The 115,343-nt window shown below is 41.6% G+C and carries 123 protein-coding genes and 2 tRNA genes (2 of these 125 running past the window's edge); 67 read left to right on the forward strand and 58 right to left on the reverse strand.

The window, feature by feature from the left end; genetic code table 11:
* The 5 genes in view from Q91_RS01955 to Q91_RS01975 are tightly spaced (at most 13 nt apart) and all read left to right on the forward strand, a layout consistent with a single transcriptional unit that may run on beyond the window.
* Positions 1-21, forward strand: the final stretch of a protein-coding gene (locus Q91_RS01955; RefSeq protein ID WP_238538350.1) for a glycosyltransferase family 4 protein. 1,212 nt of this gene lie to the left of the window's left edge; only the last 21 of its 1,233 coding nucleotides appear in the window; the start codon falls outside the window, past its left edge; it ends in the stop codon at positions 19-21.
* Positions 18-1,133, forward strand: a complete 1,116-nt coding sequence (gmd, locus tag Q91_RS01960) for a GDP-mannose 4,6-dehydratase (RefSeq protein WP_015005201.1) — start codon at positions 18-20, stop codon at positions 1,131-1,133. Before Q91_RS01955 ends, gmd begins: the two co-directional genes overlap by 4 nt.
* Positions 1,134-1,136: 3 nt before the next feature.
* Entirely contained in the window at positions 1,137-2,090 is a 954-nt protein-coding gene (locus Q91_RS01965) for a GDP-L-fucose synthase (protein WP_015005202.1), read from the forward strand.
* Complete coding sequence (locus Q91_RS01970) at positions 2,091-3,044, forward strand: glycosyltransferase family 2 protein (RefSeq protein WP_015005203.1); 954 nt, start codon at positions 2,091-2,093, stop codon at positions 3,042-3,044.
* Between the two features lie 13 nt (positions 3,045-3,057).
* A complete protein-coding gene (locus Q91_RS01975; RefSeq protein ID WP_015005204.1) occupies positions 3,058-3,768 on the forward strand; it encodes a class I SAM-dependent methyltransferase in 711 nt (236 codons plus the stop codon).
* Between the two features lie 16 nt (positions 3,769-3,784).
* Here the strand turns inward: Q91_RS01975 and Q91_RS01980 are convergent, their stop codons facing one another.
* Together Q91_RS01980 and Q91_RS01985 are read right to left on the reverse strand one after the other, a co-directional pair.
* Positions 3,785-4,858, reverse strand: a complete 1,074-nt coding sequence (locus Q91_RS01980) for a glycosyltransferase family 4 protein (protein WP_015005205.1) — start codon at positions 4,856-4,858, stop codon at positions 3,785-3,787.
* Positions 4,859-4,874: 16 nt separating this feature from the next.
* Complete coding sequence (locus Q91_RS01985) at positions 4,875-5,756, reverse strand: glycosyltransferase family 2 protein (RefSeq protein ID WP_015005206.1); 882 nt, start codon at positions 5,754-5,756, stop codon at positions 4,875-4,877.
* A 220-nt stretch (positions 5,757-5,976) separates the two neighbouring features.
* Here Q91_RS01985 and Q91_RS01990 point away from each other — a divergent pair, with 220 nt between their 5' ends.
* On the forward strand, positions 5,977-6,183 hold the full coding sequence (locus Q91_RS01990; RefSeq protein ID WP_015005207.1) for a DUF2970 domain-containing protein: 207 nt from the start codon (positions 5,977-5,979) through the stop codon (positions 6,181-6,183).
* 40 nt (positions 6,184-6,223) lie between these two features.
* On the opposite strand, the gene Q91_RS01995 is transcribed toward Q91_RS01990, so the two are convergent.
* The 3 genes from Q91_RS01995 to Q91_RS02005 all read right to left on the reverse strand — a co-directional run bounded on the left by Q91_RS01995 (position 6,224) and on the right by Q91_RS02005 (position 11,527).
* Positions 6,224-8,989: a valine--tRNA ligase gene (locus Q91_RS01995; RefSeq protein WP_041230473.1), complete on the reverse strand. Its 2,766-nt coding sequence runs from the start codon at positions 8,987-8,989 to the stop codon at positions 6,224-6,226.
* A 612-nt stretch (positions 8,990-9,601) separates the two neighbouring features.
* Positions 9,602-10,024 (reverse strand): DNA polymerase III subunit chi, encoded by a 423-nt coding sequence (locus tag Q91_RS02000; protein ID WP_015005209.1) that lies wholly within the window; start codon positions 10,022-10,024, stop codon positions 9,602-9,604.
* Between the two features lie 15 nt (positions 10,025-10,039).
* On the reverse strand, positions 10,040-11,527 hold the full coding sequence (locus tag Q91_RS02005; protein WP_015005210.1) for a leucyl aminopeptidase: 1,488 nt from the start codon (positions 11,525-11,527) through the stop codon (positions 10,040-10,042).
* Between the two features lie 79 nt (positions 11,528-11,606).
* On the opposite strand from Q91_RS02005, the gene lptF reads away from it, so the two are divergent.
* Together lptF and lptG are read left to right on the forward strand one after the other, a co-directional pair.
* Positions 11,607-12,743, forward strand: coding sequence for an LPS export ABC transporter permease LptF (gene lptF, locus Q91_RS02010; RefSeq protein WP_015005211.1), 1,137 nt, complete (start codon positions 11,607-11,609; stop codon positions 12,741-12,743).
* Between the two features lie 29 nt (positions 12,744-12,772).
* A complete protein-coding gene (lptG, locus tag Q91_RS02015) occupies positions 12,773-13,804 on the forward strand; it encodes an LPS export ABC transporter permease LptG (RefSeq protein ID WP_238538351.1) in 1,032 nt (343 codons plus the stop codon).
* On the opposite strand, the gene Q91_RS02020 is transcribed toward lptG, so the two are convergent.
* Positions 13,775-14,230 carry an RDD family protein gene (locus Q91_RS02020; protein ID WP_015005213.1) on the reverse strand — a complete coding sequence of 152 codons (456 nt, stop codon included), beginning with the start codon at positions 14,228-14,230 and terminating at the stop codon, positions 13,775-13,777. The genes lptG and Q91_RS02020 overlap by 30 nt on opposite strands.
* A gap of 19 nt (positions 14,231-14,249) precedes the next feature.
* The gene (locus Q91_RS02025; protein ID WP_232228538.1) at positions 14,250-15,746 is read right to left on the reverse strand and encodes a M48 family metalloprotease; all 1,497 of its coding nucleotides are present in this window, start codon (positions 15,744-15,746) and stop codon (positions 14,250-14,252) included.
* A 38-nt stretch (positions 15,747-15,784) separates the two neighbouring features.
* Between Q91_RS02025 and tusD the strand changes: the two genes are divergently transcribed.
* From tusD to Q91_RS02045, 4 genes are read left to right on the forward strand one after another with little or no spacing between them, the layout of a single operon-like run.
* Positions 15,785-16,177 carry a sulfurtransferase complex subunit TusD gene (tusD, locus tag Q91_RS02030; RefSeq protein WP_015005215.1) on the forward strand — a complete coding sequence of 131 codons (393 nt, stop codon included), beginning with the start codon at positions 15,785-15,787 and terminating at the stop codon, positions 16,175-16,177.
* A 1-nt stretch (position 16,178) separates the two neighbouring features.
* Complete coding sequence (gene tusC, locus Q91_RS02035) at positions 16,179-16,535, forward strand: sulfurtransferase complex subunit TusC (protein WP_223253189.1); 357 nt, start codon at positions 16,179-16,181, stop codon at positions 16,533-16,535.
* Positions 16,535-16,825 carry a sulfurtransferase complex subunit TusB gene (gene tusB, locus Q91_RS02040; protein ID WP_015005217.1) on the forward strand — a complete coding sequence of 97 codons (291 nt, stop codon included), beginning with the start codon at positions 16,535-16,537 and terminating at the stop codon, positions 16,823-16,825. Before tusC ends, tusB begins: the two co-directional genes overlap by 1 nt.
* Positions 16,825-17,142 (forward strand): TusE/DsrC/DsvC family sulfur relay protein, encoded by a 318-nt coding sequence (locus Q91_RS02045; RefSeq protein ID WP_015005218.1) that lies wholly within the window; start codon positions 16,825-16,827, stop codon positions 17,140-17,142. Before tusB ends, Q91_RS02045 begins: the two co-directional genes overlap by 1 nt.
* Positions 17,143-17,152: 10 nt before the next feature.
* On the opposite strand, the gene Q91_RS02050 is transcribed toward Q91_RS02045, so the two are convergent.
* Both Q91_RS02050 and grxC read right to left on the reverse strand, forming a co-directional pair.
* A complete protein-coding gene (locus tag Q91_RS02050; protein WP_015005219.1) occupies positions 17,153-17,545 on the reverse strand; it encodes an RNA-binding S4 domain-containing protein in 393 nt (130 codons plus the stop codon).
* Positions 17,546-17,552: 7 nt separating this feature from the next.
* A complete protein-coding gene (gene grxC, locus Q91_RS02055) occupies positions 17,553-17,804 on the reverse strand; it encodes a glutaredoxin 3 (RefSeq protein WP_020933044.1) in 252 nt (83 codons plus the stop codon).
* A gap of 155 nt (positions 17,805-17,959) precedes the next feature.
* Between grxC and Q91_RS02060 the strand changes: the two genes are divergently transcribed.
* The 7 genes from Q91_RS02060 to Q91_RS02090 all read left to right on the forward strand — a co-directional run bounded on the left by Q91_RS02060 (position 17,960) and on the right by Q91_RS02090 (position 23,434).
* Positions 17,960-18,277: a cytochrome c gene (locus Q91_RS02060; RefSeq protein WP_015005221.1), complete on the forward strand. Its 318-nt coding sequence runs from the start codon at positions 17,960-17,962 to the stop codon at positions 18,275-18,277.
* A gap of 30 nt (positions 18,278-18,307) precedes the next feature.
* The gene (locus Q91_RS02065; RefSeq protein WP_015005222.1) at positions 18,308-18,637 is read left to right on the forward strand and encodes a cytochrome c; all 330 of its coding nucleotides are present in this window, start codon (positions 18,308-18,310) and stop codon (positions 18,635-18,637) included.
* 80 nt (positions 18,638-18,717) lie between these two features.
* Complete coding sequence (locus tag Q91_RS02070) at positions 18,718-19,083, forward strand: toxin-antitoxin system YwqK family antitoxin (RefSeq protein ID WP_015005223.1); 366 nt, start codon at positions 18,718-18,720, stop codon at positions 19,081-19,083.
* Positions 19,084-19,176: 93 nt separating this feature from the next.
* The gene (locus Q91_RS02075) at positions 19,177-20,901 is read left to right on the forward strand and encodes an alpha/beta hydrolase (protein WP_015005224.1); all 1,725 of its coding nucleotides are present in this window, start codon (positions 19,177-19,179) and stop codon (positions 20,899-20,901) included.
* A 113-nt stretch (positions 20,902-21,014) separates the two neighbouring features.
* Positions 21,015-21,209: a DUF1289 domain-containing protein gene (locus tag Q91_RS02080; RefSeq protein WP_223253188.1), complete on the forward strand. Its 195-nt coding sequence runs from the start codon at positions 21,015-21,017 to the stop codon at positions 21,207-21,209.
* Positions 21,210-21,306: 97 nt separating this feature from the next.
* Positions 21,307-21,690: a DUF6394 family protein gene (locus Q91_RS02085; RefSeq protein ID WP_015005226.1), complete on the forward strand. Its 384-nt coding sequence runs from the start codon at positions 21,307-21,309 to the stop codon at positions 21,688-21,690.
* Positions 21,691-21,700: 10 nt separating this feature from the next.
* Complete coding sequence (locus Q91_RS02090) at positions 21,701-23,434, forward strand: TrkA family potassium uptake protein (protein WP_015005227.1); 1,734 nt, start codon at positions 21,701-21,703, stop codon at positions 23,432-23,434.
* Between the two features lie 87 nt (positions 23,435-23,521).
* Here Q91_RS02090 and Q91_RS02095 read toward each other — a convergent pair whose 3' ends face one another.
* On the reverse strand, positions 23,522-24,388 hold the full coding sequence (locus tag Q91_RS02095) for an alpha/beta fold hydrolase (protein ID WP_238538352.1): 867 nt from the start codon (positions 24,386-24,388) through the stop codon (positions 23,522-23,524).
* A gap of 82 nt (positions 24,389-24,470) precedes the next feature.
* Here Q91_RS02095 and bktB point away from each other — a divergent pair, with 82 nt between their 5' ends.
* Positions 24,471-25,658, forward strand: a complete 1,188-nt coding sequence (gene bktB, locus Q91_RS02100; RefSeq protein WP_015005229.1) for a beta-ketothiolase BktB — start codon at positions 24,471-24,473, stop codon at positions 25,656-25,658.
* 63 nt (positions 25,659-25,721) lie between these two features.
* Here bktB and ispH read toward each other — a convergent pair whose 3' ends face one another.
* The 4 genes from ispH to Q91_RS02120 form a co-directional block, all read right to left on the reverse strand.
* A complete protein-coding gene (gene ispH, locus Q91_RS02105) occupies positions 25,722-26,660 on the reverse strand; it encodes a 4-hydroxy-3-methylbut-2-enyl diphosphate reductase (RefSeq protein ID WP_015005230.1) in 939 nt (312 codons plus the stop codon).
* Positions 26,661-27,227: a cob(I)yrinic acid a,c-diamide adenosyltransferase gene (locus Q91_RS02110; RefSeq protein WP_015005231.1), complete on the reverse strand. Its 567-nt coding sequence runs from the start codon at positions 27,225-27,227 to the stop codon at positions 26,661-26,663.
* Positions 27,228-27,230: 3 nt separating this feature from the next.
* Entirely contained in the window at positions 27,231-27,710 is a 480-nt protein-coding gene (gene rraA, locus Q91_RS02115; RefSeq protein WP_015005232.1) for a ribonuclease E activity regulator RraA, read from the reverse strand.
* 267 nt (positions 27,711-27,977) lie between these two features.
* The gene (locus tag Q91_RS02120) at positions 27,978-28,409 is read right to left on the reverse strand and encodes a hypothetical protein (RefSeq protein ID WP_015005233.1); all 432 of its coding nucleotides are present in this window, start codon (positions 28,407-28,409) and stop codon (positions 27,978-27,980) included.
* An 84-nt stretch (positions 28,410-28,493) separates the two neighbouring features.
* Between Q91_RS02120 and Q91_RS02125 the strand changes: the two genes are divergently transcribed.
* A complete protein-coding gene (locus Q91_RS02125; protein WP_041230475.1) occupies positions 28,494-29,255 on the forward strand; it encodes a hypothetical protein in 762 nt (253 codons plus the stop codon).
* A gap of 72 nt (positions 29,256-29,327) precedes the next feature.
* On the forward strand, positions 29,328-30,371 hold the full coding sequence (locus tag Q91_RS02130) for a rhodanese-like domain-containing protein (RefSeq protein WP_015005235.1): 1,044 nt from the start codon (positions 29,328-29,330) through the stop codon (positions 30,369-30,371).
* A 116-nt stretch (positions 30,372-30,487) separates the two neighbouring features.
* Here Q91_RS02130 and panD read toward each other — a convergent pair whose 3' ends face one another.
* The 8 genes from panD to Q91_RS02170 form a co-directional block, all read right to left on the reverse strand.
* Complete coding sequence (gene panD / locus Q91_RS02135) at positions 30,488-30,868, reverse strand: aspartate 1-decarboxylase (RefSeq protein WP_015005236.1); 381 nt, start codon at positions 30,866-30,868, stop codon at positions 30,488-30,490.
* Between the two features lie 123 nt (positions 30,869-30,991).
* Positions 30,992-32,740 carry a mechanosensitive ion channel family protein gene (locus tag Q91_RS02140; RefSeq protein WP_015005237.1) on the reverse strand — a complete coding sequence of 583 codons (1,749 nt, stop codon included), beginning with the start codon at positions 32,738-32,740 and terminating at the stop codon, positions 30,992-30,994.
* Positions 32,741-32,752: 12 nt separating this feature from the next.
* Positions 32,753-33,604: a pantoate--beta-alanine ligase gene (panC, locus tag Q91_RS02145; RefSeq protein ID WP_015005238.1), complete on the reverse strand. Its 852-nt coding sequence runs from the start codon at positions 33,602-33,604 to the stop codon at positions 32,753-32,755.
* 2 nt (positions 33,605-33,606) lie between these two features.
* Entirely contained in the window at positions 33,607-34,419 is an 813-nt protein-coding gene (gene panB / locus Q91_RS02150) for a 3-methyl-2-oxobutanoate hydroxymethyltransferase (RefSeq protein WP_015005239.1), read from the reverse strand.
* 18 nt (positions 34,420-34,437) lie between these two features.
* Entirely contained in the window at positions 34,438-35,103 is a 666-nt protein-coding gene (locus Q91_RS02155; protein WP_015005240.1) for a deoxynucleoside kinase, read from the reverse strand.
* Positions 35,104-35,173: 70 nt separating this feature from the next.
* The gene (gene folK, locus Q91_RS02160) at positions 35,174-35,677 is read right to left on the reverse strand and encodes a 2-amino-4-hydroxy-6-hydroxymethyldihydropteridine diphosphokinase (protein WP_015005241.1); all 504 of its coding nucleotides are present in this window, start codon (positions 35,675-35,677) and stop codon (positions 35,174-35,176) included.
* Position 35,678: 1 nt separating this feature from the next.
* Positions 35,679-36,983 (reverse strand): polynucleotide adenylyltransferase PcnB, encoded by a 1,305-nt coding sequence (pcnB, locus tag Q91_RS02165; RefSeq protein ID WP_015005242.1) that lies wholly within the window; start codon positions 36,981-36,983, stop codon positions 35,679-35,681.
* Positions 36,984-37,137: 154 nt separating this feature from the next.
* Positions 37,138-37,569, reverse strand: coding sequence for a thioesterase family protein (locus Q91_RS02170; protein WP_020933030.1), 432 nt, complete (start codon positions 37,567-37,569; stop codon positions 37,138-37,140).
* A gap of 85 nt (positions 37,570-37,654) precedes the next feature.
* On the opposite strand from Q91_RS02170, the gene Q91_RS02175 reads away from it, so the two are divergent.
* Complete coding sequence (locus tag Q91_RS02175) at positions 37,655-38,539, forward strand: DMT family transporter (RefSeq protein WP_015005244.1); 885 nt, start codon at positions 37,655-37,657, stop codon at positions 38,537-38,539.
* A 2-nt stretch (positions 38,540-38,541) separates the two neighbouring features.
* Here Q91_RS02175 and Q91_RS02180 read toward each other — a convergent pair whose 3' ends face one another.
* Positions 38,542-39,474, reverse strand: coding sequence for a cation diffusion facilitator family transporter (locus Q91_RS02180; RefSeq protein ID WP_020161810.1), 933 nt, complete (start codon positions 39,472-39,474; stop codon positions 38,542-38,544).
* 330 nt (positions 39,475-39,804) lie between these two features.
* Here Q91_RS02180 and Q91_RS02185 point away from each other — a divergent pair, with 330 nt between their 5' ends.
* Positions 39,805-40,875 carry an AI-2E family transporter gene (locus Q91_RS02185; protein WP_015005246.1) on the forward strand — a complete coding sequence of 357 codons (1,071 nt, stop codon included), beginning with the start codon at positions 39,805-39,807 and terminating at the stop codon, positions 40,873-40,875.
* 22 nt (positions 40,876-40,897) lie between these two features.
* The gene (locus tag Q91_RS02190; RefSeq protein ID WP_015005247.1) at positions 40,898-41,596 is read left to right on the forward strand and encodes a BON domain-containing protein; all 699 of its coding nucleotides are present in this window, start codon (positions 40,898-40,900) and stop codon (positions 41,594-41,596) included.
* On the opposite strand, the gene Q91_RS02195 is transcribed toward Q91_RS02190, so the two are convergent.
* Positions 41,593-42,066 carry a peroxiredoxin gene (locus tag Q91_RS02195; RefSeq protein ID WP_015005248.1) on the reverse strand — a complete coding sequence of 158 codons (474 nt, stop codon included), beginning with the start codon at positions 42,064-42,066 and terminating at the stop codon, positions 41,593-41,595. The two genes, Q91_RS02190 and Q91_RS02195, sit on opposite strands and share 4 nt — an antisense overlap.
* Positions 42,067-42,226: 160 nt before the next feature.
* Here Q91_RS02195 and dapA point away from each other — a divergent pair, with 160 nt between their 5' ends.
* The 4 genes from dapA (at position 42,227) to purL (ending at position 48,375) form a co-directional block, all read left to right on the forward strand.
* Complete coding sequence (gene dapA / locus Q91_RS02200; protein WP_015005249.1) at positions 42,227-43,096, forward strand: 4-hydroxy-tetrahydrodipicolinate synthase; 870 nt, start codon at positions 42,227-42,229, stop codon at positions 43,094-43,096.
* Between the two features lie 35 nt (positions 43,097-43,131).
* Positions 43,132-43,740 carry an outer membrane protein assembly factor BamC gene (gene bamC / locus Q91_RS02205; RefSeq protein ID WP_041230476.1) on the forward strand — a complete coding sequence of 203 codons (609 nt, stop codon included), beginning with the start codon at positions 43,132-43,134 and terminating at the stop codon, positions 43,738-43,740.
* 68 nt (positions 43,741-43,808) lie between these two features.
* Positions 43,809-44,525: an MBL fold metallo-hydrolase gene (locus Q91_RS02210; RefSeq protein ID WP_015005251.1), complete on the forward strand. Its 717-nt coding sequence runs from the start codon at positions 43,809-43,811 to the stop codon at positions 44,523-44,525.
* Positions 44,518-48,375: a phosphoribosylformylglycinamidine synthase gene (purL, locus tag Q91_RS02215; RefSeq protein WP_015005252.1), complete on the forward strand. Its 3,858-nt coding sequence runs from the start codon at positions 44,518-44,520 to the stop codon at positions 48,373-48,375. The genes Q91_RS02210 and purL overlap by 8 nt, the downstream gene beginning before the upstream one ends.
* 16 nt (positions 48,376-48,391) lie before the next feature.
* Here the strand turns inward: purL and Q91_RS02220 are convergent, their stop codons facing one another.
* The 4 genes from Q91_RS02220 to greB form a co-directional block, all read right to left on the reverse strand.
* Positions 48,392-48,598 carry an SHOCT domain-containing protein gene (locus tag Q91_RS02220; protein ID WP_015005253.1) on the reverse strand — a complete coding sequence of 69 codons (207 nt, stop codon included), beginning with the start codon at positions 48,596-48,598 and terminating at the stop codon, positions 48,392-48,394.
* A 206-nt stretch (positions 48,599-48,804) separates the two neighbouring features.
* Positions 48,805-49,788 (reverse strand): diguanylate cyclase, encoded by a 984-nt coding sequence (locus Q91_RS02230; protein ID WP_015005255.1) that lies wholly within the window; start codon positions 49,786-49,788, stop codon positions 48,805-48,807.
* Between the two features lie 69 nt (positions 49,789-49,857).
* Positions 49,858-50,340: a YchJ family protein gene (locus Q91_RS02235; protein ID WP_016389880.1), complete on the reverse strand. Its 483-nt coding sequence runs from the start codon at positions 50,338-50,340 to the stop codon at positions 49,858-49,860.
* Positions 50,333-50,827: a transcription elongation factor GreB gene (gene greB / locus Q91_RS02240; protein ID WP_015005257.1), complete on the reverse strand. Its 495-nt coding sequence runs from the start codon at positions 50,825-50,827 to the stop codon at positions 50,333-50,335. Before greB ends, Q91_RS02235 begins: the two co-directional genes overlap by 8 nt.
* 48 nt (positions 50,828-50,875) lie before the next feature.
* Between greB and Q91_RS02245 the strand changes: the two genes are divergently transcribed.
* The 7 genes from Q91_RS02245 to Q91_RS02275 all read left to right on the forward strand — a co-directional run bounded on the left by Q91_RS02245 (position 50,876) and on the right by Q91_RS02275 (position 59,559).
* Entirely contained in the window at positions 50,876-51,352 is a 477-nt protein-coding gene (locus Q91_RS02245; protein WP_015005258.1) for a luciferase family protein, read from the forward strand.
* Positions 51,349-52,677, forward strand: a complete 1,329-nt coding sequence (locus Q91_RS02250; RefSeq protein ID WP_015005259.1) for an MFS transporter — start codon at positions 51,349-51,351, stop codon at positions 52,675-52,677. Before Q91_RS02245 ends, Q91_RS02250 begins: the two co-directional genes overlap by 4 nt.
* Before the next feature lie 58 nt (positions 52,678-52,735).
* Positions 52,736-53,173 (forward strand): Hsp20/alpha crystallin family protein, encoded by a 438-nt coding sequence (locus Q91_RS02255; RefSeq protein ID WP_015005260.1) that lies wholly within the window; start codon positions 52,736-52,738, stop codon positions 53,171-53,173.
* Between the two features lie 107 nt (positions 53,174-53,280).
* Complete coding sequence (msrP, locus tag Q91_RS02260) at positions 53,281-54,249, forward strand: protein-methionine-sulfoxide reductase catalytic subunit MsrP (RefSeq protein ID WP_015005261.1); 969 nt, start codon at positions 53,281-53,283, stop codon at positions 54,247-54,249.
* 16 nt (positions 54,250-54,265) lie between these two features.
* Positions 54,266-54,874: a sulfite oxidase heme-binding subunit YedZ gene (locus Q91_RS02265; protein WP_015005262.1), complete on the forward strand. Its 609-nt coding sequence runs from the start codon at positions 54,266-54,268 to the stop codon at positions 54,872-54,874.
* A gap of 474 nt (positions 54,875-55,348) precedes the next feature.
* A complete protein-coding gene (locus tag Q91_RS02270; protein WP_148271120.1) occupies positions 55,349-58,108 on the forward strand; it encodes an ATP-binding protein in 2,760 nt (919 codons plus the stop codon).
* 386 nt (positions 58,109-58,494) lie between these two features.
* Positions 58,495-59,559 (forward strand): HD domain-containing phosphohydrolase, encoded by a 1,065-nt coding sequence (locus tag Q91_RS02275; protein WP_015005264.1) that lies wholly within the window; start codon positions 58,495-58,497, stop codon positions 59,557-59,559.
* 91 nt (positions 59,560-59,650) lie between these two features.
* Here Q91_RS02275 and Q91_RS02280 read toward each other — a convergent pair.
* From Q91_RS02280 to Q91_RS02290, 3 genes are all read right to left on the reverse strand, one after another.
* Positions 59,651-59,726: transfer RNA gene (locus tag Q91_RS02280), tRNA-Thr, on the reverse strand.
* 48 nt (positions 59,727-59,774) lie between these two features.
* Positions 59,775-60,188, reverse strand: a complete 414-nt coding sequence (locus tag Q91_RS02285) for a Fur family transcriptional regulator (protein ID WP_015005265.1) — start codon at positions 60,186-60,188, stop codon at positions 59,775-59,777.
* A 54-nt stretch (positions 60,189-60,242) separates the two neighbouring features.
* Entirely contained in the window at positions 60,243-61,325 is a 1,083-nt protein-coding gene (locus tag Q91_RS02290; protein WP_015005266.1) for an FAD-binding oxidoreductase, read from the reverse strand.
* Between the two features lie 91 nt (positions 61,326-61,416).
* On the opposite strand from Q91_RS02290, the gene pip reads away from it, so the two are divergent.
* Positions 61,417-62,364, forward strand: coding sequence for a prolyl aminopeptidase (gene pip / locus Q91_RS02295; RefSeq protein WP_020161821.1), 948 nt, complete (start codon positions 61,417-61,419; stop codon positions 62,362-62,364).
* 22 nt (positions 62,365-62,386) lie between these two features.
* On the opposite strand, the gene Q91_RS02300 is transcribed toward pip, so the two are convergent.
* The 8 genes from Q91_RS02300 to Q91_RS02330 all read right to left on the reverse strand — a co-directional run bounded on the left by Q91_RS02300 (position 62,387) and on the right by Q91_RS02330 (position 68,154).
* A complete protein-coding gene (locus Q91_RS02300) occupies positions 62,387-63,496 on the reverse strand; it encodes an S-(hydroxymethyl)glutathione dehydrogenase/class III alcohol dehydrogenase (protein WP_015005268.1) in 1,110 nt (369 codons plus the stop codon).
* A gap of 20 nt (positions 63,497-63,516) precedes the next feature.
* Positions 63,517-64,632: a pyrroloquinoline quinone biosynthesis protein PqqE gene (pqqE, locus tag Q91_RS02305; protein WP_026362558.1), complete on the reverse strand. Its 1,116-nt coding sequence runs from the start codon at positions 64,630-64,632 to the stop codon at positions 63,517-63,519.
* Entirely contained in the window at positions 64,607-64,882 is a 276-nt protein-coding gene (gene pqqD / locus Q91_RS02310; protein ID WP_015005270.1) for a pyrroloquinoline quinone biosynthesis peptide chaperone PqqD, read from the reverse strand. The genes pqqE and pqqD overlap by 26 nt, the downstream gene beginning before the upstream one ends.
* A complete protein-coding gene (gene pqqC, locus Q91_RS02315) occupies positions 64,879-65,604 on the reverse strand; it encodes a pyrroloquinoline-quinone synthase PqqC (protein ID WP_015005271.1) in 726 nt (241 codons plus the stop codon). Before pqqC ends, pqqD begins: the two co-directional genes overlap by 4 nt.
* A gap of 1 nt (position 65,605) precedes the next feature.
* The gene (gene pqqB / locus Q91_RS02320; protein WP_015005272.1) at positions 65,606-66,514 is read right to left on the reverse strand and encodes a pyrroloquinoline quinone biosynthesis protein PqqB; all 909 of its coding nucleotides are present in this window, start codon (positions 66,512-66,514) and stop codon (positions 65,606-65,608) included.
* Positions 66,515-66,597: 83 nt separating this feature from the next.
* Entirely contained in the window at positions 66,598-66,672 is a 75-nt protein-coding gene (gene pqqA / locus Q91_RS11455; protein WP_016389867.1) for a pyrroloquinoline quinone precursor peptide PqqA, read from the reverse strand.
* Between the two features lie 311 nt (positions 66,673-66,983).
* Entirely contained in the window at positions 66,984-67,145 is a 162-nt protein-coding gene (locus Q91_RS11460) for a YqaE/Pmp3 family membrane protein (protein WP_015005273.1), read from the reverse strand.
* A 262-nt stretch (positions 67,146-67,407) separates the two neighbouring features.
* Entirely contained in the window at positions 67,408-68,154 is a 747-nt protein-coding gene (locus Q91_RS02330) for a molybdopterin-synthase adenylyltransferase MoeB (protein WP_041230478.1), read from the reverse strand.
* Between the two features lie 280 nt (positions 68,155-68,434).
* Between Q91_RS02330 and groES the strand changes: the two genes are divergently transcribed.
* Positions 68,435-68,722: a co-chaperone GroES gene (groES, locus tag Q91_RS02335; RefSeq protein ID WP_015005275.1), complete on the forward strand. Its 288-nt coding sequence runs from the start codon at positions 68,435-68,437 to the stop codon at positions 68,720-68,722.
* A gap of 32 nt (positions 68,723-68,754) precedes the next feature.
* Positions 68,755-70,416 (forward strand): chaperonin GroEL, encoded by a 1,662-nt coding sequence (gene groL, locus Q91_RS02340; RefSeq protein WP_015005276.1) that lies wholly within the window; start codon positions 68,755-68,757, stop codon positions 70,414-70,416.
* 216 nt (positions 70,417-70,632) lie between these two features.
* On the opposite strand, the gene Q91_RS02345 is transcribed toward groL, so the two are convergent.
* Positions 70,633-71,694 (reverse strand): alkene reductase, encoded by a 1,062-nt coding sequence (locus tag Q91_RS02345; RefSeq protein WP_015005277.1) that lies wholly within the window; start codon positions 71,692-71,694, stop codon positions 70,633-70,635.
* A gap of 354 nt (positions 71,695-72,048) precedes the next feature.
* Here Q91_RS02345 and Q91_RS02350 point away from each other — a divergent pair, with 354 nt between their 5' ends.
* From Q91_RS02350 to Q91_RS02425, 17 genes are all read left to right on the forward strand, one after another.
* Entirely contained in the window at positions 72,049-72,795 is a 747-nt protein-coding gene (locus Q91_RS02350; RefSeq protein ID WP_015005278.1) for a YebC/PmpR family DNA-binding transcriptional regulator, read from the forward strand.
* Between the two features lie 10 nt (positions 72,796-72,805).
* A complete protein-coding gene (ruvC, locus tag Q91_RS02355; RefSeq protein WP_015005279.1) occupies positions 72,806-73,300 on the forward strand; it encodes a crossover junction endodeoxyribonuclease RuvC in 495 nt (164 codons plus the stop codon).
* Positions 73,297-73,896 (forward strand): Holliday junction branch migration protein RuvA, encoded by a 600-nt coding sequence (gene ruvA / locus Q91_RS02360; RefSeq protein WP_015005280.1) that lies wholly within the window; start codon positions 73,297-73,299, stop codon positions 73,894-73,896. Before ruvC ends, ruvA begins: the two co-directional genes overlap by 4 nt.
* An 11-nt stretch (positions 73,897-73,907) precedes the next feature.
* Positions 73,908-74,954, forward strand: coding sequence for a Holliday junction branch migration DNA helicase RuvB (gene ruvB, locus Q91_RS02365; protein WP_015005281.1), 1,047 nt, complete (start codon positions 73,908-73,910; stop codon positions 74,952-74,954).
* 24 nt (positions 74,955-74,978) lie between these two features.
* A complete protein-coding gene (ybgC, locus tag Q91_RS02370) occupies positions 74,979-75,389 on the forward strand; it encodes a tol-pal system-associated acyl-CoA thioesterase (protein WP_015005282.1) in 411 nt (136 codons plus the stop codon).
* Positions 75,386-76,087 carry a protein TolQ gene (gene tolQ, locus Q91_RS02375; RefSeq protein ID WP_015005283.1) on the forward strand — a complete coding sequence of 234 codons (702 nt, stop codon included), beginning with the start codon at positions 75,386-75,388 and terminating at the stop codon, positions 76,085-76,087. Before ybgC ends, tolQ begins: the two co-directional genes overlap by 4 nt.
* Entirely contained in the window at positions 76,077-76,496 is a 420-nt protein-coding gene (tolR, locus tag Q91_RS02380; RefSeq protein WP_232228549.1) for a protein TolR, read from the forward strand. Before tolQ ends, tolR begins: the two co-directional genes overlap by 11 nt.
* An 11-nt stretch (positions 76,497-76,507) precedes the next feature.
* Positions 76,508-77,434 (forward strand): cell envelope integrity protein TolA, encoded by a 927-nt coding sequence (gene tolA, locus Q91_RS02385; RefSeq protein ID WP_238538353.1) that lies wholly within the window; start codon positions 76,508-76,510, stop codon positions 77,432-77,434.
* A 6-nt stretch (positions 77,435-77,440) separates the two neighbouring features.
* Complete coding sequence (gene tolB, locus Q91_RS02390) at positions 77,441-78,739, forward strand: Tol-Pal system beta propeller repeat protein TolB (protein ID WP_015005286.1); 1,299 nt, start codon at positions 77,441-77,443, stop codon at positions 78,737-78,739.
* Positions 78,740-78,755: 16 nt separating this feature from the next.
* Positions 78,756-79,289 carry an OmpA family protein gene (locus Q91_RS02395; protein ID WP_016389856.1) on the forward strand — a complete coding sequence of 178 codons (534 nt, stop codon included), beginning with the start codon at positions 78,756-78,758 and terminating at the stop codon, positions 79,287-79,289.
* Complete coding sequence (ybgF, locus tag Q91_RS02400) at positions 79,286-80,080, forward strand: tol-pal system protein YbgF (protein ID WP_015005288.1); 795 nt, start codon at positions 79,286-79,288, stop codon at positions 80,078-80,080. Before Q91_RS02395 ends, ybgF begins: the two co-directional genes overlap by 4 nt.
* Positions 80,081-80,110: 30 nt before the next feature.
* Complete coding sequence (gene queE / locus Q91_RS02405) at positions 80,111-80,758, forward strand: 7-carboxy-7-deazaguanine synthase QueE (RefSeq protein WP_015005289.1); 648 nt, start codon at positions 80,111-80,113, stop codon at positions 80,756-80,758.
* Positions 80,759-80,778: 20 nt separating this feature from the next.
* Positions 80,779-81,453: a 7-cyano-7-deazaguanine synthase QueC gene (queC, locus tag Q91_RS02410; RefSeq protein ID WP_015005290.1), complete on the forward strand. Its 675-nt coding sequence runs from the start codon at positions 80,779-80,781 to the stop codon at positions 81,451-81,453.
* Positions 81,454-81,541: 88 nt separating this feature from the next.
* Positions 81,542-81,617: transfer RNA gene (locus Q91_RS02415), tRNA-Lys, on the forward strand.
* A gap of 549 nt (positions 81,618-82,166) precedes the next feature.
* A complete protein-coding gene (locus Q91_RS02420) occupies positions 82,167-83,918 on the forward strand; it encodes an alpha/beta hydrolase (protein WP_015005291.1) in 1,752 nt (583 codons plus the stop codon).
* A 398-nt stretch (positions 83,919-84,316) separates the two neighbouring features.
* Entirely contained in the window at positions 84,317-84,547 is a 231-nt protein-coding gene (locus Q91_RS11850) for a Na+/H+ antiporter NhaA (RefSeq protein ID WP_202948172.1), read from the forward strand.
* 12 nt (positions 84,548-84,559) lie between these two features.
* Positions 84,560-86,242: a monovalent cation:proton antiporter-2 (CPA2) family protein gene (locus Q91_RS02425; RefSeq protein ID WP_015005292.1), complete on the forward strand. Its 1,683-nt coding sequence runs from the start codon at positions 84,560-84,562 to the stop codon at positions 86,240-86,242.
* A 115-nt stretch (positions 86,243-86,357) separates the two neighbouring features.
* Here the strand turns inward: Q91_RS02425 and Q91_RS11780 are convergent, their stop codons facing one another.
* The 17 genes from Q91_RS11780 to Q91_RS02505 all read right to left on the reverse strand — a co-directional run bounded on the left by Q91_RS11780 (position 86,358) and on the right by Q91_RS02505 (position 104,997).
* Positions 86,358-86,636, reverse strand: a complete 279-nt coding sequence (locus Q91_RS11780; RefSeq protein WP_255347058.1) for a diguanylate cyclase domain-containing protein — start codon at positions 86,634-86,636, stop codon at positions 86,358-86,360.
* On the reverse strand, positions 86,636-87,322 hold the full coding sequence (locus Q91_RS11785) for a sensor domain-containing diguanylate cyclase (RefSeq protein WP_255347060.1): 687 nt from the start codon (positions 87,320-87,322) through the stop codon (positions 86,636-86,638). Before Q91_RS11785 ends, Q91_RS11780 begins: the two co-directional genes overlap by 1 nt.
* Before the next feature lie 49 nt (positions 87,323-87,371).
* Positions 87,372-90,410 carry an EAL domain-containing protein gene (locus tag Q91_RS02435; RefSeq protein WP_015005293.1) on the reverse strand — a complete coding sequence of 1,013 codons (3,039 nt, stop codon included), beginning with the start codon at positions 90,408-90,410 and terminating at the stop codon, positions 87,372-87,374.
* On the reverse strand, positions 90,404-90,772 hold the full coding sequence (locus Q91_RS02440) for a response regulator (protein WP_015005294.1): 369 nt from the start codon (positions 90,770-90,772) through the stop codon (positions 90,404-90,406). The genes Q91_RS02435 and Q91_RS02440 overlap by 7 nt, the downstream gene beginning before the upstream one ends.
* Positions 90,769-92,118: an ATP-binding protein gene (locus tag Q91_RS02445; RefSeq protein WP_015005295.1), complete on the reverse strand. Its 1,350-nt coding sequence runs from the start codon at positions 92,116-92,118 to the stop codon at positions 90,769-90,771. Before Q91_RS02445 ends, Q91_RS02440 begins: the two co-directional genes overlap by 4 nt.
* An 11-nt stretch (positions 92,119-92,129) precedes the next feature.
* Complete coding sequence (locus Q91_RS02450) at positions 92,130-92,513, reverse strand: response regulator (RefSeq protein ID WP_015005296.1); 384 nt, start codon at positions 92,511-92,513, stop codon at positions 92,130-92,132.
* 25 nt (positions 92,514-92,538) lie between these two features.
* Positions 92,539-94,932: a response regulator gene (locus Q91_RS02455; protein ID WP_015005297.1), complete on the reverse strand. Its 2,394-nt coding sequence runs from the start codon at positions 94,930-94,932 to the stop codon at positions 92,539-92,541.
* A gap of 146 nt (positions 94,933-95,078) precedes the next feature.
* Positions 95,079-95,429 carry a rhodanese-like domain-containing protein gene (locus Q91_RS02460; RefSeq protein WP_015005298.1) on the reverse strand — a complete coding sequence of 117 codons (351 nt, stop codon included), beginning with the start codon at positions 95,427-95,429 and terminating at the stop codon, positions 95,079-95,081.
* A gap of 98 nt (positions 95,430-95,527) precedes the next feature.
* Positions 95,528-96,973 (reverse strand): aldehyde dehydrogenase family protein, encoded by a 1,446-nt coding sequence (locus Q91_RS02465; RefSeq protein WP_015005299.1) that lies wholly within the window; start codon positions 96,971-96,973, stop codon positions 95,528-95,530.
* A gap of 57 nt (positions 96,974-97,030) precedes the next feature.
* Positions 97,031-98,476 (reverse strand): aldehyde dehydrogenase family protein, encoded by a 1,446-nt coding sequence (locus tag Q91_RS02470; protein WP_015005300.1) that lies wholly within the window; start codon positions 98,474-98,476, stop codon positions 97,031-97,033.
* 141 nt (positions 98,477-98,617) lie between these two features.
* Positions 98,618-100,054 (reverse strand): FAD-binding oxidoreductase, encoded by a 1,437-nt coding sequence (locus Q91_RS02475; protein WP_015005301.1) that lies wholly within the window; start codon positions 100,052-100,054, stop codon positions 98,618-98,620.
* A 10-nt stretch (positions 100,055-100,064) separates the two neighbouring features.
* Positions 100,065-100,298: a non-oxidative hydroxyarylic acid decarboxylases subunit D gene (locus Q91_RS02480; protein WP_015005302.1), complete on the reverse strand. Its 234-nt coding sequence runs from the start codon at positions 100,296-100,298 to the stop codon at positions 100,065-100,067.
* The gene (locus Q91_RS02485; protein ID WP_015005303.1) at positions 100,295-101,776 is read right to left on the reverse strand and encodes a non-oxidative hydroxyarylic acid decarboxylases subunit C; all 1,482 of its coding nucleotides are present in this window, start codon (positions 101,774-101,776) and stop codon (positions 100,295-100,297) included. Before Q91_RS02485 ends, Q91_RS02480 begins: the two co-directional genes overlap by 4 nt.
* Positions 101,776-102,219 (reverse strand): cytochrome c, encoded by a 444-nt coding sequence (locus Q91_RS02490; protein ID WP_015005304.1) that lies wholly within the window; start codon positions 102,217-102,219, stop codon positions 101,776-101,778. The genes Q91_RS02485 and Q91_RS02490 overlap by 1 nt, the downstream gene beginning before the upstream one ends.
* Positions 102,216-103,784, reverse strand: a complete 1,569-nt coding sequence (locus Q91_RS02495; RefSeq protein ID WP_015005305.1) for an FAD-binding oxidoreductase — start codon at positions 103,782-103,784, stop codon at positions 102,216-102,218. The genes Q91_RS02490 and Q91_RS02495 overlap by 4 nt, the downstream gene beginning before the upstream one ends.
* A 14-nt stretch (positions 103,785-103,798) precedes the next feature.
* Entirely contained in the window at positions 103,799-104,383 is a 585-nt protein-coding gene (locus Q91_RS02500) for a hypothetical protein (protein ID WP_015005306.1), read from the reverse strand.
* 41 nt (positions 104,384-104,424) lie between these two features.
* Positions 104,425-104,997 carry a UbiX family flavin prenyltransferase gene (locus Q91_RS02505; protein ID WP_015005307.1) on the reverse strand — a complete coding sequence of 191 codons (573 nt, stop codon included), beginning with the start codon at positions 104,995-104,997 and terminating at the stop codon, positions 104,425-104,427.
* Positions 104,998-105,070: 73 nt separating this feature from the next.
* Here Q91_RS02505 and Q91_RS02510 point away from each other — a divergent pair, with 73 nt between their 5' ends.
* A complete protein-coding gene (locus tag Q91_RS02510; RefSeq protein WP_015005308.1) occupies positions 105,071-105,304 on the forward strand; it encodes a hypothetical protein in 234 nt (77 codons plus the stop codon).
* Positions 105,305-105,368: 64 nt separating this feature from the next.
* On the opposite strand, the gene Q91_RS02515 is transcribed toward Q91_RS02510, so the two are convergent.
* Complete coding sequence (locus Q91_RS02515) at positions 105,369-106,391, reverse strand: AraC family transcriptional regulator (protein ID WP_015005309.1); 1,023 nt, start codon at positions 106,389-106,391, stop codon at positions 105,369-105,371.
* 146 nt (positions 106,392-106,537) lie between these two features.
* On the opposite strand from Q91_RS02515, the gene Q91_RS02520 reads away from it, so the two are divergent.
* The 10 genes from Q91_RS02520 to Q91_RS02560 form a co-directional block, all read left to right on the forward strand.
* Positions 106,538-107,452, forward strand: coding sequence for a fatty acid desaturase (locus Q91_RS02520; protein WP_015005310.1), 915 nt, complete (start codon positions 106,538-106,540; stop codon positions 107,450-107,452).
* A gap of 519 nt (positions 107,453-107,971) precedes the next feature.
* A complete protein-coding gene (locus Q91_RS02525; protein ID WP_015005311.1) occupies positions 107,972-109,333 on the forward strand; it encodes a Rieske 2Fe-2S domain-containing protein in 1,362 nt (453 codons plus the stop codon).
* A 1-nt stretch (position 109,334) separates the two neighbouring features.
* A complete protein-coding gene (locus Q91_RS02530; RefSeq protein WP_015005312.1) occupies positions 109,335-109,826 on the forward strand; it encodes an aromatic-ring-hydroxylating dioxygenase subunit beta in 492 nt (163 codons plus the stop codon).
* Between the two features lie 412 nt (positions 109,827-110,238).
* On the forward strand, positions 110,239-110,958 hold the full coding sequence (locus Q91_RS02535; RefSeq protein WP_148271121.1) for an FAD-binding oxidoreductase: 720 nt from the start codon (positions 110,239-110,241) through the stop codon (positions 110,956-110,958).
* Positions 110,959-110,970: 12 nt separating this feature from the next.
* Positions 110,971-111,336, forward strand: a complete 366-nt coding sequence (locus Q91_RS02540; protein ID WP_015005314.1) for a 2Fe-2S iron-sulfur cluster-binding protein — start codon at positions 110,971-110,973, stop codon at positions 111,334-111,336.
* A gap of 155 nt (positions 111,337-111,491) precedes the next feature.
* Positions 111,492-111,806, forward strand: a complete 315-nt coding sequence (locus Q91_RS11635) for a VOC family protein (protein WP_202948169.1) — start codon at positions 111,492-111,494, stop codon at positions 111,804-111,806.
* Between the two features lie 19 nt (positions 111,807-111,825).
* The gene (locus Q91_RS11640) at positions 111,826-112,428 is read left to right on the forward strand and encodes a VOC family protein (protein WP_202948170.1); all 603 of its coding nucleotides are present in this window, start codon (positions 111,826-111,828) and stop codon (positions 112,426-112,428) included.
* 350 nt (positions 112,429-112,778) lie between these two features.
* A complete protein-coding gene (locus Q91_RS02550; protein WP_015005315.1) occupies positions 112,779-113,699 on the forward strand; it encodes a catechol 2,3-dioxygenase in 921 nt (306 codons plus the stop codon).
* Between the two features lie 4 nt (positions 113,700-113,703).
* Positions 113,704-114,135 (forward strand): heme-binding protein, encoded by a 432-nt coding sequence (locus tag Q91_RS02555; protein ID WP_015005316.1) that lies wholly within the window; start codon positions 113,704-113,706, stop codon positions 114,133-114,135.
* Between the two features lie 34 nt (positions 114,136-114,169).
* Positions 114,170-115,343: the 5' portion of a 2-hydroxymuconic semialdehyde dehydrogenase gene (locus tag Q91_RS02560; protein ID WP_015005317.1), read on the forward strand. 278 nt of this gene lie beyond the right edge of the window; only the first 1,174 of its 1,452 coding nucleotides appear in the window; its start codon is at positions 114,170-114,172; the stop codon falls past the right edge of the window.

Genomic DNA, 115,343 nt, shown 5'->3' on the forward strand with positions numbered 1-115,343 from the left:
TTAGAAAAAGCAAAATTATGACTAAGAAAAAAGCATTAATTACCGGTATAACAGGTCAAGATGGTTCGTACCTTGCTGAGCTGTTATTAGATAAAGGTTATGAGGTTCACGGGATTAAGCGGCGAGCGTCGTCTTTTAATACCGACAGGATTGATGGGTTGTATCAAGATCCGCACGTCGATAACAGGAATTTAATATTACATTATGGCGACTTATGCGATAGCTCTAATTTAACCCGTATTTTACAAGAAGTTCAGCCAGATGAAGTCTATAATCTAGCCGCGCAATCGCACGTGGCGGTTAGTTTTGAGTCACCTGAGTATACGGCAGATGTAGATGCGCTTGGAACCCTTCGTTTGCTGGAGGCTATTCGCTTACTCGGCTTGGAAAAGACAACTCGGTTCTATCAGGCATCTACTTCTGAATTATATGGGCTGGTTCAAGAAACACCCCAAACAGAAACTACGCCCTTTCACCCACGATCGCCCTACGCGGTTGCCAAAATGTATGCGTACTGGATAACAGTTAACTATCGTGAAGCATATGGTATGTATGCCTGCAATGGCATTTTGTTTAATCATGAGTCACCTAGGCGAGGTGAGACCTTTGTTACTCGTAAGATTACTCGGGGCTTAGCTAATATTTATGAAGGGCTGGATGATTGTCTTTATTTAGGCAATTTAGATGCTAAACGTGATTGGGGGCATGCTAAAGATTATGTAGAAATGCAATGGTTGATGTTGCAGCAAGACAATCCTGAAGATTATGTGATTGCAACAGGTAAACAATATTCGGTACGTGACTTTATAGAATGTGCGCTCGAAGAGCTGGGTTTGGGGATAAAGTGGCAAGGTAAGGGGTTAAATGAAATAGGTGTATTAGAATCAGTGCCGAAAAATTGTAAGAGAAAAGTGGGTGATGTGATTATTCGTATTGATACACGCTACTTTAGGCCGGCAGAGGTGGAAACTTTATTAGGCGATGCATCTAAAGCTAAAAAACAATTGGGCTGGTCACCTAAAATTACCTTTAAAGAACTGGTGTGCGAAATGGTACGCAGTGATCTTGAGCATGCACGGCGAGATACATTATTGATTAACACAGGCTTCGACGTTGTAACGACCCAAGAATAAGACATGGATAAGTCGGCAAAAATTTATGTGGCAGGTCATCGTGGAATGGTGGGTTCAGCCATTATTCGAGAGCTAAATAAAAAGGGTTTTCGAAATATTATTAAAAAAACACGTGGTGAGCTGGATTTGTTAAACCAGCAAGCAGTGGAAGATTTTTTTGCGCAAGAAAAGCCGGATTACGTGGTGTTGGCAGCAGCTAAAGTAGGTGGGATTTTTGCTAATAACGAATACCCAGCAGAGTTTATTTATGAGAACGTGATGGTGCAAACTAACGTGATCCATCAGGCGTATAAAGCGCAGGTAAAGCAGTTGTTGTTTTTAGGGAGTTCGTGTATTTACCCTAAATCAGCTGAACAACCGATGCAGGAATCCGCATTGTTAACAGGTGAGTTTGAGCCGACGAATGAGCCGTATGCGATTGCTAAAATTGCTGGTATTAAACTGTGTGAATCGTATAACCGTCAATATGGCACAGATTTCCGCTCGGTGATGCCGACGAATTTATATGGGCCAAATGATAATTATGATTTACAAAATAGCCACGTTATTCCTGGTTTAATCAAGCGAATTCATCAGGCAAAGACGAATAACGATAAGTCGTTGAAAGTATGGGGGACGGGTAGCGCAATGCGAGAGTTCTTGTATGTTGATGATTTAGCCCAGGCTTGCGTAATGTTGATGAATATTCCAAAAGGCGACTATAAAGCGTATATACCCGAACGAAACAGCCACATTAATATTGGCACAGGATCTGATATTTCGATTAAAGAACTGGTCGCTATTTTAATTGATATTATTGGTTATAAAGGCCAAATAGAGTGGGATACGTCAAAACCCGATGGAACACCGCGTAAGTTGTTGGATGTAAGTCGTATGACTTCATTAGGTTGGAGTGCTTCAACATCGCTGATTGACGGGCTTCGTCTAACATATCGACGTTACTTAGAAACCTTGTAGATGGCTATTGATTCACAATGCAATCATTTAAACAAAGTACTTGATATCGTAATACCTGTTTACAATGATAATCCGTATCTGGTAGGAACAATAACGTCAATTTTTAAGCAACAATTACCGAATGACTGGCGCTTTCATGTTTATATTGTTGATGATGGTTCAGATATACGGGTCAGTTTAGATTTTCCTAAAGAAAACACATCGGATGTTAGTTTAGTCAGGCTTGAAAAAAACTCGGGGTGTAGTGTTGCTAGGAATAAAGGGGCTTATGCTGGATATGGTGAGGCCATATTGTTTTTAGATGCAGATTGTTCGTTGGCAAAAGAAAACGTATTGGCCTTGCTATTGGAAGAATATGTTAAAGGTTATGATGTTTGCTTTGGACAAATTCATGCGCCACAAGATGACTTTTGGGCAAAATATCAAAATGATGTGGCTGCAGAACGGGCGGCTCGTTTTAGATCAGGTGAGTTATCCAGTATGACGACACAGATTGTTATGGTTGAGGCTGCTATATTTAAAAAGGTCGGTGGTTTTGATGAGTGCTATCACTTTGGCTTTGAAGATAGAGATTTGTTTCTTTCGTTAATAAATATCGGTGCCAATGTTTCTTTAGTGGAGAAGGCTGTGGTAAACCATAATGATCAAATTTCAGTGTCATCTGTGATGAAGAAGCTGTATGAAGCTGGTAAAGGCCCTTCTATGCGCTTTATTGAAAAACACCCAGGTGAATACTCCAAGCTGGCTTACGCAAAAGCCGATGTTAGGTACTCTCCATGTGTACTTAAATCGTTAGTGATATTAACAAAACCAATGTTGTCTGTATTGGTTGCTATATTAGACCGGTGTATTACTAGAAATATATTTCCGTATTCAATTTCTAAAATACTGGTTAAGTATGTTTCAGGTCTCTATTATCTTCAAGGCACTTATGAGGCTAAAAAGCGTTTTTAATAAAGGTTAAAAAATGAAGCAAAGACAAGAAGAGCATGAGATTAAAGAGTTTTATGATAATGTTTATTATGAAGAAATAGTACATAGCGCTAAAACATCTCCTTACCAGTTGCGTCTTGCAAAGAAGCTAGGAATTACTTCAAATGATAATGTGCTTGATATAGCTTGCGGTATAGGTGAGTTTTTGCGAGCTTGCGATACTTTTGGAGCCAGAGTAAGTGGTGTTGACTTATCTGATAAAGCGATTAATGCTTGTAAGACCATTTTACCACAGGGAAAATTTCACTCTTGTTCGGCGGAAAGGTTGCCGTTTGAAAATGATAGTTTTGATGTGGTTACTTGCCTAGGTTCACTTGAGCACTTTATTAACCCGGTTGAATCTTTAAAAGAGATGGTTCGTGTTGCGAAACCAACGGCAAAGTTTGTCATTTTAGTTCCGAATAAAGACTTTCTAACCCGTAAATTGAGGTTGTATAGTGGTACGTATCAAGTAGATGCTAAAGAGGAGGTTAGGACGCTTGATGAATGGAATGATTTGTTTATTTCAGCGGGAATTGTTGTTAGTCATCGTTGGAAAGATTTACATGTGGTTTCGTTTTCTTGGATTTTGTTAAATGGTTGGAGGTCCATGTTGCCTCGCCTTTTTCAAGCATTAGCCTTATGTGTATGGCCTTTAAAATGGCAGTACCAAGTTTTTCACTTAGCATCTATTAAAAAGTTTTAGAGTAGAATTAAGCTGCTTAACGAGAAGGGTTTGTATTAATAAGGTTTTCTTTGTAACGCATAGCAATTCGTGACCACTCAAAATTCTCAAGGCAGTGTTTGGCGACACGATTACTAATTATTTGTTGGTCTTTTTTTAGTAACGCTTTTTTTTCTAAAATAAGGCTTCTAAATGCATCTGCGTTTAAGGGCTCAACTAACCAGCCATTTTTGTTTTCTTGTATTGCGTCTTGAATACCTTCCAAATTGGATGATATGGACGGTAAGCCGCAAAGGCCGGCCTCTAATTGAGTGATGCCAAAGCCTTCAACATCGTTTTTTATTGGGATGTTTGCTTGTATAAATAAATCGCTGTGGGTGAATAGGGTTTCTTTTAATTGATTATCGACTTCTCCCAATAAATAGACATTGTTGTCTAAGTGTAATTTTTTTATTAAGGAGCTGATCTTATCTTTATTAGGCCCATCACCAGCAATGAGGTAAATGATGTCTTTTGGCAAGTGAACCATAACGTTCTTTATAAACCAGTGAGCGCCTTTTCTTTCTACTAAGCGGCCTAATGAAAGTAATGTAAATTTATTGTCTAAATTTATTTGTAGGCGCTGTTGTAGTTTTCTTTTTGATAGCGGAGTGATGGCAGACTTTTCAACACCATTGGGGATGACTGAAATTTTTTCGGCTGGAATACCCGCACTTATAGCGATATCTTTTGTGGAATGGCTGACAGCGATAAAGAAATCAATTTTCCTGAAAAAAAAGCAGATCCAAATTTTTTGATAAACAGGGTTATCCCAAGTAATATCTAGCCCATGTAAAATGCAACTGACGGGCTTATTAGAAAACAACTTAATGAACCAGCCCACAATAGCTGCAACACCATCTCCGAGTAAGACTTGATCTGCTTTTCTTATTTTAATTAAACCGGTAATGATGGCCCACGGTATAAAGAAAGGGAGTGCCTTTTTGCCAAACCGATTAATAATCGTTCGGCATGTTATCAAGTTAGAGAGGTGGCGAGCTAAGGCTTCGTTTTGATTCTCAATGCCACCTATGGTTGGTGGGTGAGCCCTAGATATAAATAGAAGGTTCATTGTGTTCAGAGAAAAGTTACCGATGGCCTTCTTTTTCAGAGTTTCTATAATGCAACGATGAAATCTGCTCAGACAATATGCCCATTAAAAAAATAAATACAGATGCGACGTACAAAAATAAACTGCCATTGCTGAATGTGCCTGAAGATACATAGCTGTCAATATGATTGATGACCCCGCATAGGAAACAAAAAGCACTAGTGGGTAAAAATAAACGCATGGGTGAGAAAAGTGCGCCAATTTTTAAGATAATAATAAAGAAGCGTAAGCCATCTTTTAGTAGCTTTATTTTGCTTTTGCCTTCACGCTTTCCTGCCTTAATAGGAATATAGGCGACAGGTAAGGCTGAACGGAAGAATGCCATGGTCGAGGTGGTGGGGTATGAGAAGCCATTAGGTAAAAGGTATAAAAACTTTCTGAAATGGTTTGCTCGAACCGCTCTAAAGCCCGACGTGAGGTCTTCTATTTTATGGCCGGTCATAAAAGAAGCCAGTTTATTAAAGACGGCATTACCTAACAGCCTTTTGGTTGACGCATGAGAGCCTGATTGCCGAGCACCAATAACCATGTCATATCCTTCGGCCAATTTAGATAGTAACCGTTGGATATCATCTGGGTTATGTTGTCCATCAGCATCCATAAAAACAATAATGTCTCCGGAGGCATTTCGTGCGCCCGTTTTAATGGAGGCGCCGTTTCCTAATGAGTGAGGGTGAGAAATAACTTTGATACCGTGTTGTTCGCAAATAGATTTAGAAAGGTCGGTTGAGCCATCATCAATAACTAAAATTTCAGCCGTTGGTTGTGCTGATTTTAATTGGGGTAGCAAGGCTTCAAGGTTTTCTGCCTCATTTAAACAGGGCATTACAATGCTGAGAGTAGGTGTGTTTTTTACCATGTTTAAACCGTTAAAATTAATTGTAAGTTTAATTGTCTCATATTTTTTATTAGGACGTGCTTTGTCTAAATAGGCAGAAGATTTATGCTTGCTTAGCAAGAGTTCTATTTGACGCTAATTTAATGCCCCTATTCTGATGTCTTTAATCGTAAGGACTTTAGCAATAAGGTATTAGGGGGTGTTAAAATGTGTTTAATTTATTTGACCTTAGGAGTATTAAATGAAGCAAGATGATGGATTAGCACCTTCTTTTTGGCAAATGGTAGGCAGTACAATGTTGTCATTTTTGGGGGTTTCTAAAGAGTCACGAAGAAGGCGAGATTTTCAATATGGAAACCCTAAGGTGTTTATTGTGACTGGGTTTATCTTGGCCTTGTTGTTTATTTTTGCTGTGTTAGGCGTTGTTAAAATGGTATTGCCTAGCTAGACCGATGAAGAATGACCGGCCTAGCTAGTTAATAAGGCAGTTATAGGGTGGCGATTTTCTCTTTTTGATCGTTTAAATTGCTAAGTTTTGAGGTAATATCAAGCTGTTTTGCTCTTTCTTTTTCTATAACGGCAGCGGGCGCTTTGTCGATAAAAGAAGCGTTTGATAATTTACCGCTGATGCGTGATGCCTCTTTTTCAAGCTTTTCAATTTCTTTATTTAAGCGTTCTAGCTCGGCATTTTTATCAATGAGCCCAGCCATTGGTATTAGCACTTGCATATCACCGACTAGAGCAATAGCAGATTGTGGTGCCTCATCTGCTGCGTTTAATGTGGTGATGGATTCTATACGCGCTAGTTTTTCCAATAATAAACGATTATCTGTAAGACGCTGTTGGTCTTGTTCTGAACAGTGGTTTAACAGTACCGGTAATGGCTTACTAGGGGGGATATTCATTTCGCCGCGAATTTGACGAATGCCCATAACGAAATCCATTACCCATTGCATATCACTTTCAGCAGCGGCAGATATTTTGCTGTCATCGGGCTTTGGGTAGGCCTGTAGCATAATGGTATCGCCCGTTTTGCCTGCCAGTGGTGCTATTTGCTGCCAAATTTCTTCGGTAATAAACGGCATCAGCGGGTGTAGTAAGCGCAGCACAGTTTCTAGCACGCGAATTAAGGTTTGGCGAGTACCGCGTTTTTGTTCGGCTGAACTATTGTCATCAAGCAAAATTGGTTTTGATAACTCTAAGTACCAATCACAGTATTCATTCCAAAGGAACTCATACAGCGATTGCGCGGCTAAGTCGAAGCGGTATTTTTCGATAGAGGCAATAACGCTCGCTTCGGTTTTTTGTAAGCGTGACACAATCCATTGGTCGGGTAAGCTATACACGCATTTGTCGTCACCTAGGCCGGTATCTTCGCCCTCGGTATTCATTAACACGTAGCGAGTAGCGTTCCAAAGTTTATTGCAGAAGTTGCGGTTACCTTCAATTCGGTTTAAGTCGAAGCGAATGTCGCGCCCAGTAGAGGCTAGTGAGGCAAAGGTAAAGCGTAGCGCATCGGTGCCAAAAGAAGGGATGCCATCGGGGAAGTGCTTTCGCGTATCTTTCTCGATTTTAGCGGCCATTTTCGGTTGCATAAGGCCTTTTGTACGCTTTTCAAGTAAATCTTCTAGCGTAATGCCGTCAATTAAATCAATCGGGTCGAGTACGTTACCTTTGGATTTGGACATTTTTTGCCCTTCCGCATCGCGCACTAAGCCGTGAATGTATATTTCTTTAAATGGCACATCGTCCATAAATTTCAAACCCATCATAATCATTCTGGCGACCCAGAAGAAGATGATGTCGAAACCGGTAACGAGTACACTAGTGGGGTAGAAAGTATCGAGTTCGGGCGTTTTATCAGGCCATCCTAGGGTTGAAAACGGCCATAATGCGGATGAAAACCAGGTGTCTAAAACATCTTCATCTTGTGTTAATACAACGCTATCGGCTAGATTATTTTTTTCACGGACTTCGACTTCATTGCGGCCAACATATATGTTGCCACTCTCATCGTACCAAGCGGGAATTCTGTGCCCCCACCAAATTTGACGAGAAATGCACCAGTCCTGAATATCGTTCATCCAGTTGTAATAGGTTTTATCCCAGTTTTCGGGTACAAATTTAATTTTGCCGCTTTTAACCGCTTCAATAGCAGGCTCTGCTAGCGGTTTGGCCTTAACAAACCATTGGTCTGTTAACAAAGGTTCAATGATCACCCCTGACCGGTCGCCACGAGGCACCATGAGTTTATGGTCATCAATTTTAGCTAATAAGCCTAAATCATCCAGATCTTGTACGATTTGTTTACGCGCTGCCACGCGATCCAAGCCACGGTATTTTTCTGGCATCTCATCATTGATGCTGGCGTCAACGGTGAAGATGTTGATTAACGGCATATTGTGGCGTTGACCCACCTCATAATCGTTAAAATCGTGAGCAGGGGTTATTTTTACACAGCCAGTGCCAAATTCTGGGTCTACATAATCATCGGCAATAACTGGGATTTCACGGTTACATAAAGGCAACGCGATCATTTTGCCAATTAGGTGTTGGTAGCGTTCGTCAGATGGGTGAACGGCGACACAAACATCGCCTAGCATGGTTTCTGGGCGGGTCGTTGCAACCACAAGTTCGCCGCTACCATCGGCTAATGGATAGCGCATATGCCACATATGGCCTTGTTCTTCTTGCGAAATAACTTCAAGGTCAGATACCGCAGTGTGTAATTTAGGGTCCCAGTTAACCAGGCGTTTACCGCGATAAATGAGCCCTTCTTCATGTAGTTTAACAAACACTTCGTTAACCGCTTTTGACAGCCCTTCGTCCATAGTGAAACGTTCGCGCGACCAATCTAGGGAGGTGCCCATGCGGCGTAATTGCTTAGTGATGGTGTTGCCAGATAATTCTTTCCAATCCCAAATGCGCTCAACAAATTCTTCACGGCCTAAGTCGTGGCGAGTTTTACCTTCTGCGTTTAATTGGCGTTCAACCACCATTTGGGTCGCAATACCGGCATGATCACTACCGGCTTGCCATAGGGTGTTGTGTCCTTGCATACGATGGTAACGCGTTAGTGAATCCATGATCGTGTCTTGGAAAGCATGCCCCATGTGTAAGCTACCGGTAACATTGGGCGGCGGTATCATAATGCAATAGGCGCTATCGCCTCCTCTGGGTTCGAAGTAACCTTGTTCTTCCCATTGGCGATACCAGCGAGATTCTATGTCATGCGGGGCGTATGTCTTATCCATCGTGTGTGTTCGGTGTTGATTTTTAAAGGCGGTATTATAACTTTGTTGGGGAGGGTAGGGTTATTGGTAAGCAAGTTTTTAGCTTAATGATATTTTACAAGAAGAAGGTTTGTTAGTTTTCCTTAATACGTAATGTTTATAGTTTTTCGCTGTCGCGAGGACGTTCATTTCTTTTGTTCACCCAAAAGTAACGAACCAAAGAAAAGGGTGCCCTAATATCAGTAAATTAACAGTTTTCGGGCTCGCAGGTAAACTCGCTACGCTCAGACAACCTGCTTACTTATCCGAAAACAGCTAATTTACTTGCGAGATAAAGGGACGGTAAATCTAGAGCCATATCTGAACCGGTCTTGATTTTAATATCCCCTTTTGCTCTCACTGAAAAACTAAGCATTAAAGTAGAGCGTTCTAATGTGGCTGTTTGAGCCTGTTTTGTAGGCGAGCTCCACAGTAGTTATTTTAGGGATTGGTTTTGAAGGAACCCTTCAGGGTGAAAGCATTTGGGTGGCATTTTTCTGGTTATTCTTTTGTTGCTACTGACAAAAGAGTAACTCGGCCTTTAGGGCGAAACTTTAACTAGAAATGAACGCCCAGCGGCAGCGATAATAAAAATCAAATTTTATGCGTCTGCAGTGGATACCCTCTGCTTTTATAAAACTTAAACCGCTCCCGTCCTGCTTGTTTAATTGATTCATTTTGATTAACAAGCTCAGCAAATCGTTCAAACCGAGCAAAACAATCGGGTGTTTTCTCAGTAAGGTTAATTAGCACGTCGTGAATATCTAACGGGTCACCAGTGTGGTTAATGTACACTGGGTGGTTGGCGCACTTTGTTGGGTCCATAGTATGTGGTACAAAACTGGTGGGCGAGAAGGACCAAAGCAAGTCATCCACTGTCTTGGATTGTTGTTCTGAATCGGTATGAATATACACGCGATGACCCTGTTTGCTAGCTTTTTGAGCTAGCCGACAGGCAAAAAGGTGCTGTGCATCAGGGGTGTCATCTGGCAGTACATAAAAGTCGATTCTGGTCATTTTGTAATGGCTTGTTTAACAGCGATCCAATATAAATTGGCTTAGCATGTGAACAGGGCGACCAGTTGCGCCTTTATCCGTACCCGATTTCCAGGCAGTGCCGGCAATGTCTAAATGAGCCCATTTATAATCTTCGGTAAAGTTTGACAAGAAGCAGGCTGCGGTAATAGTGCCACCAGCAGGGCCACCAATATTAGCGAGATCGGCGAAGTTACTTTTTAGCTGGGGTTTGTATTCATCCCACAGTGGTAATTGCCATGCTTTGTCATTGGCTTTAATGCCAGCGTCTAGCAATTCGTTAGCCAATTTATCGTTATTGCCTAGTAAGCCGGTGGCATGTTTTCCTAACGCGACTACACAAGCGCCAGTTAAGGTAGCAATATCAATGACTACTTCAGGTTTAAATTTAGCAGAGTAGGTGAGTGCGTCACATAAAATTAAACGTCCTTCTGCATCAGTGTTTAAAATTTCAATGGTTAGACCGGCCATGCTGGTAACGATATCACCAGGTTTGTTGGCATCACCATCGGGCAGGTTTTCTGATGATGGAACAACGCCAACTACATTGATGGGTAAATTTAATTCGGCGCACATTTGAATCACGCCGAAGACACTTGCACCGCCGCACATATCGTATTTCATTTCATCCATACCGGATGAGGGTTTTATGGAAATTCCACCGGCATCAAAAGTGAGGCCCTTACCAACCAGAACGATGGGTTTTTGAGAACTTGGGCCACCTTTATGTTCCATAGTAATGAGCTTCGCCGGTTGGCGAGAACCCCTAGAAACAGATAATAATGAGCCCATTCCTAGTGCTTCCATTTTGGCTTCATCTAAAATGGTTACTTTAAGCGATGCGTGTTGTTTGCCAAGTTCTTTTGCTGTCTCAGCTAAGTAGCTTGGGGTGCAAATATTACCGGGTAAATTGGCTAATTTTTTTGCGCTGTCAATGCCATTAGCGATACTCGAGGCGGTGTCTGCAGCACTGTTGATCATTTTTGCAGTGTAATCATCGGTATGCCATAGTTGGCATTTTTCTAATATGTTGGCATCGGGCGCGGAGGTCGTGAGCGTATCGGTGTATTGGTAAAGTGCTTCACGAGACTTCAATACTAACTGACGAACTTTCCAGTTGATATCTTTACCGCTAACTTCAACAGCTAATAATGTAGAGCAAACAGCCTTAATCGGTAAGTTTTTAAGCGAGTTGATGCTTTCGCTGATGGCCTTTGTGTAATCTTCCGCTGAGGTGTTGCCTTGCTCGCCAAAACCGACAAGAAGCACACGCTTTATTTTGCTGCTGGCAGGCATTTGAAGTAACAGTGTATTGCCCGCTTTGCCAGAAGCGTCACCTTGTTTTAAAACGGCAGCTATTTGTCCATCATGTGCTTGGTCGAAGTGGGTGGTTATTTCAAGCTGTTTACCTTTACTGAAAACGGGCAAAAGAAGGCAAGGAGTTGAAAGTTTATCGATTGACCCTGTTTTTGAAACGAATTGCATGCGGATACCTCTGAATGATAAGTAATGTTTTTGTTTGGCTTTTCCGTTAGGATACGACACCATAACTCTATGGATTTATGTGCCTAACTATAAGCCAAATACACTGTTGATGTCTGCGTTTAAATTAAAAATTATTGATCGATTGCTAGTGACTCAAATTAGCAAAATGATGTTAGGGGTCATGACGGTGTTGACGGTTATCTTATTGAGTCAGCGATTGGTTCGTTTGTTTTCTAAGGTTACAGCCGGTGAGTTGTCCGCTGATGTTGTGTTGTCATTGGTTGGCTTTAACCTGTTGCTATTGATGATTAAAATTCTACCGGTGGCTTTGTTGTTGTCAATATTACTAGTGTTAGGCCGGATGTATCGAGACCATGAAATGACAGCACTGTTCTCGTCAGGTATAGGCTTAACTCAGATCTATCGTGGAATATTTATTTTTGTTGTCCCCTTATTCGCTTTAACGATATACCTCTCATTAGTAACAGCCCCAACATTAATGCAAGCGATTGAGCGAGTGAAGACAAGCGATCAAGCTAACTTAGATATTCGTGGCATTACGGATGGGCGCTTTAATGAATACAGTCGTGGCGACTTGGTTTTTTATGTTGAGAAAATAACCAGCGACGACAAGATGTTGAACGTATTTATACAAAATCGTCAGCATGGCAAGTTGGGGATTACCTCTTCGAAAAGTGGCGAAATAAAGGTGGACCCTGTCACAGGCGATCGTTTTATTATTCTAAAAGACGGTAACCGTTATGAAGGCGTGCCGGGCCAAGCAGATTATAAAATTACCAATTTTAAGGAATACGGTGTTGTAGTGGCGGAAAAGTCGTCAGCACAGGTGTCATTTGGTACCAAAGAAACCTCTACTATTCAGTTGATGGCGATGAAGTCGCCTAGAGCAATCAGTGAACTGCAAAAGCGTTGGTCTGTGCCGTTGGCCTTAATAACATTTGCCTTATTAGCAGTACCCATTAGCCGTGTATCGCCACGGGCGGGAATGTATGGGAATTTATTAACGGCTTTGCTGATCTATATTGTGTTTGAAAACTTCATGAGTTTATCGCACTCGTGGTTAGTAAAAGGGGTAACGGCACCTTGGTTTGGCATATGGTGGGTGCATCTACTGCTAATAGGTGTTACAGCAATTATGGTGGTTAATATGCACGGTGTTAGCTATGTTAAAAAGAAAGTGATGTTTAAAAGATGAAGGTCGTTAATAAATACATAGCCGTAGAAATGTTAAAAAGCACGGCGGTGGCGGTGCTTTTTTTGTTATCACTGGTATTGGTCATTACGTTTGCCGATGAGCTAGACGATATGGGCAAAGGTCAATATGGTTTAGTTGAGATTTTTAAGTACTTGGCATTAATTGCACCGCGTAATTTTTATGAATTACTGCCTTCGGCGGCTCTGTTGGGCGCTTTGATTACCTTAGGTGGAATGGCCAATAATTATGAATTAACCGCTATGCGAGCGGCAGGGATTAGTCGTTGGCAAATTATTTTTTCTGCATTGCGTGTCGGCATGATATTGATGGTAGTTTCTTTACTGGTTAGCGAAGGGGTGGCACCGGTATCTGAACAAGCGGCTCAAATGCTAAAGTTTACGGCTAAAAATGAACAAGTAGCGTTGAGAACGAAATATGGCTTTTGGACGCGAGATGGTGATACGTATTTAAATATCCGTGAAATTTTAAACTCAGCTGAACTCAAAGACGTCAGTATTTATGAAATGACGGATATGAACGAGCTAAAGTATGCAACGCATGCAAAGACTGCTAGTTTTATTGATAATAAGTGGGAGTTAAGCGGCGTTGAGCAAACCACCATTAATGATGCCGGTGTAAAAGTTGCCTTGTCTGATTCGGCAAAATTAGACTCGTTATTAGACCCTGGTTTGCTTGATGTTATTGTTGTTAAACCAGAGCGTTTATCTATCATGGGCTTAGCCAGTTATATCAACTTTTTAGACAATAACGGGCAAGATGCTACGCATTTTATTGTTGCGATGACGAGTAAATTAATTCGGCCTTTTGTAATTCTGGTTATGCTCTTGATTGCCATCCCGATGGTGTTAGGGGTAAAGCGAGCAGGTAGTACTGGCACGCGAATTTTAATCGGTGCGTTAATTGGAATAGGGTTTAATTTGGTTGATAGACTGTTTGGAAATATTGGGGTGTTGTACGGTTTAAACCCAGTTATCGCTGCATCGCTGCCGTTTTTCTTGGCATTATGTATATCAGTCTTCACCATCCGGCGAATGGGCTGAAGGCTCCTTTTCCACCCAAATTAAACGACTATTTGAGGCGATGTCATGCCAGCTCAGCCGATCTTTATTGACGAGTATCCACAAAACACCAAGGCCAAGAACCCCCCAAGACAGAATGGCCATTGTGAAACGTATCAAGGCTTGTCGCCAGCTAATATTTTGGCCTTTGTTATTAGCTATTTTTAACTTCCAGGCGAGCAACCCCAGCGTTTGACCACTTTTAGTCCAAAACCAGCCATAAAATAAGAAGCTGACCGACAAGAGGTACAGCGAATATAGCCATGAGTTTGGTTGAAATAAATGACTATCTTGAAAGGGAAGCAATACTAATGTCGCTAAAAATAAGATGGCAATCAGTAATAGCGCATCATAAGTGATGATCGCTAACCGTCTTAGCAGACCAGGTGGCTTTGTTAAATCAGGCATGGGGTGTTATATAGATTGGTTACAGTAGTTTGGGGGCCCTAAGTTCGGCTTGAAGTTGATTAATACGGTTTTCAATTTGGCTGCTTAAGTAAAAATTATTATTAGCGGCTCGTAAGGCTTGTTCAAGCTGGATAATAGCGTCTTTGGTTAACCCAAGCGAGTAAAAGTACTCAGCCTTATATTGGAAACCTCGTACTGGGTTGTTAACCTGGCCGTAAGCGATGGAAAGGAGGTCGTACACATTGGGTGTCGGTTCGTAATTTTGTAGGTCCTCATTGAGGTTCGTTAAGGCCTGTTGCGGTTTGCCATTGTGTAATAGAACCATGGCATATAATAAATTAACCGCGCGGCTTTGAGGGAATCGTTGTTTGCCCTGATCAAGTAACGCCAAGGATTGCTGCGGCTTATTGTCACGGTATTCATTCAGAGCGAGAGCAGTTAAATAATGGAGTTGGGTGGGGTTTTGCTCTGTCAGCGTAGAGAGAATGTCGCGTGCTTTTTCAAATTGCCTATCCTTCATTAAGGCGAGTGCAAGGCCATAACGAGCCGCCTCTTTAATTTTTGTAATGCCTTGTGATGATTCATCCTTTAAGGCGTTTATTAACTCGCCGGTTAAGTTTTGTGGGTGTTTGTTAACGCGAATTTTCATTCGAATTAAACGAAAATCTTGGGAGTCCTCAACTTGTTTATAAGGGAATTTTTCCGCACGTGCAGCGGTGTCCGAGATACGCGAAGCGGGCGCTGGGTGAGTGAGCAGAATTTCAGGAATTTTTTGACCGTATTGGGTGGTTGCCGTTTGAAGTCGACCAAAGAAAATCGGCATGCTTCTAGGGTCAAAGCCAGCAGCGGCAAGGTTTTGTACACCTACTCGGTCGGCTTCAGCTTCATGACTTCGCGTAAAATTAATTTGTTGTTGCACTTGCCCAGCTTGTACCGCCAAAACAGCGGCTGGGCCAACACCTGGAACAGTTACGCCTAAAACGACGGCGGCAAGCATAGCCGCTGCGCTGGGCATCGACATTTGACTGGCTGATTCAATAGCGCGTTGTAAATGCTGTTGGGTAACGTGGCCAATTTCATGAGCAACGACTGACGCTAATTCGCTTTCAGATTCAGCCGCTAAAATAAGTCCAGTGTTTAGTCCGATATTAGCATCGGGGCCTGCAAACGCATTGATTCGATCATCTTGCACGACAAAGAAATTAAATTGTCGGTCAGGTTGTTCGCTGAATTTTGCGACCCTGTCACCAAGTTGTTGTGCGTAGTCATTAATTTCTTGGTCGTTACTGAGTGGAACCCTTAGTCGAATGCTCCTAAGGAATGCTTTACCAAGTTTCTTTTCAAGTTCACCTGAAATGATGATATTTGATGTATTACCAATGTCGGGTAATTTAATTCGGTCATTAGCTTGGCTATTTTTAGACCAAACAAAGGCGCTACTCGCAATAATGCATGTAAAACTTGAGGCGATTAGTACGGTAAGAAAACGACGCATGATATTATGATATTTGTTCATAAGCCGTTTTAGTGTAATTGAGTTTAAATGCAAGTTAAATGAAAATCTCTATTCAGATCAATGCAAGTCCCTACCAATATCAAGCAGCGGATACGGCGTGGCACTTTATTGAAGCGGCGATTGCCAGTGGGCATGACATATACCGGGTGTTTTTTTACCATGATGGCATTTTTAATGCCTGCCGTGATTCACGCCCACCGGGTGATGAAAGGGATATTGTAAAAAGGTGGACGGCCTTACAAGCAGAAAAAGGTGTGGATTTAGTGGTGTGCGTTTCATCAGCGCAGCGAAGAGGTTTGCTTGAAAAAACTGTCGCTCACAAAGTATCGGGTTACGAAAATGCCTTGGCGGATGGGTTTCGAATTGCAGGGTTAGGTTTGTTAATGGAGGCGGTTATTGAGTCGGACCGTCATGTTACTTTTGGGGCTTGAAGTGAAAACGCTATTTTTTATTTTTAATAAAGGGTTTCATGGAAATGTGCGAGGTCATGAGTTTTTAGATATGGCATTAATGGCGGCGGCTTTTGACCAAAAGGTTGTTATCTTGTTTGAAGGTGAAGCTGTGAATGCCTTAGTTAAAAACCAGCAGCCTGAAAATATTGCCTTAAAAAACATGACACCTATATTAAAGGCCTTGCCGTTATATGATATTAATGACGTGTTTGTTGAAAAAGAGTCAATGGATCAATGGGGCTTAGTGAAGGAACAGCTGACCATTGAAACTACGTTGGTTTCTCGTCATGAGATGGTTGAACAACTTAATGCAGCACACCATGTATTCAGTATCTGATGTTATATATTGTTAATAAAAGAACCGAGGCCCTAGACAGTTGCATTGAAAGAGTGATGTCAAATGATGTTGTCTTATTAATTGAAGAAGCTGTTTTAGCTACGGTCATTACAAAGCCACCGTCCATTTTATCTAAACCTATCGATCAGGTTCAGATCTATGCGTTAAGCCCTGATATGAAAGCGAGAGGCATTGATGTTAACCGCTGCTATGAGCATATTCGGTATGTTGATTATGCAGGCTTTGTTGAGTTAGTAGAAAATAATAATCCTGTTAGGTCTTGCTGTTGATGTTAGTGCAGTTAAAACGCGATGAATATGGCTTTTTGCAGAATAGAAGCGACTGGAGCGAGGCCGTGGCTGAGGCAATGGCGAAAGAAGATGAGCTATTACTGACGCCATTGCATTGGGAAATTATTCATTTTGCGCAAGCATACTACGATGAATTTAATCACCAACCCAATGCGCGATTATTTGGCCAAGCGATCAAGAAGAGATTGGGCGCTGAAAAAGGGTCGTCTATTTATTTATATAAATTATTTCCAAACGGACCATTAAAATACGCGAATAAATATGCGGGGTTACCTATTCCACCTTCATGCATATAAAGACGCTGTATTAATCCGTTTGTTTAAATCGGTGAATTTGCCGTCGCTGTTTTTTATTAGGCCGTTCAGAGCGAGGCATAGAGGCGTTCATGTCTTTATTGAGTGCTTTCAGCGCTTGACGTTGTTGAAGGCTTTCATCGCTTTCTTTGTACAAAAGGACGGCTTCTTTGGCGGGGCGACGTTGAGGGTTTAAGCCGACAATCTTAACCGTCCATTGATAACCAGCCTTATGGATTTGCAGGCTATCATCAATGCGAACTTCTTTACTGGGTTTGCTTCGTTGACCGTTGAGGTGGATTTTTCCACCTGAAATCGCTTCGGTGGCGAGCCGTCGTGTCTTAAAAAAACGAGCAGCCCATAACCAAGTATCTAAACGCTGTTTTGTTAGAACGTTTTCAGTCACTAGATAATTAAGCGAGTAACTCGTCTAGTTTTCCGCGACTTTCTAAATCGTAAATTTCTGTGCAATCACCAACGTGTTTGTCACCATTAAAAATTTGCGGAACGGTAGAGCGCTGACTTTTTTGTATCATTTCAGCTCTTTTGTTTGGGTCATTTGCAATGGAAATTTCAGTAAATGGAATGTTTTTATTATTTAACAAACGTTTAGCCTGAGTGCAATAAGGACATAAAGAAGAAGTGTATATAGTGATCTTGGACATAGGAGGTCGATAGCGTTAAATTAATTTCAGTTAATTTTAACAGATTTGGAAGGGAAATCTGTTGGATTAACGGGTTTATGCTAGCGCTATGGGCCTGTTTTCAGTAGAATCACGGGATGTTAAAGAATTAATAAAATCATAGAGAGAAAGAGTCAATGAAGCGATTATTAGTAAGTTTATTGGTGTTGGGAATGGCGTTTTCTGTAACGGCAAACGCAGCGGGTGATGTTGCCGCTGGAACAATTAAAGGGCAAACCTGCCTTGGTTGTCACGGTGTGGAAAATTACAACAATGCGTATCCAACCTATCATGTGCCAAGATTGGGTGGTCAGCATGCTGGCTATCTGGTAACTGCCATGAAAGCCTATAAAAACGGTACACGCACTCATGCCACCATGCATGGTAATGTGGCTGATTTATCAGAGCAAGATATGCAAGATATTGCGGCATATTTTGAGCAAGACGGAAAATAAACGTTAATATTAAAGATCACGAGGAAGAAAATGAAACAATTAAATAAGATGATTTTTACCGTATTGCTTACTGTGGTATCTGTCAGTGCTATAGCAGCGGGTGATATTCAAGCAGGCAAAGAAAAGTCAACAGCCTGTGCAGCATGCCACGGTGTAAGTGGGGTGAGTGCTAGCCCGATGTTTCCTACTATTGCTGGGCAACATGCAGATTATATGGTTCATACGTTAAAAGGATATCAATCGGGGCTACGTAATGACCCTATTATGCGAGCTTCAGTTGCGGCGCTGACTGAAGAGGATATCGTTGATTTAGCAGCTTATTTTGCCAGTCAAGAAGGCTTGAAAACACTGAAAAAATAAGACTTAAATTTAAAATTAGTAGATACAAAAAACGCGCATTCTTGCGCGTTTTTTGTATCTATAAAATATAAGGATAGACAATGAGTCAAGACGTTAGCGTGAAACTTAAGCACAATAATGATGGGAAGCTCATAGAGGAGTGTGAATACCTCGGTGAGGTTATGCATGGAAAGCGAACAATTTGGCACCCCTCTGGCGTGAAAATTTCTGAAACAGATTTTATTCAAGGTGTTATGCAAGGCCATCATACATCATGGTATTTAACAGGGCATATTGCACTAACCGCAACTGTTGCACAGGGTAATTATCATGGCCTCTTTACTGCGTATTGGCCAAACGGCGAAATGCGTGAACAAGGTCATTTTGATAAGGGGGAGCGAACGGGTGTATTTAAATCTTGGTCTGATAATGGTGAACTATTAGCTGAAAAAAACTATGATCAATAAAATTCCGTTGTAGCCATTTTCTGGTAAAGGGCGAAAAAAAAGCATACAATGATGCAACGCAATAAAATGATTAATTAAATTGGAGGCGGGCAAATGGATGATAAATCCCCACAAGAAATATTTGAGAAAATGGCGGAAAAAGGCCATAACATGTTTAAAGATTTTTCAGCGGCGGAATCAAAAGAAATGTTGTCTCAGTTTGGGAATGCATGGAATACAATTGTTACACGTGCCATGGAGAGTCCTGAAGAGTGGGTGAAAACGATGTCTGGTTTTTACCAAGATCAATTTAACCTCTGGATTAATATGTTTAATCCAGCGAGTCAATCTACAGTTCATCCAGAGCGCGGCGACCGTCGTTTCTCAGGTGATGAATGGGAAGAAAGCCCCGTTCATAATTACTTGAAGCAGTCCTATTTATTATCGAGCCGTTGGCTAACAGGCTTGGTTGAAAACTCAACGCTGGATGAGAAAACTAAGCAAAAGTGCGATTTTTACACGCGCCAATTTATTGATGCGATGTCGCCATCTAATTTTGCCTTAACGAACCCAGAAGTGTTGAAAGAAACCATAGAGTCTAATGGTCAGAATTTGGTTGCAGGGCTTGAAAACCTAATGTCTGATATAGATAAAGGGCGTATCAGCATGACCGATGAGTCAAAGTTTACATTAGGTGAAAACTTGGCGACTACACCCGGCTCGGTGGTGTTTGAAAACAAGCTGATTCAATTGGTTCACTTTAAGCCGATGACTGAGAAAGTGAATGAGCGTCCTATTTTAATTATTCCGCCATGCATTAATAAATATTATATTCTTGATTTGTCTGAACATAATTCATATGTTCGTTACTGTTTAGAACAAGGCAATGATGTTTATATTATCTCTTGGAGAAACCCAGATGAGTCCTTGGGTGATGTTACTTGGGATGAATATATTTCTGTTGGGACAATACCTGCTATTGATGCAGTGAAAGAAATTTCTGGTGCGAAGAAAATCAATGCGGTTTCTTGGTGTATAGGTGGCACGATGTTAGCGACAACAATGTCTGTGTTGGCTTCAAAACGCAAAAAGCCAATAGCAACAGCAACATTTTTTACAACCTTATTAGATTTTTCTGACCCGGGCGAATTGGGTGTATTTATCGATGAGTCACAGGTTCAACAACATGAACACAAACTAAAAGAAGGCGGTGTCATGCCGGGTAAGCAACTGGCATCAACCTTTGCAATGCTACGTGCGAATGACCTTGTATGGAGTTATGTTGTTAATAACTACCTAAAAGGTAAAACGCCACCTCCATTCGATATTTTATTTTGGAATGGTGATTCAACTAATATGACATCTGCGATGTACACATGGTATTTGCGCAATATGTATTTAGAAAATAATTTGGCAAAACCGGGTGGTGTTGAACTTTGTGGTGTTAAGGTTGATTTAGGGAAGATTGATTGTCCTGTGTATTTCTTGTCGGCTATTGAAGATCATATTGCTCCGTGGAAAACTACGTTTATTGGTACAGAGTTGGTTAAATCTGAGTCGATAGAATTTGTTTTGGCGGCAAGTGGTCATGTGGCGGGTGTTATTAACCCTGCGAGTAAAAACAAACGTCATTTCTGGAAAGACGGTGAGCTGGGTAAAGGGCCTGAGCATTGGTTAGAGTCAGCGGAGGAAGTGCCAGGAAGCTGGTGGCCACATTGGGATGCGTGGTTGAAAGCTAATGGTAATAAAACAGTAGATGCCCCCTCTCAATTAGGGACAGATAAATACCCAGAGTTAGAACCTGCACCGGGGTCATTTGTTATGGCGAAAGCCAGTTAGCGTTAAGTTTTATTGAAGCTTCACCTGACAACTTAGCTTAGCTATGTGATTATAGAAGCCACCGTTTATACGGTGGCTTTTTCATGTGTAAAAAAGAAACGATTGGAGTGGTTATGAAATCCCCTTGTGTCAGGCAGTGTACGTTAAATGAAAACGACATGTGTCTTGGTTGTGGGCGAATGCTTGGTGAAATCACATCATGGGTATCTTTTTCGGAGCAAAAACGTGCTGAGGTTATGACGCAGTGTCAGAATCGTTTGCAGGCATTAAAAACATGGAAGCCGGGTTTAGTCGATCAAAAGAAGTGAGGTGGCTGGTAAATGAATTAACCCTCAATAGGCCCTTGATTACCTAAACCTTAGGGGTAAACTAATTGACTTATATAATATAGATTGGAGGGTTTGCATGAATGCCGAAAAAGTTGTTTTCAGTTTCTTTATTGTTTTAGCGCTGACACTGAATTTTGGTTTTTTTCTGGGTAAGTTGGGCAACCCAACAGACCATAATATCTATGTGCTATTCGCTACAATTTTCGTTAACCTTGTTGCGATGGGCTTGAAACTGGGAGATCGTTCGCAAGTGGGTGCTGTTTTATTGTCGACAAGTATAGTCGCTAATTTACAATTACTTGCAGGGGCCTTCGTGTGGGGTTATGTAACACAAATTTCAGAGACTGGATTGACGGCAGACAATACCTCAGTGATTGTTTCATTATCGGGTGGTGCATTGGTTGCTAACATTGTTTCTGTGGTGATGCTGGTGTCAGAAACACTTATGTCACGACGTTAAAAGTACGACTATGTCAGGCTCATCACTGGGTAGAGTATCGTTCATCGTGCTGCGCCATATGCGTACACCGATTATTATTTTTATATCTGTGTATGCTTTGTGCATTTTAGGGATGGTGTTAGTGCCCGGTCTGCCGGATGCAAATGGCCAAACGACGTATATGTCATTTTTCCATGCGTATTATTTCCTTGCGTATACCGCTACAACAACAGGGTTTGGGGAATTACCTAGGCCCTTTAGTGATGCACAAAGAATATGGGCAATTTGCTGCTTATATATTAGTGTTATTACTTGGCTGTATACGGTTGGGAAAATAATTTCTTTATTAAAGAACCCCTATCTATATTCGGCTTTTGCTGAAGAGAAATTTATACGAGCGGTTAGAAAAAAAAGTAGAGATTATTATTTGGTGTGTGGCTTTGGAGATACAGGCAGTCTCTTATTGCGTGGTTTGACCAATGCAGGCTTTTCCGCTGTTGTTTTAGAGTTGGACAATGAACGTATTAAAGCGCTCGATTTGCGTAACTATAAATCCAAGGTATTGGGGCTTTGCGCAGACGCAACGGTACCGCGCTATTTGCTAGATGCTGGTATTGAAAGGGATAAGTGTATCGGTGTCTTAATTTTGTCCAATGATGAAGAAGCTAATTTAAAAGTAGCTGTGTCGGCAAGAATATTAAGGCCTGATATTAAAATTATTTGTCGTTCAACCTCCGCAGAAAATGAGAGTGAAATTTTAGCCATTGGTGGGGACACGCATGTTGTTGATCCATTTCGTGTTTTTGCAAGTTACCTCAGCTTAATCATTTATAACCCCACCGTACATACATTGAATGAATGGATGTCAGGAGAGCCAGGGGCAACATTGGATCGCAATATTTGCCCACTGAAAGCAGGTCGGTGGATTTTGTGTGGGCATGGTCGGATGGGGCAAATTGTTTATAAGAAACTCTGTGAAAAAGGGATTGATCTGACGGTAGTCGAACCACTGGTTGAAAATGTTGAGGAGATTGCCGATCACGCTGTCCTAGGAAGAGCAAACTTAGAAAACTTAAATAAAGCAGGGCTGAAGGGCTGTGTGGGTTTAGTCGCCGGTACAGACAACGATACGTTCAACTTAAGCATGGTACATCAAGCGAATAGGGAAAACCCATCGCTGTTTTCTATCGTCAGGCAAAACAGACATGTTAACGAAGTGCTGTTTAAAAAAGCAGATGTAGACTATATTTTGCAACCCAGTTTAGTCATCGCTCGAATGGTTTTATTTATGCTGATGGCGCCATTATTGAAATCCTTTTTTGCACACCTTAGGTTATTGTATGAGAATGACCCCTCAAAACTTGCAGATATAACCAATAGACTCGCACTAGAGGTAGGCGGCAATTTTCCAGCCATCAGGACGTATATTCTTGATAAGAAAACAGCCCCTGCGGTGTGTGCCAAGCTATCAAATAATGGCGAGGTTAGTTTAGGTGATATTTACAAAAAACCATCGAACAGAGAAAACGCGTTAAAAATGGTTCCGTTGGTTCTTCGTCGGGGGAAGGTGATTAAAGTATTACCTGCCAATGATTTGCAGTTAAGAGTGAATGATGAAATATTATTTTGTATGCAGCCAAAAGAAAAAATATTTCTAGAGTCTAACTTGTCCAATAGATATACCCTAGAGTACTTGTTAACAGGGAAAGATCCAGCGCGAGGTTATTTGTTTAAATGGCTGGAAAGAAAAAACATAGTGAGTTAACCGTGTTTAGAGTATAAAGATAGTAGCCCTGCTCAAACGATAAAGCTGTTTGGTTCGGCTTTATACCCAAAGGGGCATAAGTCTCTCTCAAACGATAAAGCTGTTTGGTTCGGCTTTATCAAGCCATTGTTCAATTGAGTGAATATCAGCATTATTCATGAGTGCTGGAGAGTGGGCTGTATTCGGTATTTCTAAAAACTCAGCGTTAGGGTGTTGTTCAAGCATTTGTTCAGTTGTTGAGCGTGCTAACAGGTCAGAGTTTTCGCCGCGAATAATCAAGGCTCGCTGCTGAATATTATTCCATATAGGCCATAAATCGATATCCTCAATGGGCTGATGGTTAAAGGCGAGAGAAATATCGGGGTCATAATTAAGCGTTATTTGCCCATTATCTAATTTCTTTTGCCCATAACGTAACAAATGCTTCCATTGTTCATCGCTTAGGTCTCCAAAGCCAGCGTAGGTGGTTCGCATATAGTTCTCAAGCTCTTGGGCTGTATCATAATAAGGTAGTTTGCCAACATAGTTAGCGATACGAATTAAGGCGGCCTTAGGGATAAACGGGCCAACATCATTGAGGATTAACGATTTAATGGGTGAGTTTTCCAACGAGGCGAGCATCATGCCTAATAGGCCACCCATTGAGGTGCCTAGCCAATCAATTTTGTTGGCACCTGTTCGAGCAATAATCATTAAAGCATCTACGATATATTGTTTGTAATCATAGGCTGATTTATCGTTTAACCAATCACTTTCACCACGGCCGGGTAAATCAAAACAGATGACTCTACGTTCAGTAGATAGTTTATTAGCCAGTGCATCAAAATCATGCTTGTTACGTGTTAAACCATGCGAACAAACAAGAATATTAGGGTTATCTTTGTTACCCCAATCGGTGTAAGCAAGGTGGTGTAAGCCTTCAGTGGAACAGCTAGTAAGGTATTGAGTTTTCATGTTATTTGATGATTTATTGTTGCGATGCATCTATAATCGAACTGTTGTTTTATAAAGCATAACCTAAAATTTGGAGAGAAGCATGAGTGAAGTAAGAGAGGTTGTCGTACTAAGCGCTGTCAGAACTGCGATTGGTGATTTTGGTGGAAGTTTAAAAACCGTAGAGCCGAGCACCTTAGCGGCCATTACGCTCAAGGAAAGTGTTGCCAGATCAGGTATTGAACCTGCAGAGGTTGGTATGGTGGTGATGGGTACGGTTGTTCCTGAAGAAGAGAGGGCGCCTTATACTGCTCGAATTGCACAAATTGAAGCGGGTATTCCTTGTGAAACATCTTGTGTTGCGGTCAACAGGCTCTGTGGCAGTGGTATGCAAGCTATTGTGGATGCTGCGCAAGGGATTATGCTAGGTGATTATGACGTTGCCATTGGTGCCGGTGTTGAATCAATGAGTAACTCCTTGTACGCCTTACCTGGCGCTCGTTGGGGGCAAAAAATGGGTGCTGGTCAAATGATTGATTTAATGATCTCCGCATTAACTGATCCATTTGGAACAGGTCATATGGGGATGACGGCTGAAAACTTAGCAGATAAATACAATATTTCTCGAGAAGACCAAGACGCATTAGCCGTAACGAGTCATCAAAATGCAGCGCGTGCACAAGCAGAAGGTCGTTTTGATAGTCAAATTGTTCCAGTAGAAATTAAAACGCGTAAGGGTGTGACGGTCTTTGATAAAGACGAGCATGTTCGTCCTGATATCAGCGTTGAGAAGTTATCTGGTATGCGCCCAGCCTTTAAGAAAGACGGTAGCATCACAGCGGGTAATGCATCGGGCATTAACGATGCGTCGTCTGCAATGGTATTGATGGCTAAAGAGGCAGCAGAAGCGCGTGGTTTAAAACCGATGGCAAAATTAGTGGCTTACTCCCATGCTGGTGTTGAACCAGAAATTATGGGGATTGGCCCTGTACCTGCTGTTGAGAAAATTTTAGCGGCAACAGGTTTGACGATTGGCGATATTGATGTGTTTGAGGTGAATGAAGCGTTTGCTGCCCAGGCGTTAAGCGTTTGTCGAGAACTTGACCTTCCAATGGATAAGGTGAATGTTAACGGAAGTGGGATTTCATTAGGTCACCCAATCGGGGCATCTGCAAATATTATTGTTGTAAAAGCACTGCATGAATTAGAGCGTGTTCAAGGCAAATACGCATTGGCTACTTTGTGTATTGGTGGTGGGCAAGGTATTGCGACTCTTTGGGAACGCATGTAGTTTAATAGCGTTAGACATAAAAAAACGGGCTCTAAGCCCGTTTTTTTATGTCTAAAAAGAACATTATTTTTGTAGAGCTTTAGGTAAGGAAAATGTTACTTTTTCTTGAATACCAGGGGTTTCAAGAGCTGTTTCACCACCCCAGCATTTAAGTTGATCGATGACTCGTTGAACGAGTTCTTCAGGTGCGGAGGCTCCCGCTGTTACGCCGATACTGTGTACGCCTTCTAGCCAACGCTTATCAATATCCTCTGAGCCATCAATCAGGTAAGCAGGCTTGCCAAGTTTTTCAGCAATTTCGCGAAGCCTGTTTGAGTTTGAACTATTCGGTGAGCCAACGACTAATACTAAATCTGATTTTTCGGCGAGTTCTTTGACCGCATCTTGGCGGTTTTGTGTGGCATAACAAATATCGCTTTTTTTAGGACCAGTAATATGTGGGAATTTATCACGTAAAGCATCAATAATTGAACTGGTATCATCCATTGAAAGGGTTGTCTGTGTCACATAGGAAAGCCCTTTATTTGCTGGTATTTCTAATGACTCTACATCCTCAGGGGATTCTACGAGGATAATTCGAACATCTGGGTTTTGTTGTTCATAGCGTCCCATTGTGCCTTCTACTTCTGGATGGCCTTTGTGTCCAATGAGGATAACGCAACGGCCTTTTTTTGCATTACTAACAACTTCCATATGGACTTTAGTTACCAAGGGGCAGGTCGCATCAAAAACATTTAATTGACGGCGTTTTGCTTCGTCTTCTACTGCTTTAGAGACGCCGTGAGCGCTAAAGATAACAGTTGAGTCATCGGGGACTTCGTTAAGCTCTTCAACAAAAATGGCGCCTCTTTTCTTTAAATTCTCTACCACAAAACGGTTATGTACGACTTCGTGTCGAACGTATATGGGTGAACCGAGTAATTCAAGTGCGCGCTCGACGATCTCAATGGCACGGTCAACACCGGCGCAGAAACCACGAGGATTAGCTAAAAATATTTGCATTTACTGCTTACCTTTTTCTGGTTGGCGATTTTTATCCCAGAGGATTTCTGATTGGCCGTCTTGGCGGGCCAGTACTCGGCATAAAACGAATAATAAATCGGATAGTCTGTTGAGGTATTTTATAACGGGTGGATTGATTTTTTCTTCTCGCATTAGGCGCACAACAATTCGCTCAGATCGCCTGCATACGGTTCTTGCAATATGGCAGCTTGCTGCTGCGAGATTACCACCGGGTAAAATAAACTCTTTTAAGGCGGGTAGTGTTGCATTATGTTCGTCTAGAACTTTTTCGAGCAAATCCGTGTGGCTGTCGTTGATAGCGCTATAACCTGGCACGCATAATTCACTGCCTAGGTCAAAAAGATCGTGTTGTATGTCCAGCAGTTGAGCGGCTATCTTTTTTTCTATGCCGAAGGCAATCACTAGGCCAATTTGACTGTTCAATTCGTCAACAGTGCCATATGCCTCAACACGTAGTGAGTCTTTATCTACCCGAGTACCATCGCCTAAGCCAGTGGTGCCAGCATCACCAGTTCGGGTGTAAATTTTAGAAAGCCGATGTCCCATAAATTAAAGTAGAGCCTTTTTTGAAAGAATAATGCCATCCTCGTCTGCATAAAGGTAGTGGCCAGGGTTAAAAGTGACGCCAGCAAAGGTGACAGGAATGTTTTTATCTCCCCAGCCCTTTTTAATACTTTTTAGAGGGTTGGTTTGTAATGCACGTACTCCAATGGGCATTTTATTTATATCAACGGAATCTCGAATGCAGCCATAGATAATGACACCACTCCAGCCATTTTGGTGCCCCATTTCAGCAAGCATGTCGCCAAGCAAAGCGCAACGTAAAGAACCCCCACCATCTACGACTAAAACATCGCCGTTTACTTTTTGGGATAGCATTTCACGAACGAATACATTGTCTTCGAAGATTTTTACCGTTTGAATAGTGCCATTAAAGGTTTTATGACCACCAAAAGACTGAAACATGGGGGTCGCAATCTGCAGGTTATCTGAATAGTCATCACATAGGTCTGCTGTTTTAAAAGTCATGATTTTTAACTCGTAGAGTATACTTTTAAGCATTATAAACCAGTTCTTTTTATCAGCAGAGATACTTTGTATCGAGTGTGATAAATATGAGGGGCTCTTTTTGGAGAAAGCACATGAAAGCTAAATGATTAGGTTATGATATTTGACTAAGAGTGTTTTTTATACGAATGGGTATAGCAATGCAGTTAACAATAGATTCGTTAAGCGTAAAAGAAAGGAAAACACAGAAATTGAAAGGGGGGTATTTTGTCGCGTTGAACAGACAGGCTAATGCCTATGTTGTACCCAATTACTAGACCGACGGTCTGAATGTGAACGTCGATCTGATACTTCTTCAAACCTAATACTGCCACGGCGGTCATTAGTTCTGCGGCGCTGATAAACGGGCCTTCTTTTTTCGACTAAACCCACATGTTTACAATGGCATATTTTTTTTGAGCAGTCGTCTAACGGCAAGGCGGGAACGCTATTGATAGGGAAGTGCTTTTTACGAAGGGCTAGAACAGAGGTGCAGCAATTTTTTTCATCGCGGGGTTCAATATAAAAACCCCAGTATTTTTTTGAATCAATCATTGATTGAATTCGCTGTTGTTGACGTTCTGTCGAGGTGTTTGCTTTTGAAGAGGTGTGTGGTGTTTTCTTTTTGTAGTAAACGAGTGCTAACACCACTAATGTAAGAAGAATGAAAGCTAATAACATAGGCGAAGCCCCGTTAACTAAAGAGGTACAATTATATGATCTTTAATGGAGAGTGCAAATTTTTAAAATACTTTGCATAGTAATATGAAATTAATCAGGATTATATTGTTATTACTGATCCTTGTTTTTGTCGCTTTTTATAGCAAATTGCAACGTCTTGATACCATGGCTTGGATTAAACCATTAGAGGTATCTATTTACCCTATTAATGCTGGCGGGGACGTATTAACAGGTCAATATATTAATGCCTTAACGGCTCAAGACTTTCTCAGTCTAAATCAGTTTTTCAAGGTGCAATGGGCGACATATAGGGAATTTGATGCGGACCCTGTCGTTATCACACTAAAGCCAGAAATCATGCAGCAACCACCCTTTCCACCAACAGATGGTAATATATTAAAGGTGATTTTCTGGAGTCTACGCTTACGGTTTTGGTCATACCAACAGGCTGTCGATAGTCATAGAAACACAGTGAATATTTTTGTGCGTTATCATCCAGTCAATGCTAATCAGCCGTTAGCACATTCGTTGGGTTTGCAAAAAGGTTTGATTGGCGTGGTCAATGCGTATGCTTCAGCTGAGTATGATGAGCAGAATAATTTGGTTATTGCACATGAGTTATTGCATACAGTGGGCGCGTCGGATAAATATAGTTTAACAACGGGGCAGCCGAGTTACCCAAGTGGTTTTGCATCACCTAATCTGCGCTATCGTCAGTCAAAGGCCGAGATAATGGCGGGTAAGATTCCAATCAATGAAGACGAGTCAATTATGCCAGAGTCGTTAAAACAATCTGTGATAGGTGTAGAAACAGCGAGAGAGATAGGATGGATTAACGCTAATTGATGAGATAAATCATGGATTGATATAAGTCATTAATATAAGGTAATAGACAATTAGAATAAAAGGGGTTGTATTATGTTTTTTCAAGAATTAAATAATATCAACTGTAAGACATATTTAATAGCGGACTTAGATGCTGGGCAGGCCGCTATCATTGACCCGGTTGATAGCTATATAGATCGCTACCTTGCGATATTAGCCTATCACCGCCTTACATTAAAATTTGTCGCAGATACGCATACGCATGCCGACCATCGTTCAGCCTGTACAGCCCTTAGGCGATTAACGAACTGCCTTGTGATGATGCATGAGCTATCACCACAACCAACAGTAGATAAGCGCTATATTGATGGTGATGAGTTAACGGTTGGTAATATACATATTAAAGTGCTGCATACCCCGGGGCATACTCCAGATAGCGTTAGTTTCTATGTTAATGATGACAGGGTTTTAACGGGCGATGTTATTTTGATCCAAGGCACAGGGCGGTCAGATTTTGCTGGTGGAAATGCTGGTGATCAATATGACTCTATTACGGATAAAATTTTTACTCTGCCTGATAAAACCTTATTATTCCCTGCGCATGATTACCGTGGCAATACAGAAACAACGGTTGGTTTAGAGAAGGCAACAAATCCGCGAATAGCGGGGAAAACGCGCGAGGAATATATCGAGATTATGGATAATTTGAACCTGCCACTTCCTGAAAAAATTCAAGAAGTTTTACAGATCAACCAAAGCGAGGTCGATGATGACCTTATTAAATTTCCAATGATTGCAGAGTTAAATCAAGTATTACAAATGGAACCCGCCGCGGTAAAAAATCGACTCGAAGAAACCACCGATAACTGCGTAATTATTGATGTAAGGGAGGACTCTGAATTCACTGGTGAGCTTGGGCATATAGCCGGTAGTCGTTTAATGCCAATGCGCTCATTACCTAAAGTAATAGAAGACTTGGAGCCACTTAAAAAGAAAGAAGTTATCTTAGTGTGTCGGTCAGGCGCTAGAAGTACGACTGCAGCCGCCATTTTAAAAGGGCTGGGGTTTCATAATGTTAAGAATATGAAAGGTGGCATGCTGGCGTGGAATAAGCTTGCGTTTCCAGTTGAGCGATAACCGTTAAAGAACCTATTAAAAAGCAAATTGGTCGCTTATAGGCTTAAGTCCAAGTTGTTTATTAGGCATAAAAAAACCCGGTGAACTCTCACCGGGTTTTGCTCAATATGTTTGAACTATGCTGCCTGCACAGGAATGGCGTTTTTTGTTTCTTTAACGCCATTATTATCGTCAAGGTATACCAGGCAAGGTTTAAAGGTAGCCAGTTCTGCTTCGCTGTATTCTGAATAAGCGCAAATAATTAAAATATCGCCTTCTGTTGCGCGACGTGCAGCCGCACCATTAACAGAAATAATGCCGCTGTTATCTTCTGCTCTAATAGCATATGTAGTGAAGCGTTCGCCATTATTAACATTATAAATGTCAATTTGTTGGTACTCACGAATACCTGAAAGATCGAGTAGGCTTCCATCAATAGCACAGGATCCTTCATAATGAAGTTCGCTGTGAGTTACAGTAGCTCTATGTAACTTTGTTTGTAACATCGTAGAACGCATAAAAATAAGCTAGATTGACTAAATAGGAGGGGAATTATGCCTCATATGTCGTTTTTCATCAACAATAATGTGCATATGCAATAATTCTTTATAAATCATAGGGCTATAAAATTCAAATATTCGTTAGAACTTCACTGGCGGGGGTTTATTGTCTGGGTCTATCGATTGAGAAACAATGTCTTTTGCAGAGCGTTTGAATTGTTCTGACAGTGTATTTATAGAAGAGTCAGAAGGGACTGTCGTGCTTTCTTTGCTATTGTCAGCTACATCGTTTGGTGTTAATAAATGTAAGGTTTGTGTTGGGAATGCAATGTCAACATGCTGTGCTTTTGCCAGACGTAATATATCTAATAGAAAACGCTGACGCTCTCGTAATTCGGTACTCCAATCAGGCGTTTCCCAAAAGACATAAACAAGAACATCTAGCGAAGAGGCGCCCAGTGAATTGAGGTAAACATGAAAATAATCTTTTCTCATGTATGGGTGCAGTCTAATAATTTCTCTTACACCCTCGCAGAAGGCTTCAATTTTATCGGGAGGTGTATCGTACGTTAAGGCTACGTTACAGCTAAGTCGGCGATAGCGGCGCTGCCCCATATTGTCGACCTTTGCATTGATAAAAATAGCATTAGGCAGCGTAATAAGGGAATCATAAAAGGTGCGTATTTTGGTGCTTCGTAACCCCACTTCTTCGACGCTGCCCTCGATATCGTTAACGACGATCCAATCGCCATTATGGAAGGTTTGATCGAGAATAACCGTGATCGAGCCGAATAAGTTTTGTACGACATCTTTTGCAGCCAGAGCAAATGCTAAACCGCCAAGGCCTAAACTAGCCAGTAGGCTTGAAACGTTCAAATTTAAATTAGAAGCAATAAAGGTAATGCCTATGACAGTGACGAAAACTTTTAATGTTTTTCTAATAAGGGGAACAAGAACATCATCTACTTTATTGTCAGTTTTGCTGGCTTGGTAATGTAAATAGAGAGTGACGAAATCAACCAGTCTATAAGCACCCCAAACACCCGCAATGCCTGCGAGAACTTTAACGGCAACCAATAAAATAACCATTGCCTGTTCTGGCAGTGCAAGGAGGTTTAAACCAGCCCACCAAATAGCAGCCATGGCGAGCATCGCCAACGGCCTAAGCATATCTTCAGGTGCTTCTTTGAAGGCTGGCGTCTTAGTTTTTCTGCGGAAATTTAACACCATTAATTGCAGTGAGAAAGCGGCAACTTTGTCAGCGATAACGCCGAGCGCGATAGACAATAAAACCCCTAACCATTTCCAATTTTCAAGCAAGAAAGAGCGCGTTTTAAGGGTGTCGGGTAATTGCCGACGAAATTGAATATGCCAAGGAATAAACTGTGCGTTTTGATCCTCAACTTTTAGGGTTTTTTTAGACGCAAGTTGGTCAATAATGTTGGGGAGCGATGAAAGCGTTTCTTGGCTAAACAACCAACGATCATTGTATGACTTAACAATACTGATAGTGTCATTTTTGTATTGAGCAAAGACGTAGGGAGGGCCTGATTTATTATCTGGAATGTTCTCAAGCTTTACGATGCGGGTTTTATCAATGGCTTCAAGTAACATCCATGCTAGGTCACGGCCTTTTTCATCTCGAACCAGTGGGTTGATAGCTGATAAATCTAGTGTGCTGATGGCCTTATTAATTTTTTCTGGCTGACCACGTTTAATATCATTCATGCTGTGCAAGAATGTTGCAAAAGTATCCCTTGGCGAACTAAGGCCTAAGGCTTCTGCGCTGACCACCTGATGGTCATTGTCATGCTCTGTAGAGTCAGCGTTTTCTGCAAAGCAAAGGCTGGTGTTGAGAAGAAGTATAAGGGTCAGTAACGTATATTTCATGGTTAATAATGCTTATGAACGGTTAACGTATATGTTGTCGATTAGCCTTGTTGAACCCAGAAAAGCTGCTGCAAGAATAATAATTTCTTTATCGTTTTCAGTGGCGGGCCTAAGTTCGTTGCGCTGATAAATTTGTAGGTAGTCGGGTTTAAAACCAGCTTCGATTAAGTCTGTTATGGCATGACTTTCTAGGCTATTTAAATCATGGTTTCCTTCAATAATTTCTTGTTTAATGGTCTGTAAAAGTTGATGAAGACGAGGGGCTATTCGTCGCTCTTTTTCAGATAAGTAACCATTACGAGAACTCATGGCTAATCCATCAGGTTCTCTAACGATTGGTTTTCCGATAATCTTGATGGGGATATTTAAGTCATTTACCATACGACGAATAACGGCCAATTGCTGATAATCTTTCTCACCAAATATAGCAATGTCAGCACGGGTAATGTTAAACAATTTGGACACAATGGTGGTCACCCCATCAAAATGCCCGGGTCGTGAAGCGCCACATAAAACTTGGGTCATATTGGGAACGTGTACGTGGGTTGTTTGATCGCCACCTAACGGGTACATTTCATCAATGTTGGGTGCAAAAAGAATGCTTGTATTGAGCGCATCAAGCTTGTCGCAGTCATCTTGAAAGGTACGCGGGTAGCTATCTAAGTCTTCGTTGGCACCAAATTGTGTAGGGTTAACGAATAAGGTTACCACAACGATATCAGCGTGTTGTTGAGCAGTTTTAACCAACGCAAGGTGCCCTTCGTGTAAGTTTCCCATGGTGGGTACGACAGCAATTTTTTTATTTGCTTGCCGGTGTTTATGGAGGGCGTTTTGTAATTCTTTAATGGTTGCTACAACAAGCATAGTTAAAACGAGTGTTCTTCTGCAGGGAATGTTTTATTTTTTACAGCTTCAACATAGGCGTTAACGGCGGCTGAAACATTACCTGCCTCAAGCATAAAATCCTTACTAAAGTTGGGGCGTTTACCAGCAGTAATATCCAACATATCATAGCTGACCAAGACTTGCCCGTCGCACTCAACACCTGCGCCAATACCGATAATAGGGATACTAACAGAGGCGGTAATTCTTTTAGCTAAGGATGAAGGAATGCACTCAACAACAATTGCACTGGCACCGGCTTGTTCAAGACACTTAGCGTCTTCAATCATTATGTTTGCCTGTGTGTCATCCTTACCTTGGACGCGATACCCGCCTAATTGGTTGACCGACTGTGGTAATAACCCAAGGTGTCCGCAGACGGGAATGCCCTGATCGACAATATGTTGCACACTGTCGAGAATTTTTTGGCCACCTTCAAGCTTAACCATATTGGCGTAGCCTTGCTGCATTAAAATAGCTGCATTATCAACCGCTGTATGAGGATCGGGGTAACTCATAAACGGTAGGTCAGTGACCAACAGAGCGCGTTCTAAGCCGCGTGAAACGATTTTTGAGTGATAAGCCATTTCTTCTACTGTAACAGGAACGGTGCTTGACTGGCCCTGGACAACCATGCCGAGTGAGTCGCCAACCAGTACCATTTCAACGCCCGCTTTATCAAGAATATGCGCAAAACTGGCATCATAAGCGGTAAGGCTGACAATTTTTTCGCCACGTTTTTTCATGGTGAGTAAGTCGGTATTGGTGATTTTTTTATGGCTTGAATGTTGGCTCATGTCGATCTCAAAAAGGGGTTATAAAATGGGTAAGGGGTTTAAATAGTGGCGACCTGCGCGTGTAGAGCAGATGTGTTTTAGCAGTTGCTCGTAGTCCTCATCGTTATCAACAGGGTTGATGTCGCTTGCGTTGACGATAAGTAAGGGCCCTGAATCATAATGATGGAAAAATTCAGTGTAAGCATTGGAGAGTTTTTGTAGGTACTCTCCGCTGATATTCTTTTCGTGCTTAATGCCGCGTTTTCTTATTCTAGATTGTAAAGTATTAACGGGGGCTTGTAAGTAGACGACCAAGTCGGCTTTTGTTGTTTGTATGGCAAGTGATTGATACATTTGATCATATAATTTGTACTCTTCATCCGTCAGGGTGAGCTTCGCAAATAAACGATCTTTTTCGAGCATAAAATCAGCCACAACACCTGTTGAGAAAAGCTCATTTTGGCTTAATTCGTTCCATTGTTTTGCTCGTTCCGTTAAAAAATGCAGTTGAACGGGTAATGCGGATTGGTTGGTGTGCGTATAGAAATGTTCTAAAAAGGGGTTTTCATCGGCTTTTTCCAGCGCGAGGTCGCACGAAAAACTTGCTGCAAGTTTTTTCGCTAAGCTGCTTTTGCCGACGCCAATAGGGCCTTCAACAGCAATGAACTTGGGTGGGTGAGCGGTTTCTAAAGTGTGATTATCCAAGGTTTAATGCTTTCTATGGGTGAGAAGAGAACTTTGCACGATACGACGATATGTTTCAAGCCATCATCGGTTAAATTTTGGCTGAATCGAGACGTGTGGGTGCGCTGTCATTCAACTTGTCTATTAAGGTTTGAACAGGGCCTAAGGTAGGGATGTTGAGATCTTTGTTGAGTTCAATTAATGGGTATAAAACAAAAGCTCTAGAAGCGATCCCAGGGTGAGGGAGGGTCAGTTCTGGGTCTTGAGAAACCAGTGCATCATAAAGCAATATATCTAAATCTAATGTTCTTGCGCCCCAACGCCCCGAGTCCCGTGTTCTACCGTGTTGATTTTCGATGGCTTGTAATGAAGTTAATAGCTCATAGGGCGTAAGCGAGGTACTGATTCTAGCCACAGCATTAGTGTAGTCAGGCTGATCTTGAGGCCCCATTGGGGGCGTTTGATACAAGCTGGAGACCAACTCAAGCGAGCAGTTTTTTAGTTGCTTAAGGCGCTCAATAGCGGTTAGTACTTGTTGCGTAGGGTTTGATAAATTGCTACCCAATCCAATATAGGCGGAAACAGAGTGTTGCACGTTAAAGCTCAGTGTTGTTTGGTTTAGGGGGCTTCTTGCGTGATTTTCTTTTATGTTTGAACTGATTGGGCCGTGTCATTAGCTTTTGTTCAGTAGGGTCTAGTGTTTGGATATGAGTCCACCAATCGGCAATTTTTTCATCCACCTCTCCGTACTGCGCCCTTAATAGCATAAAATCATAAGCCGCACGAAAGCGCGGATGTTCTAAAAAGCGCAAACATCGCACGCCAATTTGCTTATGAAAGCGTGGTTGCAAAGCCCAAACCTCACGCATGGGTGTGGTCATCCGCTTTGGGATAGCTAGTCGGCTAACCTGGTGTGCAATGACTTCATTGGCTGCTGCATGAATGGCCTGCGTATCATTACTGAATGATGACCTGTTTTGTTCAATAAGCCGGCGGACAGGTTCCCAGAGCAAGGTGGCCAATAAAAAATAAGGGGTGACGTGTTGCTGATTCTTTAAGCGGGTTTCTGTGTTGCTCATGGCTTGTTTAAGAAGCCCAAGTGGTTTATCAGAAGTAGCTTTTTTAAGACATAAGTCGGTCTGCGGGAAAAGCGCTTCAAATAGACCATATTGACGGAGTGCGTCGAAAATTTGATTTGCGTCTGTATTGAGGAAAAGTTTGAGTGTTTCATCATACAAACGAGCAGAAGGAATATCTTTTAGCAACGGTGCCATTTCGAGCATAGGTGCGGCGGTGTCGTTTTCTATTTGAAAGTTTAACTTTGCTTGAAACCGAACAGCGCGAAGGAGCCTTACCGGGTCTTCTTTAAAGCGGGTGACAGGGTCGCCCATTAGCCGTAAGACTCTATTTTGATGGTCTTTAATGCCGCCAACGTAATCAATAACGGTCTTTTTCTTAGGGTCTAAATACAGCGCGTTAACGGTAAAATCACGGCGCCAAGCATCTTCTTCTAAGGTTCCATAAACATTATCACGCAATAGGCGGCCATCTCGATGAGCATGGCTGTCATTTTTATCGTGTTTAACGTGAGGCCCGCGAAAAGTCGCTACTTCAATAATATGGCGACCAAAATGAATATGTGCGAGCCGAAAACGGCGGCCAATTAATCGGCAGTTTTTGAATAGCGCTTGGACTTCTTCAGGTTCGGCATTGGTGGAAACATCGAAGTCTTTAGGGTGTAGTCCTAATAATAAGTCGCGAACACAACCGCCAACTAAATAAGCTTCAAAGCCTGCTTTAACCAAGCGGTCAGTAATTGAAACAGCGTGGCGGTCAAGTTTATCGGCAGATAAACCGAGTTCGTGTAATGTGTAAGTGGTTGGTTTATGTTGAGTTAACAAATTAGTTTTTAATGTAGTCAGTAGTCAATGATTAGGTTCTTGATGAACAATTGTATTGTAACGTATATTAGCAATAGGGTTGTTTTGCGTTATTTTTGCCATTTCTAAGCGTTTTGGACGTGCTAAAGAATGCCTGTATAACGGGTATGTGTTTTTATAAGTCCGGGTCGATGAGCTGTTTAAACTCCTTAGGCATGGCGCTTATTTTTTTCTTATGGTAATCCATAAACAGTAAGCCTGTCTTCGCAGTGGCAATAATGGTTTCCCCGTTATTCTTACTGACTTGATAGAGCATATTGAAGCCGCAACGGCTTGGGTCTTCTATGGCAATGTTGATGTTTAGCTGGTCAGGGTGAAAAGCTTCAGCTTGGTAGCAGATAGATAAATCGGCCATGATGATGCCCAAGCCAGCAATGTTTGACTCTTGCATGCCAACGTGGATAAAAAATTGGGCGCGAGCTTCATGCAGCATTGAAATGAGCTTGTCGTGTGCTAGATGCTGGCCGTAATTAATATCGCCGATGCGAACAGGTAACGTACAACTGAATAAGGTGTGTTCTGGGTACGTGATAGATAATCTGGTCATGTCGCCCTCAATATTGATTGGTGATTCACATTATAGAGGAGCATTATGTAATGCTATATTGTATTTTTCTAAATGGGCCAAGAATGTGAATAAATTATTATCTTCTGCATGGGTTTTATTGATCTTAATAGTGATTATTTGGGGGGTAAATTGGCCGATTATAAAAATTGGTTTAAGGTCGATAGATCCCCTTTGGTTCGCGGCTGCACGATTGGGTATAGCGCTGGTTACTATTTCGGTTTTACTTTTATTCTTGGGACGTTTAAAACGGCCGCATCGGCAGGATGTTCCTATTGTTTTAGGTGTCGGGGTGATGCAGTTTGCTGTCTTTGTAACCTTAATAAATATGGGCTTAACTGAGGTGAATGCTGGAAGGGCCGCGTTACTGGCTTATACCACGCCATTGTGGGTGACGCCTGGCGCCTATTTTGTTTTAAAAGAACCGGTCTCGCGAATAAAGTTGGTCGGGGCAGCTGTTGGAATTTGCGGTCTATTAATTCTGTTTAACCCATTAGGTTTTGATTGGAATGATGCCTCGGTGGTTAAGGGCAATATATTATTGTTAGTGGCGGCGATGGTTTGGGCAATATCTATTTTGCATATTAGACAACATAAATGGAAAGGCAGTGTGCTGGAGTTAACGCCCTGGCAAATTATGGTGGCTTTACTGATCGTGGTGCCCTACGCTTGGTTTTCTAATACACAAGCTGTTGTTTGGAGTGCTGAGTTGGTGCTTATTTTGTTATATAACGGCATGCTGGCGACGGCGCTGGCTCAATGGGCATCCATAAGGGCAACGCAAATTTTACCGGCGATGACTGTTTCGCTAGGCTTGCTAATGGTGCCATTAATGGGGATATTATCGTCAACCATATGGCTTGGTGAGCCGTTTACCATGACTTTAGGGCTAGGAGCGGCGCTTATTGTCGGGGGGTTGCTGTTGCAAATTAATTTTAGGAAGCAGCGATAAACTTAACGCTGCGGGGTTTTGGTTACTGATGAGCTGATGGTGTGTGCTTCAATAAACACGCGTTTAACAGGCGGATATTTTTGTTTGATCTGCAAATCCATGTTGGCAATGGTTTGTTCTAGTTGGCCAGTTGATAGGTCGTCTTTAAAGTTGACGTTTAGCGTCGCTATAATGAAGTCTGGCCCCATATGCATGGTGAGTAATTCATGAATCGACTCAACAGTGTCATAATGACTAACAATACGTCGAATATCACTGACTAACTCTGGATTAGCACTTTCACCGATCAATAAACTTTTAGTTTCGTAAGCAAGCCAAATGGCAGTTCCTGCTAGAATTAAGCCAATAATGACAGAGGCGATACCATCGAATAATGGGTTGCCAGTGTAATAAGAGGCAGCTATGCCTAGAAAGGCAATCAACAGGCCGAGCATGGCAGCAGAGTCTTCAAATAATACAACAAACATAGACGGGTCTTTGCCACGCTGTACGGCTTCAAGGTATCCCCATTTGCCCTTGCTGCGAGTGAATTCATTTAAGGCAAAAAACCATGCGACACCTTCAAAAACGAAGGCTAGGCCTAAGACCCAAAAGCTTAGCGTTGGGTCGCCCATTGGTGTGGGGGCAATAATATGGTGAATACCTTCATATATAGAAACACCCGCGCCAACCGCAAAAATAAGGATGGCGACGACAAAGCTCCAAAAATATATTTCTTTGCCGTAACCGAAAGGGAATTGTTTGTCAGCAGGTTGTTTGGCCTTTTTTAAACCGTGTAACAGTAGCACTTGGTTGCCCGTGTCGACCAGCGAATGAATACCTTCAGAGAGCATAGCAGAGCTACCCGAGTAGAAAGCAGCAATAAATTTAGTAATGGAGATGAGGCTGTTGCCAATGAGCGCCGCGTAGATAACTTTCTTAGAAGATGAGGACATGGGCCAAATAAGGTGATAATAATGCAGCAAGTGTCACCATATTTTGTTTGCTTGTAAAGCCTTATGCAATTTGCAAGGACAGCAATAAAAGCGCTATTGGGTATAAGGAGAATAAAACAGAAAGAAAACTGCGTAAATAATCGTAACGGCGGTATCTTCTAGCATTTATGTGCTGCTGGCGATGAGATGGCTAAAAACAGGTTATGATATAAGGGGTCGGCATCAGTCGGTAGTCAACGAATAAATCCATTTGGTTTATGTTGATCAATTGTGTGGGATGATCAGTAGGATGTCTGGGGTTGTTGGGTGTAACTAAATTTTTGATGCGATATGGAAAATATAAAACAGTGGTTTAATCGAGTGCTGACAAATCCCGAAGCTTTGGCTTTGTTAGGAACTTTATTATTTGGGTTGTTAGCCATTCTCTGGGTGGGTGAATTGTTATCACCAGTGTTGGCCAGTATAGTGATAGCTTACCTACTGGAAGGGGTTGTTGCTAAATTCCAATTTTTGGGCTTGTCCAGAAAGCTAGCGGTTATCAGTTCGTTTAGCTTATTTATGGCGCTGTTGTCTTATATGATATTTGGGCTGATTCCTTTGTTATCCATACAAACAGTTCAATTGGCTCAACAGTTACCCAATATGTTAAATCAGGGGGTTCACTTATTTACGGCCTTGCCTGAAAAGTACCCAAACTTTATTACCGAAGCTCAGGTTAAATTAATTTTTGATCAAGTCAGTACAGAAGCGGTTAAATACGGGCAAAATTTATTGTCGTTTTCAGCCGCCTCGGTCTTAAATGTTGTGGCGTTAATTGTTTATCTGCTTTTAGTGCCGATGATGGTGTTCTTTTTCTTAATGGACAAGGCAGAAATTTCACAATGGTTTGCCAGCTTTTTGCCCACCAATCGACGTTTAACAATAGAAGTTTGGTCAACAGTGAATGAGCAAATTGCTAATTATGTTAGAGGCAAGGTTTGGGAAATTTTAATTGTTTGGGCGGTCTGTTTTATCGCGTTTAATTTAGTGGGCTTGCACTATGCAATGCTTCTAAGCTTTTTAGTCGGGTTATCTGTATTGGTGCCGTATGTCGGTGCTACCGTCGTGACGATCCCTGTGGTGCTAGTTGCGTATGTTCAATGGAAATGGGGAAATGAATTTATTTACCTGACAAGTATTTTTCTAATTATTCAAGCGCTAGACGGCTATGTTCTTGTGCCGCTGTTATTCTCCGAGGTTGTTAACCTTCACCCTGTTGCCATTATTGTGGCCATTTTATTTTTTGGTGGAATATGGGGCTTTTGGGGCGTTTTCTTTGCAATTCCGTTGGCTACATTAGTTCAAGCAGTTTTAGTGGCGTGGCCCACTCGTTATAATGTGCTTGATAGCCCAATCAAATAATTTAATTTTAAAAAGGATCCTCATGAAATTGCTCCAACTTACTTTTTGCACATTATTATTTGCTGCCACAACGGTGCATGCATTTGAATTATCAGATATTTCTGACCGTCTTTTTGAAGATAATGCGACAGGAATAGAGGGTCAATTAAAGGATGCTGCGTTTGAATTTAAAGTAGATTCGGCATTATTACGTAATAAAACTTTGCGTGAAGGAGCGCATATTGTTGTGTCACGTAATCGAAATTCGGTATTAATTGCCGGTCAAGCAGCGACAGAAGAAATAAAAAATAAGGTGTTGAGCGTGGTGTTGTCCGAGGCACATTTACAATGGACACAAGGCGATGTTAACCATGTGGAACCTTCGAATGCCCAAGTATGTGGCGAGAAAGCATCTAAAATGGCCGCGAACGATCGTCGTCGTTTTAATTTAAAAATGGCAGAAGAGTGTAGTACGGTGAATCGTTTCTATAATGAGGTGAGGGTGTCCACGCCAATTAGCGAAGTGGCTCGAAGTGACGATGATCTACTTCGCGCCAGCATTGTTAATAAGCTTTTGCATGCATCGATTATTGATAAAGCAGAAACAATTAAAGTGGTGGTGTCCGATGGCTATGTATACCTATTAGGTGACCAGTTAAGTCAATCAACCGCGCAGCAAGCAACGCGGTTTGTGAATGACATGGCTGGAGTAGAAAAAGTCGTTCCGTTGTTTCGGTTTTAAGTATTTAAAGCCTTTACAGCGGCTAAGACCTCGGTGACATGTTCTTTGACTTTAACTTTACGCCACTCGTGGGTGAGTACGCCGTCGGCATTAATGATGAACGTGCTGCGTTCGATACCCATGTGCTCTTTGCCGTATAATTTTTTTAGCTTAATTACGTCAAATAATTTGCATAAAGACTCATCAGGGTCGCTGATCAACTCGAATGGAAAGTTGTGTTTTGTTTTAAAGCCGGTATGAACGCGAACGGAATCGCGTGAAACACCAAAAATTTCGGTGTTGGCCGCTTGAAACTCTTCGTAGTGATCACGAAAATCTTGCCCTTCTTGTGTGCAGCCAGGTGTGTTGTCTTTAGGGTAAAAATAAATGACGATGTTTTTACCTGCCAAGCTGCTCAACGTTAATGATTCGTCAGCTGTTGTGGTGCAAGAAAATTCAGGAACGGTTTGATTAAGTGTTACGGTGTCCATGATTAATAACCTTATAAAAATTTATTGAAATTGGAAGTATTTTAGCAGACTGTTTTTTAGTTGTAGCATTGATGTATGTATAATATCCTGCTGATCGAGACTATCTTAAAGAAAGATCTTTAAGATAGTCGTTAAATTTCCGTTTAAATTGGATTCAACTATGTTTCAAGGCAGTATTGTTGCACTCGTCACCCCCATGCATGCAGATGGGTCACTTGACGAAGAGAGTTTAAATAAATTGGTTGAATTTCACATCGAACAGGGTAGCGATGCCCTTGTGGCGATGGGTACAACCGGTGAATCAGCGACCTTGAATGAAAAAGAGCATTGTCACTTTATTCGTCAGGTTGTCCGTATTGCAGCCGGTCGTATTCCTGTTATTGCTGGCACCGGTGCAAATTCAACAACCGAAGCGATCGACTTGACACGTTGCGCCGCGCAGGCAGGGGCGGACGCCTGTTTATTAGTAACGCCTTATTATAATAAGCCAACACAAGAGGGCTTAGTGTTGCATTTTAAAGCGATTGCAGAAGCGGTAGATATTCCACAAATTTTATATAATGTACCGGGCAGAACTGCCTGTGATATGTTGCCTGAAACGGTGGCTAAATTAAAAAATATCCCCAATATAATAGGGGTTAAGGACGCTACGGGTGACATGGCCATTGGGCAAGCATTAATTGATTTAAGTGATGAAAATTTTGCAGTTTATTCTGGCGACGATGCGACCTCATGTGAGTTAATTTTAATGGGCGCAAAGGGCTCTATTACAGTTACAGGTAATGTCGCACCAGCAAAAAACCACCAAATGTGTATGAAAGCGTTAGCCGGTGATGCCGAGGCTGCAAAAGCAATAGATGCCACGCTTCAACCCTTACATCGTGACTTATTTGTTCAGTCGAGCCCGATCCCAGTGAAGTGGGCTGTGAGTGAAATGGGCCTTATCAAAAAAGGCATCCGTTTGCCGATGACTTGGTTAAGTCCAGAATGTGAAGAGGTTGTTAAAAAAGCGATGCTGGCTGCTCAATAAACGTATTAAAAATTAAAATAATGAAGATAAACGTAATGGTTAAATTGATTTTAATAGCAATGTTAATGGCTGTTTTAAGTGCATGCGGCATGATGCCTTCAGTCGATGAAGTGTTTGTTGATCAACGAGAAGCGTATAAGCGAGCGCACGAACTGCCTTCGCTTGAAGTGCCACCTGACTTATCGGGCAGCGTGATTAAGGATGAATATGATGGTGGTGTAAACAATAATGATGTTAGTCCCTCAGCATATAGCAATGTTGTTCAAACAACGCCGCTAAACGAGAGTCAACCCAGCGCTGAATTAATACAAGATGGGGTGGATAGTCATTTACTTGTGCGCGATAGTTTACGAAATGCTTGGCGTAAAACGATCTCTGCGTTAGAAGAGAAAAACTACGACATAGAAGACAAGAATCGCCAAACGAGTTTGGTCTATTTGAATATTGCAAAAAATAGTGGTTCGAGCAGTATGTTGTCTAGTCTTTCTTTTTGGAAGAAAGCAGAGACTGATGTGTATGTGGTTGAGTTACAACGAGCCGAAAATGGCATCACAGTGCGTGTTTTAGATGAAGAAAAAAATCGTATTGATAACGCTACCTCTCAAACACTATTGACTGATTTATTAGCCCAGTTAGCACCGTGAGGTTTGCCTCCCTAGGCAGCGGCAGCCGAGGGAATTCAACGCTCGTCCAGTTTGACGAGACCTTGTTGATGATTGATAACGGGTTTTCTATCAAGGAAACTGATAAAAGGATGCAACGCTTAGGCGTTGCTGGTAGTGATGTTAGCGCTATTCTTGTAACGCATGAACACGGCGATCACGTGGGTGGTGTTGCTCGATACGCTCGTCGTTACAATATCCCTGTTTGGGCCAGTTATGGCACCGCGGCGATGATGAAAAATATTGACTCAGTACAGTGCTTTAATAGTCATAAACCCTTTGAATTAGGGGATATTTCAGTCGAACCTATTTTAGTGCCGCACGATGCACGCGAGCCGACACAATTTGTTTTTAAATCGAATCATTTGAAACTCGGTGTTATGACCGATACGGGGTCGATAACCCAGCATATGGTTGATGTGTTGAATGACTGCGACGCCTTGATACTTGAATGTAATTATGACCGAGAGATGCTGTTGAATGGTGTCTACCCAGAGTCGCTAAAACAACGGGTGATGGGTGATTGGGGGCATTTGGATAATCAACAAGCGATTGAATTATTACAGCACCTGAATACAGCAACATTACAACATTTAGTACTGGCTCACGTCAGTGAAAAGAACAATAGCCATGATCTCGTTTTAGATAGCGTGAGCAAGGCGATACAATGCGACCGAGCTTGGTTAGAAGTGATTGATCAAGAGATGGGTATGGCTTGGCGCAACCTAACAACAAACATTAAAAGTAACGAGACTCTACATGCTTGAACTTATTGGCAGCACAGCACTATCTGCTTTTCGTAAACAACGACTCTTAACAAAAATCAGACAATCTGTTCCACACATCACTGATATTAGTGCGGAATTTATTCATTTTGTTGATATTGAACAGACACTATCGAATAGTGAGCTAGAAACGTTAACGCGTGTTTTAACATACGGACCCAAGAGTGACGGGGTTGAACACGTGGGTGAACGTTTATTAGTTGTGCCACGCGCGAATACGTTATCACCATGGTCTAGTAAGGCTACCGATATTGCACAACATTGTGGATTGGATCAAGTCAAGAGACTTGAGCGAGGTGTTGCGTATTATGTGCAAGGTGACCTTAACGAGCAGCAACTCGCTCAAGTCGCTGAGCAACTTCATGACAGGATGACAGAGCGGGTTTTAAAACAAGGGGAGCGGGCAGATGATATGTTTGCTCATGCAGAACCCGGCACCTTGGCATCGGTTGATATCTTGTCAGAAGGTAAGCAGGCCTTAGTAGCGGCTAACAAAACAATGGGGTTGGCTTTATCAAGCGATGAAATTGATTATTTGGTTGACAATTTCACGGCCCTAGGTCGAAACCCTAATGACATTGAATTGATGATGTTTGCTCAGGCAAACTCGGAGCACTGTCGACATAAAATTTTCAATGCAGATTGGACGATAGATGGTGATGAACAAGAAGAAACCTTGTTCGGTATGATAAAAAATACGGCCAAGCACAGCCCAAAAGGCATTATTTCTAAATACAGCGATAATGCTGCAGTAGCAGAGGGTAGTGACGCAGATGTGATGATTCGTGACCCTGAAAGTCGTTCATATCAGTTTGTTGAAGAGCATGTGCCGTATCTCATGAAAGTAGAAACGCATAATCACCCAACAGCCATTTCGCCTTACCCTGGTGCGGCAACAGGTTCTGGCGGTGAAATTCGTGACGAAGGGGCGACTGGGCGAGGCTCACGTACTAAAGCGGGTCTAACGGGTTTTACCGTATCACACCTAAATATTCCTGAGTTTTCACAACCATGGGAGCAAAGCATTGGCAAGCCAGAGAGGATTGCTTCAGCGCTTGATATTATGTTGGAAGGCCCACTCGGCGGGGCGGCGTTTAATAATGAATTTGGACGTCCAAATTTAACCGGTTATTTCCGTACCTTTGAACAAAATGTACCAAATGAAAACAGCCTAAAAGCGCGTGGTTATCACAAACCAATTATGCTTGCAGGTGGTGTTGGTTCAGTCCGTCCGATGCATGCTTTAAAGCAAAAAATAGAACCGGGCTCACCGATTATAGTATTGGGTGGTCCATCGATGTTGATTGGTTTGGGAGGCGGTGCGGCGTCATCACAAACCTCCAGCGAAGGTTCTGAGGCCTTAGACTTTGCATCCGTGCAACGAGAAAACCCAGAAATGCAGCGCCGTTGTCAAGAGGTGATAGAAGCGTGTAATGCGATGGGCGAAAAAACCCCCATTATTTCTATTCATGATGTAGGTGCAGGTGGTTTATCTAACGCGGTACCAGAAATCATTCATGATTGTGATTTGGGTGGTCGCTTTGAATTGCGTGATATCTTATGTGCAGATAGCAGTTTATCGCCGATGCAAATTTGGTGTAATGAATCGCAAGAACGTTATGTTATTGCGCTAAAGGCAGATCGGTTAGAAGAATTTAAAGCATTATGTGCACGAGAACGTTGTTTGTACGCGCACATTGGTGAAGCAACTCAAGAAGAGCAATTAGTTCTTAATGATCGCTTGTTTAATAACCGACCAATTGATTTGCCGATGTCATTATTATTTGGCAAACCGCCCAAAATGGAACGCTCGGTTGAGCATATTCAATGTAATGTGCCGGCTTATGATGCAAGCACAATTGACCTAAAAACGGCGGCATATCAAGTTTTACGCTTTCCGGCGGTTGCTGATAAATCATTCCTTATTCATATTGGAGACCGTTCAGTAACGGGGCTGGTTGCACGTGATCAAATGGTCGGGCCGTGGCAAATTCCAGTGGCTGATGTGGCGGTCACAACGAGTGGATTTAATCATTACACGGGCGAAGCTATGGCGTTAGGCGAACGAACTCCGTTGGCCGTTATCGATGGGCCTGCATCGGGGCGCATGGCCATTGGTGAAGCCTTAACTAACCTTGCAGCCTCAAATATTCGTGGTTTAGATGAAGTTTGTTTGTCAGCCAATTGGATGGCTGCTTGTGGTGAAGCAGGTGAAGATGCAGCATTATTTGATACGGTAAAAAGCGTTGGTATGGAACTGTGCCCAGCCTTGGGTTTAGCCATTCCAGTGGGTAAAGATTCAATGTCGATGAAAATGGCATGGAAAGAAGATGCGGCAGAAAAAGTCGTCAGCTCACCACTATCGTTAATTATTACGGCTTTTTCACCAGTAAACGATGTACGTAAAACACTGACCCCTGAGTTAAAAACAGATATTGATAACAGTTTAATTTTGATTGATTTGGGTGCAGGTAAAAACCGTATGGGTGGCTCGGTGTTAGCGCAAACCCAGCAGATGATGGGTGAATCGGTGCCCGATTTAGATGATGCTAAAGCATTTAAAGCCTTCTTCAATACGGTTCAGCAACTTAATGAAAAGGGTCAGCTGATGGCCTACCATGATCGTTCGGATGGTGGTGTATGGGCAACCTTATGTGAAATGACATTTGCTGGTCGCTGTGGGGCTATTATTGATATTGAAGGCGATCTACTTAGCAGCCTGTTTAATGAAGAGCTTGGCGCTGTTATTCAAGTATCCAAAACAGATGAAGCTTCAGTAATAGACGCCTTTAATAAACAAGGATTGGCAGATTGCGTCAGTGTTATTGGTACGGCGTATACATTTCAACGTATCATTGTTACGCAAAACGGGGAGACCGTTTTTGAAGAGTCGCGGGCGAAGTTGCAACAGGCATGGTCAGAAACATCCTATAAACTTCAGGCATTAAGGGATAACCCAAGCTGTGCACAACAAGAGTTTGAGCGAATTGCCAATAATGCGGATAAGGGCTTATTTAGTGAATTAAGTTTTGATCCAAGAGAAAACATCGTTGCCGAGTTAACAGCAACTAAGGCTCGACCAAAAGTGGCTATACTACGAGAACAAGGCGTGAATGGTCATGTTGAAATGGCGGCTGCCTTTGATAAAGCTGGTTTTGAATCTGTTGATGTTCACATGAGTGAATTGATTTTGGGTCAACGTGACCTTGCAGAGTTTGTAGGGTTGGCAGCGTGTGGTGGGTTTTCTTATGGTGATGTTTTAGGTGCTGGGGAAGGCTGGGCTAAATCTATTTTATTTAACGAGCATGCACGTCAAACCTTCAGTGACTTCTTTAACCGTAGCGATACGTTTGGCTTAGGTGTGTGTAATGGCTGTCAAATGTTGTCGAATTTGCGTGAATTGATTCCCGGTGCGCAAGCATGGCCACATTTTGTTAGAAATGAGTCTGAGCAATTTGAAGCGCGAGTAGCGATGGTAGAAATTCAACCATCACCTTCTGTTTTATTATCGGGTATGGAAGGTTCACAAGTGCCTGTAGCCGTGGCGCATGGTGAAGGTCGGGTAGAATATACTAAGGCTGATGAGCAAGGCCATGTGGCGTTGCGTTACATTGATCATGATGGTGACGTGACAGAGCAGTTCCCCTTTAACCCAAATGGGTCAGTGCAAGGCATTACCGGGCTAACAACAGATGATGGCCGTTTTACAATTATGATGCCGCATCCAGAACGTTGCTTTAGAACGGTACAAAATAGCTGGTCACCAGAAGAGTGGGGTGAGGATGGCGCGTGGTTAAGAATGTTTAGAAATGCGAGAAAGTGGGTAGGGTAAAAACCGCTTTAAACGCTCATAATTCATTCATTCGCCGTTGATGTTCTTCTGCAGTTATTTCACCTTCAGCTAGCCGCTTGTCGAGTGATTTAATCATCACATCACGTGGGGCGGGGCTTTTTTTGCCTTTCTTGCTGGCCCATTGAATAGCTAAAAATATACCGCCAATGGCGCTACCCCAAAAGGCCAGCATAGCCCATAAGCCAAAGTCGTCAGCATTCATTGTTAGTCAGTTTCATTATTAATGGGTTTAGGGGCGAGTGATAGTTAGTTGATAAAAGGGCTAAGCGTTTGGTGCTCAGAGAGTGCTGTATAACATAACGTTTAATAGCGGTTTCAGTTTTAAAGTTTTCTTTTGTTTGCGCTGTTTCAACATAGCATAAAACGATGTGTTTAATCATAGCGACGTAGAGTAATGAGGTGAGTTGCTTATTTGGCAATAACAACTTGATTTTTACCATTTTCTTTAGCTTGATACATAGCCTTGTCTGCTCGTTTAATAAAACTGTTAGCGCCCTCTTTTGTTAGGTAGGTAGCAACGCCTGCACTTACCGTGATGTTAACGGTTTTGCCTTCGTCAGTTACAAAGTTTTTTTGTGCTAGCTGGGTGCGAATTTTTTTAACGGCAATCGCTGCTTTATTTGCAATAACAAAGGGGAATAAAATAACAAACTCCTCACCACCATAACGAAAGGCTACATCGACGTGACGAATGTTTTCTTTGATGATGTCTGCAAAGCCTGTTAGCACAGTATTGCCAAACTGGTGACCATAGGTATCATTAACCTGTTTGAAGTCGTCTAAATCTAACATGCAGATGGATAAAACCTGTCGATACCTATCGCAACGACTGACCTCGCTGTTAAATTCTGAAAAGAAATGTCGTGCGTTATACAGTTGAGTTAAATCGTCCAGCGTGCTGAGTTCTCGGTATTTTTGTTGGTTATCGAAAAGTCTTTTTTCACTGTGTTTTTGCTCACTAATATTAATCAGTGTTTCAACGGCTCCAATAATATCGTGGTTGGCATTTAAGATGGGCGCCGCAGAAAAAAGTAACCATTCACCGGAGCCTATGGTTGGAAAAAAATCTTCAGCTTCAAAAGCATTGTCTAACACGTTAGACCGATGATATTTATTGGTATAGAAACGCTCAACGGACTCATCCTTTGCGCCTTCAATGATAAGGTCTGACAATGTTGGTCGAGGGTTTGGGTAAAACGGTTTCCATTGTTTTTTAGTGCCAATCATATCGACAGCTAGAAAGCCGGTGGCTTTCTCAAGTGCTTTATTCCAGTGTGTTATTTCGTGCTGGGTGTTAATGGCAAAAGTGGGAATAGTAATACTATCGAGCAGATGGAACGTAAATAAGTTCTCATGGCTCGTTGTTAAGCCTTTGTCAGGATGAGTACTCATTATTCATGGTAGTAAACATATATGCTGATTATGCGCTGATTGACTGAAGAATCAAGAGAAATGAATTTTTTATAATGCGTGACAGTGTTTAAATTTTTTGCCACTTTGACACCAACATAGATCATTTCTTTTTAGCTTAAGGTTGGTGCGGTAAATGTTGGGCTCTCCATCAAGGTAATACCACTGGTCTTGTTCTCTAATAAATCGTGACTTTTCGCGTAACTCAAAAAATTCATTGTTTTCGTTAAAAAAAGCAGAAAATTCAACTTGGCCCGTTTGGTGTTGCTTATCACCGTGTTTTACTTGATGGATGATTAACTTAATCCAATGGCTTGTTTCTTGGCTGTTTTGTAAGCTTGTTAATTCATTGGCTTCGCGTTGGCTTGGATGATGCGTATTGACTAAATATGGGTGTTCGTTGAAATAGAAAGCAGTAAACCTTGAACGCATCAATTGTTCAGCTGTTTCAGGCATTAATGATGCGGTTATAAAAAGTGCGCAGCACTGTGAGTACAATCGACCCGAACCGCAAGGGCATAAAGAATTATTCATAATCGATGCTAGTAATCATGTAGGTTATTTTGCCAGCAGGTGTGGTAACGGTCACTTCATCATCGAGTTGTTTCTTGAATAAAGCCTTGGCAACTGGGGAGTCCATACTGATGTAGTGGGGTTGGTGATCCAGTTCGTCTGGGCCTACAATGCGATAAGTTTTTTCTTCGCCATCAAGGTCTTCTAGGGTAACAATACTGGAAAAAAATACGCTGTCTAAGTTGCTTGGTTTTTCATGAATAACGTTAAGAATGGGCAGGCGTTTTTGTAAATATCGGATACGTCGGTCGATTTCACGCAGTTCTTTTTTGCGGTAAATATATTCAGCATTTTCAGAGCGATCACCCTCGGCGGCTGCGGCTGATAAAGCTGCGACAACGCTGCGACGCTTTAGCCACAAATCCTTTTCTTCGGCTTGTAAGCGTTCAAAGCCTTTTTTGGTAATATAGGCAGATTTCGGTGGTGAAGGAGGTCGATAACGACTCATATATTAGTGTAAGCTAGTTAGTTTTTGAATTAGATTATAAGGCAAAATATGTTGCAGATATCAACCCGTGAGGGCGAACGCCCTGAAACGACTAATACTAATCCGCATGAGCAATTAACGCAAAACCCAAGTGTTGAATGCCATCAATTATTTAAAGAGAAATTATTTCATTTTGATAAGGTGAGTCGTCGTCCGAGTATTATTTCTGTGCCCGGTGCTGAAGCGCTATGGCTAGAAGAAGGTGAGCCATGTAATTGTACGAATGGGTTTATGATCGAGCGAGAATTTGCACATATTCATCCGGCGTATGATGGTAGTCTACATATGGCGCTATCCGAAGAAGATTTTAAAACAGTGATTGATAAACAATGGGGTGAACGACACCCATTAGCAGGTAAGGGGCCTATTCCAGAAACCATAGCGCTCGTTTATGCGCCAAGAGATATAGAAGAAATAGATACCGTCATGAAGATCGTAAATGCGTCATTGAAGAACGCTAAAACAACAAAGGGGACAGCATTATGAATCAAAAACCATTAGATATGAGCGCTATTATCGAAGAAAACCCGCTAGGTAAATTTCAGCAATTAGTGATGCTTTTTTGTGCCTTGATCATTATTTTTGATGGTTTTGACGTGTTAGCCATCGCGTTTGCTGCGCCAGACCTTAGTAAGGCGTTAGAGATAGCTAACAGCGACTTGGGTTATGTCTTTGCGGCAGGGTTGTTCGGTATGATGTTGGGGGCATTAATATTAGGCCCGGTTGGCGATAAGTTTGGCCGTCGTAATGCGGTTATTTCCAGCGTTTGTATGTTTGGTTTGTGTACCTTGTTGACGGGTTTTATAGAAACCTATAACGAACTTGTATTGTTGCGTTTCCTCACCGGTCTTGGACTTGGTGGTGCTTTGCCAAATGCTATGGCATTGATGACTGAATATGTATCAACACGGTATAGAAACATTGCCATAGCAGTGATATTTCTGGGCATGCCGATTGGTGGTATAAGCGGCGGAATAATTGCTTCAGAAATTATTCCGGCTTATGGTTGGGCGTCATTGTTCTACGTAGGTGGAGTTTTGCCCCTGCTATTGGTTCCCGTGTTAATTCTATATTTACCTGAGTCACCTCGGTTTTTAGTGGAGCATGATAACGATAATGATAAGTTGCTTTGTAAGATTGCCCAAAAAATAGAGAGTAGGCGAGAGGTTCCATCTAACAGCGTTTTTTATCATCACCCAGTGGAAAAGCACTTTCCTGTTAAGGCGTTATTTATGGAAAGAAGGCAGGCAGACACCTTGTTAATATGGGTGGTCTTTTTCTTTAATTTACTGGTGGCTTATTTCCTATATAGCTGGATTCCAACGCTACTGGTTGAGGCGGGCTATCAGCTAAGTGAAGCTACAAAAACAGTCATTGTTTTAAATATTGGCGGTGCCATCTCGCCTTTTATTTTAGCTAAATTTATATCTTACTGGGGCTCTAAGAGGGTCTTGGTGGTTTGTTTTGTATTGGCTGGGTTCAGTATGATGGCTGTAGGCCAATTTGGTTCATCGATTAATATGGTGATGATTTTGTCCTTCTTTGCTGGCTTTTTTGTTGTGGGTGGGCAGGTCAGTTTGAATGCACTGAGCAGCTATATGTACCCAACACATATTCGTTCTACTGGGGTAGGTTGGGCCTTAGGCATTGGACGGATCGGGTCTATTGTCGGTCCGTTATTAGCGGGTGCTTTAGTCGCCGCATCGTTTGGTTTAGATGTGAACTTTATTGTGTTTGGTTCGTTCTGTTTTGTCACGGCAACAGCACTTTTCTTTATTAAAAACCACGAAAAAGTGCAAGATAAGTCTTGAAAAAATGTTCATGCCTCCCTATTTAAATACTGTAAACAACTTAAATAGGAGAATTGATATGGCAATTGCAAGATATGAACCATGGAACCTTTTAGGGCGTTATGGAAACGATTTAAGTCGCAGGTTTTCAGATGATGAAGACAGTGTTTCTTCAACATCAACTTGGACACCAGCAGTGGATATTAAAGAAGAAGATGATCGCTTTGTTCTTCACGCTGATGTGCCGGGTGTAGACCCACACGAGATTGATGTGACAATGGAGGATGGCATTTTAACTGTACGAGGTGAACGTTCTAGTGAATCAAAAGAAGAGAAAGATGGCTATAAACGTGTAGAGCGTTTCAATGGTACTTTTTATCGACGTTTTGTATTACCCGATACAACCGATGAAAATAAAGTGAGCGCAAATTATGAAAAAGGTGTTCTTGAATTAATAATTCCAAAGAAGCCGGCGGTATTGCCAAAACGTATAAAGGTTAATGATAAAGATAATTAAATGACATAGTCTTATGTTAACAACGGGGCCTTGGCCCCGTTTTTTTGTCTGAAAGGTTTTACGGTACGATAGGGTCTATAGTGTTGAGGTATAAGAAAAGGACTCTCATGGGTATTAAAAAATTGACATCTCTTACCGATAATGATGTTACTCCGAAGGCTGATTTTGATAAAAGTCGTGCACTCATATCCGCTTCTCGACGACAATTTCTAACGCGTAGTTCAGGATTTATGGTAGCGGGTGCTTTAGCGCCTGATGCCTTATGGGCTGGTAATAAAATTGAAAATTATGTGACTAGCCAGTTTTCATTGAAAGAAAAACTAACACCTTATGAATATGTGACCGGCTACAATAATTTTTATGAATTTGGGACAGCAAAGAGCGACCCAGCATTAAGAGCACATCTATTGAAAACAAAACCTTGGAGCTTAACAATTGAAGGCGAGGTGGCTAAACCAGGAGTTTACAATTTAGAAGATATTCTTAAGCAGCAACAACTCGAAGAGCGTATTTATCGCCTACGATGTGTAGAGGCATGGTCAATGGTGGTGCCATGGATTGGCTTTTCATTAGCTGAATTGATTAGGCAGATGGAACCCACGTCAAAAGCGAAATATGTTGAATTTACAACGCTGTATGATCCTAAGCAAATGCCAGGGCAAAAAAGCCGTATTCTAAAATGGCCATATGTAGAAGGGTTACGAATGGACGAAGCAATGAACCCGCTTTCACTGCTGGCCACCGGTTTGTATGGTGAAGAAATGCCCAATCAAAACGGTGCACCGTTGCGCTTAATAGTGCCTTGGAAATATGGTTTTAAGAGTATTAAATCGATCGTCAAAATTAAATTTACAGAACAGATGCCCAAAACATCATGGAATGAATCAGCAAAAAATGAATATGGCTTTTACGCTAATGTTAACCCGGATGTTCCTCATCCAAGATGGAGTCAACGTAGAGAAAGGGTGATTGGCGCGTCATTGTTTACGCCCAAGCGTGATACCGAACTATTCAATGGTTATGGTGAGCACGTGGCTTATTTGTATAAAGGGATGAACCTTCGCCAGTTTTTTTAAAAAAACTATAATTAAAATGCTAAGAAAGAAAGCTTCAAAACAGCAGATAAGGCTATTAAAAACGATAGTTTTTAATACCTGCTTAATTCCATTTTTATTGATTATATGGGATGGGTTTAATGATTTATTAGGCGCTGATCCAATCAAGACCTTGCATGTTAGAACAGGAGATTGGGCGTTAAGGTTTTTATTAATTACCTTGCTAATGTCACCACTACAACGGGCATTTAACGTTTCTTTGCCAATACGTTTTCGACGAATGTTTGGTTTATTTGCGTTCTTTTATGCCAGTTTGCACCTGGCTGTTTGGCTGGTTTTAGATCAATCATTAAGGGTTGAGCATATGCTAGAGGATATACCAGAAAGCCCGTACATTATGCTGGGCTTGTTGGCCTACTTAATGCTAATACCACTTGCGATAACCTCCACCAAAGGCATGATGCGTCGGTTGGGTAAGCGCTGGGTTGAGTTACATAGAAGCCTTTATTTGATAGCGGTAATGGGTGTTGTACATTTCTTTTGGTTAACAAAACTAGATGATACAGAACCATTTATTTACGCTGTCTTGTTAGCAGTCTTATTATTATTTCGTTACTTAACGAATAAAAAAATTAATAAGCTTTAAGCGGCAATAGCTTCGTAGAGATTACTGACTTTAGCATTAAGGTGCTTGGGTACTTTGTGGTATTAAAAACGTCGTTTATTTATTTTAGGCACTTTAATTTGTATAGAAGGTTGCAATATTTGTGGGCGTAACGCTTTATGCTTAGGTAATAAAAAGACATGTATTGATACGGTTTTCTGTCTATGATTTATCTGGAGGCGCCTCGATAATCAGTTTACGTAGAGCTAGATTAGCGTTATCTTGAAAATGGCCAATTCATCTAATCAAGTCGCTGGCGAGTATTCAAATTCATGGTTAAACAATAAATTTAAACGGTGTAATAAAACTAAAATATTTTTTTGATTAATTAGTATTCAAAATTCAGCATCGTTCAAGAAGGGGTCTCAAATTAAAAAAAAGAACTTGAAAAAACCAATCATCAAGTCGCTGAGCTTTAGTCTTAATGCGAAAGTCATGTTTAGTGTGGCGGCTTTGATGAGCCTTTCCTTGTTATTAATGGGGGGGAGTATTTATTTTAGTAGTATGCATTTAGCGGAAAAACAAGCCCTTGGTTTATTGTTGGAGCAACAAGAGGACTATTCAGATGAAATTACAAGCGTATTAAAAAATTCGAAATCAAATTTATTAACGTTTGCCGAAATACCTGCCGTTGAAGCTACTTTAAGAACAAATCAAGACGGTGGTATTGAACCTGTATCAACGGAAGGAGCAAAGGTTTGCGCGAGTGGGTTAAATCAAGTGGTTCGGGCTTTTCTTGCGAATTATCCTAATTACCTTAGTCTTACGTTGTTAAATGCTGAAGGGAAGGTGTTGGCGGGTGCGCTGCACTTAGCGGCTGATCAAGAAGTTATGAGGTTAGCTGATAAGGCTGTTTATTATTCAGATATTAAGCATCAACAGGCCGATGGCTTGCCTATATTAACGGTATCAACACCTATTTATATCAATGGGCAAGTGGAGGGTGTCGCCGTGGCAGAAATTTCAGCTTTGCCGTTGCTTAATTCTGCGATTGAAAAAAGAAAGGGAATTGATACTTATATTATTGATAATAAAGGTAAGTTTTGGGTTGGGCCTAATGAAATTACTGATTTTAGTGCTTACTTTTTAGCCAATGAACGACAACAAAACGAGTATGTTCTCATCAATGAAAAAAGAAACAGTGTTTTAGCTGTCCATAAAATTTTATTTGATGAAAAAAACTCTCAGCGCTATTGGGGGGTCATTCATGAACTGCCTAAAAGTGTTGTTTTTAAGCATCTAGATCAAGCACGCGACTCGATGCTTATTACCGGCTTAATGATTGTATTGCTGGCCGTTTTTTTTGCATCAATGCTTGTATCAAGAATTATTATTAATCCTATTGTTCGATTGGTAGAGGGCTGTCGTGCTGTAGGCGATAGGAACTTTTCAGTTCGGCTTGATGAAACAAGTGTTGATGATGAGTTTAAGGAATTATTTCAGGCATTTAATGAATATACCGAGCAGTCTGAGGTAATACTAAAAGAAATGAAGAAACAGGCCGATTCCAGCGCCAAGTCGTTAGAAAATGTTGTTGTTCATATGGAAGACGCGTTAATAATGATGGATGAGTTTGGAACGATTAAGTCTTGTAACCCAGCGGTGATTGATTTGTTTGGCTATGACGAAAAGGAGATGGTCGGTAACAATATCAATCTGTTGATACCAGAGCTGTTTAAGGAAGAGCATGAGAAATCTGATGCTGATTATAAGGGCACAGGCGCGTCAAAAGGAATAGAACATAATGGGGAAGTGGTTGGCCGACGAAAAAGTGGTTCAGTTTTCCCGATGGGCTTATCTATAAACGAGTATAGGGTTAATGAAGAACAGCATTTTATAGGTATCTTTCGTGACATAACGGTTAGGAAAGCGATGGAGCTGGAAATTCAGCAGACCGATGAACGTTTAAAGAAGCAATACAATAGCTATTTATCACTCAGTGATTTTGTTAGAAGGGCTTCGACCAATTTTGAGGAAGCATGTAATAAAATTTTACAAGAGTGTGCTGAAGTACTTCAGGCAGACTGGGTGGGACTTTGGTTATTTAATAATAAGAGGGATGCGCTGTTATGTCAGAATTATTACAGCGGCAGAGAAAAATCGTATTTTACATTACCCTCATTGTTGGTGTCAGAGCATGAATATTATTTTTCTGAACTCTTAATGGAAGGCGGGTTGCTGTCTAATGAGACAACACCCTTATTATCTCATTTTCCTGAGCAAGCTCATTCTCCAGTATCTACCCTCCAGCTCCCTGTTACAAAATATAAAAGCATCGCAGGGGTGTTTAATGTTGTGAACCAAGATGAAGCACGAGTATTAAGGTCTGATGAAGCGCAATATGTTAAGTCACTATCAATGTTAGTGGAGGTCTTGCTTGAAGAAGAGAGTAGAAGGCGTGTTCAAGAGCAATTAAAAGAGACAAATAAAGAACTAGCATTGGCGAGTCAGATGAAATCGCAATTTTTGTCAAATATGAGCCATGAGCTAAGAACACCTTTGAATGCTATTATCGGTTTTTCAGAGCTCTTAAAAGGTGGTGTGCTTGGTCCATTAACGGAGGAACAGAGCCAATATTCAAAAGAAATATTTGATAGTGGTTCGCACCTATTGGACTTAATAAACGGTATTTTAGATTTATCAAAAATAGAAGCTGGGAAAGAGCAATTGGCATTAGATGAAGTCTCTATTCAGTCATTATTGCAGAGCACTGTTTATATGCTCAGGGATAAAGCGAATGCGCGTGGTATTAGTATTACAGAGGAAGTAGAGGAAAAAGTGACGGTTTGTTTGTTGGACGAGCGGAAAACAAAGCAAATTGTAATTAATCTTTTGTCCAATGCCGTTAAGTTTACTCCAAAAGGTGGCTCCATTGTTATATCGGCAACAATAGATAAGGTGCTTCATCCTGATTTTAGATTAGACGATAGCGAGTTGGCTCAGTGCGAAACTCCTTATTTAAAGTTATCTGTTAGTGATACAGGAATTGGTATATCTGAAGAGAATATTGGTAAGTTATTTCGCCGGTTCGAACAGATTGATGGCTCCTTAGCAAGGGAGTTTGAGGGAACGGGGCTAGGACTAAGTTTGGTCAAAGCAATGACTGAGCTTCATGGTGGTTTTGTCACGGTTGTATCAACACTTGGCGAAGGTTCTACCTTTAGCGTTTATTTACCATACAAAAAAGTAGACTTAGAGACTGATTATTTAGTTTAGATTGTCGGTTATTTGTTGATGTTACTGAACTTAGTTAACGCGTTTTTGAGTGATGGACGTATTGATAAAAATTGATTTGCAAGAGCTATTTAGCAATTGAGAGCTACTTCACACATATGACCACCCGCATTAAAAAAGCTTAGTTGTAACAGATAATATGGTTAGCATGCCTTTAGTAATAGTTTTTAATTACTAAAGGTGGGTGGTTGAAGAGAGGTAACCACGCTGAGGTTTAAAACGCTTAACAATCATCATCTTTATTTTAACTACAAACACTATGGGGCGGAGCTAGCGGCTGCTTGTAATGGTTCCATGATAAAACTAATAAGCCCTAAAGTGTTTATAGAAAAGATTGATGAGCTGTTAAAAATGATTCGTGAGACGTGATGATTGATACAAAAGGTTCCAAAATACTCATCGTAGATGATGAAAAAAGAAACAGGGTGTTACTCAGGAAACTGATGGAAGAAGAAGGGTATCAGATTGAAGAAGCCTCTAGTGGCAGCTTGGCGTTAGCGCAAACCAGTATGTTTTCGCCAGATTTGGTTTTATTAGATGCCATGATGCCAGAAATGGATGGTTTCGAAGTTGCGACGCAACTTAAAAGTAATGATAAAACAGAGGGTATTCCGGTGATTATGGTCACCGCTCTTGATGATCAGGCCTCTCGTGAGAAAGGGCTTTCAAGAGGGATTGAAGAGTTTATTACCAAGCCAATTAAAGCCAATGAAATTCAAATTAGAGTTCGCAATCTGCTAAGGCTGAAAATTGCGAATGATATTTTGAAGAACCATAATCATCTTCTGGACGAGAAAGTAAAAGCACGCACTCAACGGCTAAAGGCGTCATTTGAAGAGAGCATATTTTTATTAATGCGTGCCTCAGAATATAGAGATGATGAAACCGGTGCGCATGTTAAACGCATTAGTCACTATTGTAGGCGTTTAGCGGAAATGCTTGGAATGAATAAAATTTTTTGTGACACCTTGTTTTTAGCCAGTTCGATGCATGATATTGGAAAAATAGGTATACCCGATAGTGTTCTTTTAAAACCGGGCGGGTTTGAGCCTGGTGAATGGGAAATAATGAAAAGTCATACCACCATTGGCGCTGAGATTTTGAAAACAAGTGAGCATAGTTCGAGCTATATCAAAATGGGTAAAAAAGTGGCCTTATGTCATCATGAGAAGTGGGATGGAAGTGGTTACCCAAATGGTTTAAAAGGTAAGGAGATTCCACTGTCTGCTCGTATTATGGGCCTGTGTGATGTATATGATGCGTTACGAAGTGAACGGCCTTATAAAAAGGCGTTTGATCATAAAAAAGCGGTAGGTATTATAGAACATGGCGATGAGAAAATTAAGTCAGGCCATTTCGATCCGGCAGTTAAAGAAAAATTTGTGGCTAATCACGAAGTATTTAATGAAATATTCGAAACCTATAAAAGCTAAGACGAAAGCGGTTTACTTTATATTGCTGGGCCAAGGCCTAGTATTTTTGAATATTCCCTAATGGGCAGGTTACTTTAAAAAGTCATTAAAATGGAGCCAATGAGCGGATTCGAACCGCTGACCTACTCATTACGAATGAGCCGCTCTACCACCTGAGCTACATCGGCTTTATGGGCGAGAAAGTATAGGGAATTGTTGAAGGTGAGACAAGACGTTTACTGGTTGTTAACTTTAATAATAACTTCAACAGAGTGAAAATCAGTACCTTTGGGTAATGCGGGAAGGTTTTGAATGGTGATCTCGCCATCGTTAACATCAGTGAGTGTGTTGGTGTCTGTATTGTAGAAATGGTGATGGTGTTTGGTATTAGTATCGTAGAAGACTTTGTTAGGGTCAATAATCACCTCACGTAATAAGCCTTTATTAGCAAACAAGCCGAGGGTGTTGTAAACGGTTGCTTTTGAAACGGGTTGTTGCCCTTGATTAATGGTTGATAAAATTTGGTCGGCGCTTACGTGCTGTTGTTTCTTAAACAGAAAATTAGCGATTTTAATGCGTTGTTGAGTGGGCGTAATGCCATGCGCATTAAGTAAGTATTTAACGTGTTGTTCGCCTGTTTTTTCAGCCATTATCATCACCTTGATCTCTTGGTCTCAGTATAGCACAAGGTTTTTAGTGGGTAGTTAACGCTGTAATTGGTAGGGTGTTGGGTCTATTTTACAGCGTCTATTTAACAAAATATCGCTCATTAATTCGGCACTTGCCGGTGCTGTAACAATACCATTTCGATAATGCCCAGCATTGAGACTTAGGTTGCTGAGAGGGGCGACTCTGCAAATATAAGGGATGCTGTTGGGTGAAGCAGGTCGAAGCCCAGCCCAGTGTGCATCAGGTTCAATGCTTGCTAAGGCGGGGTATAACTGTTGGGCAAAATGCTTAAGTTCGTCGAAAGCGGCCTGTGTGGTACTGGCATCGAATTGAGTGTATTCGCGTGTGCTGCCAACGACAATTCGCTTATCTTTCCTAGGAATAATATAACGGTTGCCATCCATGACCATGCATAGGTTGGTGATATCTGTTGGTGGGAAACAGATCATTTGACCTTTAACAGGCTTGATATCTGGTTGCGGGCAAAGCTTGGGTACTAATTGTGTACTCCAAGCGCCTCCACAAAGGATGTATTCATTAGCGCTAAGAGTAGTTTTTCCAATCTCGGCACCTGTAACGGCATAATCAGTATGCTGTAATTTTGTTACTTCTTGGTCGTTATAAAATGAGACACCGTTAAGCGTTAAATACTGGGTTAACGCAGCTGACAGTTTGTGGGGCCGGATGGTGGCAACGTCTGGCCGGTAAATGGCAGATTCTGTAAAGGGCGCTAAGTGCTCGAATTGGCTGTTGAGCTCTTCGACAGATAACACTTCAACGGGTGAATTATTTTGTTCGCACCATTGGATAGCCTGAGGCAGTTCATTATCCTCAAGTACTAACATGCCAGATAATAACCATTCTGGATCTATTCCTGTTTGATCACGAAGCTCGATGGAAAGTTGCTGATAGACCGATTGGCTAAGTGAGCTGATTGCATTAACAGGTTCGGAATATAACCAAGGCCGCATCGGGGATAAAATGCCACCGGCTGCCCAAGTAGCTTGTTGGCCGCGACTGTTTTTATCAACCACCGCAACCTTTGCCCCCGCTTGCTGTAGTTCCTTAGCTGTTAATAAACCAAGTAGGCCGCCGCCAATAATAAGAAAATCGAACATAATGAAGTGGGGTTTTAAAAAGCCGTAGTATAGCGTAGTCTAACTTGATATTTGCTGAGCCTGATCAGCTTTTAAGTGATGAAAACGAAGGATGTTAATATTGAAAACGTTGTACCCTGAGATTGAACCCTTTGCCCATGAATGGCTTGATATGGGGGATGGGCATGAAGTGTATCTTGAGCAAGTAGGTAACCCTAAAGGGGTGCCGGTTATTTTTTTGCACGGTGGGCCAGGTTCAAGTTGTAAGGCGCATCATCGCTGCTTTTTTAACCCTAATAAATACCATATTATTTTGATGGATCAGCGCGGTGCTGGCCGTTCGAGACCCTTGGGGCGGTTGAAAAACAATACAACGAATCATTTATTACAAGATATGGAGTTGATTCGTAAAAAACTGGCCATTGAAAAATGGTTGCTGTTTGGTGGCTCTTGGGGCGCAACATTAAGCTTGTTGTATGCCCAACAATATGCAAATAATGTATTGGGGTTGGTTTTACGAGGTACATTTTTAGCACGTTCTAAAGATGCAGATTGGTTTCTTAAAGAGGGTGTAAACAGGTTATACCCTGAAGCGTGGCAGCGTTTTACGGGCCATATTTCAAGCAATGAACGTAAAGATGTGTTGAAGGCATATTATCATCGTTTAAGTATTGATGATGAGCAGGTCCTTCAAGAAACAACCCGTGAGTGGGATGCATGGGGTGGTGCGGTGGTGTTAGGTGATGATTTTAAGGCAGAAGCGTTGGATGGAGCGGTGCCTGAAAAAGCCATCGCGCAAGCACGTATCGAAACGCACTACGCGATGAATAACTACTATATTCGAGAAAATCAAATTTTGGATAATGCTATTCGCATACAAGAGATACCCTGCACTATTATCCACGGCCAAAAAGATTTTATGTGTCCGATTGAGTCGTCATTTTCGTTGGCGCAAGCACTTCCTCTTGCACAGTTTATCCGTCTGCCAAATTCAACGCATTTAGCGCATGGTGATGAAATGATTGATGCGTTGGTGTCGGCGACTGATCAATTTGTATGATCCTGTCAGACAAAACTGCGTATTAATAGATAATCACCGAGCGAATACTTTTTCCTTGGTGCATTAAATCAAAGGCACGGTTAATGTCGTTTAAGGGCATGGTATAGGTGACCATTTCATCTATTTTAATTTCCCCGCGAAGGTATTTTTCAACATAATCGGGTAGTTCGCTGCGACCTTTAACGCCTCCAAAAGCCGTACCGCGCCAAACCCTGCCTGTGACCAGCTGGAATGGGCGAGTGGATATTTCTTGTCCTGCACCCGCTACGCCAACAATAACAGACTCACCCCAGCCTTTATGGCAACACTCTAGCGCAGAGCGCATGGTGTTAACATTGCCGATACATTCAAATGAGTAATCAACACCGCCATCGGTCATGTCGACAAGAACATCTTGAATAGGCTGATCAAAATGCTTCGGGTTAATACAATCTGTTGCACCGAGTTGTTTGGCAAATTCGAACTTATCTTCATTGATATCAATAGCGATAATCCGTTCAGCATTCGCAATAACAGCACCTTGAATAGCACTTAGACCAATACCACCTAAGCCAAAAATAGCGACAGTACTACCCGGTTCTACTTTGGCGGTGTTGAGCACAGCGCCGATACCCGTAGTGACACCGCAACCTAATAAACAAACCTTGTCTAACGGCGCTGCTTTGTTTATTTTAGCGAGTGATATTTCTGGTAAAACCGTGTATTCGGCAAAAGAGGAGGTGCCCATGTAATGGTATATTGCTTGTCCATTTTTGGAAAAGCGAGAGGTGCCATCAGGCATTAATCCTTTGCCCTGAGTGACTCGAATGGCTTGGCACAAATTGGTTTTGCCCGATAAGCAAAATTTGCATTGCCCACATTCTGGTGTGTACAACGGAATAACGTGGTCACCTACTTGTACTGAGGTGACGCCTGGGCCAATTTCTTCAACGATGGCACCAGCCTCATGGCCTAATACGGCAGGGAAAATGCCCTCAGGGTCATCGCCGGATAAGGTAAACGCATCGGTATGACAAACACCCGCGGCGACGTTTCGAATTAACACTTCTCCATGTTTTGGTCCGTCTAAGTTAATGTCTTCTATGGATAATGGTTGACCTGCTTTCCAGGCAACAGCAGCGGTTACTTTCATGGGTGTTCCTTGGGTTGGGGTTAGTGATTAAATTGTTTAGAGTTTTTGCTGTTTCTAAATAATAGTGGCTGCTCAGTTAGTTGAGTAGCTTGTTTAATAGCATCGGTTACTAGGTAGTGTTGTGTTGATAAGTCACAAACAGGGTCTGCGTTTGTTGCATCACCGGTTAATAAAAAGGCTTGGCAATGACAGCCGCCAAAGTCTTTATCTTTTTCAGAACAACTTCTACACGGTTCTTTCATCCAGTCATCGCCACGAAAGTAGTTGAAGGCTACAGAGTGATTCCAAATGTCACTTATTGAGAAGTCTTTAACATTTGGGCAATCAAAGTTAGGCAGTTGACGAGCAGAATGACAAGGTAATGCCGCACCATCTGGCGCAATGGTTAAAAAGGTGGTTCCCCAGCCGTTCATGCAAGCTTTTGGGCGGTTTTCGTAGTAATCAGGTATGACGTAATAAATTTTCATCTTGCCTTGTTGAGAGCGTTGGTATTCGTTAGCAATTTTTTCAGCGTCTTGAAGTTGTTCTTGCGTTGGCATTAGTTGATCGCGGTTGTGATGCGCCCAACCATAATACTGTGTGTTTGCTAGTTCTACAAAGTCGGCGCCTAAGTCAATCGCCATCTCTAGAATATCCCTCATTTGATGAATGTTTTCGCGGTGTAATACAACGCATAACACCATTGGGTAACCATGTTTCTTAACTAATTTAGCCACGGATTTTTTATCGTCGAAGCTTTCTGTGCCAGCAATAAAGTCATTTAATTCTTTTGAGCTGGCTTGAATGCTGATTTGAATGTGGTCTAAACCAGCGTCTTTTAACTCGATAATTTTAGCCTCATCCATCTTGTAGCCGGAGGTGATGAGGTTGGTGTAATAACCGAGTTGGTGTGAATAGTTAACGAGTTCTGCTAGGTCTTTCCTAACCAGCGGCTCGCCGCCTGAAAAGCCCAGCTGTACGGCACCCATTTCGCGAGACTGCTTCAGCACACGTTTCCATTCATTGGTCGATAATTCAGCTGAGAAATTTTTGTAGTCCAAGGGGTTAGAACAGTATGGACACTGTAATGGGCAAGCGTAAGTTAGCTCTGCAAGCAACCAGCGAGGTGGGCTAGGTGTTTTGGGTAATCCAGCCATTATTGAGCGCGGTAGTTAAGAAATGGGTAATATCGTTTTTAATACCCGTTGTTGAAAATTTTACTTCAAGTACTGAAACAATATCGTCAAGTGTGTGCTGGCCATCGCAGAGGCTTAAAATTTCAGCAGAGCTTTGGTTTAACTCAATAAGCCCTTCAGGGTAGAGCAACACAAACATATTTTGTGCTTCTTCCCATTGCAAGCGGTAGCTTGTTAACAACTGAAAGGGCTCAGTGAGTTGCAGGCTCATGATTCAACAGTAAAGTAAGGTGGCATTTCATGAACATAAGCCATGTGCATTGCATCAGCCATGGTCCATAGAATATCCAGTTTGAATTTTAAAATACGAATCATTTTTTCTTGTTGTTCACGGGTTTTATACCAGCTTAGGGTGATGCGTAGGCCATGCTCAACATCACGGCGGGCTTCGCTTAAACGTTTTTGAAAGTAGCTCAGCCCTTTTGGGTCAATCCAAGGGTAATGCGCTGGCCAATTATCTAACCGTTGTTGGTGAATTTTTGGTGCAAATAATTCTGTTAATGAAGAGCTAGCAGCTTCGTGCCAATCGGCTCTACGTGCAAAATTAACATAGGCATCAACAGCAAAGCGAACGCCCGGTAAAACATGTTCTTCAGACAAGACTTCTTCACGTGTTAAACCTACTGCTTCCGCCAATTGCAACCAGGCTTCAATGCCACCAACTTCACCAGGCGCGCCATCGTGATCAATAATTCGTTGAATCCACTGCGCGCGGGTATCACGGTCTGGGCAGTTTGCCATAATCGCCGCATCCTTTAGGGGAATGTTAACTTGGTAATAGAATCGGTTAGCTACCCAGCCACGAATTTGCTCTTTAGATAACGCACCTTCGTGCATCATCACATGGTAAGGGTGGTTGATATGGTAAAAACGTTCCATATCGCGAATGCGTGTTTCAAATTCTTGCAGTGACCAAGGTGCTTTTTCTGTCATATTATAGTTCGATATTCATAGTGTCATACGACACCTCAATGCCGTGTTGGGTCAGTATATCGCGTTCCTCAGACTCTTCATTCAAAATAGGGTTAGTGTTGTTGATATGAATTAAAATTTTGCGTGGCTTTTCAAGGGTATCTAGAAACTCAATCATGCCACCTTTGCCAGATTGCGGTAAGTGCCCAATTTTTCTAGCCAATAAAGGTCTACCAACGGAAGCAAGTTCATCATCTGACCAGAAAGTACCATCAACCAATACACAATCAGCGTCCTTCATTGCTTGTTCAACGTGCGCTTCTATTTCACCTAATCCAGGTGCATAGAAGGTTGTTTTGCCGGTGGAGATTTGCCGAATAATCATACCGATATTATCTCCCTCGTGTGGGTCATTACGATGGGGTGAATAAGGCGGCGCTTTGCTTTTTAACGGCAAGGCGGTGAACTCTAAATCTTGAATATTGGGAATTGTAAACGCATCACCATTCAATGGAATGGTGTGGTCTTCAACACCACAAAAGTGTTCCAAAATGTTAAAAATTGGAAAACCGGTTGTTAGGTCTTGCCTTACCATCTCGGTACAATAAATGGTTAATGGGTCGCCTTCGCGTAAAATCAATAACCCTGTAGCGTGATCAATTTGAGAATCAAACATCACAATGGCTTCAATACCGGTGCCACGTACTTTATTTTTTGGGTGTATTTCAGGAAAGCTCTCTAATTGAGCGCGAACGTCAGGCGACGCGTTAAATAAAGCCCAATGTTCACCGTCAGATGAAACGGCAATGGAGGATTGGTTTCGTGCAGTGGCTTTAATCGTTCCTGCACGTACAGCTTTGCAATTAGGGCAGCTACAATTCCATTGTGGAAAGCCGCCGCCAGCACCTGAACCTAAAACACGAATTTGCATATTAAATAATGGACCTTAATGAGTGCTGATAAATAAAAAAGGGGCTCCTATTGGAACCCCTTGTGTATCTGTAAATTTGTTATTTATCGGTTGTAAATGTACATCGTTACTTCAAAACCGAAACGTAAGTCTTTGTATGTTGGCGTTTCCCACTTCATGTTGGATCTCCTGCGGTTATATTTTTTTAATATTTATTATAATTAATGGTGCGCTGAATGAATCTAAGTATAAGTTTTCTGCGGCTGAATGCAAGTGCTTGTATTTCCTTGCTGTAAAGCATTACCGCGCTTGTGTTTATCACTTAAAACGCTTGCCAGCTGCTCAAGCGTTATGAGGTAGCTGGGCACTACGCTGATTGCTCACTAGAATCGGCGAGTAAAGATGCTTTTATCGCGCTAGCTCATGATTTAGGACAGGGGCATAGAGCCGCGCCTTACTTTTTTGCTAGTTGTTAGACGCGGGTATTAGCCTATTTTGTTACAAGCCATAAAGCATGAGCAACACCAGGAATATAAAACACTAAACACAGCAGGATATTGATAATAAGGTCTTTGCCGGCACCCTTTTTAAGGAATACAGCGATGGGGGGAAGGAATATAGCCAAAATTATTTGTACGATTTTGTTATCCATTTTATAACCTCAATTTAAAAATTTAGTTAACTTAACGGCCCCAATCTTATTTGTTTTACGTGTCTAACAACCATTGTCGCTCAGTGGACAATCGTTAGTCGTATTAAGCCGCTTTATCCATATAGTATGTGTACGGTTTAAATAATAAAGCAATTTGAGTCGATGTGATAGGCGTGCCGTTGTTTTATGCGTCTTAGGCTATAAAAGGGCTAATGAAATGTCATTGGTTATGTTAATGTTTTTAATAAGCAATAGATTAGCTTTAAGAATTTGAGCAGGTAGGGCAATTTGGATTGCGAGGTAGTTGCATGCTCTGCCACTGCATTGATAGCGCATCAAGCAATAAAACGCGGCCTTGTAAGGATTGGCCGGCACCTGTGAGTACTTTAATGGTTTCAAGCGCTTGTGTACTACCTATGATGCCAGTAATGGGTGCGATGACGCCATTTTCTGAACAGTTTTGAGCAACCGATCCGTCACGTGGGTAGAGGCAGTTATAGCATGGGCAGGTTGCATCGCGTGTATCAAAGACGGAAACTTGCCCCTCAAACCGAATTGCCGCGCCAGAGACTAAAGGCGTTTTAGTGGCAACACAGGCATCGTTAATGGCAAAGCGGGTTTCAAAATTGTCACAGCAATCGACAACAATATCAGCGAGTTTAACTTGTGCTAATAACTCATCGCCTTCTAACTTTTTATTGATGGCGGTGATTTCAATCATGGGATTGATTTGGTGAAAGGACTGTTTTGCTGACTCAACCTTTGGTTGACCAATGTGCTTAGTAGTGTGGGCGATTTGGCGTTGTAAATTAGATAGGTCTACTTCGTCAAAGTCACTAATGACCATGTGACCGATGCCAGCGGCAGCAAGGTAAAGCCCAACTGGGCTACCGAGACCGCCCATGCCGATGATAAGGACTCGTGCATCCAATAAAGCTTGTTGCCCTTCAATATCAATTGAAGGCAGCATGATTTGTCGGCTGTATCTAAGAAGTTGTTCGTCATTCATGGTCAGTTGTGTAGGTTATTGTTGCCAATAATTATGGTAACTGAGTTTTATGATTATTAAGCATAAGTTTCGTAGAAGATAAGCAAAAGACGCTTATTTGTTGGTTCAGCAGGTAGGCTGAGGCGACAGTAGTTAAGCATTTTTATGCTGCAGTCTTCAAACTTTTAAAAAAGCCATAAAATTTTTCATATTATGGGGTTGATTTAGTTGAACATCACCCCATATCTATGGGGCTAGCCATAATGGCTATATCAATATTAAACAATAGGAGATTCAATAAATGAACTTACGTCCATTAGGTGATCGCGTCATTATTAAACGCGTTGAAGAAGAAGCGGTTAGTGCAGGCGGTATCGTGCTTCCAGATTCGGCAAAAGAAAAACCAAGTCAAGGCAACATTGTTGCTGTGGGTAATGGTGCTATCAATAGTAAAGGTGATGTTCAGCCGATGTCTGTAAAGGTTGGCGATAACGTGATGTTTGGCAAATATTCCGGTACTGAAGTTGAAGTAGGCGGTGAAGAATTATTGGTGATGAGCGAAGGCGACATCATTGCAGTTGTTGAATAATTTAAAGTTTATTTAGAGAAAGGAAAAGAAACATGGCAAAGCAAGTTAAATTTGGTGATGATGCACGCAGCCTAATGGTTGAAGGTGTAAACACACTAGCAAAAGCAGTTAAAGTAACATTAGGACCTAAAGGCCGTAATGTTGTGTTAGACAAAGGCTTCGGCGGCCCAACTATCACTAAAGATGGTGTGTCAGTTGCAAAAGAAATCGAATTAAAAGACAAGTTCCAAAACATGGGCGCGCAAATGGTAAAAGATGTTGCCGCTAAAACATCTGATGTTGCCGGTGATGGAACAACAACTGCAACAGTGTTGGCTCAAGCTATTCTTACTGAAGGCTTGAAATCTGTCGCAGCGGGTATGAACCCAATGGATTTAAAGCGTGGTATTGATAAGGCGGTTGTTGCTGCAGTTAATGCAATTAAAGACTTATCAGTGCCTTGTGCTGATACCAAAGCAATTGCTCAAGTAGGCACAATTTCTGCTAACTCTGATGAGTCCGTCGGTAAAATCATTGCTGAAGCAATGGACAAAGTGGGTAAAGAAGGCGTTATTACTGTCGAAGAAGGATCTGGTTTAGAAAACGAATTAGACGTCGTTGAAGGTATGGAATTTGATCGTGGTTACTTGTCACCTTACTTCATCAACAATCAAGAAAGCATGAGTGTTGATATGGAAGACCCTTTCATTTTATTACACGATAAAAAAATCTCAAATATCCGTGATTTGCTTCCAACTCTAGAGGCCGTTGCAAAAGCAGGTCGTCCATTATTAATTATCGCAGAAGACATTGAAGGCGAAGCATTGGCAACCTTAGTTGTTAATAATATGCGCGGTATCGTAAAAGTAGCGGCTGTTAAAGCACCTGGCTTTGGCGATCGTCGTAAAGCAATGTTAGAAGACATTGCGATTTTAACAGGCGGTACTGTTATTGCTGAAGAAGTTGGTTTAACACTTGAAAAAGCAACGTTAGAAGACTTGGGTTCTGCAAAACGTGTAACGATTACTAAAGACAGTACAGTTGTTGTTGACGGTGCAGGTCAAGCGGCAGACATTGAAGCACGTGTAGCACAAATTCGCTCACAAGCTGAAGAAGCAAGTTCTGATTATGACAAAGAAAAACTTCAAGAGCGTATGGCTAAACTAGCTGGTGGTGTTGCTGTTATTAAAGTAGGCGCAACAACAGAAGTTGAAATGAAAGAGAAAAAAGCGCGTGTAGAAGACGCATTACATTCAACACGTGCTGCGGTTGAAGAAGGTGTTGTACCGGGTGGTGGTACTGCATTAATTCGTGTTTTAGAGGCTGCAAGCAAAGCTGAAGGTCTGAACCATGATCAAGATATCGGTATTAAAATTGCGTTACGCGCAATGGAAGCACCATTACGTCAAATTGTAACCAATGCTGGTGAAGAAGCATCCGTTGTACTTCAAGCGGTTAAGCAAGGCACTGGAAACGAAGGATACAATGCGGCCACTGGTGAATATGGCGATATGATTGAAATGGGTATTCTTGACCCTGCAAAAGTAACGAGAACAGCGCTTCAAAATGCTGCGTCTATTGCGGGCTTGATGATTACGACAGAAGCTATGATTACCGATGAGCCTGAAGAAGCCGGTGCTGGCGCAGGTGCAATGCCAGATATGGGCGGCATGGGCGGCATGGGCGGCATGGGTGGAATGGGCGGCATGATGTAAATCATCCGCATATTTCGCTAATACTGGTTCGTAGCGTTTTTAAAAGCCTGAAAGTGGTTCACTTTCAGGCTTTTTTTATGCTTAAGCGGTTAAAAAAGTGCTGTGAGTAGACGTAGAAGCCTTTAGAGCCTAGGTCTAAAGCTTTTTAAAATTGTCTGGCTCTTCCTGCTTTAATTTTTTCTTGATTCTTCAGTTTACCGAAAACAAGCCTGTGTTTTAGCTTACCTGTGAAACCAACGGATAATCGGTATAACCTTTGCTGCTTGAGGCATAAAAGGTTGTTGGGTCAGGTGTGTTGAGAGGTGCATTGTCTCGAAACCTTTCTACCAGATCTGGGTTCGCAATATAGAGTTGGCCAAAGGCGACTGCATCTGCTTGATTTGAGTTTAATACAGCACTGGCGCTTTCTTTTGTGAACCCTTGGTTGGCAATGTAAACGCCGCCAAAAGCTTTTTTTAATGTAGGGCCGAACCAATCATCACTGTAGGCCTCGCGCGAGCAGATAAAGGCAATTTTTCGTTTACCCAGCTCTTTTGCAACATAGCTAAAGGTGCCTAGTAAGTTGGAATCGCCCATGTCGTGTGCATCCCCTTTTGGAGCCAAGTGCATCCCCACTTTGTCTGCACCCCAGACGGAAATAACAGCATCGGTCACGTCCAACATAAATCGAGCACGATTTTCTATACTGCCACCGTATATATCTGTTCTATGGTTGGTGCTGTCCTGAAGAAACTGGTCCAGTAGGTAACCATTCGCACCATGAATTTCTACGCCATCAAAGCCTGCCTTTTTAGCGTTTTCAGCCCCAGTGCGAAACTGCTCTACGATGTCTTGGATCTCATTTAGTTCCAACGCATGTGGTGTGACAAAAGGTTTTTCTGGGCGAATTAAACTAACGTGGCCTTTGGGTTGAATGGCGCTAGGGGCCAGCGGTAATTGACCATCGAGGAACATCGGGTCAGAGATTCGCCCAACATGCCATAATTGCATAATGATTCTTCCACCTGCTGAATGTACCGAGTCGGTAACTTTTTTCCAAGCTTCAACCTGTTCATCGGACCAAATGCCGGGTGTGTCTGCGTAGCCAACGCCCATGGGTGAGACGGCTGTCGCTTCGCTGATAATTAAACCAGCTGAGCTGCGTTGTACATAATACTCAATCATCAATTCGTTAGGAATACGGCTGCTTCCTGAACGTGAGCGGGTAAGGGGGGACATGATAATACGGTTTGGTAGCTCAAGCGCACCAACCTTTATGGGGTCAAATAAATCAGCCATCTGTTTCTCCTGATAAGGTGAGTAATCGGTTTTAAAAGATTTTAGCATAGTTCAAAGCGATTAAATAAAACTTACAGCACGCTTTGCTAGATTGTTTGTTAGCATTAATGCTGTTTTTGAGGGCTACCAAGGTTGATTTAACAGTCGGTTATTTAAATCGACAAGGCGTTATTTTCAATGAAAAAATGAGGAGCGGCAATTTCTTGTAGAAAGCAGTTCTCAAAGATATCAGGCTTTCGTTGATTCAGGCCATACTGCTTTATAGGTCAAGCTAATAGAGAGTGGTTTCGCTTAAGCAAAACCCAAGGGAGTGATACACTTCGCTTGTTGAATATTACTTGGAGAGGTAGATGTATGGCGGGTCATAGTAAGTGGGCGAATATTCGTTTTCGTAAAGGCGCACAAGATGCGAAACGAGGCAAATTATTTACTAAGCTTATTCGTGAAATCACCGTTGCAACCAAAGCAGCAGGCCCTGACCCAGATAATAACCCTCGATTAAGAGCCGCTGTAGACAAAGGCCTATCTAATAATATGAAGCGGGACACTATCGAGACGGCGATTAAAAAAGGCAGTGGTACAACTGATTCAGAGAATTTCGATGAGATCCGTTATGAAGGGTATGGTCCTGCAGGAATAGCGATTATCGTCGATTGTTTAACCGATAATAAGAATAGAACGGTTGCTGAAGTGCGTCACGCCTTTAGTAAAGCAGGTGGTAACTTAGGGACCAGTGGATCGGTTGATTACATGTTTCAAAAACTTGGCGCGATTAGCTTGTCGAGTCAGTTAGATGAAGATCGTTTGATGGATGCCGCTATAGAGGCGGGTGCGGATGACGTTATTACACATGATGACGGATCGTTTGAGGTGTTGACGCCAGCAGAAGATTTTATGATGGTTCGTGATGCCTTGGTTGAATCGGGTTTTCCGTATGAGCATGCCGAGGTAACGTTGCGGGCAGATAATTTATCGCCGGTGAATGAAAAAGATGCCGAAAAGGTATTACGATTGTTAGATGTGTTGGAAGATTTGGACGATGTGCAAAACGTTTATTCAAATGCAGATTATCCAGATGAAATAATGAACAGCGCTGAGTAAGTATAGTTAGATGCGAATACTAGGTATTGATCCGGGCTCTAGAACCACAGGTTATGGTGTTATAGATGTGTCTGGGCGAGAAGTTAAATACGTCGATAGTGGGTGTATACGAACCGGTGGTGGTGCGCTACCTGACAGGTTAAAAAAAATATACCTTGGTGTTCGTGAAATAATGCAGCATTATCAACCCCAAGAAATGGCGGTAGAGCAAGTTTTTATGGGGCGTAATGCCGATTCGGCGTTGAAGTTAGGGCAAGCTAGAGCCTCAGCAATTTGTGCGGTATTTGATCATGATATTAAAGTGTTTGAATACGCAGCACGTCAGATCAAACAAGCACTGGTTGGTAAAGGCAGTGCCGATAAAACACAGGTTCAACACATGGTTAAAATTTTATTAAAGCTACAAGGCGACCCGCAAATGGATGCCAGTGATGCGTTAGCAGTGGCGTTGTGTCATTTCCATACGGATCAAACAAATCAAGCAACTTCGAAGGTGTTTGCATGATTGGTTTTTTACGTGGCACGGTAGACGAAAAGCAAGCGCCACATGTTGTGATAGATGTAAATGGGGTGGGTTACGATGTTGAAACACCTATGTCGAGCTTTTTTAACCTACCAGCATTAGGCGAGACAGTATCTCTCCGGACTCATCTTGTCGTTCGAGAGGATGCCCATGTATTGTATGGTTTTTTAACGGAGCAAGAACGGGCGTTATTTAGAAGCCTGATTAAAGTAAATGGAGTGGGTCCTAAAGTTGCCTTGGGTATTTTATCAGGCGTGAGCGTTAGTGATTTTTGTTTGTGGGTGAGTGATAGCAATGTAGCCGCTCTAGTGCGTTTGCCCGGCATAGGCAAAAAAACGGCGGAACGATTAGTGATTGATATGCGTGATCGTTTACCAGAGGGAACAGTTACGACCACGCCACCACCGTTGGGCGTGTTGACGCAAAAAACATCAGCTGTTGAAGAAGCGATTAGCGCTTTAGTGGCGTTAGGCTATAAACCGCAAGATGCTGAAAAGCGTGCACGAGCCGTAGCCAGTGATGATGCTAGCAGTGAACAAATTATTCGTTCTGCCTTACAATCAGCCGCAAAGAAATAAAAGTAACCGACATGATAGAAAGCGATCGACTCATTAGTTCTGACAACTTGCTGGATGATGAAGCAATAGACCGAGCTATTAGACCTAAAACCTTAACGGATTATATTGGTCAGCCGGCAATCCGTGAGCAGATGGAAATTTTCATGTCAGCTGCTAGGTCACGTTCAGAAGCGCTAGACCATGTACTGATTTTTGGCCCACCGGGCTTAGGTAAAACCACCTTGTCACACATCATCGCCAATGAAATGGGGGTGAATTTACGTCAAACATCTGGCCCCGTGTTGGAAAAGGCCGGTGATTTGGCTGCGCTACTAACTAATCTTGAAGAAGGCGATGTATTATTTATTGATGAAATTCATCGCCTAAGCCCTGTGGTAGAAGAAATCTTGTACCCAGCGATGGAAGATTATCAGCTAGATATTATGATAGGTGAAGGTCCAGCAGCGCGTTCAATTAAGCTGGATTTGCCTCAGTTTACGCTAGTGGGAGCGACTACTAGAGCTGGATTGTTAACCTCACCATTACGTGATCGGTTTGGTATTACGCAGCGTTTAGAGTTTTATAATGATGCCGATTTATCACACATTGTTCAGCGTTCAATGGATATATTGGCCTTGCGGTCAGACGCTGAGGGGGCTAGAGAAATTGCCGTAAGATCACGAGGAACACCGCGCATTGCAAACCGCCTGTTAAGACGTGTTAGGGACTATGCGGATGTCAAAGGTGATGGTGTGATTACGGCGGATATAGCAAATAAAGCGTTGTCGATGTTAGAGGTGGATAAAAGCGGATTTGATAAATTAGATCGCCGCTTATTAAATACCTTAGTGGATACGTTTGATGGTGGTCCAGTGGGTGTAGATAGTTTGGCCGCTGCATTAAGTGAAGAACGAGGCACGGTTGAAGATGTGTTAGAGCCCTACCTTATTCAAAAAGGTTATATTATGCGAACGCCTCGTGGTCGAATGGCAACACGTCATGCCTATGAACACTTGGGCTTAAAGGCACCGAATAAATTGAACATAGATGAAGACGATACAGTGTCTGAGGCAGAGTAGGGTCAGCTGATCCAATAGCAATATATGATGCACGATAATCATCAATGGCCAATACGTATTTATTACGAAGATACGGATATGCAAGGGATTGTGTATTACGCTAATTACTTGAAATACTTGGAACGAGCACGAACGGAGTTTTTGCGTAGCAATGGCGTTGAACAAGATGTATTGATAAGCGAACAAAATGTCGCATTTGCAGTAAGGGCGGTTCAAATGGATTACTTGAAGCCAGCAAAGTTTAATGATAATTTGCTGGTGCTTACACAAATAGCAACATTAAAACGTGCCTCATTAGTTTTTCAGCAAGCAATTGTGCGGGCAGACAATAACCGTGAAATAATAAACAAAGCCGTTATAAAGGTGGCTTGCCTTGATGCGCAAAGTATGAAAGTCAAAGCCATTCCACAACAAATGATTGAGCAATTAACATGACAAATGATTTATCCATCGTTCACCTGATAACACAAGCGGGGCCCATCGTAAAACTGGTGATGTTGATGTTAGTTGTGGCCTCCATTATTTCGTGGACCTTTATTTTTGCAAAATACAAAGAATTTCAATCTGCATTTAAGGTAACCAATACATTTGAAAAGCGGTTTTGGTCTGGGATTGATCTTAATGAATTATCACGCCAAATAGGTTCGGCTCACCATAGCCGATGTGGTATGGAGAGCATTTTTCATATGGGCTTTCAAGAGTATAAGCGTCTGAAAGAACAATCTGGCATGGAGCCGATGCATGTTGTTGAAGGTGCACGCCGTGCAATGCAGGCTCAGTACACACGAGAAATGGATGTGCTAGATAACCATCTACCTTTTTTAGCGACAGTCGGTTCAACAAGTCCATACGTTGGTTTGTTTGGGACGGTATGGGGCATTATGAGCTCATTTCAAGCATTAGGTAATATGAAGCAAGCAACATTGGCTTTAGTGGCACCAGGTATTTCAGAAGCACTGGTGGCGACGGCAATGGGTTTGTTTGCGGCCATTCCAGCGGTTGTTGCATATAATCGGTTTTCAAACAATGCTGACCGCTTGGCCACACGTTACGAAACATTTATGGACGATTTTACAACCGTGTTGCAACGCCAGGCACATGTCAGCATGAATGAGAAAAGCAGTGGCTCGTAGCACAAAACGTCGGCCGATGGCTGAAATTAATGTGGTGCCTTATATCGACGTTATGTTGGTATTACTGATTATTTTTATGATTACCGCGCCACTTATTCAACAAGGTGTAGAAATTGATTTGCCGCAAGCCGATGCTGAGCAGGTTGACGATGATAATATTCAACCATTAGTCGTAACAGTAGATCAGCAAGGGCAATATTATTTAGACGTAGGTGAAAAGACGGATGAGCCAATTTCAACAGACACCTTACAAATTAAAGTAGCAGCTGTCTTACGTAATAAACCTAAAACGCCGGTGATGATACGGGGTGATAAAGGCGTGCTATATGGTGAAGTGGTACGAGCAATGACTAGCTTGCAAGCTGCAGGTGTACCAAGCATTGGTCTGCTAACGGACCCAAATCAATAACAACAATAACGATGATGGATTTATTTAAAAAATATCCAGTTGCGGTCATATTGTCTGTTGTTTTTCATTTGCTGCTAGTGGCATTCTTTATGTTTAGTGCTGACATTTTTAGTGAGAAAAAAATTAATCCAAAACCAACAGTTAATGTTGTAAAAGCAACCGTTATTGATGAGTCTAAGATTAAAGCCGAGGCGGAAAAGCTTAAAAATATAGAAAACAAAAAGCGTTTACAAGAGCAGGCACGTTTAAATGAGATTAAAAAGAAAAGGTTAGCGGAAGAAAAAAGAATAGCTGATTTGAAAAAACAGCAAGAACTACAAAAACAGAAGCTCGCTAAACAAAAAGCCGACGAAGCCGCCAGACAAGCGAAGTTGAAAGAGAAAAACCTATTAGCAAAGAAAAAAGCTGAAGCCGCAGAAAAAAAGAAACAGGCGGATGAAAAAAAGAAGAGAGAGCGTCTGGCTCGTGAAAAAGCCGAAAAATTAAAAGCAGCAAAAGAGAAAGCAGCAAAAGAGAAAGCAGCAAAAGAGAAAGCAGCAAAAGAGAAAGCAGCAAAAGAGAAAGCAGCAAAAGAGAAAGCAGCAAAAGAGCAGGCTCAAAGAGAGCAAGCATTGCGCGAGTTGGCAGCTCTAGAAGAGCAGGAGATTAGAGCGCAAGAAGCCGTTGCGAGCTATACTGATTTGATTAGGCAGAAAGTAGAACGAAACTGGATTCAACCGCCTGGAGATATTACCGGCTTAGATTGCGTGGTTCGTGTTCGCTTAATTCCAGGTGGGGATGTGATTGATGCGCAGGTGATAAAATCCAGTGGTAACGCACTTTTTGATCGTTCGGTTGAGCGAGCAACAAGAAAAGCCGCGCCTTTACCATTGCCCAATGACCCTAAGATGTTCAATTTTTTTAGAACGCTTGAGTTTTACTTTAGGCCAGGAGATTAATAAAGAATGCAAAAAATGATTAAAACGGTTTTATTTTTAAGTGCTTTTGTAACTTTTTCAGCGATGAGCGAAGCCTTAAGAATTGAAATAACGCAAGGTGTTTCATCTGCCCAGCCGATTGTGATTGTGCCTTTTTCAAGTGAACAAGTCATCGGAGGTTTGCCGGTTGATATTGCTCAGATAGTTAGTGATGATTTAGCGCGCAGCGGTCGATTTAAACCCCTGCCCCGGACAGATATGTTGAATAAACCATCATCAGCAGAGCAGGTTAATTTTCGTAATTGGCAATCGCTGGGGCAAGACAATTTAGTAATTGGTAGGGTGACACCCACCGCAAATGGCATGTTGACGGTGCAGTTTCAGCTATTTGACGTATATAAAGGCGAGCAATTAACGGGGTTTAGTATTCCTGCTAACACAGCTAATTTACGTGGTGTCGCGCACCGTATCAGTGATTTGATTTACGAAAATTTAACTGGTCAACAAGGTGCCTTTAGTACACGCATGGCATATGTCACATCAATGATGGGGGCTAATGGAAAGCAGGAGTATAAAATTCAAGTCGCGGATGCCGACGGATACGGTGCAAAGACCATTGTTACTTCAACTGAACCGTTAATGTCGCCTTCTTGGTCACCAAGAGGAGATAAAATTTCTTATGTGTCGTATGAAGGACGGCGGTCCTCTATTTATACGCAAACATTACGAACCGGTCAGCGTGAAAAACTGCGCTCGTTCAAAGGGATTAATGGCGCCCCTTCTTGGTCGCCAGACGGCAGCCAATTAGCGTTAACTCTTTCGAAAGATGGCAGCGCTGATATTTATATTTATAATGTGATTACTCGCTCATTTCGTCGTTTAACCAGAAGTTATGCAATTGATACTGAGCCTGATTGGTCACCTGATGGGCGGCACATTATTTTTACCTCTGACCGAGGTGGGAAGCCGCAAATTTATCGCATATCGGCTAGTGGTGGCCAAGCCGCTCGCGTAACATTCGAGGGGTCGTATAATGCCAGAGCCAGTTATTCGCCAGATGGAAAATATATCGTCATGGTACATCGGGTTAATGGCCAGTACCGCATAGCAACGCTGGATTTAAAATCAGGTTTTACCAATATTCTTACTAATGGAAGCTTAGATGAATCACCCAGTTATGCGCCTAATGGTAGTATGATTCTATATTCAACGAATGATGGCTTGAAATCGATATTGGCTGCGGTATCATCTGACGGTAAAGTACGACAAAAACTTCGCCTGCAAGAGGGTGAAGTTAGAGAGCCAGCCTGGTCACCTTTTAAATAGTAAATTGAGGAATAAAATGAAAATGTATAAAAATGTAGTAATGGGTCTTTTGCTTTCAACAGCGTTGGCAGGATGTAGCATGTTTGGTGGCGATGATGTTGCTACGGGAACTAGCGATGGAGTTAATGGTGTATCAACTGGCGGTGCAAGTACTTCGGGCGTAAGTGATGGAAGTAGCTTTTCAGGCCATCCGCTTGATAACCCAGCAAGTCCTTTGTCAACAAAGGTTATTTATTTCGCATTCGATAGCAGTGCAGTAGAACCACAATATGAAGCTGTTTTGGCCGCTCATGGTGCTTATTTAGCCGCTAATGCAGGCGTGTCAGTGATTGTTGAAGGACATGCTGATGAGCGTGGTACACGCGAATACAATGTTGCGCTTAGTGAAAAACGTGCAAAAACAGTACAAAACTTATTGTCACTCCAAGGTGCTGGCGAAAACCAAACAGAAGCAGTAGCACTTGGAGAAGAAAAACCAGTTGCTATCGGGCATGATGAATCGGCTTGGCGTTTAAATCGTCGCGTTGAACTTATTTACCCAGCGCATTGATCAGTAAAAAAATATTAGGGCAGTTTGCTGCTCTTCTAGTTGTCAGTGGGGCTGCTTCGGCAGCCCTACCGCCAGTTGTTGATGGAAGTGGTCGCGTAATAGCATCTCCTGCACAGCAAGCATCAGCTTCAAGTATGCTGGGAATGTATAACCGATTGGAACAATTGCAACGTGAAGTTCAGCAAATGCGTGGTCAGATTGAAGAACAAAATTACCTGATCGAAACATTAAAGAAGCGTCAGCGTGATTTATATTTGGATATAGATGGTCGAATCGCACAATTAGAATCGGGTAATTCATCAGCCTCAATCACTGCATCATCGGGTTCGCTAGCACAGGCAGCAAGTAGTGGTATATCGGCTCAAAGCAGCCCTTCAGCACCTTCGCAAACGAAAGTAAGCGGTGGGCAAGATAAGGTTGCATACGACGAAGCGTTTTCAAGTTTGAAATCAGGCGATTACCAGCAATCAATTGCTGATTTTTCTCAGTTTGTTACCACGTTTCCAACCAGTGTTTATATACCCAATGCTTTGTATTGGTTGGGTGAAGCTAGCTACGTTAGCCGAAACTTTAAGCGCGCACTAGACGAGTTTACTAAAGTTGTTTCGCAATACCCAGCTCACTCAAAAGCTAAAGACGCGATGTTAAAAATAGGCTTTATTCAATATGAGAATAAACAGTGGCAGCAAGCCCGTGAAACACTAGAAAAGGTCATCGCTTCTTATCCTGATACAACGGTTTCAAGCCTTGCACAGAAAAGACTTGAACGTATGCGTCAAGAAAAGCATTAAACAACTTCTTAATTTCTAGTTTTAATCGCTATGCCCAAAGATACTCTTCGGATTACTGAAATTTTCTACTCACTTCAAGGCGAAGGGAAAACAGTAGGCCTGCCGACAACCTTTATTCGTTTAACAGGTTGTCCCTTACGGTGTGGCTATTGTGATACAGAGTATGCTTTTTATGGTGGGGAAACGCGGAGCATTGATGAGATTGTGCAACAAGTGAATGAACTGGGTGCGCACTATATTAATGTTACTGGTGGCGAACCGTTGGCTCAGAAAAGGGTACATGAGTTGATGAAAACGCTGTGCGATGCTGGTTATCATGTTTCGCTGGAAACCAGCGGTGCCTTAGATGTGTCCGGCGTTGATCCGCGGGTTATTAAAGTGTTAGATGTGAAAACACCGGCATCTGGTGAAATGGCTAAAAATCGCCATGAAAATTACGATTGTTTAACAAAACAAGATCAAGTGAAATATGTCATTTGTGATAGAGACGATTTTCAATGGTCGAAACAACACCTGCAAGAATATGCCTTAAGTGATAAATGTGAGGTACTGTTTTCACCGGTGCAGGGTGAGCTGAAAGCAAGCGACCTTGCTAACTGGGTATTAACTGATAAATTACCAGTCAGATTTCAAATTCAATTACATAAATACCTATGGGGCGATGAGCCCGGTAAGTAGACAGTTATATACGGTTCAGAATGTTAAAAAAAGCAGTTATATTAGTGTCGGGAGGTCTTGATTCGGCTACTGTATTGGCTATTGCCAAGTCGCAAGGCTATGAGTGTTATGCGCTTAGTTTTGACTATGGGCAACGCCATGACTCAGAATTAGAAGCGGCTAGTCGACTCGCCAAAATTTATGATGTGCAAGAGCATAAAATCATTGAATTAGGGATGGGAGAGTTTGGTGGTTCTGCGTTAACAGACGACGAAATAAACGTTCCAACCGAAAAAGCAACGGGAATTCCCGTCACTTACGTGCCAGCTAGAAACACTGTATTTTTGTCAATCGCACTAGGGTGGGCCGAAGTTCTTTCGGCATGGGATATTTTTATAGGTGTTAATGCGGTGGATTATTCAGGTTACCCCGATTGTCGACAGGAGTTTATTAACGCATTTGAAAACTTAGCCAATTTAGCGACTAAGGCAGGTGTGGAAGAAGGTGGCTTTAAAATACATACACCGCTCATTAACCTGAGCAAAGCACAAATAATCCAAAAGGGTGAAGCCTTAAACGTTGATTACAGTGAAACAGTCTCATGTTATCAGGCTAATACTAAAGGTGAAGCATGCGGAGAATGTGAGTCTTGCCGCTTACGTCAACAAGGCTTTGAAAAAGCAAAAGTACAAGACCCGACACGATATCAGCACTAAATATTAATATTAGTCTTAAAAGTAACATTTAAACACTACATTCGACTTGCCTTTTTGCGTCAATCCGGTATCATTCTCGCCTCTTGGAGGGTCGTTAGCTCAGCTGGTAGAGCACCGCACTTTTAATGCGATGGTCGCGCGTTCGAATCGCGCACGACCCACCATCCTAATCAAAAAAAGCCGACATAATCGTCGGTTTTTTTGTGCCCGTAGGTTGGGTACGCTGCTTAAACTCAACACGCCAACCAGACACATTGTGATCCAGTACTCTTTGACTGGATCTCCAGCATTTTAGATTTGATGCGCGGCTTTGTACGAGACCAAAATATTACTGTTTACCGATTACCGATAGTACAACGAGGTAGTTCGATAGCACTTTATCTTGGGCTGTTTCTTTTTTTGCTACCGCTGTTATTTTATCTGGGTTTGTAACACTTATATCGAATAGGCCAGATGCTGTGCAGTATTTAACTTAGCTTGATCCTTTGCGTTATTTTTAATTATGATCAGATCTGTTTTTATGAAAGGAGTAGAACTTGCATTGTTATGGACAAAGTATTGGCCAATGCTGGTTATCGCCTTACTTTCACTGATTACAGCACGGTGGTTAGTTAAATATCAAATGTATTAAGTAGACCTTATTAAATCGTTATATTCTCTTTACATTAGTGTGGAAATGGATATTTAATTGATTATAAAGGCAAGGAGTCATTATGGAACATAGAGACCCTAGTAAAAGTGTTAACACGTTAGACCGTATTATTCACGCTGCTGAAGGAAAAATAACGGCGGGGATTTCACCAACATCAATGATGTTAGCTTATATCGATTGGGCTATACATTTGGCTAATTCGCCTGGGAAACAAGGCGAGCTGATTAAAAAAGCGATGAAAAAAAATAGCCGCTTTTTGAGTTATGTTGTTAAGTGTTTGACTCACCTTGGAAATGATGTGGACAACCAGCGTTGTATAGAACCGTTGCCACAAGATAAGCGCTTTGAATCAGATGCATGGAAGAGATTACCGTTTTCACTTTATGCTCAGTCATTTTTATTGACTCAGCAGTGGTGGCACAACGCGATAACGGGTGTTAATGGTGTTTCTAAGCATCATGAGAATGTTGTTTCGTTTACGACACGCCAGTTGCTGGATGTGATCTCTCCCTCAAATTTTTTGCTGACAAACCCGGATTTATTAAAGGTCACCGAACAAGAAGGGGGGCAAAACTTAGTAAGGGGAATGCAAAACCTCTTGGAAGATTGGGGACGAAGTAGCAGGGGTGAAGGCCCTGTCGGTATTGAAGCATTCAAAATAGGGGAAAACCTAGCCACAACGCCAGGGAAGGTTGTGTATAGCAATCACTTGATTGAATTGATTCAATATAGCCCGACGACTGACAAGGTTTATGCGGAGCCGATTCTTTTTGTGCCAGCTTGGATTATGAAGTACTACATCATGGATTTATCTGAACATAATTCAATGGTTAAGTTCTTGGTCGATAATGGGTATACGGTTTTTATGATTTCTTGGAAGAACCCAACAGAGGAAGATCGTGATTTAACACTAGAAAATTATATAGACTTGGGTGTAGGGCATGCATTAGAGCAAGTTTCATCAGTGATACCGAATAAAAAAATTCATACAGTTGGTTATTGTTTAGGAGGGACCTTATTAACATTGGTTGCCGCAGCATTGGCTAAAGAAGATAACAGTATCATTGGTTCAATTACGTTATTTGCTGCACAGACTGATTTCTCAGAGGCTGGAGAGTTAATGCTTTTTATTGACCACAGTCAGGTTGCTTACTTAGAGGATATGATGTGGGAACAAGGTTACCTAGATACAAAACAGATGAAGGGAGCATTCCAGTTATTGCGCTCCAATGATTTAATCTGGTCAAGGGTATTACATGATTATTTGTTGGGGCAACGCGCACCAATGAATGACTTAATGGCTTGGAATAGCGATGCAACAAGAATGCCTTACAAAATGCACTCTGAGTATCTTGAACAGCTTTTCATGAATAATGATTTTTCAGAACATCGTTACAAGGTCCATGGTAAACCTGTTTCTTTAGGGGATATTGATTGTCCGCTCTTTGTTGTAGGAGCGGAGAAGGATCATGTAGCACCATGGAAATCAGTCTACAAAATCAAACACTTAACGCGTACAGAAGTGACCTTTTTACTGACTAGTGGTGGACATAATGCAGGGATCATTAGTCAGCCTGGTCACCCAAACCGTCATTACCGTGTTTCATTAAAGAAAAAAAGTGATAAGTACCTTTCACCTGATAAATGGTTGGAGTCAACAGGTGTTAAAGAAGGTTCATGGTGGTTGGAATGGGAGCGCTGGTTGGTCAGTAAAAATGAGGCGGAAAAGGTCGCACCACCAAAAATGGGTATAAAGGGTAGCGTGGCTAAAAGCTTGATAGATGCTCCAGGACATTATGTTTTAGAACATTAAGTGTTTGATCAGATCAAATAAAAATACTCACTAGGCTTGAAGAGAACTTAAGGTCAAACAAAGATTGTTATGTAGATGGGCTGGCTATTAACACGGAGGTGTTGGAAGCAGAACTTGCGGATACTAAGTGTATATCATCATTTAAGTGAAGCTAAAACAATATTAAAAGCCGATGTTAGTAAAGTTAATGTAGCTTTATATACGATAACTGCCAAAGAGGTGGTTTCGAGGTTATTGGCGCGGTTGGTGGGGTGGTTTTTCTCATCTTACCTTTATTTGCATTTTTTAATGCGGGTGATATATCTCTAAACCAAAGGCTGGCTCAGTAACTGTTGGCATCATGCTGGGTTTGTTTTTAGGTAAGCAATTAGTTTTTTTTTGGTTTTAGTTGGTTAGCCATTAAGTTAAAATTAGAGGCACTATCTAGTGGAAGTAATTGGATGCAATTATATGGAGTCTCTATTCTGACTGGTATAGGTTTCATGATGAGCTTGTTTATTGTCTCTCTAACCTCCACCGATGCCAGCTTGTTTCAATATACTGATAAACTAGCTATCTTGTTGGGTTCCTTTGCATCGGGAGTTTTTGGTTACTGGATCCTTAATTGTTGCAGAAAACAGTCTACTTAGAAGGGTAGAGATATGTCATCGGGTTATCTTGAAGATTTAATTATTCTACTGGTGGCTGCCGTAGCGGTGGTGCCGATATGCCAAACGTTAAAACTGGGTGCTGTTCCTGGCTTTTTGATTGCAGGTTTAGCTGTTGGTCCATCCGGCCTAGGGCTCATTCATAATCTATCTGAAATCCGTCACTTTGCTGAAATAGGCATAGCCTTTCTTTTATTTGTGATTGGGATTGAGCTTAAGCCGTCGCGACTCTGGCAGATGAAACGAATGGTTTTTGGTTTAGGTACGCTCCAAGTGCTGATAACAGGCTTGGTCCTTGTTGCAGTGAGTTACTATGTTTTTGAAGTTCCATTACAAGCAGCAGCTATTATTGGTCCGGCATTAGCGCTGTCATCAACAGCTTTTGTTTTGCAACTTTTAAGTGAACAACGTTTGTTGAAATCAACATACGGTAGAACATCATTTTCGATTCTCCTTCTTCAGGATTTGGCCGTTGTGCCGTTACTGGCATTGGTCAGTCTTTTAGGCGCGTCAGAAATAAGTATGGGGGATGATATTGGTTTAGCGCTGGCAGAGTCTGTATTTACTCTGTTGATGGTGATTTTATTTGGGCGCTATTTTTTACACCCTGTTCTTCATCGGATTGCGTTAACAAAAATTCCAGAAGTGTTTACGGCGTCAGCTATATTGGTTGTTCTTGGTGTGTCGTTGATTGCCGAGAAGGTTGGCTTATCAATGGCGATGGGCGCGTTTATAGTTGGTATGCTGATGTCTGATTCATCCTATAAACATCAGGTTATTTCTGAAATTAAACCGTTTAGAGGGCTGCTATTGGGGTTGTTTTTTATGACAATGGGGATGTCATTAAACCTTGGCTTGCTGATTGATCAGCCGTTGCTTTCAATGGGGCTAGTTGCGTTATTGATTGGTATCAAAATACTGATTTTATTCCCATTAACTTATATGTTTGGTTTAAGTAAGGGGAAAAGCTTAGCGGTTTCATTGGTTTTGGCTCAAAGTGGTGAATTTGCATTGGTGCTGTTTTCCTTATCACTAGACTCAGGCATTTTAGCGCCGGCCCTTCATCAACAACTGTTATTAGTGATCTTAATTAGTTTATTAGTCACGCCAATATTGGCCGAATGTGCAAGAAAGGTGGTGACGAAGAAGAAATTGATAGGAATAAACCCTTCCGAAGTGCCTAAATCATCGCCAATAATACTAGCGGGTTTTGGTCGTGTTGGGCATCGGATAGGAGATATTCTAAAGTTAGCGGGAAAGCCCTTTGTTGCTATTGATATCGACCCTAATATTGTTCGAAAATCTCAAGCGAATAACCTTCCTGTCTATTATGGAGATGTTTGTAATAAAGGATTGCTTGATTCAGTTGGTGTCGGAGATTCGCGCATAGTCATTGTGACGGTTAATGATATGGAAACATCAAAATTAATTGTTGGGTCTTTACGGCAAACTTACCCAGATTTAGCGATTTACGTTAGGGGTGGCAATTCATTAGAGTGTACCCAGTTATTAGAAGTAGGGGCCTCAGCAGCTGTATCAGACACCATAGAAGCGAGCATTGAATTGGCTGGGATGGGGTTAACTTCATTAAAGGTAGCGGAAAAAGAAAAGAAAAGTATTCTGACCAACTACGCTAAACATTATTATGAGCAAATAAAACTAGCGAAGAAATACTAGCTTGGTTTGTTTAGATTGAACAGCGCTATCAATCACCTAAAATAAAACTTTTGTGAGAATAAAAAAGTTTTATTTTCAGTAGCGGTACTTCTATGGTTTATTTTTTTTAGTTTAGTTATTTACGGGACGTATTTTTTTGTTGGTACATTAATGAGTCGGCTTGGTTTAATAAAGACTCTATTGATGGGGTTTGTTCTAGATTAATGGGGATAATACCTTCACTGAATTCAATGTTATAACCACGATTGGCTGTTTTATTGTATAGCCTTAGAGCACGACGAAAACGGGCCATTGTTTTTTCGGCAGGTTGAGCGAAGGTGTCAGTTAATAAAATAGCGAATTCATCACCTCCTATCCGTGCAAACACGTCAGACTTCCTGAATGATTTTTTCATTAATTCTCAGCAAAGGCAATTAGCGCAGTGTCTCCTTCAGCATGTCCAAATGTATCATTAATGGGTTTAAAACTATTGAGGTCTAGAAAAGCAATCGAAACAGGAATATTTTGGCGGGTGCATATTGTTAGACTATGTTCAGCTAATTTAATAAAGCCTCTTCGGTTAGATATTTTTGTGAGTTCATCAAGCGTTGCTAGTTCGATAGCCATCAGTTCGCGTGATGCAAGGTCAGCAAGATCATTCAAGATATCTAAGTCTTCTTGACTAATATCTCTGGGCTCTTGATCAATAATACATAACGTGCCCAACATACTGCCGTCTAAGTGCCTTAGTGGGCAACCAGCATAGAAACGAATGCACGGGTCATTTAGCACGAGTGGGTTATCTGCAAAACGTGGGTCAACCAGTGTGTCAGGGACGATGAAAATGTCATTACCCAAAATAGTATGCCCACAAAACGAAATATCTCGGGGTGTTTCACAGACACTAAGGCCAACACAAGATTTGAACCATTGACGGTTTTCATCTACAAGGCTGACCAGAGCAATGGGAACATTAAACATGCGTTTAGCTAGGCGTGTTAAACGGTCAAACCGCTCTTCTGGCGGCGTGTCTAAGACATTGAGTGAATGAAGTGCTTTGAGACGGCTTTGCTCATTATCCGGAATGATTGGTTTTTCCATTAAACCCTCTTTAGTTTAAGGTATCTTTATAGAGTATAGGTGTTAGTGTCTACTTTACTAGACCATTTTTTAGGATTTGTTCAAACTTTTTAACGGGCACAGGTTTAGAGTAAAGGTAGCCTTGACCATAGTCACAGCCCATTTCACTTAATAAGTCTTGTTGTGCTAATGTTTCAATACCTTCTGCGACAACTTCTATACCGAGGGCGTGAGCCATAACAATAATGGCATTACATAACTCACGTTTGTCACTGTTTTCAACAATTTCTTGGGTAAAGGATTTGTCTATTTTTAAGAAGTCAAAGCCAAATTTATTTAAATAGGACAGTGATGAGTAACCGGTTCCAAAGTCATCTAGGGACAGTTTTACGCCGTTATGCTGCATTTGTTTAAATTGCAACATTATGTTTGGGTCTTCTTGGAGTAATAGACTTTCGGTGATTTCAACGACTAAGCCAGGTTCTGGGTAGTTTGATTCTCGACTTAGGGTGTCCATCCAATCGGCGTGTTGACTGAGTGATTTAAACTGCACAGGCGATTTGTTAATACTCACTTGGAAGTCAGCTTGAAAATGTTGACGCCAATGCTTTAGTTGGGCTAACGCCTGTTGAAACACCCAATCGCCAATATCTATGATTAGGCCAGACTCTTCTGCAATAGGGATAAACTGTAGCGGACTAATAATGTCTCTTTGTGGGTGATTCCAGCGTAATAAGGCTTCTGCTTTTATAACAGTGTTAGTTCTTAGCGAGATAATGGGCTGATAATAGAGTTCTAACTGATTTGACGGTAATGCGGTACGTAGGTCATTTAAAATAGAGGCCCGATAATTTGCATTTTCTTGCATGGTTTTGGTGAAGTAACAAAAACGACCTTTCCCCTGAGCTTTTGCGTAATACATTGCTTGGTCTGCATGCCTTAATAAATCAACGATGCTGTCTCCATCATCAGGGTAAAAGGCAATGCCTATGCTAGCGGACACATAAGCAATTTCTGTATCGAGCTTAAACGGCCGGCTTAATGATTCAATAATAGCATTAGCGACGCGCTCTACACTGTGCGGGTTGTTTAAGTCCGTCATAACGATGGTAAACTCATCGCCGCCTAGTCTAGCGAGCAAGTCGGTTTCGCGGACACACTCAGAAATACGTTTTGCCGCGTCAATCAATAATAAATCACCGAGATCATGTCCTAATGAGTCATTAACTTCTTTAAAATGATCTAAATCTGCAAAAAGTACGGCAAACGGAATTTTAGTTCGATGATATTTGGTTATTTCTTCACTAATGCGTGTTTTTAACAGATTGCGGTTTGGCAATTTTGTTAGGCTGTCATGATTGGCCTGTTTAATAAGCAGCTCATCCATTTTTTTCTTTTCGGTAATGTCTGAAAATAATGCCGCACGCTGAAGTACCTCGCCGTTATCATCGTAAATAGTTGTTATTGTTAGCCATTCTGTGTAATGTTCGCCATTTTTCCGTTTATGCCAGACTTCCCCTTGCCATTGGCCAGTATCAGCCAATGATTTCCACATCTTGTCGTAAAATTTTTCATCGTGCCGACCTGATCTTAAAATATGAGGGGTTTTACCAATTACTTCTTCAACAGAGTATCCCGTCACGGTAGTAAAAGAGGGGTTAGCGGTAATAATTTTATAGTCTTTATCAATTAACAACATGGCTTCAACAGAATGTTGGAAAATGGCATTGGCTAGGTTTAGTTGTTTATTAGCTTCGTATCGTTGAATAGCGATTTCAATTAATTTGACATAAAAAGAAAATAACTCAATATTTAGAGTCGTCATAGGCATTGCTTTGTCGCGAAAATGTATAGCAATAACGCAAGTGTCGTCTGATGATGAGAGGTCGATGGGTTCTAACCAGCAGGCATTAAACCCTGTTTCGGACATTATTTTATAGTCAGTTGGCTGCTCGCTACTGGTGGGAAGATGCTCTATGACTTTCCGGCCTTGCTGTATTGCTTGCTTATATAAGCAGTTGCTGGACTCTGTAAAGCTTTGGCTAATAGCTTGTTGGTAACTATCTGGCATTGAAGGGGCCGCTATTAGAGATAATTGGTTCTGAGCGTCAGCTAATAAAATGCTACATCGGGTATGCGGTATTTCATGTTCTAATCCGGTAGCAATTTTTTCTAGTACGGTAGCTAGGTTACGAGAGTCTAATAATTGCCTAAGCACTTCTTTGTGGAGCTGCTCTTGTTGCTCTTTTCGTTTACGCTGGCTTATGTCATGAACGGTAGCCTGGATCAGTAACTGGTTATCTATTACCATCGAGCTGAGTTCTACGGATGCAGGAAATAGCTCGCCATTAAGTTTTTTTAAGTTCCATTCGAAAGACTGTTTTTGTTCCCTAAGAGCCAAAGTAATATATCGTGCGGCAGTTAAGGTTGATTTAGAGCCGTTTGGTTGAGTGGTGGCAGACCAATCGGTTATCTTGGTACCAATAAATTGGTCTCGATGATGGCAGCCAAGCAGTTTTAAACAAGTTGTATTGCAATCAATGAGTTTTTCACTATCACAGATGATGATTGCGGATTGAGCTGTTTCAAATAAAGCTTTGTATTTAATCTCAGACGCTTTAAGGTCTATGGCCTGAATTGCAAGCTTGGTTGAGAGACTTTGGTTGTATTGCTTCGTTAAATTAGTTTCATTTGTATGTGAAACAGGGGCATCTATTGGAGTTTTTTTCTCAACGGGCGAAAGTATATTTTTAATTTGAATGATAAATTGCTCAGGGTCTGTTGGTTTGGCGATGAATAAATCGGCGCCAACTTCTTTTGCTAAAGCTTCATCAACATCTTCAGTAAAGGTTGCTGAATAAAAAACAAAAGGAATCTTTTGATAGCGTTCATCAGACTTAGTAGACAGGCAAAAGCGGTACCCGTCCATTTCTGGCATTAAGATATCGCTGATAATCAGGTCAAATTTTTGTTTAGCCAATTTATCCATCGCATCTTGACCATTTTCTGCGCCAACGGTTTGGTAGCCATGCCCTTTTAAAAGGGTCATCAGCATCAACCGATCATCTTCGATATCTTCTGCAATTAAAATGGTGTTTATAGCTAACATGACGCTAATGCTTGGTGGATTTGATCGATGATAGTGTCTGGGTTAATGGGTTTTTCGATATAACCAGAACACCCTGCTTTGAGCGCTTTATCCTTATCGCCATCTAGAGCATAAGAGGTTAATGCAACGACGGGAATGTGGCGATGGGGTGTGGATTGTTTAATTTGTTGTGTCGCTTCTAAGCCACTCATATCAGGTAGCTGTATATCCATTAAGATTAAGTCAGGTTGCTCATCCAGCGCTTTGTTAACCGCCTGTGTACCATTAACAGCTTCAATGGTTAGAAAGGCATTGTTTTTTAGGATGTAGGTAATAAGGTAACGGTTATCAGGATTATCATCGACAATTAAAATAGTTTTCATTTGCTGGCTCCTCCAATGGGTAGTGTTAAAGAGAAGTTGCTACCTTTATTAGGTTCGCTGGTCATGGTTATTTGTCCACCAAGTTTGTTAGCTAATCGTTGTGAAAGATAAAGCCCTAAGCCAGTGCCTTTACCTCGTGGATTGTTGGCTTGAGTTGGGTTGAGTTTGCTAAACGGTAAAAAAAGTTTGTTGGCATCATCGTCGCTGATTCCGATACCAGTGTCAGAGAAAGTCACGGTAAAAAACGATTCTCTTTGAGTGAGTGAGATGATGATTTCTCCCTCATTGGAGAATTTAATGGCGTTATCCAGTAGGTTAATTAGGATTTGTTTAATACGGCGCTTATCACTAAAACAAGAAAAGCTTTCAGGTAGGTTTGATCGAATAGTTAACTGCTTGTCTAAACAGGCTTTTGAGAGTATTTGGATAACGTCTTTTATTAACTCGATTAGATCAAAATTATGGTTAGTAATTGACACAACACCTGACTCTATTTTACTGACATCTATCACATCATTAATCAGGGTTAATAAGTGAGACGCGCTCTTTTTGACAATGCCGAGTTGTTTAGCTTGTTCATCGGTGATCTCGCCGCTCATGCCTTGCAACATAATGCCGGTGAAACCAATGATTGAGTTTAAGGGGGTTCTTAGCTCATGACTCATAGAGGCAATGAACATGCTTTTTATTTGGTCCATTTCCAGTAGTTTTTGATTGGCGCTGAGCAGGTCTTTGGTTCGTGATGCAACACGGCGTTCTAAATCAGCGTTCAGTAATTCAATATGCTGTTTAAGTTGTAATTGCTTGGCCATTTCTTCTTCTAAATCGGTGTTTTTTTGTTCGAGTTCAAGCAGTTTATCTTCTAGTTTATGGACTAATCGGCTGCTGTATTGCCGTAAATACTGCTGTTCAGATTCTATCAGCGGGCTTTTAGCATCGGGTGTGATGTTGTTCTTTTCAACTTTAAACGGTTTGGCTAACTCTTCTTTGATGATGTTTAATAAGTCTTGTGTTTTTTGAGGTTTGATGAGAAAGCGATTTGCGCCAAGTTTTAATCCAAACTCTTTATCTTTTTCATCGGTATACGTGGCCGTATAGAAAATGAAGGGGATGGAGCAAAAACGATCATTTTGCTGAACTTGTCTGCAAAACTCGTAACCGTCCATAATGGGCATTAAAATATCGCTGATAATTAAATCAATATGGTTAGACGTAGTGAGTTGTGCTAAGGCATCTTCACCATTGACAGCGCTGAGGACCTTATACCCCTCTCGTTGTAAAATGCGTGACAATAACTCCAAGTTTTCTGAAAGATCATCGACGACTAGAATAGTTTGCATGGTCATACTCTTAAGCCTTATGGCTGAGTTTCATCACAACTTTTCTCAGCGTTTTTTGATTGATACATGGCATGTAAAAGCTCTATTTTTTCAATCAGTTGGTCTAAGTTAATGGGTTTGGGTTCATAGTGGTCGCAACCCGCATTAATGGCTTTTTCTTGATCTGATGTCATAGCATGAGAGGTGACGGCGATAATAGGCGTATGCTTGCCTAGCGGCTTTTCATGTTTACGAATGGTTTTAGTTGCCTGCCAACCATCAATGATCGGTAAATTCATATCCATTAAAATGACATCAGGCGATACTGACAGGGCTAACTCAATGCCTTGTTGACCATCTTCAGCAAGGATCATGTGGTAGCCTTTTCTATATAAGCGTCTACTTAACATATCACGGTTCATTTCATTATCCTCCACCAGTAAAATTTTAAGTGTCATAGGCTTTTAGAGCACTAGTTTGGATGCGGTTAATAATTTGCAGAATGACATCATCGGTATTCATGAGTAGTGATGTTTTGGTAATGATTTGTTGAGTCGAGGTCTTTAAGAGGTCTTTTTCAACGGGGGATAGGTCTTTGGCTGTCATAACGATGATGGGAATTTCTTTGGTATTGGGTAGTTGGTGTAGTTTTTCTAAGAATGTAAAGCCATCCATTTCAGGCATCATCAGGTCTAACAGAATCAAGTCGGGGAAGTGGTTTCTTATTTTATTAACGCCTTCTTTACCGTTGAGTGCTTTTGTTATGGTGCAACCAAAATTTTCGAGGGCTTGTTCCAGTTTAGCTATGGTGCTTACTTCATCTTCGATAATTAATATCTCAGGCATTTTGTTGTTGCTAATAGCTTTACTGACGACACGTAATAAATTGTTTTTATTAACAGGTTTGTTAAGGTAGTCAATTGCGCCCAATTCAAAAGCTTTTTTCTTTTCATCTAAAAAGGTGCTCATGACAACAGGGATATGTGCGGTACGTTGATCAGATTTTAAAATTTGTAAAACTGTCCAGCCGTTCATTTCGGGCATCATGATGTCTAATATGATGACTGAGGGGGCGTGCTCACGGGCTTTTTTAACACCAGCTTTGCCATCTTGAGCGGTAATGATCTTAAATGGCATTTTATTAAGGTGTCGGCTCAATAATGTGTGTACTTGGGGGTCATCATCAATGATTAAGATGGAGCCTTTAGGGCTACTTTCAGGCGAAGTGTTTTCTTTTGGTTGTTCTGCTAAATAGGTTTTTATTTTAACGAGGGTTGATATATCAATGGGTAACGTTACCGTAAATGTTGATCCGCTCCCTTTGGCGCTATTGACCTTAATTTCACCACCCATTAGTTGGCAGATTTCCTCGCTTATCGGTAGACCTAGCCCAGTACCACCATATTGTCGAGTCGTACCACTATCTGCTTGAACAAAGGGGATGAAAACTTTATCTAATTGGCCGGGTGTCATACCAATACCGGTATCTTCTACGCTAAAAATGAGTTGTGAGTTTTCCTTTTGTACAGACAATGTTACCTGCCCCTGTTCTGTGAATTTGCTTGCGTTTGACAATAAATTAAGGAGAACTTGGCATACCTTTACAGTGTCAGTAATGCAATCACCAAGATCGTCTGGGCATATAACATTGAAGGTGTTTCCATTTTTTTCAATTTGCTTTTGTGCGACTGTTACGACCTGATTAATAAGTCTTGAAATAGCAATTTTTTCTGGCATCAATTCAACTCGGCCAGCTTCAATTTTAGCTAAATCGAGCACATCGTTGATTAGGCTCAGTAGGTGATTGCCTGCCGTGTGAATTTTTTCTAAGTCTGCTACTTGTTGTGTAAGACCAACGTCTTGAGCATCTTCAGTTAATAATTCGCTATAACCAATAATAGCGTTTAACGGTGTTCGTAGTTCATGTGACATATTGGCAAGAAACTCAGACTTCATTTGGTTAGCTACCTCTGCGGACTGTTTCGCTAATAAGAGTTCTTTCTCGATCGCTTGACGCTCGGTAATGTCACGCATAATACCGGTATAAAAATGCCGGTCAGCAACAACAGTTTCGCTGACAGAGAGGTCCATTGGGAAGGTGCTGCCATCTTTACGAAGGCCTGTTACTTCACGGCCGGTGCCGATATGCTCATTGTGATATAGCTCAGGTATTAATATAGTGATGTTTTTGCCAATGACTTCTTCTGGCTGGTATTGGAAAATACGTGTGGCGGCGGCATTGAAGCTTTCAAGTGTGCCTTTGGAGTCTAAGGTGATAATGCCATCTGCCACGGTGTTTAAAATGGCATTTAAACGTGCTTCACTTTCTCGAATAATAGTGCTGGCCGCCATGGCTTCGTTATGAGCCAGTTCATCTTGCACCCAGTTTGCTAAATCGTTTAGCACTTTTTTTTCAGTGGATGAGAGTTTTTTGGGTTGTGAATCAATCAAGCATAATGTGCCGATAGCAAAGCCACTTTTTGTTTGGAGGGGAGTGCCTGCATAAAACCGAATATTAGGTGCTGCAGTGACTAAAGGGTTGTCTTTAAATCGTGGATCTAAGAGGGTGTCTTGAACTTCAAATACATCGGATTGTAAAATAGTGTGGCCGCAGAAAGAAATTTCTCGGGATGTTTCACACACAGAAAGGCCTTGTTTGGATTTAAACCACTGGCGATCTTCATCCACTAAGCTTATTAACGCAATGGGCACGTTAAAAAACTGCTGAGCAATGTTTGTTATGCGGTCAAAGCGCTCTTCATCTGGCGTATCAAGAACGTTGAGCTTTTTAAGAGCCTCAAGACGTTGAGTTTCATTGCTGGGTTGTTTGGGAGGATCCATCCATGAGTCCTATTCAGCATACCTATGAGTTAACTGTAACTCGATAGTATTATTTTGTACATAGATCTACCTCTCACTTTTAAGATGTTTGAAGTAAAATAAAGTCTTCAAATTAGGTTGATTAGTGTTTTTTTATGTTGTCCTAGCTAGTCAAAAGCCTTCTTGATATCGGCAAATTTTTCGGTAATGGCATGGACATTACGATAGCCCATTTCATGTAGTCTGGCTGCGGCTAAAGATGCACGGCCACCACCTGCGCAATGGATAAGAATGAGAGTATCAGGGTCGGTGCAATGGTTTTGTACTTTCATTTCTAATAGGCCGCGAGGAATGTTGATGGCCTGTTCAAGCTTTGATTCGGCGGTCTCATGTGGTTCTCGAACATCCAAAATAATCAGGTTATTTGACTGCCCGGCAAGTTCTTTAGCTGCAACGGCATCAAGGCAATTGCATATTTTTTGGGCTTCTTTAATAAAATCACTGGCGGGCTTGATCATGAGATTATCCTTTTAAGTAGAAGTTTAATAATAAATTTTTGACACAAAAAAAGCAGCCGGGAAGGGCTGCTTTTTTAATGTTACTTAAACATAAATTCTTAGTGTCCAGCGCTTGCGTCAGGGAGTTGAATGGTAATCCATTTCCACTCCGTTAGTGCATCAACGTCGACCTCGATTCCTTCTCTGCCAAAGCCACTGTCGCCTGTACCGCCAAAAGGTACGTGAGGTTCGTCATACAAAGTAGGGGCGTTGATATGAACCATGCCAGAGTCAATGTTCTCGGCAAAATCTAAGGCTTTATTTAAGTCGTTAGTAATAATAGCCGAGCTGAGTCCATAGGGCGTATCATTTGCCATCTCGAGAGCGGCCTCATAATCTTTAACCGAATAGACCGAGGTTACAGGGCCAAAAGTTTCTTCGTAGCAAACATCCATCTCTTCTGTGATCCCGGTTAGGATCGTTGGCTCACATTTATTACCCTGCCAGTTACCGCCGGTTTCGATGGTAGCACCTTTTTCTACTGCATTGTCTATATGACGGCGTACTCGGTCACGCTGGCGTTGAGAGATAATAGGGCCAAGGATGGTGGACATTTCACGTAAGTCGCCCATAGACAGTTGGCTTGCCGCTTGTTTATAGGCTGCGATGAATTGATCATAAATACCTTCTTCAACAATGATTCTGCTGGAGGCCATACAGGCTTGGCCTTGGTATAAAAACATACCAAAAATAGCAGTTTTGACTGCTAATCCAAGGTCGGCATCTGCCAAGATAACGAGTGGGCTTTTTCCGCCAAGCTCAAGCACAGCGTGTTTCATTTGTTTACCGCAAATTTCACCAATATGTTTACCTACTCGGCTAGAGCCAGTAAACATCACTGTTTTAACCAATGGGTGGCTGTTTAAGGTATCACCTACGTCAACACCAAAGCCAGAGACAACATTAACAGAACCCGCAGGGAAGCCGGCTTCATGTAGTAGTTGAGCAAAGCGGAAAGACAGTGTTGGTGCTTCTTCTGAGGACAGTAGTACAACGGTGTTGCCCGTTGCCAAGGGTGATGCGACTAATTTTGCTGCTTTAATCAACGGTACGTTAAACGGTGTGATGGCAGCAACAACGCCTAAAGGTTTACGTACGCTCATGCTGAGCCGGCCCGGTGTGTCAGATGGCATGGTTTGCCCGGTAACACGGCGAGCAACGCCTGCAGCAGCACGTAAATGAGTAATAGCATAGGCAATTTCAAAATTGGCTTTGTTTATTGGTGAGCCGATTTCGTCAATTAGAATGTCCGTAAACTCAGCACGATCTCTTTCCATTAAATCAGCTGCTTTACATAGCATTGCTTCGATATCTTTTGCTAATGTTTTGCTATAAGTTTGAAAGCAACGATGTGCTGCTTCTACTGCTTTGTTAATATCTGCATCATTTGACTCAGCAGCTTGGCAGTAGAGAGAATCGTCTAACGGGTTTAGAACGTCAAAATATTTTCCACTGTCGGGTTGGGTGTGTTCACCGTTTATCCATAGATCATGTTTGGTAGTCATGTTTGTCCTTTAATATTAAAGTCTTTAAGTTAATGTTTTAATTGGAAAAGCTTGGTATTAGTGGGCTTGATCGTAGCCAGGCATTTGAATCGTAATCCATTTCCATTGTGTTAACGCATCAATATCAACATCAACACCTTCACGACCGAAGCCACTGTCGCCAATACCGCCAAAAGGTACATGTGGTTCATCGTAAACACTTGGCGCATTGATATGTATCATGCCTGTTTCTACTTCATGTGCTAACGATAGCGCTTTGTTAAGGTCGTTGGTGTGAATCGCACCGCTGAGCCCATAATGTGTATCATTTGCGAGTGCTAATGCCTCTTCGGCATTGTCAACAGAGTAAATGGAGGTCACCGGGCCAAACGTTTCTTGGCGACAGACAATCATGTCCTCGGTGACATTGGTAAGAATAGTCGGCTGACAACGGTTGCCTTCCCACTCACCACCAGTAATAAGAGTGGCTCCTTTTGATACGGCATCTTCAATATGTGTGCGTACTCGGTTGCGTTGGCGTGGTGAAATAATGGGCCCCAAGATGGTCGACATCTCATGTAAGTCTCCCATTGATAATTGCTTGGCCGCAGCGCTATACATTTCAACAAATTGATCGTACACAGCTGCTTCTACAATAATACGGCTGGATGCAATGCAAGCTTGGCCTTGATAAAAGAACATACCGATAATGGCATTTTGTACCGCTAATCCAAGGTCGGCATCAGCTAAAACAATATAGGGGCTTTTACCACCGAGTTCTAGAACACAGGGTTTCATGTTACGGCCACAAATTTCGCTGATGTGTTTACCGACTACACTGGAACCGGTGAACATAACGGCTTTTACTAGAGGGTGGTCGGTCAAAAAGTCACCAACATCCACACCGAAACCAGATACGACATTTAAGCTGCCGGCAGGAAAGCCTGCTTCTTCTATCAGTTTGGCAAAACGGAAAGAGACCGCAGGTGCTTCTTCGGAGGTTAATAATACAACAGTATTACCAGTCGCTAACGGCGAGGCGACTAATTTTGCAGCTTTTAATAAGGGAACATTAAACGGAGTAATAGCAGCAACAACGCCCAATGGCTTACGCACACTCATGCTTAAACGGCCCGGTGTGTCAGACGGCATGGTTTGACCTGTGATACGACGTGCGCTACCGGCAGCAGCGCGGAGTTGGCCAATTGTTTGAGTGACTTCAAATTGTGCTTTGTTGATTGGAGAGCCGACTTCATCAATTAGGATTTCAAGGAATTCTTCACGGTCTCTTTCGAGCAGGTCAGCGGCTTTTGTAAGCATTGCTTCACGGTCTTTAGCTAAGCATTTTCGATAGCTGGAGAAGCAAGCATGAGCAGCATCTACTGCTTTGTTGATATCTGTTTGATTAGACTCGGCGGCTTTGCAATAAAGGCTGTCATCTAGCGGGTTAAGGACATCAAAATATTTTCCAGAAGCTGGTTTTGTGTGCTCTCCATTAATCCAAAGGTCATAGGTTTTAATCATAATAAGTATCTACTGTTAGTAAGGTTTGAAGAATAAGTTAATTAAAATAACTCGGCGTATTGTTACAACTCAATTATGCTGGGTCGTGCATTAAACAAAATGCTTAGTGACACGACTCAGCAATAATAATATGGAGCAGTTTTAACCAAAAACAGACTGCGGATCGAGTGCTTTTTTAACACGGTTTTTAAGTGTTTTGAGTCCATCTAGACTGACGGCATCAACGGCTTCTTGCATGTCCGCATCCACTAGGCAAGTAGGGTATCCTTGAGCTGAAAAGTCGTCAATAAGCTGCTTAGTGAGTTGACGTGCTTGTGCTAGTTTTTCAGCATCACCTGTAGGGTAGAGCACTTGAAGCTGCGTCATCATGGTACGCCATGTCAGCGCAAACTGACCGATGATGTTAAGCTCCGCTGGGTTGTTAACGCTTTCTAGCAGCGTTTGCATCTTAACTGCATCGTCACCATCAATTGGGCTAGCAAAATGTACATTGATGGATGAGAAGCCTGATAAATTTGGATTAATTGTATTGAATTTTCCATCCATCTTCATTTCACGCTGAGCCCAGATAGGGTTATTGGCTGTTTCCTCAGGCATTAAAAATTTAGCCCCTTCAATTTGGCTGAAGGCGCCATTAATAGCTTGCCATAAGAAATCAACGTTGGCTGGCATGTTATACAAAGCACCGTACATATTCCAAGCACCCAATTGGTGTTTTGTCGCCGCTTCATCGTTGTTACCAATGTCTTCCAGGGCTTCAGTAGAGAATTGCGAGGCGTCAGACTTTGCGGAAGCAACAGTTACCGTATTTGGAACCAGCATATTAATTTTCATGTCGCGCATAATCTCAACGGCTTGATTCATGGCTGCTTCGTTTGGCAGTTGAATGGCAAACGGTCTATAAGCTGGTGCCTTGGGCATTAGCCAGATACCTACTTTGGTAATAATGCCTAAGCTTGATTGGGTAAAGGTGCCGTCAATATAGGGACCAAAACCATATTTAAATAATTGCCACGAGTCGCTGTTTGGCATCGCCCCCATACCTGTACGTATTAAACGACCATTCGCGAGCATCACTTCCATACCACATTGCATCATGAGGTGGTCACCATACGGCGTGTAGCCATAACTTCTATTACTGATCCCACCTGAAACCGATTGAGTTGAGTTTTTATCAAAATCAACGATAAAAGGAATGTTATTGGCTTCTAAGTATTCATTGAGTTGAGCATAGCTAACGCCAGGCTCGATCAGTGCATAAGCAGCTTGAGTGTTAACTTCGATAATACTATTAAGCTTTTTAAGATCAATAACTACGATGGCACCTTTTGCGGGAATAGGCGCGGTGTTTATTTCTCCAGGGCTTAATAGGTTGAACAAGGAATAGCTTTCATCTGTGGAAGAGACCAATAGATTTTTTAATTCCTCTAGATTGCTAGGCGTTACCACGGCGATGACTTCACGCTCACCATTATTGATGCGGTCTGTTAGGAATTGATATTCTGTAGGTTGATCTGAAGCGCTAATGACGTTGTCAGCACCTAATAAGCCGTTAAGGTTTTCTATAATATTTTTCATGCTGATAAACCTATTTATATTGAGCCGGAGGCATAATTATTGGATATGGTTTTTCAGGATCAACCCTGAAAAATGCTTCCCGTTCCTCGTAATCTATGGAAGTAGCAGGCTCACTATCTCGCCATGTAAACTCACAGGCGCTACAATGAAAGATTGTCCAAACGAGTTCACCTTGAGCATTGAGACCTTTATGTTCAACTCGGATTTTTTCTTCGGCGGCTTGGCAGCGTGGGCATAAACTCATGATTGACCTCCATTTTGTAATGATTGAATAAACTTAGCTAATTCATCAATATTTGCCCCCGATGGTGGGGTAACAATTTTTGAGTCGGAACCCAATTTATCGGGTGGCATAAAGCTTGTTGCATCAATAATTAAGCGATGACCTTTGCCCGCAACTTCTGCTGCCGGATCAATCGGAATCAATGGCATATTGGGGATAACAATCGTGTCATCAGCCCGGGTACGTGTTGATAAGGCCCACATCACTTCGTTTAGGTCGAAAGGATCAACATCATCATCAACCATGATTAAGTTTTTAAGGTACATGGTGCCATGTGGCGTGCCAAGTGCTCGCATGGCCACTGATTTTGCGAAGCCAGCAAACCGATTCTTAACCGATATTACGCCGGTAAGGCCATGCTGATACAAGGCGTTAACAGCAACAACTTCAGGAAAGTCTTTTTTAAGTTGTGCGTAGATTGGTGCTGATGTGTTTAGGCCAATTAAGGTGTCGTGCTCTGTCCAGCCGCGACCAATGTAAATATTTTCAAAAATAGGGTCGTTGCGGTGTGAAATAGCCGTTACTTTAAAGCGAGGTATTTTTCTAACGCCACTATAACTGCCAGGGAACTCACCAAAAGGCCCTTCAAAGCTACGCACACCATTCATTAGTTCTGCTTCGATAACCATTTCTGAATCAGCCAAAATATCCATGCCGTTGCCTGATTTTGTTAGTCGTAGCGGACTACCCATCATTTGAGATGCATAGGCAAACTCAGACTCTTCATAACCAACAGGTGTTGCTGCAAACATACACATAGCTGGGTGGTTGCCGAGCATGACGGATATTTTTAATGGTACATTTTCTTGTTCAGCAGCGACAATGTGACGACCCATATCATGTGCAGGAACTGACAGCAGGGTAAACTCGCCCGGTGCTTGTACTTGAATACGGTAAATCCCAACGTTTTGCTTACCAAAGTTTTCGGGGTCTCGTGGGTCACGGCTGACAACGTTGGCTTTACCTATATAAAAGCCACCGTCATATTCATTAATACGATAAAGCGGTAATAAATCATAAAGGTTGAAGTTGTCAGTCAGGCGATTTTCGTTGACTGGAGCAGCTTCTGGTTCAATAAAATCGAGTAGTGGTTTATCGTCACCCCAACGAGAAATAATGTCGTAAAACAATTCTTTTATAGTGGTGCCTTTAGGGTGCCCCAACAATAGTGCTAGATTGGTGAAACTACCATGTACGCCTAGGACGAGTTTTTTGCCTGGGTAGCCAGCGATATTATTAAATATAACAGCTGGGCCATTCATTGAATCACGACCAGCAGCAACAGCTATATTGCGAATATCTGGTTCAGGCATGACTTCATCAGTCCAAGTAATACATTGGCCATTTTCTTCTAAAAATTCTAGAAAATCACGTAAGCTGCCAATACGTTCGCCAACAGCTTTGGCTTGAGCGGATAACGGTTTTTTGTCGGTACTCATTATTTGCTTTCCTTATTTGCGTGTGCTTTAGCACTGTCAACGATATATGCTGCTAAGTTATCTAGTTCCTTATCATTAATGTCTGTTGGGCGGAAAGGAGGCATCTCTAGCAGCCCGTCTCTAACAATATATTTAATATAGTCAGGAACTAAGTCTGTACGTTCTCTAATAACGGCTAGATCCTTGCCACGAACTAGAGCAAGTTGTTTGGTGGCTGCATACGCATTACCAGAATCGTGACAACCAGCGCAGTGTAGGTCAAAAATTACCTTTCCTGAGCGGTTGCTAGGCTCATAGTTTGAAGTAGGCTCTGCCACAGTTTCAGGAATTTCGGCAGTTTCTTTTTGAGTGCTTGGTTCTGGGTTTGTTGCAGAATCTGTTGTTTGTTGATCGCAAGCAGTCAAAAACAGAAGACTTGTAATAATTAAAAAATATTTACTCATGACTCACCCCTTAAATTTTTTGGCCAAATCCCCTGTTTTCCTGGAGAAAGGATTCCATTTGGGTCTAATTCATCTTTTAGGGCGTGATGGGTGTCCCAAAGTGCGTTATCGTTCCATGAAAATGTGCCAGCGATTTGGTCCATAAAGGATAAGTGAGTACGGTATTCGCCGTATCCTAAGGCGGCTGCCTCATCAACTAAAATGGCGAATAGATCGTGAGCGCGCTTTTTCTCTTCTGGGCTCATGCGGTTAAACATCAGCATAAAGATATGGTGTTGATCTCGCCAGCCAATTAAGAATTCGCCAATGTAGTCAAAGCCGTATTCGTGTGCACGTTTTTCAATCATCTTGTATTGATTCATAGATGATTTGCCATCAGCGGCTGAAATAGGCGAAAAGTTAATATGACCACCGCCACCAACCCAATTCAGTAGGCTGAACTCAGTCATATTAGGAACACCTTTCATTAGTTTGACTCGGTAATCCCAACCGGGGTCACCTTTTCTGGTGTCGTCATAATGAAATTTTGCGCCTGGAATACTACCAAATGTATCTCTGATAACATCCATATTGTTTTTCATCATCGGGCCTGGGCCGTATACAGCACCGTAGTAATTCCAGATACCCAAATCGAGGTCCTTAGCCATTTTTTTACGATGACTGTCTGGCATTGGGCCTTTGCCCGTATAGTATTGACTACGGCTAACAGACATGGCTGCTTCCCATAGTAAATCAACAGTCATTGGTGCATTATGAATGACTTGATTAACCCGAAGTGGTAACGAGAGGTCGGTTACTGTTTCAAGGTCATGCTCATTTTCCAGAGTAATCATAAAAGGTGTATAGCCCGGAGGTTCTGGCATTAACCAGATGCCCATACGGGTAATGACACCAAAGTTTGATTGGGTGAATAATCCATCAATCGCAGCGCCTTGACCGTACTTGTAGAGGCCGCCTGTTTTACTGTTTGCAGTAGTATCCATGCCGGTTTCAACGACAGTACCATCAGCAAGCACGACTTGCATACCACATTGCATTAATAGATGATCGCCATAAGGTGTGTAGCCAGCGCCGTGCTCAGAGGTGTTACCGACAATTCCGCCCCAGGCGGGTGCGGCACAATCAATCCAAAGCTTTGAGCCTTTTTCTTGAAGGTAGTTATATAAGTCATAATAGCTCACACCAGGCTCAACGATTGCGTAACCATGTTTCTCGTTAACCTCAAGAATTCTATTCATGAGCTTTAAATCCAGAACAATATAGCCGGGCTTACGAGGAGCGGGTCCACCGTAGGCAAAGTTTTTACCGGTGGAAATTGTCCAAACAGGTATTTTGTAATTATTAACGATGGCAAGAATTTTTTGGATTTGCTCAACATTATGAGGTGCAACAGCAGCGGATGGAGCAAAGTCAGCATCATTGGTGGTGTTATAAGGGTCGCGATAGCTGCGAAGTTCTTTTATGTCATCCAAGTAAACATATTCTTTGCCGACGACTTTTTCGATCTCGGCAATCGCCGCATTAAGCTGGCCTAAAGTGATGCCTTGTGGGAGTGGTTTAGTCATGGTTGTTCCAATTGTTATTTGTTTTTATTTGGGCTTAAAGACCAAGAGACTAAGAAGTCATGTTGATCGGTATTGGCTAGGCTGATCTGTGTTTTTTGCGTCACGAGCTGGGCATTCCCTCTCGGTAAAACTCGCATATGATTTGCAAGCCATTGCGGCCATTGTTCTTTTGCTTTTTTTAGTGATGAGGTAATCAGTTCAGCAGAGTCTTTCGAACTAGAGACTTCATGCGTCAACATGTTTCCGGAATAATGATGTGTGGCTGAATATTGGGTGTAAAAACCAAAGTCCTTTGCGATTTGTTCAAGGGCAAAAAAATCGGAATCTCTGGTTAAGCCTGAAATTTGGCCCATAGGGGACTCTTTGCAAAACTCTCTAAGCAGGTCAAAGTGTTGGCCAATATCTAAATCGATATTAGACTTGCGCTCGGCAACATTGGAGATAAAATGTTTTGAGTGAGCTGAGTGCTCATCTGCAAAGACCAGTAATGGGATTTCTTCAGAGCCGGTTAAAACCTGTTGAAGCGCTTGAGATGGCGTGGCTAATAAGGCGACATTAGTGGCCAGTGCGGATTTAATAAAAGTGCGTCTGCTTAACATAAGCTCCTCTTCGAGTGTAATTATTTAAAGGTGGATGATTATTATTTTGAAAGACCTTGCCACCGGGCTACATAATCTACATTAGAAATGTCTAATGTATCTAGTATTCTTCCAACTGAATGATTAACTATGTCGTCGATAGACTTTGGCTGAATATAAAAGGCCGGTACGGGCGGTGCAATGATGGCGCCCATCTCGGAGAGGGTCGTCATATTTCTTAAGTGAACAAGGTTTAAGGGTGTTTCACGAACCATTAAAATAAGTTTTCGGCGTTCTTTTAGTATCACGTCTGCAGCTCTAGAGACTAGATTATCAGCTATACCATTGGCAATGGAGCCGAGTGTTTTCATAGAGCATGGCGCAATAACCATACCGTCGGTGATAAATGAGCCGCTTGAAATTGATGCGCCAATATCTTTTGGGTGATGCGTTACGTCGGCCAGCGACATAAGCTCTTGTTTATCCATATTTAATTCATATTGAGCAGTTAGTGCACCCGCATTGGAAAGAATCAAATGTGTTTCAACATCATCGACAGTTTGCAGAATTTCAAGTAAACGGGTACCGTAAATAGACCCGGTAGCCCCAGTTATAGCGATAATTATTTTTCTCATGGAATCTTATTGTTGTTAGATTAAATGACTCTATCGCCTAACAAAAGCAGCGTCAATATTAAGTGAGAATAAAATGAGCCAAAAACCTCTTCCGTTAGATATTCAAAAAAAAATTGTTATTGATTTTCTTAAACAGTGTAATGATTACAGTGAATTGATGCTTAACAAGTATCAACAGCAACTGTCAGATCAAGATTTAAAGGATTCCGCCAGTCAAAAAATCCATGATTGGAACACCTATAAAGATTTTAATGAGTACGCTATTAATGAGCTTGATGGTGATGAATTAGATGACTGGTTTAAATAAACCCAAATGAAATGATTCGCTGGAGTCTATGCTAAGTTGATCGCTAAATTTATTTAATGCGCGTTTAATGTTTTTTCAAAATCTCGGTTTGTTGTTCGCGATATTCTTGGGGGCTGATGCCAAACCATCTTTTAAAGCTACGCCTAAAATTAGCTGGATCGCTGTAGCCAAAAATAACAGATAACGTGTCTATGGTTATTGTGCTTCTGCGTAAATAACTGCTGGCCTGAAATGCATACACATCGTCTTTTATTTTTTGGAAAGATGTGTGTTGGTCTTTAAGTCGCCTGATGAGTGTTCGAGGTGTTATGCCGAAGTGCATAGCAGTGTGTTTAAGTGTAGGTGAGTGACTTAAGTTTGCGGATAAATAATCGTATATTTCAGTGCTGATATTTACATTACGCTGCAATTGATGGTGTGCCTCTTGGCATTGCTCTAACGCAATTTGGTAAATGTGTTTGTCAGCATTGGGGTTGGGGGTGTCTTTCCAAGATAGTGGAAGATGAATTTCGAGGTGACCAGAATTAAAGTGAATAGGGCAATGAAAGTATTGCCGGTAACTGTCTACATAACTGGGTGTGTAGCTATTCATGTATAGACTAGCCTCTGTCATCGGCCTTCCGAGTATAAACTCAATGATATGTTGCAGTAACATTAGCATGGCCTCGATGAAAATTGTGTGGGCGGCTTTAAGGTTGTCAGTCAGCGTTAAACGGATGATATATTGATCACCTTGGGTAAGGATTGTATATAAGATGAAGGGCGTTCGTACTTGGCTATATCGCTGAAAAATATTGATGGCGTCTGATAATGTCGGGCTATTGATAGCTGCCCAACCAACAGACCCGTGAGTTGAGGGGTGCAGTATTGAGCCCAGTAATAAGCCAATGGCTGGGTTGTTACTTAGTTTTCGTGTGTTAAGGATAACGCTAATGAATTGATCTAATGAGATATAATCATCTTCTTGTAATGAGTGAACGCTTAGTTCGGTGCCTTCTAAAATCTGCTCAGCTGTAATGCCTTTGTTAGACAATTCTCGGATAGCTATTTGTATGTAGCTAACAGGGAGTATAATTGATTGGGACATAAGTTCCTTTGAGCGATGGTTGAAAGGTATTGTCATAAAATGACATGGTTATGTCAAATAATGACACTTATCTATTAGATTAAGTCTTGTTCTAATTGGCGATTATAAAAACATAAATAGTTAGTTAATTTAATTCAGGAGAGATTATGAGTACAAAAAACCCAGCAACGAGTGAAGAATATTTCGAATCTCTTAGGGTTGCACCCAGTTTAGCCATTCCGACGACCCTTATTTTTATACTGTCTCTGTCTGGCATTGTTGCTGTTTGGTATTATGCCTTAAACGGAATTTTGCCCTTATGGTCAGGGGCTATCATCAATGGGCTTTTAAGTTATTGGATGTTTAGCATTATTCATGATGCATCGCACCATTCTTTATCGAGCAATAAATTCCTTAATGAAGCTATCGGTTCAGTTGGTTTGTTTTTCTTATTCCCTTATGCGCCAATGGTTGCACTTAGATGGGTACATAATAAGCACCACATCCACGCCAATGGGCCAATGGACCCCGATGTTTACGAGCATGAGGCCAAATGGTGGCAAGTGCCTTTTAAATGGTCTTGTTTTGACGGGTACTACATCTATTATTTCTTTAAGTATGGAATGAGAGTTGTAAAAAGACATGCTAAAGCGCTTATTGTTTTTTATACGCTACTAATAACAGGTTTCGTCATTGCTTTATACTTTGGTTTGGGACTTGAGTTGCTTATGTTGTGGTTCATTCCTAGCCGTATTGCTTTATTTATGATTGCAGTAGTTTTTGTTATTTTGCCGCATGCGCCTAATAAAGTGGGTCAGGAAGAAGATAAATATATGGCAACGACGATGCGAATGGGTTGGGAGTGGTTATTGACACCGCTGTTGGTTTATCAGAACTACCATTTAATTCATCACTTATATCCAGAAATACCTTTTTATAAGATGCATAAGGCTTGGTATTTAAAATATGATGAAATTAATGCGCATAATGTTAGTTTTCAAACAGCATTTGGCGTAGCTCCTGCGAATCTTGAATCACATCTTAATTTTGATCACTCAAAGCATACTGTCGAGCCTGCTTGATTGCATAGATTGATTTATTGTCTGTTATAAAGGGGCGAAAATGTTATTGGAGTTTATAAGGCGTTTTAGTAACTGTTATTAAGAGTCAGTTTGAGAATGTCGAAATGATATTTATTAGTTTGTTAAGTGCTTTTTGAATAATTTAGGGGTATAAAATAAACGAGGTTTGGAGAGATGATGAGTGTTGATAATAATATGACTCGTTAAGAGTATTTTTCATTTCTCGGAAAACACTGGTATTGGTTGGTTTAACAACAGTTACGTTATTGGCAATTATGGTTGATGATAGTAGTGGTTTGGTAACTGGTTGCTAGCTAATAGCGTGTTAATGATCATAAATAAGCAGCTTTATTAAATTAGCTTTTTATGGAAGTTTTTGAATTTTTATCAAGTAAATGATGTAAGTCATGGCTGGAAAAGTTTATATTGATATAGTTCACTTACTCAAACGACAGAGTTAGTTGAGAATAAGATTAATGATGCAGCCGAGTTAACAGGCTGATAAAAGGAGAATAAAGAATGGGCAAACAAAATAAAATCGATTTTGGGAGCTATTTGATCGAGGATAAAGAGCAGGGTATTTACCGTGCTGATAGAAGGGTCTTCACTGACGAAGAAATTTTTGACATGGAAATGAAAACCATTTTTGAAAAAAACTGGGTTTATCTTTGCCATGAAAGCCAAATTAAAAACCCCAATGATTTCTTTACAACATATATGGGGCGTCAACCCGTTATTATTACGCGTGATAAAGACGGTGAAATACATGGCTTTATTAATGCCTGTTCACACAGGGGTGCGCAACTGGTAAACACTGCATGTGGTAATAAGCGTAAAATGGTTTGCCCATTTCATATGTGGACGTACGACATGAAAGGGAAATTACTGGATTGTGGTGAGCATAAAAACAGTGTCGGCTATAGTGAGAGCTTCGATAAAGATAATTTAGGCCTTCAAACAATAGGTGATATTGAAAGCTACAGAGGTTTTGTTTTTGGTGTGCTGGATGACAATGCATGTAGTTTAAAAGAGTTCTTAGGCGAGGCGACGCACTCGATAGATCTACTGGTAGATCAGGCTGAGGGAGGCCTAGAGGTGTTGCCGGGTATAACAACCTATACCTATAATGGAAATTGGAAATTACAGGCGGAAAATGGTGTGGATGGTTATCATTTAGAAGCTATTCATGGCAATTATGTAATGACATTAGCCAATCGTAAAAAAATCCAAGCAGAGAATGACGCAGTGAAAGCAGCAGATGTGGGCGCGATGTCGACAGGATCTACTGGGGAGCTACCGGGTGGTTACTACCACTTTGGGAATGGTCATGTGATGTTATGGGGAAAATTTCCTAGTGCCCAAGATCGTCCGCTTTATGTTGGTGGGCAGATGCCAGCGCTACGAGAAAAATTTGGAGAGGCGAGAGCAGAATTTATGGCGGGTTTTTTACGTAATACCTGCATCTATCCAAACGTATTCTTAATGGATCAAATGAGTACGCAGATTCGCCATTTCCGCCCTATTTCTGTTGATAAAACAGAAGTAACAACCTATTGTGTTGCACCTGTTGGGGAGTCAGATGAAGCCCGTGAACGCCGTATTCGGCAGTATGAGGATTTCTTTAATGCAACAGGCATGGCAACACCGGATGATTTAACAGCATTCAATAACAGCCAGATAGGCTTTATGGGTGAAAAACAACGTTGGAGTGATATGTGTCGTGGGGCAATGAATACGGTTGAAGGGCCAGAAAAAGTTGCTAAAACTGTTGGAATTAACCCTGTTGAGTCAGGTACTAACCTTGAAGATGAAGGTATTATGGTTGCGCAGCATAAGCGGTGGGCCGAGATGATGGCTGAAGGCCAAGCGGAGGAAAGTTAAGATGGATTCAGTATTAAAAGAACAAGCCATAGATGTAATTATTAATGAGGCTGCCGCTCTAGACCATAAGCAGTGGGATGATTGGATTAATTTATATACAAAAGATGCTACCTATTGGATGCCATCATGGATTGATGAATATACTCAAACGAGTAACCCTAAGCGTGAAATTTCATTGATTTATTATGGTAATCGCTCAGGTCTTGAGGATAGAGTGTATAGAATCAGAACAGAATTGGCTTATTCTGCAAGTCCATTACCTAGAACGTGTCATATGAACAGCAACTTTAGAGTGTCTGAAAATGATGAAGGTGAGATTGTTGTTCATTCGTCTTGGGTGACACACAGTTATCATTCTAAAGTGAGTCGTAATGCTTTTGGTGTTCAAGAGCACCGTTTACGTAAAGTGGATGGTGAGTTGAAAATTTGCTATAGAAAAATCACGTTACACAATGATGTTGTTGATACTGTATTAGATGTTTATAGTGTTTAGTATATAAAGCAAAAAGCCCTAGCAGACTTGTCGCTAGGGCTTTTTTATTTGCCCTACAGTCGACTTTGTAAAGGTAATGTTTATAAGTTTTTTAATATAGGATCTTGAATGTTCTTTTATAGGGTTAGGATTTGCTTCAATAAATAAAGTTGTATTTTACTAATTTTGTATAATATAAAAGAGATTAGATTTTCTATTGTGCAAGGAATTCGTTTCGCAAGATAAACTGACTAAGGTTGCGGTGACGAGTATGAAGTGCACTGTTTAACTAAGGGAGACTAGTTATGGCTATATGTTTAGTGAGTTCAATAGAAAAATTAAAAAAGTGAGCAGTGCGCTCATGATATAAAAAGTATCGGGCTTGGTTGTTGTTACCATGTTATGTGCTTTAATTATTAAAAGAGAGTTTTGGATGGAAGTAACGCATAAGGGGCAAGTCGTTTATTCTGGCTTTGTCAGCAAGGGTATTATTTTACTTAGAATTGAACTGCTTGAGCCTAAGTCGCTCGAATTTAAAGCCGGTCAATATTTGGCGGTCTTATTACCAAATTTGGATAAGGCGTCATATTATTCAATTGCCTCTTCACCGAATAAAAAAGGTGAGGTGGAGCTGTTAGTGAAAGAAGATAAGTTGGGAACAGGTGCAGCTTATTTATATTCACTAAAAGCCGGTGATGTTGTTCAATTACACATGCCAATGGGTGAGGCTTATTTACGAGAAGATAGTAAGCGGAATTTGATCTTTGTGGCGGGGGCATCTGGTGCAAGCTATGTTCGTTCGATGATTCATTATTTGGATGAAACCGATCAATTAGCTAATCGTGAAGTGCATTATTTTTTAGGTTGTCGTGAAGAGAGTGAGTTACTAGAGTCTGATTTTATGCAGGCTTTAGCAGAGAAATATAGCGGTTTCCATTATCACCCGGCTTTATCGCACCAAGAAGATTGGGAGGGGCATACGGGCTTAATTACAGAAGTTGTTGATCGACTAATGCCTAATGATCTGTCTGAGTGGCAAGCCTATAGTGCTGGTTCACCTGCAATGGTGAAAGCTGTGGCAGATGGGCTGATTGCAAATAAGGATTTAAAGCCGTCAGCATTCTTTTCAGACTTATATACTCCAGAAGTTTAACGACTTGTATTAATGCTTATGACTGATGCAGTGCGTGATGAAGCTCAAAATTTTGTTATCACAATAGAAAACACAGGGGAAAGTTTTAAGTGCCAGCCAAATCGGCATCTTTTATCTGCAATGTCGAGAATGGGTAAAAAAGGTATCCCGTCGGGTTGTCAGGGAGGGGGTTGTGGTGTATGTAAAATACAAATAAATTCTGGATTGTATGACACTAAAAAAATGAGCAGGGCGCATGTATCTGCTGATGAGGAAGCATCTGGCAGTGTCTTGGCGTGTAGAGTGTTCCCCCGCAGCGACCTGAGTTTGAGCGTTATTGGTAAGTTACAAAAAAACATTGTAAAGAAAAGTACTAAAACACCCTGGTCCACATCTTAATGACCTAAAACCGCAATAAATAACCTTGTATTGAAAAGCCCTTATCTATAAGGGCTTTTCTGATTTAAATCAATGCAATATGAGGTATATCTTGCCACCATCAGGTCGGTAATTATTTGCGATTTAAATCAGAAAGAGGAGGTGTTATGGGTGTCATGAGAATAAGTCATATCAATATCCGAGTTTTGGATATGGAGGCGTCTGTAAAACATTACGTAAATGTAATTGGTATGAAAGTAGTACATACAGATACGGCAGGCAATGTTTATTTGAAATGTTGGGATGAGTGGGATAAATATTCCGTGATTTTGACCGAGGCTGATATAGCAGGAGTGATAAACCTGGGCTATAAAGTAGAAAGCAATGCGGATTTGGATGAGTTTAAAAGGCGGATTACTCAGTACGGTGTTGTGGTAGAGGATATTGCGGAAGGGGGGGCGGCCATTTGTTGGCCGCGTATTAAAATTTAATATATCTAGTGGGCATGAAATGTATCTATATGCCGAGAAAGAGTATGTTGGTACTGAGGTAGGTGCGGTTAACCCAGAACCCTGGCCGGATGGTTTGCAAGGAGCCGGAGTACATTGGCTAGATCACACCTTGCTAATGAGTGAGTTCGACCTTGGTAACGGGGTTAATAAGGTTGAAGAAAATACGAGATTCATGATCGATGTTTTAGATTTTTATCTGGTAGAGCAAATCTTGGTTGGGCCTGAAGGCAATGAGCAATTGGCAACATGGTTATCGGTTAGTAATACACCGCATGATATTGCCTTTGTTGGTGGGCCTATTAATGGTTTACATCATCTCGCCTTCTATATGGATAGTTGGGATGATGTGTTAAAGGCCGCCGATGTTATGGGTAAGAATAAAGTGAAAATTGATGTGACACCACAACGGCATGGGGTAACAAGAGGCTACACAATTTATTTCTTTGACCCATCAGGAAATAGAAACGAAACCTTCGGAGGCTTAGGCTACTTGGCGCAACGCGATAGACCAGTGACGACTTGGACCGAAGACCAGATCGGCAGTGGTATTTTCTACCATACGGGTGTTTTGAATGAAACCTTCACAACAGTATATACATAAGCAAAAACGATATGTGAATTGTTGATTTGTTATACATCTAAAAAAGCCACGTAAGGTGCTTGCGTGGCTTTTTTAGCCAATTGAATCAACGAAATGGCTTTAAACTGAGGGGCTAAACAGCTATCATCTAAATAAAGCATAATTAATAATGATCAACTTTGAGTGACAGGAGATAAAGGATGTTGTGAGGAAATATGGCATTAGAAGCTTTCCAACAATATGGTATTATGTGTGATTGGGCTTTTACAAAAAATTGTATCGCGGTAAAGTGTGTTGATAGCATTAAATAGTTTTAAATAGTTATAGTGCAACGCAATTTCAAAAAATTAATAGAGATAGGAGAGCTAACCATGGCAATGACAGGTATTTTACGTCCAGGACATACCCAACTAAGAGTGTTGGATATGGAAGAATCACTAAACCATTATTGTGAAAATATTGGTCTGATAGAAACTGACCGAGATGATCAGGGTCGTGTCTATCTTAAATGTTGGGATGAGCAAGATAAGTTTTCGCTAGTATTGGAGCCTTCAGATCGCTCAGGTATGGATCACATGGCGTTTAAAGTCGCAACAGAGCAAGATTTGTGGCGTTATGAGTCTAATGTTAAAAGCTTTGGTATTGAAACAAAAAGAATTCCTGCTGGCGAATTAAAGGGTTGTGGTGAACGGGTTCGCTTTGTCGCGCCTGCTGGTCATACCTTTGATTTATATGCTGAAAAAGAACAAGTGGGTAACGGTCTTCCAACCACTAACCCTGCTCCTTGGCCAAGAGGTTTGAAAGGAATGGAGCCCATTCGTTTTGATCATTGTTTATTGCATGGTAATAATTTTGAAGAAAACTTTAAATTTTTTACTGAAGCATTAGATTTTCAATTAACTGAGCAAATAGTTGATGGTGAAACTCAACTGGCAGCATTTTTAACGTGTAGCACTAAGGCGCATGATGTTGCCTTTATCCGTTCTGAAAAATCAGGTCAATTACACCATGCTTCATTTTTATTAAGTTCTTGGGAAGGCGTATTAAAAGCAGGTGATATTATTTCGATGGAAGATATTCCATTGGAAACTGGCCCAACACGACATGGTTTAACTCGAGGGCAAACGATCTATTTCTTTGATCCATCGGGTAACCGTAACGAAGTATTCGCTGAAGATAGCTACGTGTATCCCGATAGCCCTGTCTTAACATGGACAGCAGATAATATTGGTCAGGCTATTTTCTATCACTCTCGTCAATTGGTTGAGAGTTTTATGGGCGTTACGTCTTAGTGTTATGTCTAGCAGTATTGTAACTAAAAATATTTCCACCGAAGCAGCTTTTACTGCGGTGCAAGCTGCAGTCGAAAAAGCAAAAGAAATTGGCATTAACATTTGTGTGTCGGTTGTGGATCGCGGGGCGTCAGAAATGGCATTTTTGCGTATGAATAAGTCGTTTCTACCCTCCATGACAATTGCTAAGGATAAAGCGTACACAGCTGCAGGCTTTGGGTTTCCTACAATGCAGTGGGGTGAAGTGCTTCAAGGTAAGACCCAGTTGCAAGCGGGCATAGCTGGGCGACCGAATGTAGTGACTTTTGGTGGCGGTTTGCCAATTTTTGAAGGTGAAGACGTTATAGGTGCGATTGGTGTCTCAGGTGGTTCAGAAGAAGAAGATATTCTTTGCGCACAAGCTGGCGTAGATGCGATTGATTATGTCTTGGTTTAATTACATTATTATTTAGTAAAGGTTCTAAAAAAATATGAGAGAAATAAAAGGGTTTATTAATGGTGAGTTTGTTGGTTCTGGTGGTTTTGGTGAAATATATTCACCAGCAACAGGAGAACTGGTCTGCCAATATCACAAAACTAGCATAGAGCAAGTTGGCGAAGCAGTAGATGCTGCCCGCATAGCACTAAAAGGGCCTTGGGCTGGTTACTCTATCCAAGATCGTGTGGATATTTTATATAAAATTGCCGACGGTATTAATGCGCGTTTTGATGAATTTTTAGAGGCTGAGTGTTTAGATACGGGTAAGCCTTATTCCTTAGCGAGTCATATTGATATTCCCCGAGGCGCTGCTAATTTTAAAATTTTTGCAGATACGATTAAAAATGTTGGGGATGAAGCTTTTCACATGCCGACACCAGACGGTACAGGCGCGCTAAACTATACAGTTCATAAGCCTAAAGGTGTGATTGGTGTTATTGGTCCTTGGAACTTACCTTTGTTATTGATGACATGGAAAATTGCTCCCGCGTTAGCATGTGGTAATACAGTCATTGTAAAACCTTCTGAAGAAACACAATTAACATCCACTTTATTGGGTGAGGTAATGAACGAGGCAGGGGTGCCAAAAGGCGTTTATAACGTTATTCTGGGCATAGGTCGTGAAGTGGGTGAAGCCTTGATTACGAATCCAGGCCTAGATGCGATTACTTTCACAGGCTCAACAGCAACGGGTGAGCGTATTGCGGCTGCGGCTTCGGTAGGTGTTCGCGATTCATCGCTAGAACTCGGTGGAAAAAATGCGGGCATTGTTTTTGCTGACTGTGACATGGATAAAGCGATTGAAGGAACATTACGCTCGGCATTTGCTAACTGTGGGCAGGTTTGCCTCGGAACAGAGCGAGTATATGTTGAACGACCAATTTTTGACGAGTTTGTACAACGTTTAAAAGAAGGCGCTGAAGCGCTTAAATTAGGTCGACCTGAAGACCCCGAAACCAATATGGGGCCATTAATTAGTAAATCACACCGTGAAAAAGTATTGAGCTACTATCAAGCGGCAGTGGATGAAGGCGCAACAGTCGTAACAGGTGGTGGTATTCCTGACATGCCTGAAGACTTAGCTGGTGGTTATTGGATAGAACCAACTATCTGGACAGGGTTGCCAGAAACAGCTAAGGTTGTGCAAGAAGAAATCTTCGGCCCGT

Origin of the sequence: Cycloclasticus sp. P1 (assembly GCF_000299965.1) — a bacterium.
Lineage (GTDB): Bacteria > Pseudomonadota > Gammaproteobacteria > Methylococcales > Cycloclasticaceae > Cycloclasticus > Cycloclasticus pugetii.

Coding starts and splice junctions, on each gene's coding strand:
- Q91_RS11635 (WP_202948169.1), top strand. CDS start 111,492: ATGAGAATAAGTCATATCAATATCCGAGTTTTGGATATGGAGGCGTCT.
- Q91_RS02080 (WP_223253188.1), top strand. CDS start 21,015: ATGAAATCCCCTTGTGTCAGGCAGTGTACGTTAAATGAAAACGACATG.
- groL (WP_015005276.1), top strand. CDS start 68,755: ATGGCAAAGCAAGTTAAATTTGGTGATGATGCACGCAGCCTAATGGTT.
- Q91_RS02005 (WP_015005210.1), bottom strand. CDS start 11,527: ATGCAATTCGTTTCAAAAACAGGGTCAATCGATAAACTTTCAACTCCT.
- Q91_RS01985 (WP_015005206.1), bottom strand. CDS start 5,756: ATGGTAAAAAACACACCTACTCTCAGCATTGTAATGCCCTGTTTAAAT.
- panD (WP_015005236.1), bottom strand. CDS start 30,868: ATGCGTTCTACGATGTTACAAACAAAGTTACATAGAGCTACTGTAACT.
- Q91_RS02045 (WP_015005218.1), top strand. CDS start 16,825: ATGTTAGTGCAGTTAAAACGCGATGAATATGGCTTTTTGCAGAATAGA.
- Q91_RS02455 (WP_015005297.1), bottom strand. CDS start 94,932: ATGGATCCTCCCAAACAACCCAGCAATGAAACTCAACGTCTTGAGGCT.
- Q91_RS02300 (WP_015005268.1), bottom strand. CDS start 63,496: ATGAAAGTAACCGCTGCTGTTGCCTGGAAAGCAGGTCAACCATTATCC.
- Q91_RS02475 (WP_015005301.1), bottom strand. CDS start 100,054: ATGAAAAATATTATAGAAAACCTTAACGGCTTATTAGGTGCTGACAAC.
- Q91_RS02070 (WP_015005223.1), top strand. CDS start 18,718: ATGAGTCAAGACGTTAGCGTGAAACTTAAGCACAATAATGATGGGAAG.
- Q91_RS11640 (WP_202948170.1), top strand. CDS start 111,826: ATGTATCTATATGCCGAGAAAGAGTATGTTGGTACTGAGGTAGGTGCG.
- Q91_RS01995 (WP_041230473.1), bottom strand. CDS start 8,989: ATGGATAAGACATACGCCCCGCATGACATAGAATCTCGCTGGTATCGC.
- Q91_RS02535 (WP_148271121.1), top strand. CDS start 110,239: ATGGAAGTAACGCATAAGGGGCAAGTCGTTTATTCTGGCTTTGTCAGC.
- Q91_RS02090 (WP_015005227.1), top strand. CDS start 21,701: ATGTCAGGCTCATCACTGGGTAGAGTATCGTTCATCGTGCTGCGCCAT.
- Q91_RS02485 (WP_015005303.1), bottom strand. CDS start 101,776: ATGAGTACCGACAAAAAACCGTTATCCGCTCAAGCCAAAGCTGTTGGC.
- Q91_RS02235 (WP_016389880.1), bottom strand. CDS start 50,340: ATGAATAATTCTTTATGCCCTTGCGGTTCGGGTCGATTGTACTCACAG.
- Q91_RS02270 (WP_148271120.1), top strand. CDS start 55,349: ATGAGCCTTTCCTTGTTATTAATGGGGGGGAGTATTTATTTTAGTAGT.
- Q91_RS02065 (WP_015005222.1), top strand. CDS start 18,308: ATGAAACAATTAAATAAGATGATTTTTACCGTATTGCTTACTGTGGTA.
- Q91_RS02330 (WP_041230478.1), bottom strand. CDS start 68,154: ATGAATGACGAACAACTTCTTAGATACAGCCGACAAATCATGCTGCCT.
- purL (WP_015005252.1), top strand. CDS start 44,518: ATGCTTGAACTTATTGGCAGCACAGCACTATCTGCTTTTCGTAAACAA.
- Q91_RS02515 (WP_015005309.1), bottom strand. CDS start 106,391: ATGTCCCAATCAATTATACTCCCTGTTAGCTACATACAAATAGCTATC.
- pqqE (WP_026362558.1), bottom strand. CDS start 64,632: ATGGCTGGATTACCCAAAACACCTAGCCCACCTCGCTGGTTGCTTGCA.
- tolQ (WP_015005283.1), top strand. CDS start 75,386: ATGACAAATGATTTATCCATCGTTCACCTGATAACACAAGCGGGGCCC.
- Q91_RS02060 (WP_015005221.1), top strand. CDS start 17,960: ATGAAGCGATTATTAGTAAGTTTATTGGTGTTGGGAATGGCGTTTTCT.
- Q91_RS02490 (WP_015005304.1), bottom strand. CDS start 102,219: ATGAGTAAATATTTTTTAATTATTACAAGTCTTCTGTTTTTGACTGCT.
- Q91_RS02445 (WP_015005295.1), bottom strand. CDS start 92,118: ATGACCATGCAAACTATTCTAGTCGTCGATGATCTTTCAGAAAACTTG.
- Q91_RS02395 (WP_016389856.1), top strand. CDS start 78,756: ATGAAAATGTATAAAAATGTAGTAATGGGTCTTTTGCTTTCAACAGCG.
- ruvB (WP_015005281.1), top strand. CDS start 73,908: ATGATAGAAAGCGATCGACTCATTAGTTCTGACAACTTGCTGGATGAT.
- Q91_RS02525 (WP_015005311.1), top strand. CDS start 107,972: ATGGGCAAACAAAATAAAATCGATTTTGGGAGCTATTTGATCGAGGAT.
- Q91_RS02025 (WP_232228538.1), bottom strand. CDS start 15,746: ATGAACAAATATCATAATATCATGCGTCGTTTTCTTACCGTACTAATC.
- Q91_RS02495 (WP_015005305.1), bottom strand. CDS start 103,784: ATGACTAAACCACTCCCACAAGGCATCACTTTAGGCCAGCTTAATGCG.
- Q91_RS02480 (WP_015005302.1), bottom strand. CDS start 100,298: ATGAGTTTATGCCCACGCTGCCAAGCCGCCGAAGAAAAAATCCGAGTT.
- Q91_RS02540 (WP_015005314.1), top strand. CDS start 110,971: ATGCTTATGACTGATGCAGTGCGTGATGAAGCTCAAAATTTTGTTATC.
- Q91_RS02185 (WP_015005246.1), top strand. CDS start 39,805: ATGGAAAATATAAAACAGTGGTTTAATCGAGTGCTGACAAATCCCGAA.
- Q91_RS02285 (WP_015005265.1), bottom strand. CDS start 60,188: ATGGCTGAAAAAACAGGCGAACAACACGTTAAATACTTACTTAATGCG.
- Q91_RS02440 (WP_015005294.1), bottom strand. CDS start 90,772: ATGAAAACTATTTTAATTGTCGATGATAATCCTGATAACCGTTACCTT.
- Q91_RS02245 (WP_015005258.1), top strand. CDS start 50,876: ATGTTGCAGATATCAACCCGTGAGGGCGAACGCCCTGAAACGACTAAT.
- tolB (WP_015005286.1), top strand. CDS start 77,441: ATGCAAAAAATGATTAAAACGGTTTTATTTTTAAGTGCTTTTGTAACT.
- ybgC (WP_015005282.1), top strand. CDS start 74,979: ATGATGCACGATAATCATCAATGGCCAATACGTATTTATTACGAAGAT.
- dapA (WP_015005249.1), top strand. CDS start 42,227: ATGTTTCAAGGCAGTATTGTTGCACTCGTCACCCCCATGCATGCAGAT.
- Q91_RS01980 (WP_015005205.1), bottom strand. CDS start 4,858: ATGAACCTTCTATTTATATCTAGGGCTCACCCACCAACCATAGGTGGC.
- Q91_RS02460 (WP_015005298.1), bottom strand. CDS start 95,429: ATGATCAAGCCCGCCAGTGATTTTATTAAAGAAGCCCAAAAAATATGC.
- grxC (WP_020933044.1), bottom strand. CDS start 17,804: ATGTCCAAGATCACTATATACACTTCTTCTTTATGTCCTTATTGCACT.
- Q91_RS02435 (WP_015005293.1), bottom strand. CDS start 90,410: ATGTTAGCTATAAACACCATTTTAATTGCAGAAGATATCGAAGATGAT.
- Q91_RS02510 (WP_015005308.1), top strand. CDS start 105,071: ATGAGCCAAAAACCTCTTCCGTTAGATATTCAAAAAAAAATTGTTATT.
- Q91_RS02220 (WP_015005253.1), bottom strand. CDS start 48,598: ATGAATGCTGACGACTTTGGCTTATGGGCTATGCTGGCCTTTTGGGGT.
- ruvA (WP_015005280.1), top strand. CDS start 73,297: ATGATTGGTTTTTTACGTGGCACGGTAGACGAAAAGCAAGCGCCACAT.
- rraA (WP_015005232.1), bottom strand. CDS start 27,710: ATGACTTTTAAAACAGCAGACCTATGTGATGACTATTCAGATAACCTG.
- Q91_RS02140 (WP_015005237.1), bottom strand. CDS start 32,740: ATGAAATATACGTTACTGACCCTTATACTTCTTCTCAACACCAGCCTT.
- Q91_RS01990 (WP_015005207.1), top strand. CDS start 5,977: ATGAAGCAAGATGATGGATTAGCACCTTCTTTTTGGCAAATGGTAGGC.
- pqqD (WP_015005270.1), bottom strand. CDS start 64,882: ATGAGCCTGCAACTCACTGAGCCCTTTCAGTTGTTAACAAGCTACCGC.
- Q91_RS11780 (WP_255347058.1), bottom strand. CDS start 86,636: ATGAAAAAATCATTCAGGAAGTCTGACGTGTTTGCACGGATAGGAGGT.
- gmd (WP_015005201.1), top strand. CDS start 18: ATGACTAAGAAAAAAGCATTAATTACCGGTATAACAGGTCAAGATGGT.
- Q91_RS02120 (WP_015005233.1), bottom strand. CDS start 28,409: ATGTTATTAGCTTTCATTCTTCTTACATTAGTGGTGTTAGCACTCGTT.
- Q91_RS02110 (WP_015005231.1), bottom strand. CDS start 27,227: ATGGGACATCGGCTTTCTAAAATTTACACCCGAACTGGTGATGCTGGC.
- groES (WP_015005275.1), top strand. CDS start 68,435: ATGAACTTACGTCCATTAGGTGATCGCGTCATTATTAAACGCGTTGAA.
- Q91_RS02230 (WP_015005255.1), bottom strand. CDS start 49,788: ATGAGTACTCATCCTGACAAAGGCTTAACAACGAGCCATGAGAACTTA.
- Q91_RS02275 (WP_015005264.1), top strand. CDS start 58,495: ATGATTGATACAAAAGGTTCCAAAATACTCATCGTAGATGATGAAAAA.
- Q91_RS02180 (WP_020161810.1), bottom strand. CDS start 39,474: ATGTCCTCATCTTCTAAGAAAGTTATCTACGCGGCGCTCATTGGCAAC.
- pip (WP_020161821.1), top strand. CDS start 61,417: ATGTTAATATTGAAAACGTTGTACCCTGAGATTGAACCCTTTGCCCAT.
- Q91_RS02500 (WP_015005306.1), bottom strand. CDS start 104,383: ATGTTAAGCAGACGCACTTTTATTAAATCCGCACTGGCCACTAATGTC.
- Q91_RS02420 (WP_015005291.1), top strand. CDS start 82,167: ATGGAACATAGAGACCCTAGTAAAAGTGTTAACACGTTAGACCGTATT.
- ispH (WP_015005230.1), bottom strand. CDS start 26,660: ATGCAAATATTTTTAGCTAATCCTCGTGGTTTCTGCGCCGGTGTTGAC.
- Q91_RS02290 (WP_015005266.1), bottom strand. CDS start 61,325: ATGTTCGATTTTCTTATTATTGGCGGCGGCCTACTTGGTTTATTAACA.
- Q91_RS02210 (WP_015005251.1), top strand. CDS start 43,809: ATGATTGATAACGGGTTTTCTATCAAGGAAACTGATAAAAGGATGCAA.
- Q91_RS02250 (WP_015005259.1), top strand. CDS start 51,349: ATGAATCAAAAACCATTAGATATGAGCGCTATTATCGAAGAAAACCCG.
- queE (WP_015005289.1), top strand. CDS start 80,111: ATGCCCAAAGATACTCTTCGGATTACTGAAATTTTCTACTCACTTCAA.
- Q91_RS02470 (WP_015005300.1), bottom strand. CDS start 98,476: ATGATTAAAACCTATGACCTTTGGATTAATGGAGAGCACACAAAACCA.
- Q91_RS02555 (WP_015005316.1), top strand. CDS start 113,704: ATGTCTAGCAGTATTGTAACTAAAAATATTTCCACCGAAGCAGCTTTT.
- Q91_RS02345 (WP_015005277.1), bottom strand. CDS start 71,694: ATGGCTGATTTATTTGACCCCATAAAGGTTGGTGCGCTTGAGCTACCA.
- tolA (WP_238538353.1), top strand. CDS start 76,508: ATGATGGATTTATTTAAAAAATATCCAGTTGCGGTCATATTGTCTGTT.
- Q91_RS02520 (WP_015005310.1), top strand. CDS start 106,538: ATGAGTACAAAAAACCCAGCAACGAGTGAAGAATATTTCGAATCTCTT.
- Q91_RS02465 (WP_015005299.1), bottom strand. CDS start 96,973: ATGACTACCAAACATGATCTATGGATAAACGGTGAACACACCCAACCC.
- Q91_RS02020 (WP_015005213.1), bottom strand. CDS start 14,230: ATGCCTGATTTAACAAAGCCACCTGGTCTGCTAAGACGGTTAGCGATC.
- panB (WP_015005239.1), bottom strand. CDS start 34,419: ATGAGCCAACATTCAAGCCATAAAAAAATCACCAATACCGACTTACTC.
- Q91_RS02075 (WP_015005224.1), top strand. CDS start 19,177: ATGGATGATAAATCCCCACAAGAAATATTTGAGAAAATGGCGGAAAAA.
- lptG (WP_238538351.1), top strand. CDS start 12,773: ATGTTAAAAAGCACGGCGGTGGCGGTGCTTTTTTTGTTATCACTGGTA.
- tusD (WP_015005215.1), top strand. CDS start 15,785: ATGAAAATCTCTATTCAGATCAATGCAAGTCCCTACCAATATCAAGCA.
- panC (WP_015005238.1), bottom strand. CDS start 33,604: ATGCTTGTTGTAGCAACCATTAAAGAATTACAAAACGCCCTCCATAAA.
- bktB (WP_015005229.1), top strand. CDS start 24,471: ATGAGTGAAGTAAGAGAGGTTGTCGTACTAAGCGCTGTCAGAACTGCG.
- Q91_RS02425 (WP_015005292.1), top strand. CDS start 84,560: ATGTCATCGGGTTATCTTGAAGATTTAATTATTCTACTGGTGGCTGCC.
- greB (WP_015005257.1), bottom strand. CDS start 50,827: ATGAGTCGTTATCGACCTCCTTCACCACCGAAATCTGCCTATATTACC.
- ruvC (WP_015005279.1), top strand. CDS start 72,806: ATGCGAATACTAGGTATTGATCCGGGCTCTAGAACCACAGGTTATGGT.
- Q91_RS01970 (WP_015005203.1), top strand. CDS start 2,091: ATGGCTATTGATTCACAATGCAATCATTTAAACAAAGTACTTGATATC.
- Q91_RS02195 (WP_015005248.1), bottom strand. CDS start 42,066: ATGGACACCGTAACACTTAATCAAACCGTTCCTGAATTTTCTTGCACC.
- Q91_RS02000 (WP_015005209.1), bottom strand. CDS start 10,024: ATGACCAGAATCGACTTTTATGTACTGCCAGATGACACCCCTGATGCA.
- Q91_RS02505 (WP_015005307.1), bottom strand. CDS start 104,997: ATGAGAAAAATAATTATCGCTATAACTGGGGCTACCGGGTCTATTTAC.
- tusB (WP_015005217.1), top strand. CDS start 16,535: ATGTTATATATTGTTAATAAAAGAACCGAGGCCCTAGACAGTTGCATT.
- Q91_RS02190 (WP_015005247.1), top strand. CDS start 40,898: ATGAAATTGCTCCAACTTACTTTTTGCACATTATTATTTGCTGCCACA.
- pqqC (WP_015005271.1), bottom strand. CDS start 65,604: ATGACAGAAAAAGCACCTTGGTCACTGCAAGAATTTGAAACACGCATT.
- Q91_RS02255 (WP_015005260.1), top strand. CDS start 52,736: ATGGCAATTGCAAGATATGAACCATGGAACCTTTTAGGGCGTTATGGA.
- bamC (WP_041230476.1), top strand. CDS start 43,132: ATGGTTAAATTGATTTTAATAGCAATGTTAATGGCTGTTTTAAGTGCA.
- Q91_RS02085 (WP_015005226.1), top strand. CDS start 21,307: ATGAATGCCGAAAAAGTTGTTTTCAGTTTCTTTATTGTTTTAGCGCTG.
- Q91_RS01975 (WP_015005204.1), top strand. CDS start 3,058: ATGAAGCAAAGACAAGAAGAGCATGAGATTAAAGAGTTTTATGATAAT.
- Q91_RS02095 (WP_238538352.1), bottom strand. CDS start 24,388: ATGAAAACTCAATACCTTACTAGCTGTTCCACTGAAGGCTTACACCAC.
- msrP (WP_015005261.1), top strand. CDS start 53,281: ATGGGTATTAAAAAATTGACATCTCTTACCGATAATGATGTTACTCCG.
- Q91_RS02450 (WP_015005296.1), bottom strand. CDS start 92,513: ATGAACCGTGATATGTTAAGTAGACGCTTATATAGAAAAGGCTACCAC.
- Q91_RS11460 (WP_015005273.1), bottom strand. CDS start 67,145: ATGGATAACAAAATCGTACAAATAATTTTGGCTATATTCCTTCCCCCC.
- Q91_RS11785 (WP_255347060.1), bottom strand. CDS start 87,322: ATGGAAAAACCAATCATTCCGGATAATGAGCAAAGCCGTCTCAAAGCA.
- Q91_RS02550 (WP_015005315.1), top strand. CDS start 112,779: ATGGCAATGACAGGTATTTTACGTCCAGGACATACCCAACTAAGAGTG.
- Q91_RS02125 (WP_041230475.1), top strand. CDS start 28,494: ATGAAATTAATCAGGATTATATTGTTATTACTGATCCTTGTTTTTGTC.
- Q91_RS02170 (WP_020933030.1), bottom strand. CDS start 37,569: ATGACCAGATTATCTATCACGTACCCAGAACACACCTTATTCAGTTGT.
- Q91_RS02130 (WP_015005235.1), top strand. CDS start 29,328: ATGTTTTTTCAAGAATTAAATAATATCAACTGTAAGACATATTTAATA.
- Q91_RS01965 (WP_015005202.1), top strand. CDS start 1,137: ATGGATAAGTCGGCAAAAATTTATGTGGCAGGTCATCGTGGAATGGTG.
- Q91_RS02530 (WP_015005312.1), top strand. CDS start 109,335: ATGGATTCAGTATTAAAAGAACAAGCCATAGATGTAATTATTAATGAG.
- Q91_RS02350 (WP_015005278.1), top strand. CDS start 72,049: ATGGCGGGTCATAGTAAGTGGGCGAATATTCGTTTTCGTAAAGGCGCA.
- pqqB (WP_015005272.1), bottom strand. CDS start 66,514: ATGCAAATTCGTGTTTTAGGTTCAGGTGCTGGCGGCGGCTTTCCACAA.
- queC (WP_015005290.1), top strand. CDS start 80,779: ATGTTAAAAAAAGCAGTTATATTAGTGTCGGGAGGTCTTGATTCGGCT.
- Q91_RS02265 (WP_015005262.1), top strand. CDS start 54,266: ATGCTAAGAAAGAAAGCTTCAAAACAGCAGATAAGGCTATTAAAAACG.